The sequence below is a fragment of the Burkholderia sp. AU30198 genome (assembly GCF_020419825.1).
GTDB lineage: Bacteria > Pseudomonadota > Gammaproteobacteria > Burkholderiales > Burkholderiaceae > Burkholderia.
On the sequence record NZ_JAIZSA010000004.1, the window covers coordinates 1 to 112,869 of the forward strand.

The 112,869-nt window shown below is 66.4% G+C and carries 105 protein-coding genes, 1 other RNA gene and 2 pseudogenes (1 of these 108 only partly in view); 74 read left to right on the forward strand and 34 right to left on the reverse strand.

Translation table 11 applies throughout. From position 1 onward, the window contains the following. Positions 1-190 precede the first annotated feature (190 nt). From lysM to gcl, 4 genes are all read right to left on the reverse strand, one after another. Complete coding sequence (lysM, locus tag LGN19_RS10970) at positions 191-661, reverse strand: peptidoglycan-binding protein LysM (RefSeq protein WP_122945600.1); 471 nt, start codon at positions 659-661, stop codon at positions 191-193. A 483-nt stretch (positions 662-1,144) separates the two neighbouring features. Further along, on the reverse strand, positions 1,145-2,035 hold the full coding sequence (locus LGN19_RS10975) for a 2-hydroxy-3-oxopropionate reductase (protein ID WP_174961028.1): 891 nt from the start codon (positions 2,033-2,035) through the stop codon (positions 1,145-1,147). 41 nt (positions 2,036-2,076) lie between these two features. Further along, positions 2,077-2,886, reverse strand: a complete 810-nt coding sequence (gene hyi, locus LGN19_RS10980) for a hydroxypyruvate isomerase (RefSeq protein WP_043188167.1) — start codon at positions 2,884-2,886, stop codon at positions 2,077-2,079. Between the two features lie 47 nt (positions 2,887-2,933). Then, positions 2,934-4,709 (reverse strand): glyoxylate carboligase, encoded by a 1,776-nt coding sequence (gene gcl / locus LGN19_RS10985; RefSeq protein ID WP_122945598.1) that lies wholly within the window; start codon positions 4,707-4,709, stop codon positions 2,934-2,936. Positions 4,710-4,881: 172 nt separating this feature from the next. Here gcl and LGN19_RS10990 point away from each other — a divergent pair, with 172 nt between their 5' ends. The 10 genes from LGN19_RS10990 to LGN19_RS11035 all read left to right on the forward strand — a co-directional run bounded on the left by LGN19_RS10990 (position 4,882) and on the right by LGN19_RS11035 (position 12,662). Then, a complete protein-coding gene (locus tag LGN19_RS10990) occupies positions 4,882-5,793 on the forward strand; it encodes a LysR family transcriptional regulator (protein WP_122945597.1) in 912 nt (303 codons plus the stop codon). A 177-nt stretch (positions 5,794-5,970) separates the two neighbouring features. Continuing rightward, positions 5,971-6,612: an RNA polymerase sigma factor gene (locus tag LGN19_RS10995; RefSeq protein ID WP_226214590.1), complete on the forward strand. Its 642-nt coding sequence runs from the start codon at positions 5,971-5,973 to the stop codon at positions 6,610-6,612. Beyond that, positions 6,602-7,561 carry an anti-sigma factor family protein gene (locus LGN19_RS11000; RefSeq protein WP_226214592.1) on the forward strand — a complete coding sequence of 320 codons (960 nt, stop codon included), beginning with the start codon at positions 6,602-6,604 and terminating at the stop codon, positions 7,559-7,561. Before LGN19_RS10995 ends, LGN19_RS11000 begins: the two co-directional genes overlap by 11 nt. Before the next feature lie 318 nt (positions 7,562-7,879). Further along, positions 7,880-8,254, forward strand: a complete 375-nt coding sequence (gene rpsF / locus LGN19_RS11005; protein WP_174914751.1) for a 30S ribosomal protein S6 — start codon at positions 7,880-7,882, stop codon at positions 8,252-8,254. A 40-nt stretch (positions 8,255-8,294) separates the two neighbouring features. Further along, entirely contained in the window at positions 8,295-8,594 is a 300-nt protein-coding gene (priB, locus tag LGN19_RS11010) for a primosomal replication protein N (RefSeq protein ID WP_011657069.1), read from the forward strand. Positions 8,595-8,598: 4 nt separating this feature from the next. Further along, a complete protein-coding gene (rpsR, locus tag LGN19_RS11015) occupies positions 8,599-8,874 on the forward strand; it encodes a 30S ribosomal protein S18 (protein ID WP_128848718.1) in 276 nt (91 codons plus the stop codon). Positions 8,875-8,901: 27 nt separating this feature from the next. Then, complete coding sequence (rplI, locus tag LGN19_RS11020) at positions 8,902-9,354, forward strand: 50S ribosomal protein L9 (protein WP_226214594.1); 453 nt, start codon at positions 8,902-8,904, stop codon at positions 9,352-9,354. Between the two features lie 139 nt (positions 9,355-9,493). Further along, positions 9,494-10,876 carry a replicative DNA helicase gene (locus LGN19_RS11025; protein WP_048246838.1) on the forward strand — a complete coding sequence of 461 codons (1,383 nt, stop codon included), beginning with the start codon at positions 9,494-9,496 and terminating at the stop codon, positions 10,874-10,876. 138 nt (positions 10,877-11,014) lie between these two features. Continuing rightward, on the forward strand, positions 11,015-11,641 hold the full coding sequence (locus LGN19_RS11030) for a DUF47 domain-containing protein (RefSeq protein ID WP_226214596.1): 627 nt from the start codon (positions 11,015-11,017) through the stop codon (positions 11,639-11,641). Between the two features lie 10 nt (positions 11,642-11,651). Continuing rightward, positions 11,652-12,662, forward strand: a complete 1,011-nt coding sequence (locus tag LGN19_RS11035; RefSeq protein ID WP_174956030.1) for an inorganic phosphate transporter — start codon at positions 11,652-11,654, stop codon at positions 12,660-12,662. 143 nt (positions 12,663-12,805) lie between these two features. On the opposite strand, the gene LGN19_RS11040 is transcribed toward LGN19_RS11035, so the two are convergent. After that, the gene (locus LGN19_RS11040; protein WP_226214598.1) at positions 12,806-13,897 is read right to left on the reverse strand and encodes a C40 family peptidase; all 1,092 of its coding nucleotides are present in this window, start codon (positions 13,895-13,897) and stop codon (positions 12,806-12,808) included. 240 nt (positions 13,898-14,137) lie between these two features. Next, entirely contained in the window at positions 14,138-15,940 is a 1,803-nt protein-coding gene (locus LGN19_RS11045) for a PhoH family protein (RefSeq protein ID WP_226214600.1), read from the reverse strand. Here LGN19_RS11045 and LGN19_RS11050 point away from each other — a divergent pair. After that, positions 15,836-16,080 (forward strand): annotated as a pseudogene (locus tag LGN19_RS11050) (hypothetical protein); the annotation flags it as partial. The gene LGN19_RS11045 and the pseudogene LGN19_RS11050 sit on opposite strands and share 105 nt — an antisense overlap. A 192-nt stretch (positions 16,081-16,272) precedes the next feature. Here LGN19_RS11050 and LGN19_RS11055 read toward each other — a convergent pair. The 9 genes from LGN19_RS11055 to LGN19_RS11095 form a co-directional block, all read right to left on the reverse strand. After that, complete coding sequence (locus LGN19_RS11055) at positions 16,273-16,734, reverse strand: peroxiredoxin (RefSeq protein ID WP_006756046.1); 462 nt, start codon at positions 16,732-16,734, stop codon at positions 16,273-16,275. Between the two features lie 114 nt (positions 16,735-16,848). Then, positions 16,849-17,745 (reverse strand): polysaccharide deacetylase family protein, encoded by an 897-nt coding sequence (locus tag LGN19_RS11060; protein WP_174961019.1) that lies wholly within the window; start codon positions 17,743-17,745, stop codon positions 16,849-16,851. A 13-nt stretch (positions 17,746-17,758) separates the two neighbouring features. Further along, positions 17,759-18,814, reverse strand: coding sequence for a bifunctional UDP-4-keto-pentose/UDP-xylose synthase (locus LGN19_RS11065; RefSeq protein ID WP_122945589.1), 1,056 nt, complete (start codon positions 18,812-18,814; stop codon positions 17,759-17,761). Then, the gene (locus LGN19_RS11070; protein ID WP_226214605.1) at positions 18,811-19,758 is read right to left on the reverse strand and encodes a formyltransferase; all 948 of its coding nucleotides are present in this window, start codon (positions 19,756-19,758) and stop codon (positions 18,811-18,813) included. Before LGN19_RS11070 ends, LGN19_RS11065 begins: the two co-directional genes overlap by 4 nt. Beyond that, entirely contained in the window at positions 19,755-20,777 is a 1,023-nt protein-coding gene (locus tag LGN19_RS11075; RefSeq protein WP_226214607.1) for a glycosyltransferase, read from the reverse strand. Before LGN19_RS11075 ends, LGN19_RS11070 begins: the two co-directional genes overlap by 4 nt. A gap of 6 nt (positions 20,778-20,783) precedes the next feature. Further along, positions 20,784-21,935, reverse strand: a complete 1,152-nt coding sequence (locus LGN19_RS11080) for a DegT/DnrJ/EryC1/StrS family aminotransferase (protein WP_122945586.1) — start codon at positions 21,933-21,935, stop codon at positions 20,784-20,786. A 129-nt stretch (positions 21,936-22,064) separates the two neighbouring features. Beyond that, positions 22,065-22,436: an EamA family transporter gene (locus tag LGN19_RS11085; RefSeq protein ID WP_011352303.1), complete on the reverse strand. Its 372-nt coding sequence runs from the start codon at positions 22,434-22,436 to the stop codon at positions 22,065-22,067. A gap of 13 nt (positions 22,437-22,449) precedes the next feature. Then, a complete protein-coding gene (locus LGN19_RS11090) occupies positions 22,450-24,126 on the reverse strand; it encodes a glycosyltransferase family 39 protein (RefSeq protein ID WP_226214609.1) in 1,677 nt (558 codons plus the stop codon). Positions 24,127-24,250: 124 nt separating this feature from the next. Next, positions 24,251-24,625 (reverse strand): Mth938-like domain-containing protein, encoded by a 375-nt coding sequence (locus tag LGN19_RS11095; RefSeq protein ID WP_226214610.1) that lies wholly within the window; start codon positions 24,623-24,625, stop codon positions 24,251-24,253. Positions 24,626-24,940: 315 nt separating this feature from the next. Between LGN19_RS11095 and LGN19_RS11100 the strand changes: the two genes are divergently transcribed. The 6 genes from LGN19_RS11100 (at position 24,941) to LGN19_RS11125 (ending at position 31,276) form a co-directional block, all read left to right on the forward strand. Beyond that, a complete protein-coding gene (locus LGN19_RS11100; protein ID WP_226214612.1) occupies positions 24,941-26,179 on the forward strand; it encodes a pyridoxal phosphate-dependent aminotransferase in 1,239 nt (412 codons plus the stop codon). 52 nt (positions 26,180-26,231) lie between these two features. Then, positions 26,232-27,560 (forward strand): homoserine dehydrogenase, encoded by a 1,329-nt coding sequence (locus tag LGN19_RS11105; protein ID WP_226214613.1) that lies wholly within the window; start codon positions 26,232-26,234, stop codon positions 27,558-27,560. Between the two features lie 12 nt (positions 27,561-27,572). Next, the gene (gene thrC / locus LGN19_RS11110; protein ID WP_226214615.1) at positions 27,573-29,021 is read left to right on the forward strand and encodes a threonine synthase; all 1,449 of its coding nucleotides are present in this window, start codon (positions 27,573-27,575) and stop codon (positions 29,019-29,021) included. Between the two features lie 243 nt (positions 29,022-29,264). Continuing rightward, on the forward strand, positions 29,265-30,512 hold the full coding sequence (glp, locus tag LGN19_RS11115; RefSeq protein WP_226214617.1) for a gephyrin-like molybdotransferase Glp: 1,248 nt from the start codon (positions 29,265-29,267) through the stop codon (positions 30,510-30,512). Between the two features lie 19 nt (positions 30,513-30,531). Then, on the forward strand, positions 30,532-30,789 hold the full coding sequence (gene moaD / locus LGN19_RS11120) for a molybdopterin converting factor subunit 1 (RefSeq protein ID WP_011352296.1): 258 nt from the start codon (positions 30,532-30,534) through the stop codon (positions 30,787-30,789). 10 nt (positions 30,790-30,799) lie between these two features. Beyond that, complete coding sequence (locus LGN19_RS11125; protein ID WP_226214619.1) at positions 30,800-31,276, forward strand: molybdenum cofactor biosynthesis protein MoaE; 477 nt, start codon at positions 30,800-30,802, stop codon at positions 31,274-31,276. 66 nt (positions 31,277-31,342) lie between these two features. On the opposite strand, the gene LGN19_RS11130 is transcribed toward LGN19_RS11125, so the two are convergent. Continuing rightward, complete coding sequence (locus tag LGN19_RS11130; protein WP_226214621.1) at positions 31,343-31,903, reverse strand: group III truncated hemoglobin; 561 nt, start codon at positions 31,901-31,903, stop codon at positions 31,343-31,345. A gap of 251 nt (positions 31,904-32,154) precedes the next feature. On the opposite strand from LGN19_RS11130, the gene LGN19_RS11135 reads away from it, so the two are divergent. Both LGN19_RS11135 and clpB read left to right on the forward strand, forming a co-directional pair. Next, positions 32,155-32,664 (forward strand): Rrf2 family transcriptional regulator, encoded by a 510-nt coding sequence (locus LGN19_RS11135; protein WP_226214622.1) that lies wholly within the window; start codon positions 32,155-32,157, stop codon positions 32,662-32,664. Positions 32,665-32,821: 157 nt separating this feature from the next. Then, complete coding sequence (clpB, locus tag LGN19_RS11140) at positions 32,822-35,419, forward strand: ATP-dependent chaperone ClpB (protein WP_226214624.1); 2,598 nt, start codon at positions 32,822-32,824, stop codon at positions 35,417-35,419. A gap of 103 nt (positions 35,420-35,522) precedes the next feature. Here the strand turns inward: clpB and LGN19_RS11145 are convergent, their stop codons facing one another. Both LGN19_RS11145 and LGN19_RS11150 read right to left on the reverse strand, forming a co-directional pair. Next, positions 35,523-35,960, reverse strand: a complete 438-nt coding sequence (locus LGN19_RS11145) for a YidB family protein (RefSeq protein WP_043188214.1) — start codon at positions 35,958-35,960, stop codon at positions 35,523-35,525. A gap of 88 nt (positions 35,961-36,048) precedes the next feature. Further along, positions 36,049-36,666: a ComEA family DNA-binding protein gene (locus LGN19_RS11150; protein WP_226214626.1), complete on the reverse strand. Its 618-nt coding sequence runs from the start codon at positions 36,664-36,666 to the stop codon at positions 36,049-36,051. A gap of 286 nt (positions 36,667-36,952) precedes the next feature. Here LGN19_RS11150 and LGN19_RS11155 point away from each other — a divergent pair, with 286 nt between their 5' ends. Both LGN19_RS11155 and LGN19_RS11160 read left to right on the forward strand, forming a co-directional pair. Beyond that, a complete protein-coding gene (locus tag LGN19_RS11155; RefSeq protein ID WP_175221886.1) occupies positions 36,953-37,414 on the forward strand; it encodes a MerR family transcriptional regulator in 462 nt (153 codons plus the stop codon). Continuing rightward, entirely contained in the window at positions 37,398-37,871 is a 474-nt protein-coding gene (locus LGN19_RS11160) for a carboxymuconolactone decarboxylase family protein (RefSeq protein ID WP_226214628.1), read from the forward strand. Before LGN19_RS11155 ends, LGN19_RS11160 begins: the two co-directional genes overlap by 17 nt. 19 nt (positions 37,872-37,890) lie before the next feature. Here LGN19_RS11160 and LGN19_RS11165 read toward each other — a convergent pair whose 3' ends face one another. Continuing rightward, positions 37,891-39,807 carry a sigma-54-dependent Fis family transcriptional regulator gene (locus tag LGN19_RS11165; protein ID WP_122945572.1) on the reverse strand — a complete coding sequence of 639 codons (1,917 nt, stop codon included), beginning with the start codon at positions 39,805-39,807 and terminating at the stop codon, positions 37,891-37,893. A gap of 536 nt (positions 39,808-40,343) precedes the next feature. Here LGN19_RS11165 and LGN19_RS11170 point away from each other — a divergent pair. The 6 genes from LGN19_RS11170 (at position 40,344) to lipA (ending at position 46,446) form a co-directional block, all read left to right on the forward strand. Then, on the forward strand, positions 40,344-41,402 hold the full coding sequence (locus LGN19_RS11170; RefSeq protein WP_226214630.1) for an ATP-NAD kinase family protein: 1,059 nt from the start codon (positions 40,344-40,346) through the stop codon (positions 41,400-41,402). Positions 41,403-41,461: 59 nt separating this feature from the next. Then, a complete protein-coding gene (locus LGN19_RS11175) occupies positions 41,462-42,238 on the forward strand; it encodes an SDR family NAD(P)-dependent oxidoreductase (protein ID WP_122945570.1) in 777 nt (258 codons plus the stop codon). 77 nt (positions 42,239-42,315) lie between these two features. Further along, a complete protein-coding gene (locus tag LGN19_RS11180; protein WP_175221883.1) occupies positions 42,316-43,299 on the forward strand; it encodes a thiamine pyrophosphate-dependent dehydrogenase E1 component subunit alpha in 984 nt (327 codons plus the stop codon). 54 nt (positions 43,300-43,353) lie between these two features. Continuing rightward, positions 43,354-44,358 (forward strand): alpha-ketoacid dehydrogenase subunit beta, encoded by a 1,005-nt coding sequence (locus LGN19_RS11185; protein ID WP_048021073.1) that lies wholly within the window; start codon positions 43,354-43,356, stop codon positions 44,356-44,358. 4 nt (positions 44,359-44,362) lie between these two features. Next, positions 44,363-45,478, forward strand: coding sequence for an acetoin dehydrogenase dihydrolipoyllysine-residue acetyltransferase subunit (locus tag LGN19_RS11190; protein ID WP_226214632.1), 1,116 nt, complete (start codon positions 44,363-44,365; stop codon positions 45,476-45,478). 2 nt (positions 45,479-45,480) lie between these two features. After that, the gene (gene lipA / locus LGN19_RS11195; RefSeq protein WP_226214634.1) at positions 45,481-46,446 is read left to right on the forward strand and encodes a lipoyl synthase; all 966 of its coding nucleotides are present in this window, start codon (positions 45,481-45,483) and stop codon (positions 46,444-46,446) included. An 11-nt stretch (positions 46,447-46,457) separates the two neighbouring features. Here the strand turns inward: lipA and LGN19_RS11200 are convergent, their stop codons facing one another. From LGN19_RS11200 to trxA, 8 genes are all read right to left on the reverse strand, one after another. Beyond that, positions 46,458-47,819: an MATE family efflux transporter gene (locus LGN19_RS11200; protein WP_226214641.1), complete on the reverse strand. Its 1,362-nt coding sequence runs from the start codon at positions 47,817-47,819 to the stop codon at positions 46,458-46,460. A gap of 2 nt (positions 47,820-47,821) precedes the next feature. Then, positions 47,822-49,654: an ArnT family glycosyltransferase gene (locus LGN19_RS11205; RefSeq protein ID WP_122945565.1), complete on the reverse strand. Its 1,833-nt coding sequence runs from the start codon at positions 49,652-49,654 to the stop codon at positions 47,822-47,824. A gap of 144 nt (positions 49,655-49,798) precedes the next feature. Beyond that, entirely contained in the window at positions 49,799-50,059 is a 261-nt protein-coding gene (locus LGN19_RS11210; RefSeq protein WP_006753671.1) for a type B 50S ribosomal protein L31, read from the reverse strand. Positions 50,060-50,216: 157 nt separating this feature from the next. Next, on the reverse strand, positions 50,217-51,050 hold the full coding sequence (locus tag LGN19_RS11215; RefSeq protein ID WP_226214643.1) for a zinc-dependent peptidase: 834 nt from the start codon (positions 51,048-51,050) through the stop codon (positions 50,217-50,219). Positions 51,051-51,088: 38 nt separating this feature from the next. Next, the gene (locus LGN19_RS11220; RefSeq protein WP_226214645.1) at positions 51,089-52,645 is read right to left on the reverse strand and encodes an MFS transporter; all 1,557 of its coding nucleotides are present in this window, start codon (positions 52,643-52,645) and stop codon (positions 51,089-51,091) included. Beyond that, on the reverse strand, positions 52,642-53,142 hold the full coding sequence (locus tag LGN19_RS11225) for a MerR family transcriptional regulator (RefSeq protein WP_174960986.1): 501 nt from the start codon (positions 53,140-53,142) through the stop codon (positions 52,642-52,644). Before LGN19_RS11225 ends, LGN19_RS11220 begins: the two co-directional genes overlap by 4 nt. Before the next feature lie 129 nt (positions 53,143-53,271). After that, on the reverse strand, positions 53,272-54,534 hold the full coding sequence (gene rho, locus LGN19_RS11230) for a transcription termination factor Rho (protein WP_006478662.1): 1,263 nt from the start codon (positions 54,532-54,534) through the stop codon (positions 53,272-53,274). 193 nt (positions 54,535-54,727) lie between these two features. Then, entirely contained in the window at positions 54,728-55,054 is a 327-nt protein-coding gene (gene trxA / locus LGN19_RS11235; protein WP_006402348.1) for a thioredoxin TrxA, read from the reverse strand. Positions 55,055-55,460: 406 nt separating this feature from the next. On the opposite strand from trxA, the gene ffs reads away from it, so the two are divergent. From ffs to LGN19_RS11285, 10 genes are all read left to right on the forward strand, one after another. Then, positions 55,461-55,559, forward strand: an RNA gene (gene ffs / locus LGN19_RS11240) — signal recognition particle sRNA small type. A 127-nt stretch (positions 55,560-55,686) separates the two neighbouring features. Beyond that, positions 55,687-58,047: a DNA polymerase III subunit gamma/tau gene (locus LGN19_RS11245; protein ID WP_226214647.1), complete on the forward strand. Its 2,361-nt coding sequence runs from the start codon at positions 55,687-55,689 to the stop codon at positions 58,045-58,047. 92 nt (positions 58,048-58,139) lie between these two features. Next, positions 58,140-58,466 carry a YbaB/EbfC family nucleoid-associated protein gene (locus LGN19_RS11250; protein WP_043188249.1) on the forward strand — a complete coding sequence of 109 codons (327 nt, stop codon included), beginning with the start codon at positions 58,140-58,142 and terminating at the stop codon, positions 58,464-58,466. Between the two features lie 31 nt (positions 58,467-58,497). Beyond that, positions 58,498-59,094, forward strand: coding sequence for a recombination mediator RecR (gene recR, locus LGN19_RS11255; protein ID WP_006478665.1), 597 nt, complete (start codon positions 58,498-58,500; stop codon positions 59,092-59,094). Between the two features lie 48 nt (positions 59,095-59,142). After that, on the forward strand, positions 59,143-60,348 hold the full coding sequence (locus LGN19_RS11260; RefSeq protein WP_122945560.1) for a CaiB/BaiF CoA transferase family protein: 1,206 nt from the start codon (positions 59,143-59,145) through the stop codon (positions 60,346-60,348). 222 nt (positions 60,349-60,570) lie between these two features. After that, positions 60,571-61,332: a 5'/3'-nucleotidase SurE gene (gene surE / locus LGN19_RS11265; protein ID WP_175221878.1), complete on the forward strand. Its 762-nt coding sequence runs from the start codon at positions 60,571-60,573 to the stop codon at positions 61,330-61,332. After that, positions 61,329-62,261, forward strand: coding sequence for a protein-L-isoaspartate(D-aspartate) O-methyltransferase (locus LGN19_RS11270; RefSeq protein WP_226214649.1), 933 nt, complete (start codon positions 61,329-61,331; stop codon positions 62,259-62,261). The genes surE and LGN19_RS11270 overlap by 4 nt, the downstream gene beginning before the upstream one ends. Positions 62,262-62,266: 5 nt before the next feature. After that, positions 62,267-63,154: a peptidoglycan DD-metalloendopeptidase family protein gene (locus LGN19_RS11275; RefSeq protein ID WP_226214654.1), complete on the forward strand. Its 888-nt coding sequence runs from the start codon at positions 62,267-62,269 to the stop codon at positions 63,152-63,154. 11 nt (positions 63,155-63,165) lie between these two features. Then, positions 63,166-64,254, forward strand: a complete 1,089-nt coding sequence (gene rpoS, locus LGN19_RS11280; RefSeq protein WP_122945557.1) for an RNA polymerase sigma factor RpoS — start codon at positions 63,166-63,168, stop codon at positions 64,252-64,254. Positions 64,255-64,257: 3 nt separating this feature from the next. After that, positions 64,258-65,034 (forward strand): 3'-5' exonuclease, encoded by a 777-nt coding sequence (locus tag LGN19_RS11285; RefSeq protein ID WP_122945556.1) that lies wholly within the window; start codon positions 64,258-64,260, stop codon positions 65,032-65,034. Between the two features lie 35 nt (positions 65,035-65,069). Here the strand turns inward: LGN19_RS11285 and LGN19_RS11290 are convergent, their stop codons facing one another. Then, positions 65,070-65,924: an endonuclease/exonuclease/phosphatase family protein gene (locus LGN19_RS11290; RefSeq protein ID WP_226214661.1), complete on the reverse strand. Its 855-nt coding sequence runs from the start codon at positions 65,922-65,924 to the stop codon at positions 65,070-65,072. Positions 65,925-66,087: 163 nt separating this feature from the next. On the opposite strand from LGN19_RS11290, the gene rlmD reads away from it, so the two are divergent. After that, positions 66,088-67,542 carry a 23S rRNA (uracil(1939)-C(5))-methyltransferase RlmD gene (gene rlmD / locus LGN19_RS11295; RefSeq protein WP_264173011.1) on the forward strand — a complete coding sequence of 485 codons (1,455 nt, stop codon included), beginning with the start codon at positions 66,088-66,090 and terminating at the stop codon, positions 67,540-67,542. Between the two features lie 64 nt (positions 67,543-67,606). Here rlmD and LGN19_RS11300 read toward each other — a convergent pair whose 3' ends face one another. Further along, positions 67,607-68,305, reverse strand: a complete 699-nt coding sequence (locus LGN19_RS11300; protein WP_006761414.1) for a Bax inhibitor-1/YccA family protein — start codon at positions 68,303-68,305, stop codon at positions 67,607-67,609. Positions 68,306-68,554: 249 nt separating this feature from the next. Here LGN19_RS11300 and ndk point away from each other — a divergent pair, with 249 nt between their 5' ends. The 17 genes from ndk (at position 68,555) to LGN19_RS11385 (ending at position 87,283) form a co-directional block, all read left to right on the forward strand. Then, entirely contained in the window at positions 68,555-68,980 is a 426-nt protein-coding gene (ndk, locus tag LGN19_RS11305) for a nucleoside-diphosphate kinase (protein ID WP_122945553.1), read from the forward strand. A 55-nt stretch (positions 68,981-69,035) separates the two neighbouring features. Continuing rightward, positions 69,036-70,175, forward strand: a complete 1,140-nt coding sequence (gene rlmN, locus LGN19_RS11310) for a 23S rRNA (adenine(2503)-C(2))-methyltransferase RlmN (RefSeq protein ID WP_226214665.1) — start codon at positions 69,036-69,038, stop codon at positions 70,173-70,175. Positions 70,176-70,339: 164 nt separating this feature from the next. Beyond that, the gene (locus LGN19_RS11315) at positions 70,340-71,365 is read left to right on the forward strand and encodes a helix-turn-helix domain-containing protein (RefSeq protein ID WP_122945551.1); all 1,026 of its coding nucleotides are present in this window, start codon (positions 70,340-70,342) and stop codon (positions 71,363-71,365) included. Between the two features lie 112 nt (positions 71,366-71,477). Beyond that, on the forward strand, positions 71,478-72,782 hold the full coding sequence (gene ispG, locus LGN19_RS11320; protein ID WP_226214667.1) for a flavodoxin-dependent (E)-4-hydroxy-3-methylbut-2-enyl-diphosphate synthase: 1,305 nt from the start codon (positions 71,478-71,480) through the stop codon (positions 72,780-72,782). Between the two features lie 16 nt (positions 72,783-72,798). Continuing rightward, a complete protein-coding gene (gene hisS / locus LGN19_RS11325; RefSeq protein ID WP_226214669.1) occupies positions 72,799-74,139 on the forward strand; it encodes a histidine--tRNA ligase in 1,341 nt (446 codons plus the stop codon). A 55-nt stretch (positions 74,140-74,194) separates the two neighbouring features. After that, positions 74,195-74,824, forward strand: coding sequence for a tetratricopeptide repeat protein (locus LGN19_RS11330; protein ID WP_043188288.1), 630 nt, complete (start codon positions 74,195-74,197; stop codon positions 74,822-74,824). A gap of 41 nt (positions 74,825-74,865) precedes the next feature. After that, positions 74,866-76,011 carry an outer membrane protein assembly factor BamB gene (bamB, locus tag LGN19_RS11335; RefSeq protein ID WP_226214671.1) on the forward strand — a complete coding sequence of 382 codons (1,146 nt, stop codon included), beginning with the start codon at positions 74,866-74,868 and terminating at the stop codon, positions 76,009-76,011. Between the two features lie 247 nt (positions 76,012-76,258). Next, positions 76,259-77,596, forward strand: coding sequence for a ribosome biogenesis GTPase Der (gene der, locus LGN19_RS11340; protein ID WP_011352258.1), 1,338 nt, complete (start codon positions 76,259-76,261; stop codon positions 77,594-77,596). Between the two features lie 154 nt (positions 77,597-77,750). Further along, positions 77,751-77,990 carry an RNA chaperone Hfq gene (hfq, locus tag LGN19_RS11345; RefSeq protein WP_014896913.1) on the forward strand — a complete coding sequence of 80 codons (240 nt, stop codon included), beginning with the start codon at positions 77,751-77,753 and terminating at the stop codon, positions 77,988-77,990. A 72-nt stretch (positions 77,991-78,062) separates the two neighbouring features. After that, on the forward strand, positions 78,063-79,238 hold the full coding sequence (gene hflX, locus LGN19_RS11350) for a GTPase HflX (RefSeq protein WP_226215070.1): 1,176 nt from the start codon (positions 78,063-78,065) through the stop codon (positions 79,236-79,238). A gap of 47 nt (positions 79,239-79,285) precedes the next feature. Beyond that, the gene (hflK, locus tag LGN19_RS11355) at positions 79,286-80,620 is read left to right on the forward strand and encodes an FtsH protease activity modulator HflK (protein WP_226214673.1); all 1,335 of its coding nucleotides are present in this window, start codon (positions 79,286-79,288) and stop codon (positions 80,618-80,620) included. Between the two features lie 15 nt (positions 80,621-80,635). Further along, positions 80,636-81,535: a protease modulator HflC gene (gene hflC, locus LGN19_RS11360; RefSeq protein ID WP_226214674.1), complete on the forward strand. Its 900-nt coding sequence runs from the start codon at positions 80,636-80,638 to the stop codon at positions 81,533-81,535. A gap of 36 nt (positions 81,536-81,571) precedes the next feature. Further along, positions 81,572-81,763 (forward strand): DUF2065 domain-containing protein, encoded by a 192-nt coding sequence (locus tag LGN19_RS11365; protein ID WP_006478685.1) that lies wholly within the window; start codon positions 81,572-81,574, stop codon positions 81,761-81,763. A 114-nt stretch (positions 81,764-81,877) separates the two neighbouring features. Next, a complete protein-coding gene (locus tag LGN19_RS11370) occupies positions 81,878-83,026 on the forward strand; it encodes an ATP phosphoribosyltransferase regulatory subunit (RefSeq protein WP_122945545.1) in 1,149 nt (382 codons plus the stop codon). 113 nt (positions 83,027-83,139) lie between these two features. Further along, positions 83,140-84,486 (forward strand): adenylosuccinate synthase, encoded by a 1,347-nt coding sequence (locus LGN19_RS11375; protein ID WP_011352252.1) that lies wholly within the window; start codon positions 83,140-83,142, stop codon positions 84,484-84,486. A gap of 7 nt (positions 84,487-84,493) precedes the next feature. Beyond that, complete coding sequence (locus LGN19_RS11380; RefSeq protein WP_011352251.1) at positions 84,494-85,090, forward strand: phosphoribosyltransferase; 597 nt, start codon at positions 84,494-84,496, stop codon at positions 85,088-85,090. 276 nt (positions 85,091-85,366) lie between these two features. Further along, entirely contained in the window at positions 85,367-87,283 is a 1,917-nt protein-coding gene (locus LGN19_RS11385; protein WP_226214675.1) for a potassium transporter Kup, read from the forward strand. 109 nt (positions 87,284-87,392) lie between these two features. Here LGN19_RS11385 and LGN19_RS11390 read toward each other — a convergent pair whose 3' ends face one another. Next, positions 87,393-89,717, reverse strand: coding sequence for a Tex family protein (locus LGN19_RS11390; protein WP_226214677.1), 2,325 nt, complete (start codon positions 89,715-89,717; stop codon positions 87,393-87,395). Between the two features lie 160 nt (positions 89,718-89,877). Between LGN19_RS11390 and LGN19_RS11395 the strand changes: the two genes are divergently transcribed. The 3 genes from LGN19_RS11395 to LGN19_RS11405 all read left to right on the forward strand — a co-directional run bounded on the left by LGN19_RS11395 (position 89,878) and on the right by LGN19_RS11405 (position 93,228). Beyond that, positions 89,878-90,630: a hypothetical protein gene (locus LGN19_RS11395; protein WP_122945542.1), complete on the forward strand. Its 753-nt coding sequence runs from the start codon at positions 89,878-89,880 to the stop codon at positions 90,628-90,630. Positions 90,631-90,707: 77 nt separating this feature from the next. Further along, complete coding sequence (locus tag LGN19_RS11400) at positions 90,708-90,923, forward strand: YdcH family protein (RefSeq protein ID WP_006755091.1); 216 nt, start codon at positions 90,708-90,710, stop codon at positions 90,921-90,923. Between the two features lie 55 nt (positions 90,924-90,978). Continuing rightward, complete coding sequence (locus tag LGN19_RS11405; RefSeq protein ID WP_174959278.1) at positions 90,979-93,228, forward strand: ATP-dependent DNA helicase; 2,250 nt, start codon at positions 90,979-90,981, stop codon at positions 93,226-93,228. A gap of 119 nt (positions 93,229-93,347) precedes the next feature. Here the strand turns inward: LGN19_RS11405 and LGN19_RS11410 are convergent, their stop codons facing one another. Continuing rightward, complete coding sequence (locus LGN19_RS11410; protein ID WP_043188314.1) at positions 93,348-94,172, reverse strand: outer membrane protein assembly factor BamD; 825 nt, start codon at positions 94,170-94,172, stop codon at positions 93,348-93,350. Between the two features lie 41 nt (positions 94,173-94,213). Here LGN19_RS11410 and LGN19_RS11415 point away from each other — a divergent pair, with 41 nt between their 5' ends. The 9 genes from LGN19_RS11415 (at position 94,214) to LGN19_RS11455 (ending at position 104,541) form a co-directional block, all read left to right on the forward strand. Beyond that, entirely contained in the window at positions 94,214-95,422 is a 1,209-nt protein-coding gene (locus LGN19_RS11415; RefSeq protein ID WP_226214679.1) for an RluA family pseudouridine synthase, read from the forward strand. Positions 95,423-95,428: 6 nt separating this feature from the next. After that, entirely contained in the window at positions 95,429-96,268 is an 840-nt protein-coding gene (pgeF, locus tag LGN19_RS11420; protein ID WP_226214681.1) for a peptidoglycan editing factor PgeF, read from the forward strand. 360 nt (positions 96,269-96,628) lie between these two features. After that, positions 96,629-98,494: a PHA/PHB synthase family protein gene (locus LGN19_RS11425; RefSeq protein WP_226214683.1), complete on the forward strand. Its 1,866-nt coding sequence runs from the start codon at positions 96,629-96,631 to the stop codon at positions 98,492-98,494. Positions 98,495-98,593: 99 nt separating this feature from the next. Then, positions 98,594-99,775, forward strand: coding sequence for an acetyl-CoA C-acetyltransferase (locus tag LGN19_RS11430; RefSeq protein ID WP_122945538.1), 1,182 nt, complete (start codon positions 98,594-98,596; stop codon positions 99,773-99,775). A 149-nt stretch (positions 99,776-99,924) separates the two neighbouring features. Then, positions 99,925-100,665 (forward strand): 3-ketoacyl-ACP reductase, encoded by a 741-nt coding sequence (locus LGN19_RS11435; RefSeq protein WP_166964704.1) that lies wholly within the window; start codon positions 99,925-99,927, stop codon positions 100,663-100,665. 119 nt (positions 100,666-100,784) lie between these two features. After that, the gene (gene phaR / locus LGN19_RS11440; RefSeq protein WP_226214685.1) at positions 100,785-101,351 is read left to right on the forward strand and encodes a polyhydroxyalkanoate synthesis repressor PhaR; all 567 of its coding nucleotides are present in this window, start codon (positions 100,785-100,787) and stop codon (positions 101,349-101,351) included. A gap of 473 nt (positions 101,352-101,824) precedes the next feature. After that, entirely contained in the window at positions 101,825-102,610 is a 786-nt protein-coding gene (locus LGN19_RS11445) for a lysozyme inhibitor LprI family protein (RefSeq protein WP_226214687.1), read from the forward strand. 212 nt (positions 102,611-102,822) lie between these two features. After that, positions 102,823-103,863: an NAD(P)/FAD-dependent oxidoreductase gene (locus LGN19_RS11450; protein ID WP_226214689.1), complete on the forward strand. Its 1,041-nt coding sequence runs from the start codon at positions 102,823-102,825 to the stop codon at positions 103,861-103,863. A gap of 144 nt (positions 103,864-104,007) precedes the next feature. Continuing rightward, a complete protein-coding gene (locus tag LGN19_RS11455; RefSeq protein ID WP_174959290.1) occupies positions 104,008-104,541 on the forward strand; it encodes a dihydrofolate reductase family protein in 534 nt (177 codons plus the stop codon). Between the two features lie 88 nt (positions 104,542-104,629). Here LGN19_RS11455 and LGN19_RS11460 read toward each other — a convergent pair whose 3' ends face one another. After that, positions 104,630-104,884: a hypothetical protein gene (locus LGN19_RS11460; protein ID WP_174959292.1), complete on the reverse strand. Its 255-nt coding sequence runs from the start codon at positions 104,882-104,884 to the stop codon at positions 104,630-104,632. A gap of 283 nt (positions 104,885-105,167) precedes the next feature. Here LGN19_RS11460 and rimO point away from each other — a divergent pair, with 283 nt between their 5' ends. From rimO to LGN19_RS11485, 5 genes and pseudogenes are all read left to right on the forward strand, one after another. Beyond that, the gene (gene rimO / locus LGN19_RS11465; RefSeq protein WP_174959294.1) at positions 105,168-106,529 is read left to right on the forward strand and encodes a 30S ribosomal protein S12 methylthiotransferase RimO; all 1,362 of its coding nucleotides are present in this window, start codon (positions 105,168-105,170) and stop codon (positions 106,527-106,529) included. A 3-nt stretch (positions 106,530-106,532) separates the two neighbouring features. Beyond that, on the forward strand, positions 106,533-107,459 hold the full coding sequence (locus tag LGN19_RS11470; protein WP_174959296.1) for a sugar kinase: 927 nt from the start codon (positions 106,533-106,535) through the stop codon (positions 107,457-107,459). 45 nt (positions 107,460-107,504) lie between these two features. Further along, positions 107,505-107,636: pseudogene (locus LGN19_RS11475) on the forward strand (acetyl-CoA C-acyltransferase); the annotation flags it as partial. Positions 107,637-107,654: 18 nt separating this feature from the next. Then, entirely contained in the window at positions 107,655-108,197 is a 543-nt protein-coding gene (locus LGN19_RS11480; RefSeq protein WP_226214691.1) for a hypothetical protein, read from the forward strand. Positions 108,198-108,310: 113 nt separating this feature from the next. Next, positions 108,311-109,492: a cystathionine beta-lyase gene (locus tag LGN19_RS11485; protein WP_226214692.1), complete on the forward strand. Its 1,182-nt coding sequence runs from the start codon at positions 108,311-108,313 to the stop codon at positions 109,490-109,492. Between the two features lie 87 nt (positions 109,493-109,579). Here the strand turns inward: LGN19_RS11485 and serB are convergent, their stop codons facing one another. Next, positions 109,580-110,425 carry a phosphoserine phosphatase SerB gene (gene serB, locus LGN19_RS11490; protein ID WP_226214694.1) on the reverse strand — a complete coding sequence of 282 codons (846 nt, stop codon included), beginning with the start codon at positions 110,423-110,425 and terminating at the stop codon, positions 109,580-109,582. Between the two features lie 205 nt (positions 110,426-110,630). Further along, positions 110,631-111,569, reverse strand: a complete 939-nt coding sequence (locus LGN19_RS11495; RefSeq protein WP_226214696.1) for a LysR family transcriptional regulator — start codon at positions 111,567-111,569, stop codon at positions 110,631-110,633. Between the two features lie 122 nt (positions 111,570-111,691). On the opposite strand from LGN19_RS11495, the gene LGN19_RS11500 reads away from it, so the two are divergent. Both LGN19_RS11500 and LGN19_RS11505 read left to right on the forward strand, forming a co-directional pair. Beyond that, positions 111,692-112,708 carry a zinc-binding alcohol dehydrogenase family protein gene (locus LGN19_RS11500; protein ID WP_226214698.1) on the forward strand — a complete coding sequence of 339 codons (1,017 nt, stop codon included), beginning with the start codon at positions 111,692-111,694 and terminating at the stop codon, positions 112,706-112,708. 159 nt (positions 112,709-112,867) lie between these two features. Further along, on the forward strand, positions 112,868-112,869 hold a 2-nt sliver of the coding sequence (locus LGN19_RS11505; RefSeq protein ID WP_174959306.1) for a DUF6013 family protein. The gene runs 550 nt beyond the window's last position; just 2 of its 552 coding nucleotides fall inside the window; its start codon straddles the right edge of the window (only 2 of its three bases are visible, at positions 112,868-112,869); its stop codon lies off the right edge, out of view.

Sequence of the window (112,869 nt, forward strand, 5' to 3'; positions counted from 1 at the left end):
CGACTTGCACCACCACCGACAGCTTAAAAGCCAGGCTGTAGTCCCGCTGCGTCCGCTTGATCCCTTGCTCCATCTGGCACCTCCTCGCCTCGGCGAAAAAGTGTCAACCTATTTCAGGATGGGTCATCACCATGAAAAAAGGCAGGCCATCGGCCTGCCTTTTTTGCGTCCGTCAGTCCGGCAAGAATGCTCAGGACTGCGGCGGAATCACGAGCTTCTGGCCCGGGTAGATCCGGTCCGGGCTCGACAGCATCGGCTTGTTCGCCTCGAAGATCACCGGGTACTTGTTCGCGTCGCCGTAGACTTCCTTGGCGATCGCCGACAGCGTGTCGCCCGGCTGCACGTCGTGGTACTGCACTTCCGGATCGTCCGGCTGCAGATCGTCGTCGTTGACGCCCGCGACGCCCTGCACGTTGCCGGCCGCGACCTTGACCTTGGCCTTCGTGTCGAGGTCGGCGACGCTGCCCGACAGCGTCACGGTGCGCGATGCGCCGTCGAACGCCACGGTCAGGTTCGACGTATCGAGACCCTGCGTGTTGATGTAGTTCTTGATGGCATCGGCCGCGGTCTGGTTTGCGGCATTCGGATCTTCCGCTGCTTGTGCGTCGGCATGACCCAGCAGTTTTTCACCCGCCTCTTTGATAAACGAAAGAAGACCCATCGTTGCACTCCTTAGGTGGTTGAAAAGAAAACGCGCCGTGAAGTGGCGAAAAAAACACCGCGCTGGGCGCGGTCACCGGAGGTGAACGCAAGCGCGGCGGTTTTCTCGAAAGGCGTGGCGAAAGTGTAGGCGTTCAGCGCGACGATTGCATGAAAAATCGCAAGCTTGAACGTAAAGAAATGTAATACGCGAAATCCGACAGGCGGACACCCGACGACGACGTCTGACCGACCAAGGCTTCCCCGGCGCCGCCGGGTGCCGCTGCGGACCCCACCACGCCGCTCTCAGCCCAGAGCGGCGTTTTTCGCCCCGTCGCGCACGCGATTAGCGATGCGCGGCGGGGCGCCCCACCGTGATGCGCGAGTACGTCGCGCATCGATGTGACCGGCCGTGCCGGTCACGTGTGTCATTCGCGTGTCCGTCATCGCGACGGACAGCGCGTTCCTGCATCGCACGAAGGCGGCCGCGCGAAGCGGCCCGCGTTCAGCCTGCGGTCTTCTCGATCTCGAAGTTCGACATGATCTCGAGCGCACGCACGAGCGCCGAGTGATCCCATGCCTTGCCGCCGTGTGCCGCGCACACGCTGAACAGCTGCTGCGCGCTGGCCGTGTGCGGCAAGGCGAGGCCGAGCTTGCGTGCGCCGTCGAGCGCGAGGTTCAGGTCCTTCTGGTGCAGCTCGATGCGGAAGCCCGGATCGAACGTGCGCTTCGTCATCCGCGCGCCGTGCACTTCGAGGATGCGCGAGGCGGCGAAGCCGCCCATCAGCGCCTGGCGCACGCGCTCCGGATCCGCGCCCGAGCGGGCGGCGAACAGCAGCGCTTCGCCGACGGCTTCGATGTTCAGCGCGACGATGATCTGGTTCGCGACCTTGCAGGTCTGGCCCGCGCCGTTGTCGCCGACGAGCGTGATGTTCTTGCCCATCTTCTCGAACAGCGGCTTCGCGCGCTCGAATGCCGCCTCCGGGCCGCCGACCATGATCGTCAGCGTCGCTTCACGCGCGCCGACTTCGCCGCCGGACACCGGCGCGTCGAGGTAGTCGCAACCGAGCGCGTTGATCTGCTTCGCGAATTCCTGCGTGTCGAGCGGCGAGATCGAGCTCATGTCGATCACGAGCTTGCCGGCCGTCAGGCCCTTCGCGACACCGTCGTCGGCGAACAGCACGTTACGCACGTCAGGCGTATCCGGCACCATCGCGATGATGATGTCCGCGTTCTGCGCAACTTCGGTCGAGTTCGCGACGACCTTCGCGCTCGCGCGCAGGTCGTCCGGGATCGGGAATGCGCCGTTCACGACGAGCTGGTGGTCGCCCTTGAGCAGGTTGCGCGCCATGTGCGCGCCCATGATGCCGAGGCCGATGAAACCGATGGTTGCCATGTGAAAGTCTCCTATAGGGGCGTATGCGGGAAGGGCGGTGCTCAGGCGGCGCGGCGCGCCGAACCGGCTGCGCAGCCGGCGACGCTTTGCAGCCAGCCGAGGCCTTCCGTCGTGGTGGTGCGGGGCTTGTATTCGCAGCCGACGTAGCCGGCATAGCCGAGCCGGTCGAGCAGCGCGAACAGGAACGCGTAGTTGATCTCGCCCGTGCCCGGCTCGTTGCGGCCCGGGTTGTCCGCGAGCTGGACGTGGCCGATCGATGCGAGGTTGCGTTCGATCGTCGCGGCCAGTTCGCCTTCCATGCGCTGCATGTGATAGATGTCGTACTGCAGGAACAGGTTGTCCGAGCCGACCGCGCGGATCACGTCGAGCCCTTCCGACGAGCGGTTCAGTGCGAAGCCCGGGATGTCGAAGCTGTTGCACGGCTCGACGAGCAGGCGGATGCCTTCGCGCTTGAGTGCATCGGCGGCAAAGCGCAGGTTGTCGACGATCGTGACGAACGTCTTGTCGCGCGCGGTGCTCGCCGACGGGATGCCGACGAGGCAGTTCAGCTGCGGCACCTTCAGCGCCTTCGCGTACTCGATCGCACGGCCGACCCCTTCCTGGAATTCGCCGACGCGATCGGGCAGGCACGCGATGCCGCGTTCACCCTGGTCCCAGTTGCCGGCCGGCAGGTTGTGCAGCACGAGGCGCAGGCGATGCGTCTCGAGCCGCTCGGCGAGTTCCTCTTTCGCGTACGGATACGGGAACAGGAACTCGACGGCGTCGAAGCCCGCATCGGCGGCCGCCTTGAAGCGGTCGAGGAACGGCACTTCGTTGAACAGCATGGTCAGGTTTGCAGCAAACTTCGGCATGAGCTAAGCCTCTTCGGTCGGTCAGTCAGTCAAAAATGTCGTGCGGGTCAGTCGAGCATCGAGATCGCGGTCGGTGCGTGCTCGGCCTTTTCGGCGAGATCCTCGAATTCGTTGATCGCGTCGATTTCGGTGCCCATCGAGATGTTCGTCACGCGCTCGAGGATCACTTCGACGACCACCGGCACGCTGAACTCTTCCGCGAGCGTTTGCGCCTGGCGCAGCGCCGGCTCGATCTCTTCCGGCTTGAACACGCGCAGCGCCTTGCAGCCGAGACCTTCCGCGACGGCCACGTGGTCGACGCCATAGCCGTTCAGTTCCGGCGCGTTCACGTTGTCGAACGCGAGCTGCACGCAGTAGTCCATGTCGAATGCACGCTGCGCCTGGCGGATCAGCCCGAGGTACGAGTTGTTCACGACGACGTGCACGTACGGCAGCTTGAATTGCGCGCCGGCCGCCAGTTCCTCGATCATGAACTGGAAGTCGTAGTCGCCGGACAGCGCGACGATCGGGCGGCTCGGATCGGCCGCACGCACGCCGAGCGCGGCGGGGATCGTCCAGCCGAGCGGGCCGGCCTGGCCGCAGTTGATCCAGTTGCGTGCCTTGAACACGTGCAGGAACTGCGCGGCGGCGATCTGCGACAGGCCGATCGTGCTGACGTAGCAGGTATCGCGGCCGAACACCTTGTTCATCTCTTCGTACACGCGCTGCGGCTTGACCGGCACGTTGTCGAAGTGCGTCTTGCGCTGCAGCGTGCGCTTGCGTGCCTGGCAGTCGGCGACCCATGCGCTGCGGTCCTTCAGCTTGCCGGCCGCCTTCCATTCCTGCGCGACGGCGACGAACAGTTCCAATGCTGCCTTCGCGTCGGACACGATGCCGAGATCCGGGCCGAACACGCGGCCGATCTGCGTCGGCTCGATGTCGACGTGCACGAACTTGCGGCCCTTCGTATAGACCTCGACGCTGCCCGTGTGGCGGTTCGCCCAGCGGTTGCCGATGCCGAGCACGAAGTCGGACGCGAGCATCGTGGCGTTGCCGTAGCGGTGCGACGTTTGCAGGCCGACCATGCCGGCCATCAGCGGGTGGTCGTCCGGAATCGCGCCCCACGACATCAGCGTCGGGATCACCGGCACGCCGATCGTTTCGGCGAACTGCACGAGCAGGTCTTCCGCCGCCGCGTTGAGCACGCCGCCGCCCGACACGATCAGCGGCTTGTCCGCGTCGTTGAGCATCGCGAGCGCCTTCTCGATCTGCGCGCGGGTGGCCGCGGGCTTGTAGACCGGCAGCGGTTCGTACGTGTCGATGTCGAATTCGATTTCGGCGAGCTGCACGTCGATCGGCAGGTCGACCAGCACCGGGCCCGGCCGGCCCGAGCGCATCAGGTGGAAGGCCTGCTGGAACACGCGCGGCACGAGCGCCGGCTCGCGCACGGTGACGGCCCACTTCGTGACGGGCTTCGCGATCGATTCGATGTCGACGGCCTGGAAGTCTTCCTTGTACAGGCGGGCACGCGGTGCCTGGCCCGTGATCGCGAGGATCGGAATCGAGTCGGCGGAAGCGGAGTAGAGGCCCGTGATCATGTCGGTGCCGGCGGGGCCCGACGTGCCGATGCACACGCCGATGTTGCCCGGGGCGGCTCGCGTGAAGCCTTCGGCCATGTGCGATGCGCCTTCGACGTGGCGCGCCAGCACGTGGCTGATGCCGCCCGACTTGCGCATCGCGGAGTAGAACGGGTTGATCGCCGCACCCGGCACGCCGAACGCGGTCTGGATGCCTTCCTTCTCGAGCACGAGCACAGCTGCGTCGACGGCTCTCATCTTGGCCATGAATGTCTCCTTGAATGGGGTGGATCTTGCAAATGGGTCTGTTGGGAACACTTTAGGGACGCAGGAAAGGTTTGATAAGATCAGCCGAAGTCGCTTTTTTCGAAACTAAAAGTATGGAATGACGGCCGGGCGGGGCTTTCCGCCGGTGCCGGAACAGAGACGGAGACGGGAGATGGATCGCTTCAAGCAGATCGAGACGTTCGTGCGGGTCGCCGATGCCGGCAGCCTCGCGGCGGCGGCGCTCGAGGAGGGCGTGTCGCCGGTCGTGCTCGGGCGGCGCATCGACGCGCTCGAAAAGCGTCTCGGCGTGAAGCTGATGTACCGCTCGACGCGGCGGCTGGTGGTCAGCGAGGAGGGCGCCGCGTTCCTCGAGCGCTGCCGCGGCCTCCTGTCCGAATGGGATCAGGCCGAGAACGAGCTGGCCGCCGGACGACGCGCGGTCAGCGGGCACCTGATCGTGTCCGCGCCGGCCGCGTTCGGGCGCAAGCACGTCGCGCCACACGCGCCGGGCTTTCTGGTCGACAAGCCCGAGATGCAGCTGTCGTTCAACCTGACCGACCGCGTCGTCGATCTCGTGCGCGAAGGCTATGACCTGTCGATCCGGATCGGTGGCGCCGTCGATCCGAACTTCGTCGCGGTGAAGCTCGCGTCGAACCGGCGCGTCGTGTGCGGCACGCCCGAGTATTTCCGCCGGCACGGCCGGCCGAAGTCGCTCGACGACCTGCTCAAGCACAACTGCCTCGCGTTCAACCTGCAGGGCGGGCAGAACCGCGGCTGGTATTTCCAGCGCCACGGCAAGATCGCGACGATGCGCGTGGCGGGCAATCTCGACTGCAATGACGGCGAACTGCTGCACCGCTGGGTGGCCGAAGGTCTCGGGCTCGGCTGGCGCTCGACGTGGGAAATCGCCGCGCAGCTCGAGACGGGCGAGCTCGAGACCGTGCTCGACGAGTATGCGCTGCCCGACTACGACATCCTCGCGGTCTACCCGCAGCAGCGCTACGTGCCGGCGCGAGTGCGCTACTTCATCGACTACCTGCGTGCCGCTTACGCCCGCCCCGGTTACTGGAGCACCACGCCGTAACCGGCGCGACCGGCCGGCCACTGGATCGCCCGACGATTTTTTTACGCTTCCGGCGCACGGCGCGGGAATAAACTCGACGCAACGGCGGTAAGGTCATCGAGCGCGCACGTTGCCGGTCTGTCCGGGCACCGTGCGCGGAACGGGCGCGGCTTCGGCCGCCGGGACCAGGGAGGCCATGTGGGGCAAGCCGGACAGGCGGTCGATGAGCGGTCGGCGGACGACGCGGTTGCGCGCGGCGAGCGGTTTCGCGCGCTCGTGCTGCCGCATCTCGACGCCGCGTACAACCTCGCGCGCTGGCTGAGCGGCAGCGCCGGCGATGCGGACGACGTCGTCCAGGATGCGTGCATGCGCGCGCTGCGCTTCGTCGATTCGTGCCGCGGCGACAACGCACGGCCGTGGCTGCTGACGATCGTGCGCCACACCTGGTACACCGAATGGCGTCGCCGCACGCATGCGCACGAGGTCGCGCTGCCCGACACGCTCGACGACACCGACGTGCCCGACGACTGGCAACCGGCCACCGACGATCCGCTCGCGCACCTGCTGCGTGGCGAGAACGTGCGGCTCGTGAACGAGGCGCTCGCGAAGCTGGCGCCTGAATACCGCGAGGTGCTCGTGCTGCGCGAGATGGAGGGCTTGAGCTACCGCGAGATTGCGGCGATCGCGGACGTGCCGGTCGGCACGGTGATGTCGCGGCTGGCACGCGGCCGGCGCAAGCTCGCCGCGTTGCTGGGCGGCGCGCCGGCACCGGCGGCCGAAGGCAGGCCGGGCCGTAGGCCGGCGGGCGGAACCGCATCGGAGGCGATCGATGGACTGTAACGAAGCGCGAGCGTTGCTGGACGCGGACGTCGACCGCGAGCTGTCGGCGCCCGATGCGTTGCGGGTCCAGCAGCATGTCGAAGGGTGCGAAGCGTGCCGCCGCGAGCGCGCACGGATCGTCACGCTGGGGCGGGCCGTGCGGCAGGCCGACTACCATCGGGCGCCGGACGAACTGCGGGCGCGCATTCTCGCGAGCCTGCCAGTGGTGGAGGAGACGAGCGTCGGGGTGCTGTCCCGCCCGGAACCGGCACCCCGGCCCGAAGCCCGACCGCAGCCGCAGCCGCAGCCGCAGCCGCAGTCGCAGCCGCAGCCGCAGCCGCAGCCGCAGCCGCAGCCGCAGCCGCGCGGCCCCCGTTGGTTCGCGTGGCCGGGTGGGCGCGGCATGTCGACGCGGCCGGCGCCCGCCGGCCCGGGGCCGCGCGTTGCGGCGCTGCCGGGGCTCGGCTGGGGGGTGGCGCTGATGGTCGCGCTGGCCGCGGCGGCCGGGATGGCGCTCACCGCGCGCCACGCCGAAACCGATCGCACGGTCGACGAACTCGTTGCGAGCCACGTGCGAGCGGGCCTGTCGGCGCGCGACATCGACGTGATCTCGACCGACCGGCACACGGTGAAGCCGTGGTTCAACGGCCGGCTCGACTATGCGCCGCCGGTCGAGGATCTCGCCGCGAGCGGCTTCGCGCTGGTGGGCGGCCGGCTCGATTACGTCGGGCATCGCCGTGTCGCGGTGCTCGTGTACCGCTACCGGCAGCACGTGATCGACGTCTACGTGCGGCCGGCCGGCGCAGGTAACGCGCAGGCGCCGTACGCGACCGTGTCGCAGGGCTACGCGCTCGACCGCTGGGACGCTGCGGGGATGACGTGGTGGGCCGTGACCGACGCCGAAGCGCCGGCACTGGCCGCCTTCAGGACCGCGCTCGACGCGCGGCTCGCGGGGGCGCGCAGCGAATAACGGCAGGGCCGGCGCCTGCGTCGCCGATAGGGGAGAGAGGCGGGCATGGGCGCCCGCATCGGCCCGCCGGAAGGCGGGCAGCCGGCACAGATCGCACCGGCAAACGATCCGACCCCGAACTTGAAACGGCCGCTCGCCGGCCTGTTTCGGCGCCGCATGCCGCCCCACGCCGCTCAAGTCGTTGAAAACACGGCCGAATCTGGCGGGAAATCGTCAATCGACCTTGCACATGCCCCGTATCCGGGTTAGAATCTTCGGCTTCTCACTTGCCACACCGGTTCAGACGCCCGGGTGGCTTCAATCCACAAGGAGTGTGTAATGCGTCATTACGAAATCGTATTCATCGTGCACCCCGATCAAAGCGAGCAAGTGCCCGCGATGATCGAGCGTTACAAGACCACGATCGCGTCGCACGGCGGTCAGATCCACCGCGTCGAAGACTGGGGCCGTCGCCAACTGGCCTACATGATCGAGAAACTCGCGAAGGCTCACTACGTCTGCATGAACATCGAGTGCGACCAGACGACGCTCGACGAACTCGAACACGCGTTCAAGTTCAACGACGCCGTGCTGCGTCACCTCATCGTCAAGATGAAGAAGGCCGAAACCGGCCCGTCGCCGATGATGAAGGAAGTTCAGCGCGAAGAAGCCAAGAAGGCGGCTGCAGCTCAGCCGACCGAAGCGCAGGCTTAAGTTCGTCATTCATTAAGCCATCAAGGAGCGCGTCACTCACGTGAACAGGTTGCAATTGACGGCAAGCGTCGTCGAACGCGCACCGGTGCGATATACGCCGGCAGGTGTTCCGATCGCAAGCGCCACATTGCATCACCGCACGGAAGTCGTCGAAGCAGGCATTCCCCGTCAGGTCGAAATGACGATCGAGGCAGTGGCGGCCGGTGAGGCGAGCGGCAGGCTGGAGAGTCGTGAAATGGGCGTCGAAACGCTGTTCACGGGCTTCCTGGCAAAGAAAAGCCGCAACGCGAGAACCTTGGTGTTTCACATCACAGCATTGCAGGACATTGGAAAGGACTGAAATCATGCCCCGCCCGACTGGTAAGAAATTCGACAAGCGTCGTCAGCAACAAAACCCGCTCTTCAAGCGCAAGAAGTTCTGCCGTTTCACGGCCGCAGGCGTCGACCAGATCGACTACAAGGACACGGATACGCTGAAGGACTTCATCGGCGAAAACGGCAAGATCACGCCGGCTCGTCTGACGGGTACGAAGTCGCACTATCAGCGTCAGCTGGACACGGCAATCAAGCGTGCGCGTTTCCTCGCGCTGCTGCCGTACACCGATCAGCACAAGGCGTAATCAGGCGACGCAATAAGGAGAATTCGAATGCAAATCATTCTGTTGGAAAAAGTCGCCAATCTGGGCAACCTCGGCGATATCGTCAAGGTCAAGGACGGTTACGCTCGCAACTTCCTGATCCCGAACCGCAAGGCTCGCCGTGCAACGAAGGAAGCGATCGCCGAATTCGAAGTTCGCCGCGCTGAACTCGAAAAGATCGCCGCTGAAAAGCTGGCAGCATCGCAGGCAGTCGGCGAGAAGCTGAACGGCCAGTCGTTCGAAATCACGCAGAAGTCGGGCGTTGACGGCCGTCTGTTCGGCTCGGTCACGAACGGCGACGTCGCGGAACTGCTGAAGAAGGCAGGTTTCGAAGTCGAGAAGCTGCAAGTTCGCATGCCGGAAGGCCCGCTGAAGATGATCGGCGAGCACGGCGTCCAGGTTGCACTGCACACCGACGTCATCGTCGACATCACGGTCAACGTGATCGGCGACCACGCGTAAGCGTATGCAAGCTTTCCGGGCGGCTTCCGCCGTCCGGACAAGGGCAGGCGCCCGGGCAACCGGGGCCTGCCTTTTTTATTGCCGCATCACTGGTGGCCGGTATGGCGCCGTCCTGTGTAATTCGCGATAATCCCAACCCATGAACGCGCCGCAAGATCCCCAAATCGAATCGCTGAAAGTCCCGCCGCATTCGGTCGAAGCCGAGCAGTCGGTACTCGGCGGCCTGTTGCTCGACAACGCGGCATGGGACCGGATTGCCGACTTCCTGTCGCAGGGTGATTTCTACCGCTATGACCACCGGATCATCTACGAGCACATCGGCCGCCTGATCGCGTCGACGCGCCCGGCCGACGTCGTGACCGTGTATGAAGCGATGGTCACGTCCGGCAAGGCCGACGACGTCGGCGGGCTCGCGTACCTGAACGCACTTGCTCAGAACACGCCGAGCGCGGCGAACATCCGCCGCTATGCGGAAATCGTACGCGACCGTGCGGTGCTGCGCCGGCTCGTGTCGGTCGCCGACGAAATCTCGGCCGACGCGTTCAATCCGCAGGGCAAGGAAGTCCGCCAACTGCTCGACGAAGCCGAGTCGAAGGTGTTCTCGATCGCCGAAGAGGGCGCGCGCGGCAACCAGGGCTTCCTCGAGGTCGGCCCGCTGCTCACGCAGGTCGTCGAGCGCATCGACACGCTGTACCACACCGCGAACCCGAGCGACGTCACGGGCACGCCGACGGGCTTCGTCGATCTCGACCGGATGACCTCCGGGATGCACGGCGGCGAGTTGATCATCGTCGCGGGGCGTCCGTCGATGGGCAAGACCGCGCTCTCGATGAACATCGGCGAATACGTCGCGGTCGAGTACGGGCTGCCGGTCGCGGTGTTCTCGATGGAAATGCCGGGCACCCAGCTTGTGATGCGGATGCTCGGCTCGATCGGCCGGCTCGACCAACACCGGATGCGGACGGGCCGCCTGACGGACGAAGATTGGCCGAAGCTGACCCACGCGGTGCAGAAGATGAGCGAGGCGCAGCTCTTCATCGACGAGACGGGCGGCTTGAACCCGATGGAATTGCGCTCGCGCGCGCGGCGTCTTGCACGGCAATGCGGCAAGCTCGGCCTGATCATCGTCGACTACCTGCAGCTGATGTCGGGTTCGTCGCAGGGCGAGAACCGCGCGACCGAAATCTCGGAAATCTCGCGATCGCTGAAGAGCCTCGCGAAGGAACTCGATGTACCGGTGATCGCGCTGTCGCAGCTGAACCGTGGCCTCGAACAGCGCCCGAACAAGCGGCCGGTGATGTCGGATTTGCGTGAATCTGGCGCAATCGAACAGGATGCGGACGTGATCCTGTTCATTTACCGCGACGAAGTCTACAACCCGGACAGCCCCGACAAGGGCACGGCCGAAATCATCATCGGCAAGCAGCGTAACGGTCCGATCGGCCCCGTTCGGCTCACGTTCCTGGGTCAATACACGAAATTCGATAATTTCGCCGGGGCGCAGAACTTCCACGGCGAGTAGCGCCGGAAGTAAACCCTTATTTCGCCAAGCGTTGTATTCAATCCCGGCGCGCGTATATGCGCGCGCCGTGTCGCGACCGGAAACGGTACAATGTCGCCCGTTTTCGTGACAGTAGTTTGACAATCTCTCAGGAATCCCATGTTCGGTCGATTCATGCCCACCGAGGGCAAGTTCTTTGAACTTTTCAATGCGCACGCGAAGTACATCGTTGCCGGTGGCCGCGAGCTCGAACTGCTGATCGACAATCTCGCCGATGCCGAGATTCACAAGCAAAACGTGCAGACGGCCGAGAAGGCCGCAGACAAGCTGACGCACGAAACGATCGATCTGCTGCACAAGACTTTCATCACGCCGCTCGATCGCGACGAGATCCACAAGCTGATCACGACGATGGACGACATCCTCGACCTGATGGAAGACGTCGCAACGGCTGTGTCGTTGTACGACGTACGTTCCGTCACGTCCGAGGCGAGCCAGCTCGCGCACATCGTCACGCAGTCGGCACAGCACGTGCAGCAGGCGGTCGGGTTGCTGTCCGACATGAAGCAGTCGGCGCAGATCCTCAAGCAGTGCGAGGAGATCGACCGCTGGGAGTCGGAGGCTGATCGTGTGCTGCGCGCGGCCATGTCGAAGCTGTTCCGCGAGGAAGACGACGTGAAGACGCTCATCAAGCTGAAGGCGATCTACGAGTTGCTCGAAGAGATCACCGACAAGTGCGAAGACGTCGCGAACATCATCGAAGGCATCGTGCTGGAAAACGCCTGAGCGGACCACGATGCATTCGATACAACTCGCCCTATGGATGGTCGCGACGCTGGTGCTCGTCGCGCTCGTATTCGACTTCATGAACGGCTTTCACGACGCGGCGAACTCGATCGCCACCGTCGTGTCCACCGGGGTGCTGAAGCCCCAGCAGGCCGTCGTGTTCGCGGCGGCGTTCAACGTCATCGCGTATTTCATCTTCCACCTGAAAGTCGCGCAGACCGTCGGTAAAGGCACGATCGATCCCGAGATCGTCGACCACTACGTCGTATTCGGCGCACTGGTCGGCGCGATCGGCTGGAACGTGATCACCTGGTACTACGGGATTCCGTCGAGCTCGTCGCACGCGCTGATCGGCGGCCTCGTCGGCGCGGCGCTCGCGAAGTCCGGCTGGGGTTCGCTGAACATCGACGGGCTGCTGAAGACCATCGCGTTCATCTTCATTTCGCCGCTGCTCGGCTTCATCCTGGGCTCGCTGTTCATGCTCGGCGTGTCGTGGCTGTATTTCCGCACCGCGCCCAGCAAGGTCGACCGGCGCTTCCGCCGGCTGCAACTGCTGTCGGCCGGGCTGTACAGCCTCGGCCACGGCGGCAACGACGCGCAGAAGACCATCGGCATCATCTGGATGCTGCTGATCGCGTCGGGCTATGCATCGGCGACCGCCGATGCGCCGCCTGCGTGGGTGATCGGCGCGTGCTACCTGTCGATGGGCCTCGGCACGCTGTTCGGCGGCTGGCGCATCGTGCGCACGATGGGCCAGAAGATCACGAAGCTCAAGCCGGTCGGCGGTTTCTGTGCGGAAACCGGCGGTGCGATGACGCTGTTCCTCGCGTCGTTCCTCGGCATTCCGGTGTCGACCACGCACACGATCACCGGCGCGATCGTCGGCGTCGGCGCGACGCAAAAGCTGTCGGCCGTGCGCTGGGGCGTGGCCGGCAATATCGTGTGGGCATGGGTGCTGACGCTGCCTGCGTCCGCGCTGTTCGCGGCCGGCGGATGGTGGCTCGGCCACCGGATCTTCTGATCACCGACCGACACTGACGGATCGACATGAAATGCGCCGCAAGCCGAAAGGCTGCGGCGCATTTTCATTTGGGGTTGGGCGTTCGTGACGGACGGTGAGCAACGGATGCGGGCCGAGGTGGCCGGCGTGGCGGGCGAAGCGGGTCAGTAGCTTCCGTTCGCGAACCGTGCAATCGGATCGTCTGCGGTAGCGGTGCGCGGGCTGACGGGGGCGGATTGCGTCGACGCGCGCAATACCTGGACGGGGGCGGGCTCGGCGCTGCGCGGTGACGTTGCCGCGACGGCGGGCGGCGGCTCCGCATCGAATGCGGCAGCCTGGGCAGCCGTCAGGGCCGTCGTCGGAATCCGTGTGCCGACCTCGGCCGGGTCGGCCGGCGCGGTATTCGCCGTCATGGCGGCGGTGCCCGAGCCATCAGTCGTGGATGTTGCCTGCTGCTGAGCGGCCTGCATGCGCGGCGGCGGTTCATACGGGTCGGCCGACGCGGCTGCGGGGGCAACCGCTGCGGTCGATGCGACCTGCGTGGCCGGCATGACTGGTGCGGGTGCCTGGCTCGCGGCAGGTTGAGGCGGTGCATAGGCTGGCTGTCGCGGCGCGGCGGCAGTCATGACCACCGGGGCGGGCGCAACGATCGGCGCGCTGCGCGGCTCGTCACGCTTCGCCTCGTAGGTCGGCGCATCGAACGGCGTAGGCGCCCCGCGCGGCGGCGCGACGCGGCGAATGCCGTCGAAACGCTTGGCCCAGTACGGGTTCGTCAGGTAGTCGAGCCGCACGGTGCCGCCCGTCGACGGCGCGTTGACGAAGCGCAGCTTGCCGACATAGATGCCGACGTGCGAATGCGGCCGTCCGGTCGTATTGAAGAAGATCAGGTCGCCCGGCGCGATCTGGTCGGGGTCGATCGACACGCCGCGGCCGCTCATGTCGGCGGTCGTGCGCGGCAGGTTCACGTCGGCCGCACGGCCGATCACGTAGCGCACGAGCCCGCTGCAGTCGAAGCCGCTCGTCGGCGTGTTGCCGCCCCAGCGATACGGGACGCCGACGAGGCTCATCGCCTGGATCGAAATTTCTTCCTGGCCGACGCTGTGATCGACGAACTTCGGGAAATTGGCGGGGGCGGGGAACGCGCGCGGCGTCGTGATCCTCATGCCCGAATCGGGGCGCGATGCCGACTGCGGCGGCACGCTGGAGCAGGCCGCAAGCAGTGAAACGACAGCAACGGGAACCGAGATTCGAAGCATGGCAAGGCGGGCGAGCGCGGCACGCTCGCGAATCGTATGACAACAGACAGACCCGATGGTAGACGCTCCGGCGGGGCTTAAGCAACCATTCTTGAGAATTTACTTGAAGTTTCGCGCGTAAACCGGGGTGTTGCGTGACGATGTGTTACTTGTGATTTCGACCCCAAATAAAAACGGCGCTCCGGAAACGGAGCGCCGCGAGGCGTCGGGTGCCGGCCGACGGGCCGGCACAACGCGTGATTACAGGATGTCGGACGCGTAGTCGGCGAGCCGCGAGCGTTCGCCGCGCGCGAGCGTCACGTGGCCGCTGTGGCCCCAGCCCTTGAAGCGGTCGACGACATAGGTCAGGCCCGAGCTGCCTTCGGTCAGGTAAGGCGTGTCGATCTGCGCGATGTTGCCGAGGCACACGATCTTCGTGCCGGGGCCCGCGCGCGTGACGAGCGTCTTCATCTGCTTCGGCGTCAGGTTCTGCGCTTCGTCGATGATCAGGTACTTGTCGACGAACGTGCGGCCGCGCATGAAGTTCATGCTCTTGACCTTCAGGCGCGAACGGATCAGTTCCTGCGTCGCGGCACGCCCCCATTCGCCGGCAGCGTCGTCGGTCTTCTGCAGCACTTCGAGGTTGTCGTCGAATGCGCCCATCCACGGCTGCATCTTCTCTTCCTCGGTACCGGGCAGGAAACCGATGTCCTCGCCGACGGGCACGGTCGCGCGCGTCACGATGATCTCGTTGTAGCGCTTGTCGTCGAGCACCTGCGCGAGGCCGGCCGCGAGCGCGACGAGCGTCTTGCCGGTGCCGGCCTGGCCGAGCAGCGTGACGAAGTCGATCTCCGGGTTCATCAGCAGGTTCAGCGCGAAGTTCTGCTCGCGGTTGCGCGCGGTGATGCCCCACACGTTGTTCTTGTGGTGGCTGTAGTCGCGCAGCGTCTGCAGCAGTGCCGTCTTGCCGTTCAGTTCGCGGACGATCGCATGGAACGTCGGCTCGCCGTTCTGCGGCTCGAGATAGACGAACTCGTTGACGAGCATCGACGCGACGAGCGGGCCCGTCACGCGGTAGTACGTGGTACCCGTCTTCGTGTCCTGCCAGCTCTCCATGCCCTTCGCATGCTTGGTCCAGAAGTCCTGCGGCAGTTCGCGCACGCCGTTGTACAGGAGATCCGAATCCTCGAGCACCTGGTCGTTGAAGTAGTCTTCCGCGGGCAGGCCGAGCGCATGCGCCTTGATTCGCATGTTGATGTCTTTCGACACCAGCACGACCTGGCGGTCGGGCCGGTCGCGCTGCAGCGCGCGCACGACACCGAGGATCTGGTTGTCGGCCTTGCCTTCGGGCAAGCCTTCGACGGGCGGAATGTTGGCGAGCTTCGTCTGGAAGTACAGGCGGCCGAGCGCCTCGCGGCTGCCGAGGCGCGACAGCGCAATGCCGGCCGTGATCGCGCCGGCATCGGCGACGAGCGCGTCGAGCGTGCGGCTGACCTGGCGTGCGTTGCGCGCGACTTCGGACATCCCCTTCTTGTGGTTGTCGAGTTCCTCGAGCGTCATCATCGGCAGATAGACGTCGTGTTCCTCGAAGCGGAAGAGGCTGCTCGGGTCGTGCATCAGCACGTTGGTGTCGAGCACGAACAGCTTCTGCAGTTCGGCTTCGGCGGGCTTGCGGCTGCGCGACTTCGTCGCGGCGCCGGTATCGCGCGCGGGGGCGGCGGCCGGTTTGTCGGCAGCCGGTTTGTCGTTGCGTGCGACGACCGGTGCCGCGGGTTCGGCGGTGGCCGGCATCGGCTGCAGCAGGGCAGCCGTCTGCTTGGTCTTGCGACCGCGTGCGGGTGCGCTTGCGGTGTCTTGCGCCGAAGATGCGACGGCGCGCAGCGGCGCGGCCGTGTTCGCGGCTTCGGTCATCGGTTGGGCCACGCTAGCCGGACCAAAGTCACCGGCTGTGGATGCGTCCCCTTCGGCGGATTTCTTCGCGGCTTTCGCGGGCCGCGCTTTCGCCTTGTATTCGTCGGGCGGCAGCAGGCTGCCGAGCTTGCTGGGGGGGGTAGGCAAAGGCATGGTGTCCCTCGGGAGGAATCGTGTCGCATGGCGTGCGCCGCTGATCGCATCCTGCGTGACGTAGACGCATGCAGTTTGCGCGCGGTGGCGCACAGGAAGTTCGTCTAGCCGGTTCGCCTAGGTGTCGGTCAGCTCCTTGACGCGGTGAGGGCCGGACCGAGGGCCGGCGCGCAATCCATAAAAAAAGCCGCTGCCTCGACGAAAGAGGCATGCGGCTCGGCTGATACCGTCGTAATGCGCGTCAGGTGCCGGCAAGCATCGCAACGAGCACCGGCGCAGCTACGAGAAATATGGGGCGAACTGGCATTCATTGCGGCCCAATATAACGCGCCTCAAAGCGCTTGTACAGCACTTAGCACGTCGTCCACATGACCCGGTACCTTGATGCCGCGCCATGCCTGGCGAAGCACGCCGTCGGCGTCGATCAGGAACGTCGAGCGCTCGATTCCACGCACTTCCTTGCCATACATTTTCTTCATCTTGATGACATCGAACAGCGCGCACAGCGCTTCGTCGGCATCGGAAATCAGCGGGAACGGCAGTTCGAGCTTTGCCTTGAAATTGTCATGCGAGCGCAGGCTGTCGCGCGACACGCCGATGACTTCCGCACCGGCTTTCTTGAACTTCGGATAGAGATCGCGGAACTGCAGCCCTTCGGTCGTGCAGCCCGGCGTGTTGTCCTTCGGATAGAAGTACAGCACGAGTTTCTTGCCTTTCAGGTCGGACAGCGAAATGTCGCCGCCCGTGGCCGGTGCGGTGAAATCGGGAACTTGACGGTCAACTTCGACGGACACGTGTTTCTCCTGTTGTTATGGAAGCGCACAGCGGCCGCGATGCGCGCGGGTGGCGCGCGGCGGCAACTGTGCTGGAAGGTCTGGAGAGCGGCGCCGGCGTGCGCCTGGGCGAACTCAGTCGGGCTGGACGATCAGTTCGCCGGAGCGGCCGGGGATTTCGCCCCACGTGACAGGGTACGATGGCAGCGAGTCGCGGTCCAGCGTCGCGTGATAGTCGCCCATCGTCGCAAACGTGTGGCCTTGCGCACGCCAGCCGGCGAGCAGTTGCTCGAACACGGGCGCGAGCTTCTGGCCTTCCAGTTCCGCATGCAGCGTGAACACCTGGTCGTGCGGATTGGTTTCGGTGAACTTGAGGATGTGCGCAGCGACGTTGTGCGTGTCGACGCCGTCGATGCCGAGCACTTCGTCGAGCGTCGGCAGCGTGGTAGGCATCTGCACGTGCGACAGCGTGCGGCCATCGACGACCGGCAGGTACGGCGAGTGGCCGCGACCATCGGACGCATAGCGCATGCCCCACGCGTCGATCTGCTCGAACGCGGAATCATTCATCTGCCAGCCCGCTGCGCCGTGCGTGACGGGCGGCGCGCCGAAGATTTCGATGAAGCGCGCGTGACTCTTCTGCATTTCACGCGCGGTCCAGTCGCGGTCGCGCACGCGGACGTTGTCCTGCCAGTACACGTGATCCCACGTGTGGATCCCGCATTCGAAGCCGGCCTCGTGAATCGCGCGCATGTCGGCGATCGCGCGGCGGCCGATGTCGGGGCCCGGCAGCAGCACGCCGTACATCAGCTGCTTCACGCCGTAGTGCTCGACCACCGACGTGCGCGACACTTTCTTCAGGAAGCCGGGGCGGAACACGCGCCGCAGCGCCCAGCCCGTGTGATCCGGGCCGAGACTGAAGAGGAAGGTCGCGCGCGCACTGAAGCGGTCGAAGATGCGCGCGAGGTTCGGCACGCCTTCGCGCGTGCCGCGCAGCGTGTCGACGTCGATCTTGAGGACGATGCGAGCCAAGCGAACGTCCCGATCAGCCTTGCTGTTCGACGAGCGCGCGCGCGTCGGCGACGTGGCCGCGATACGCTTCGAAGATGTTGCGCAGCGCGTCGTCGAACGTCGCTTGCGGCGCCCAGCCGAGTTCCTGCATCGTGTTGTCGATCTTCGGCACGCGGTTCTGCACGTCCTGGTAGCCGTTGCCGTAGTAGGCGCCGGACGTCGTCTCGACGAGCTTCACCTGCTTGGCCAAATCGGCGTACTCGGGGAATTCCGCCGCCAGTTCGAGCATCTTGTGCGCGAGCTCGCGAACCGAGAAGTTATTCTTCGGATTCCCGATGTTGTAGATCTTGCCCGACGCGACGCCGTCCTTGTTCTCGATGATCTTCATCAGCGCGCTGATGCCGTCGCCGATGTCGGTGAACGCGCGCTTCTGCGAGCCGCCGTCGACGAGGCTGATGTTCTCGCCGCGCACGATGTGGCCGAGGAACTGCGTGACGACGCGCGAGCTGCCTTCCTTCGGCGTGTAGATCGAGTCGAGGCCCGGGCCGATCCAGTTGAACGGACGGAACAGCGTGAAGTTCAGGCCTTCCATCCCGTAGCCCCAGATCACGCGATCCATCAACTGCTTCGAGCACGCGTAGATCCAGCGCGGCTTGTTGATCGGGCCGTAGGTGAGGGCCGACGCATCCGGGTCGAACTGTTCGTCCGAGCACATGCCGTAGACCTCGGAGGTCGACGGGAACACGAGGTGCTTGCCGTACTTGACGGCCGAGCGCACGATCGGCAGGTTCGCCTCGAAGTCGAGTTCGAACACGCGCAGCGGCTGCTGGACGTAGGTGGCGGGCGTCGCGATCGCGACGAGCGGCAGGATCACGTCGCACTTCTTCACGTGATACTCGACCCACTCCTTGTTGATCGTGATGTCGCCTTCGAAGAAATGCATCCGCTCGTGGTTGACGAGGTCGCCCAGTCGATCGGTCTGCATGTCCATGCCGAACACTTCCCAATCGGTGGTTTCAAGAATGCGCTTGGACAGGTGATGGCCGATGAAGCCGTTCACACCCAGGATCAGGACTTTTTTTGCTTTCATGAATGACGGGAAGAATGAATGAACTGCGCGAATTCCGCGGGCGTCACGACGGTTTCGCTGCCGTCGCGCTGCTGCCACAGCTCGAGAATGGATAGGGCGCGGCTGTCGCCGCAGACGCCGAATAGCGCATTATCGCTTACGTGCAGGCCGGGCGGCAAATCCGCCGCGGCCGCCGCCGCCGCGCTGCCGGGTGCCGCGAGGCGCGCGCGCGCGATCACGAAACGCGTGCCGTCGACGTCCGTGAACGCGCCCGGATACGGGGGCGCGACCGCGCGCACCAGGTTGTAGACCTGCGCGGCCGGCTTCGACCAGTCGACGCGGCCATCCTCGGGCTTGCGCCCGCCGTAGTAGCTGCCGGTGGCGAGATCGTTCGGCAGGTGCGGCGCCTCGCCCGCGAGCAGTGCGGGCAGCACGCGCCAGAGCGTCTGCTCGGCGGCTACCGTGACCTTGTCGAACACCTGCGTGGCCGTGTCGTCCGGCAGGATCGGCACCGCGGTCTGTCCGATGATTGCACCCGCGTCGGGCTTGGCGGCCATCTCGTGCAGCGTCGCGCCGGTTTCGGTTTCGCCGTTCAGCACCGCCCAGTTGGTCGGTACCCGACCCCGGTATTTCGGCAGCAGCGAACCGTGCATGTTGTACGCGCCGCGCGGTGCGATCGCGAGCAGGTCCACCGGCAGCATGTGCCGGTAGTAGAACGAGAAGATGAAGTCGGGCTGCGCGTCGGATACCGCGTGGCGCAGCGCCGGATCGGCGGGATCGGCCGGCGTGATGACCGGAATCCCGTGCTCGGCCGCGACGGACGCGACACTGCCGAACCAGATGTTCTCGTTCGGGTTGTCCTCGTGCGTGACGACGAGTGCGACGTCGACACCGCGTGCGAGCAGCACCTGCAGGCACCGCACGCCGACGTTGTGATAGGCGAAGACGACTGCGCGTGGCTTCATTGCGTGGCCCCCGAGCGGTTTGCGCCGGCCGGCACCGCCGGCACGCCGTCGTGCTGTTCGAGCACGGCCTGGATCAGGTAGCGCGGCCGTGCGCGCACCTGCTGGTAGATGCGGCCGACGTATTCGCCGAGCAGGCCGAGCGCGAAGATGATCACGCCGAGCAGGAAGAACGTGATGGCGAACAGCGTGAACACGCCTTGCACTTCCGCGCCGACGATGAAGCGGCGCACGAGCAGCAGCACGAACAGCGCGGCGGAGCCGATCGACAGGATCACGCCGATGAACGACAGCCACTGCAGCGGCACGACCGAGAAGCCCGTCACGAGGTCGAAGTTCAGCCGGATCAGGCTGTACAGCGAGTACTTCGACTCGCCGGCGAAGCGCTCCTCGTGCGCGACCTCGATCTCGGTCGGATTCTGCGCGAACGTATACGCGAGTGCGGGGATGAACGTGTTGACTTCGCCGCACACGTTGATCGTGTCGATGATGCGGCGGCTGTACGCGCGCAGCATGCAGCCCTGGTCGGTCATCTTGATGCGCGTGATGCGCTCGCGCAGGCGGTTCATCATCTGCGACGCCTTGCGCCGCCACAGGCTGTCCTGGCGCTGCTTGCGGATCGAGCCGACGTAGTCGTAGCCCTCGCGCATCTTCGTGATCAGCTTGCCGATTTCCTCGGGCGGGTTCTGCAGGTCGGCATCGAGCGTGATGACGATCTCGCCGCGCGATTGCGCGAAGCCGGCGAGGATCGCCATGTGCTGGCCGTAGTTGCCGTTGAGCAGCACGATGCGCGTCGTGTCGGGACGTACGTGGAACTGATCGGCGAGCATCGCGGCCGAGCGGTCGCGGCTGCCGTCGTTGATCAGGATCACTTCGTATGACGTGTCGAGTGCGTCGAGCGCCGGATACAGCCGCGCGAACAGCGCGGCGAGGCCGTCTTCCTCGTTGTACACGGGGATGATGATCGATACTTCCGGCTGCCCGGCGACCGGATGCCCGGCGCGTGCTTCAAGGTGACTCATGTACGCTTATTTTCCGTATTGTTCGCAAATCTGGTTGATGGCGTCGACCACGCGACGCACGTCGCCTTCCGTCATCTGCGTGAAGAGCGGCAGCGTGACGGTCGACGCGCCGTACCGTTCGGCGTGGGGGAACATGCCCTCCTTGAAGCCGCGCGCACGGTACAGCGTGAAAAGATGGATCGCCGGGTAGTGGATGCCGGTGCCGATGCCGCGTTCCTTCAGCTGCGCCATGAATTCGGCGCGCGTGATCGTCAGCCGCTCGAGCGGCAGCGTGATCAGGAACATGTGCCAGTTGCCGTTCTCGAATTCGGCGATCGGCAGGCCGACGCCGAGCTTCACGGCTGCACTGCCGTCGAACGCGGCGAAATACGCGCGCGCGAGTGCACGGCGCTGCGCGGTGAAGCGCTCGAGGTGCGGCAGCTGGCCGAGGCCGACGCGCGCGGCGACGTCGGTCAGGTTGTACTTGCCGCCGAGCACGTCGCAGTCCATCCCGTCGAAGCCGGTGCGCGTGATGCCCTGCAGCCGGTACTTCTGCGCGAGCGTCGCTTCTTCCTCGTTGTTCAGCACGAGTGCGCCGCCTTCGATCGTCGTCAGGTTCTTGTTCGCGTGGAAGCTGAACGACACGATGTCGCCGATCGCGCCGATGCGCTTGCCGTTCCACGTCGAGCCGAACGCCTGCGCGGCGTCTTCGATCACGCGCAGCTTGTGTGCGCGCGCGATCGCGTACAGGCGGTCCATGTCGACCGGCAGGCCGGACAGGAACACGGGGATGATCGCCTTCGTGCGCGGCGTGATCGCCTGCTCGAGCTTGTCGAGGTCGATGTTGCGCGTGACGGGATCGATGTCGGCGAACACGGGCGTCGCGCCCGTTTCGATGATCACGTTGCTGGTCGAGACCCACGACGCCGGCGTCGTGATCACCTCGTCGCCGGCACCGACGCCGGCGATGCGCAGGCCGATCTCGAGCGTGCAGGTGCCCGAGTTGAACGCGCGGACCGGACGGCCGCCGCAGTACTCGGACAGCGCCGCTTCGAATTTCTGGCTCTGCGGGCCGGTCGTGATCCAGCCCGAGCGCAGCACTTCGACGACGCCCTGGATGGTTTCCTCATCGATCTCGGGGCGGGTGAACGGCAGAAACGGAGCGGTAGTCTGGCTCATGTACGCTTTGGCCTGTAATGGCGTGTAATAAAAGGGCCGGGCGATCCCGACCGAAACCGGCATTAAACACCGGTTGGCGGAATCACACCGTGATTTTTTGTAGGCGGATGCTTAACGCGGCGGGCCTGCTCAGCTTCGCGCGAGCACCAGCACGCCGATCAGGATGATGCCGATGCCGACGAGCCGCTGCACCGACAGCACTTCGCCGAACAGGTACCAGGCCGCGAACGCGTTGACGACGTAGCCGAGCGACAGCATCGGGTACGCGATCGATACGTCGACCCGCGACAGCCCGACGATCCAGACCACGACGCTCAGCACGTAGCAGCCGAGGCCGCCGATGATCGGTAATTGGGTCGCGATCTTCAGGCCGACCGGGATGATGTTCGCACGGCTGAATTCGAAGTGTCCAACGGCGTTGACGCCGGCTTTCAGCAGAAGTTGCGCACAGGCGTTGAGCATCACGCCGGTGATGATGCAGACGAACGAAACGGGATTCATGCGGCAGGCGTCCTTACGATTGCGGTTTCTCGACGATCACGCGGCGGTTGTCGCGCGCAATCACGCGCATCGGCACGCCTTGCTTGACCAGGGTGTCGTACTGGCCGGGCGGCATGATCGCGAGCGCATGGGTTTCCTGTTTCCAGCGCGTGATCCACTCGTCGACGGTCGGAACCCATTTGTTCGGCTCCATCGAGATCCCGAACGCGAGCTCGTCCTGGCGCTGGACCATGATCGTCGTGTGGCCCATATAGAACGGGAACGTGTGATCGAGCATCTCGACCGAGTAGAACGGCGTGTCGGCCGGCAGCTTCGCGAGTTCGGCGCGTACCGCGGGCGCGAGCAGCGCGCCCGAGCTGTAGCGGCCGAACTCGTCGTGGCCGGTTCCGCCGATCGTGCCGAACGCGAGCCAGGCGGCGCCGAACGCGGCGAGCGCGGCGGCCACGCTCGCACGGCGGTTCAGCCACGCGGCCGCGAGCGTCAGTGCGGCCGCGATCGCGAGGCCCGCGTACAGCCACACCTGGAACGCGCGGTACAGCGCGTTCGGTGTGCGGGCATCGCCCTGGTACGCGAGGGCGATGATTCCGAGCGCCGCGACGACGAAGAACACGAGATAGCCGAGCAGGTGGCGGCGGAACCGGTCGGCGCTCATCAGCGGCAGGTACGCGCCGATGATCAGCGCGAGCGCCGGCGCGACCGGCAGCACGTACGAGAGCAGCTTCGAATGCGACGCGCTGAAGAACAGGAAGATGAATGCGCTCCAGATCAGCATCACGAGCATCGGCGAGAAGCCGTTCGGCTGGCGCGGCATCCGCAGCGCATGGCGGATGCTCTGCCACGCGACCGACAGCCACGGCAGGAAGCCGACCAGCAGCACGGGCACGAAGTAATAGAGCGGGCCCGGGCGGTTCTGTTCCGGGGTCAGGTACCGGCGGAACTGCTGGACGATGAAGAAGAAGTTGAAGAACTCGGGGTTGCGCTGCTGGACGAGCACGAACCACGGCGTGACGATCGCGAAGAAGATCACGAGGCCGCTCACCAGGTACAGGCGCTTCCACAGCGCCCAGTCGCGCGCGATCAGCGTATAGAGCACCAGCACGGCGCCGGGCAGGATCAGGCCGACGAGGCCCTTCGACAGCACCGCGAACGCCATCGCGGCCCAGCATGCCCACATCCAGCCACGTGCAGCGGCCGGGCGCAGCCCGGGCCGCTGCGCGAGTAGCAGCGAGCACAGCGACAGCGACATCCAGAACGCGAGCCCCATGTCGAGCGCGTTGAAGTGGCCCATCAGGTTCCAGTACGGCGACGACGCGAGCACGACGGCGGCGAGGAAGCCCGACAGCGGGTTGAACAGGCGCGCGCCGGTGAAGCCGACCAGCAGGATGCCGGCGAAGCTCGCGACGGCCGTGTAGAGGCGCGCCTGCCATTCGCCAATGCCGAACCACGCGAACGTGAGCGCATTCAGCCAGGTTTGCAGCGGCGGCTTCTCGAAATACTTGTAGCCGTTGTAGCGCGGCGTGATCCAGTCGCCGGTGACGAACATCTCGCGCGCCATTTCCGCGTAGCGGCCTTCGTCGCTCGGGATCAGGTGGCGCAGCCCGAGCGGCGCGAACCAGACGATCGCGAGCGCGATGACGAGGAGGACGAGCGTGATGCGATTGAGCGGTAGCCTCGACGGCGTATCGTTCATGGATTTTCAGCCTGTTGGTTGTTGTGACGGGCCGCCGGCGGGTTGCGCCGGGGGCGGGCGGCCTGGCCGGGCCGATCCGGGGGATCGACCCGCTGCGCCGGCCCGAGTTTTACCGCATCGGGGATTAACGTTCAATTAAGAGCGCGGCGGCGACTTTGCGGCCCTCGGCCATCAGGATGTTGTAGGTGCGGCAGGCGGCCTGGAAATCCATCGTCTCGACGCCGATCCGCTTCGCGGTGAGCGCCGCGACGAGCCGCGGGTGCGGGAAGCGCAGCCGCGCGCCGCTGCCGAAGATCACGAGTTCGGGCGTCGGGTCGAGCAGCATCGCGAAATGCTCGGGCGCGAGCGCCTCGAACGACGACACGGGCCATACCTGGACCGGCGCGCCGGGCAGTACGATGACGCTCGTTTCATGGCGTTCGAGATTGACGTCGACATAATCGGGGCCGTAGCCGGTGACGGTGTTGAGCGCGCCGCTCGCGTCCTGGTGCAGTTTCAAATCGGTATTCCGCAGTTCCGTAGGGGAATGTGTCGCAGGGCCACTCGGGCCCGGATGGCCGGTTTCGCTTGCCTGAGCACGCGGGACGCCTGACTGCGCGGGCCCGGCGCGGCTATGGTGCATTGCGAAAGTCGGTCAAAATCCGCTAAATTATAACTTTTTGGTCGCCCCCGGGCGCCACTTGCGTCGCGCGTCGCCACAAGCCGCGCCCGACCGCCCGCTTTTTCCCAGTCTAGACAGCGCGCACAGACCGGCCGCTTTCCAGTTTTGATCCCGTCCCCCCGGCCGCAAGGCCAACCCAGGAACCGTGTCGTCGTGAAACCGATTCAGAAGTCGAACAAGCTGCTCAACGTCTGCTACGACATCCGTGGCCCGGTGCTCGAGCACGCGAAGCGCCTCGAGGAAGAAGGCCACCGCATCATCAAGCTGAACATCGGCAACCTCGCCCCGTTCGGTTTCGACGCGCCGGACGAGATCATCCAGGACATGATCCGCAATTTGCCGACGTCGTCCGGCTATTCGGATTCGAAGGGCGTGTTCTCGGCGCGCAAGGCCGTGATGCACTACACGCAGGAAAAGGGCGTCGTGGGCGTCGGCCTCGACGACATCTACATCGGCAACGGCGCGTCCGAGCTGATCGTGATGGCGACCCAGGCGCTCCTGAACGACGGCGACGAAGTGCTGCTGCCCGCGCCCGACTACCCGCTGTGGACGGCGGCGGTCAGCCTGTCGGGCGGCACGCCGGTGCATTACATCTGCGACGAGCAGAACGCGTGGATGCCCGATCTCGACGACATCCGCCGCAAGATCACGCCGAACACGAAGGCGATCGTCGTGATCAACCCGAACAACCCGACGGGCGCGCTTTATTCAGACGAATTGCTGCTCGAACTGCTCGCGATCGCGCGCGAGTACGGGCTGATCGTGTTCGCCGACGAGGTGTACGACAAGATCGTCTACGACGGCCTCGAGCACACGGCGCTGGGTTCGCTGTCGGAGGACGTGATCACCGTCACGTTCAACAGCCTGTCGAAGAGCTATCGCTCGTGCGGCTACCGCGCGGGCTGGATGGCCGTGTCGGGCCTCGGCGGCGACAACCGCCGGCGCGCGAAGGATTACCTCGAGGGGCTCGGCATCCTGTCGTCGATGCGCCTGTGCGCGAACGTGCCCGGGCAGTTCGCGATCCAGACGGCGCTCGGCGGCTACCAGAGCATCAACGAGCTGATCGTGCCGAGCGGGCGCCTGTACAAGCAGCGCGAGCTCGCGTACGACATGCTCACGTCGATCCCGGGCGTGACCTGCGTGAAGCCGCAGGCCGCGCTGTACATGTTCCCGCGCCTCGACCCGAAGCTTTATCCGATCCAGAACGACCAGCAGTTCATTCTCGACCTGCTGCTCGAGGAGCGCGTCTTGCTCGTACAGGGCACGGGCTTCAACTGGACGACGCCGGACCACTTCCGCGTGGTCTTCCTGCCGAACCTCGACGACCTGACCGATTCGATCAACCGGATCGCACGCTTCCTCGACGGCTACCGCAAGCGCCATTCGGCCTGAGCGGCACGGCCACACGGACTCACTACTTCTTACTCATTCGATCACACGCAGCATGGAACCGATCAAAGTTGGCCTGTTGGGCTTCGGCACGGTGGGCAGCGGCACCTTCACGGTGCTGGGCCGCAACCAGGAAGAAATCAAGCGACGCGCGGGGCGCGGCATCGAGGTGACGCGCATTGCGGTGCGCAACCCGGCCAAGGCGCTGGCTGCGCTCGGCGGCGACGCCGGCGCCGCGCAGATCACCGACGATTTCAACGCAGTCGTCGATGATCCGTCGATCTCGATCATCGCCGAGATGATCGGCGGCACGGGTGTCGCGCGCGAGCTCGTGCTGCGCGCGATCGCGAACGGCAAGCACGTCGTGACCGCCAACAAGGCGCTGCTCGCGGTGCACGGCACCGAGATCTTCGAGGCCGCGCGCGCGAAGGGCGTGATGGTCGCGTTCGAGGCGGCCGTCGCCGGCGGCATCCCGATCATCAAGGCGCTGCGCGAAGGCCTGACCGCGAACCGCATCCAGTACATCGCGGGCATCATCAACGGCACGACCAACTACATCCTGTCGGAAATGCGCGATCGCGGGCTCGACTTCGCGACCGCGCTGAAGGCCGCGCAGGAGCTCGGCTACGCGGAAGCCGATCCGACCTTCGACATCGAAGGCGTCGACGCCGCGCACAAGGCGACGATCATGAGCGCGATCGCATTCGGCGTACCGGTGCAGTTCGACCGTGCGTACGTCGAGGGCATCAGCAAGCTCGACGCGACCGACATCCGCTATGCGGAAGAGCTCGGCTACCGGATCAAGCTGCTCGGCATCACGCGCCGCGCCGAACACGGCATCGAGCTGCGCGTGCACCCGACGCTGATCCCGGAGAAGCGCCTGCTCGCGAACGTCGAAGGCGCAATGAACGCGGTCGTCGTGCACGGCGACGCGGTCGGCACGACGCTGTACTACGGCAAGGGCGCGGGCGCGGAGCCCACCGCATCGGCCGTGGTCGCGGATCTCGTCGACGTCACGCGCCTGCATACGGCAGACCCCGAGCATCGCGTGCCGCATCTCGCGTTCCAGCCCGACAGCCTGTCGAACACGCCGATCCTGCCGATCGAGGAAGTGACGAGCGGCTACTACCTGCGCCTGCGCGTTGCCGATCAAACCGGCGTGCTGGCCGACATCACGCGCATCCTCGCCGCATCGGGCATCTCGATCGACGCGCTGCTGCAGAAGGAATCGGAGCAGGTCGACGACGCGAACGGCGAAACCGACATCATCCTGATCACGCACGTCACGGTCGAGAAGAACGTGAATGCGGCCATCGCGCAGATCGAGAGCCTCGCGACGGTGGTATCGAAGGTGACGAAGCTGCGCATGGAAGCGCTGAACTGAGCTGAGGACGACATGAACTACATCTCCACGCGCGGCGCCGGCATCGGCGAGCGCCACACGTTCTCCGACATCCTGCTCGGCGGTCTCGCGAAGGACGGCGGGCTCTACCTGCCGACCGAGTATCCGCAGGTGTCCGACGAGCTCGCACGCTGGCGCACGCTGTCGTACGCGGATCTCGCGTTCGAGATCCTGTCGAAGTTCTGCGACGACGTGCCGGCCGACGACCTGCGCGCGATCACGCGCCGCACGTACACGGCCGACGTGTACAGCAACACGCGCCATGGCGAGAATGCAGCCGACATCACGCCGCTGAAGACGCTCGGCACCGAGAACGGCGCGCCGATCTCGCTGCTCGAACTGTCGAACGGCCCGACGCTCGCGTTCAAGGACATGGCGATGCAGCTGCTCGGCAACCTGTTCGAGTACACGCTCGCGAAGCACGGGCAGACGCTGAACATTCTCGGCGCGACGTCCGGCGACACCGGCAGCGCGGCCGAATACGCGATGCGCGGCAAGGCCGGCGTGCGCGTGTTCATGCTGTCGCCGCACAAGAAGATGAGCGCGTTCCAGACGGCCCAGATGTTCAGCCTGCAGGATCCGAACATCTTCAACCTCGCGGTCGAAGGCGTGTTCGACGATTGCCAGGACATCGTGAAGGCGGTCTCGAACGATCACGCGTTCAAGGCGCAGCAGAAGATCGGCACGGTCAACTCGATCAACTGGGCGCGCGTCGTCGCGCAGGTCGTGTACTACTTCAAGGGGTATTTCGCGGCCACCCGATCCAACGACGAGCGCGTGTCGTTCACGGTGCCGTCGGGCAACTTCGGCAACGTCTGCGCAGGCCACATCGCGCGGATGATGGGGCTGCCGATCGCGAAGCTGGTGGTCGCGACCAACGAGAACGACGTGCTCGACGAGTTCTTCCGCACCGGCGCATACCGCGTGCGCAGCGCCGAGAACACCTATCACACGAGCAGCCCGAGCATGGACATCTCGAAGGCATCGAACTTCGAGCGCTTCGTGTTCGACCTGCTTGGCCGCGATCCGGCACGCGTGATGCAGCTGTTCCGCGACGTCGAGGAGAAGGGCGGCTTCGATCTTGCGGCGAGCGGCGATTTCGCGCGCGTCGCCGAGTTCGGCTTCGTGTCGGGTCGCAGCAGCCACATCGACCGCATCGCGACGATCCGCGACGTGTTCTCGCGCTACGACACGATGATCGATACGCACACGGCCGACGGCGTGAAGGTCGCGCGCGAGCATCTCGACGCAGGCGTGCCGATGGTCGTGCTCGAGACGGCGCAGCCGATCAAGTTCGGCGAGACGATTCGCGAAGCACTCGATCGCGAAGCCGAGCGTCCGGCCGCATTCGACGGGCTCGAGGCGCTGCCGCAGCGCTTCGAGGTCGTGAACGCCGATGCACAGCAGGTGAAGGACTTCATCGCGGCCCATACGGGCGCATGACGCACGGCCGGGCCGCGGGCCCGGCTGCGCAGGACGGCCGGAATGCCGATTCGTCGAACGGATCGGGGTTCCGGCCGTTTCGTTTGGTCACTGCCGCGCGGTTGTCGTCGTACCGCGCGCGAAACAAGTGCCAGACCCGCGCGTTTGCGCGAATCACAGTTTCCGCATGTCCGCCATATCGCGCGCCTGCGCGATGGCGTCGCTACAATGACGTATTGCATCCCACGATCCCCGATTCCATCGATGTCGAACCCGAATCCCGCGGCGCCGCGCGCGCCGATGCTGTCGACCGCCGAGGCACTCGCCGCGCTGCTCGAGGCCGCGAAGCCGTTGCCCGGCACCGAAACCGTCGCCACGCTCGACGCGCTCGGCCGCGTGCTGGCGGTCGATGTGAGCTCGCCGCTCGACGTGCCGCCGATGCATACGAGTGCGATGGACGGCTATGCGGTGCGCGTCGCCGACCTGCTGCATGGCGAGCGGCGTTTGCCGGTGTCGCAGCGTATTCCGGCCGGCCATCCTGCCGCGCCGCTCGCAGCGGGCACGGCCGCACGGATCTTCACCGGCGCGACGGTGCCGCCCGGCGCCGACGCCGTCGTGATGCAGGAGCAGGCGTCGGCCGACGGCGACGCGGTCGAGATCCTGCACACGCCGAAGGCCGGGGAATGGATCACCGCGCAGGGCGCGGATATCCGGCAGGGCTCGACGATCCTGCCGGCCGGCACGCGGCTTACGCCACAGGCGCTCGGCCTGGCCGCGTCGGTCGGCTGTGCGCAATTGCCGGTCGCGCGGCGGATTCGCGTCGCGGTGTTCTTCACCGGCGACGAGCTGACGATGCCCGGCGAGCCGCTGAAGCCCGGCGCGATCTACAACTCGAACCGCTTCACGCTGCGCGGGCTGCTGGAGCGGCTCGGCTGCCACGTGACCGACTACGGGATCGTGCCCGATTCGCTCGCCGCGACGCGCGATACGCTGCGCGAGGCGGCCCGCGATCACGACGTGATCCTGACGAGCGGCGGCGTGTCGGTCGGCGACGAGGATCACGTGAAGCCGGCCGTCGAGGCCGAAGGGCGGCTCGCGCTGTGGCAGATCGCGATGAAGCCCGGCAAGCCGCTTGCGTACGGCGCGGTACGCCGCGGCGACGAACGCCCCGATGCGCACTTCATCGGGCTGCCCGGCAACCCGGTGTCGAGCTTCGTCACGTTCCTGCTGTTCGTGCGGCCGTTCCTGCTGCGCCTGTCCGGCGTGCGCGACGTTACGCCGCGCGCGCTGTCGCTGCGTGCCGACTTTTCGCAAAACAAGGGCGACCGGCGCAACGAATTCCTGCGTGCACGCGTGAACGCGGCGGGCGGCCTCGACCTGTTCCCGAACCAGAGCTCGGCGGTGCTGACGTCGACGGTGTGGGGCGACGGCCTGATCGACAATCCGCCGCAGCACGCGATCAGCGCCGGCGAGACCGTGCGTTTCATTCCGTTTTCCGAACTGCTGTCGTAACCCGGCGGCTTCCCGAACCATGAAGATTCAACTGAAATTTTTTGCAAGCGTGCGCGAGGCACTGGGCGTTGCCGACGAACAGGCCGACGTGCCGGACAGCGTCACGACCGTCGGCGACGTGCGTGCGTGGCTGCGCGTGCGTGGCGGGGCGTGGGCGGAGACGCTCGCGGAAGGGCGCGCACTGCGCATGGCGTGCAATCACGAGATGACCGATCCCGACACGCGGCTGACCGAAGGCTGCGAAGTCGCGTTCTTTCCGCCGGTCACGGGCGGTTGAGGCACCGGCGATGGCAACGGTACGAATCCAGACCGACGACTTCGATTTGAACGCCGAGGTCGCGGCATTACGTGCGCGCAACCCGAAGATCGGCGCGGTCGCGTGCTTCGTCGGCACGGTGCGCGACCTGAGCGAAGGCGATTCGGTGGCCGCGATGGAGCTCGAGCACTATCCGGGAATGACCGAAAAGGCGCTCGAGAAGATCGCCGCCGAGGCCGGCCGGCGCTGGCCGGGCATCGACGTCGCGATCGTGCATCGTGTCGGCAGGCTGTTGCCGCTCGACCAGATCGTGATGGTCGCAACGGTTGCGTCGCACCGCGGCGATGCGTTCGCGTCGTGCGAGTTCGTGATGGACTACCTGAAGACCGAAGCGCCGTTCTGGAAAAAGGAAACGACGCCGGATGGCGAGCGCTGGGTCGACGCGCGCAGCACCGACGATGCCGCGCTCGCGCGCTGGGGCATCGAATCGGGCAACACGCGGCGCTGAGCGGGGCGCCTGCGTGGTGCGGCAAGATGCCGCATACGCGCAAGCGTCGCGCGAGGCGGCGACCCGTTACGCGTCCGGATCGGTGCTGCGCCCGATGATCTTCGTCGGAAACGGCTCGCCGCGGGCACGCGACGGCAACGCGTGCGGATCGTCGCCCGCGTCGCGACGGCGCGGCGAGATCGCGTCGAGCAGCGCCTGCTGTTCGGGCGGAATCTGATAATCCCAGCCGAACCGGCTCAACTGCAGGCTCTGCGCGATCCGCAGCGCAGGCTCCATGAAGCGGATCGCCGCAGGCGGCGCGTAGCGCGTCTCGACGGTCTTCAGGAACAGCGACAGCCAGCGGCTGAAATGGGCCGGCTCGATCCCGTCGAGCGGCTGGTGCGCCTGCTGCACGTTGCCCCGATAGCCCTTGGTGCCGAGCACGAGGCTCGACCAGAACGTGACCATCTTCGGCAGGTGGTCGTCCCAGCGGCCGGCCAGCTTCGCGTCGAACACGGGCCCGAGTAGCGGATCGGCGCGTACGCGGTCGTAGAACGCGTAGACGAGATCGCGGATGTTCTGTTCGGTCGGCTCGGTGTCGCGAGGGCGGGCCGGTGCGGTATCGGGCGAGGCGGGCAGGACGGTCATGGCAAAAGGGCCGGGAGAGAGGGGCAACGACGGGGTGGCGGCGCGGGCATCGTGGAGGACGCCGGCCGGATTTTGACGCAAAATAGCGTCCAACACCCCCTGAAAAACGTGTAGATGTCATGAATCTTATTGCGCGCGCGTCATCCCGGCAACCCGGGGCCGCGGAACGGGGCCACCAATCGACCCCGTGCGCATCCCGATCGGCCCGGCTCACGTAATCGGGGCACGATCGATCTTTTCCGTATTCGCCCATGAGACTCACCGACTACACCGACTATTCGCTGCGCGTGATGCTGTACCTTGCCGTGCGCGGCGACGGACTCGCGACGATCCAGGAGATCTCGGATGCCTACGGCATCTCCAAGAACCATCTGATGAAAGTCGTGCAGCAGCTCGGCGAGCAGGGATGGGTCGACACCGTTCGCGGCCGCAATGGCGGGCTGCGGCTGTTCCCGGAATCGCTGCAACTGACCGTCGGTCAGGTCGTGCGCGCGACCGAGAGCGATTTCGCGCTGGTCGGCTGCTTCGCGGCCGAGGGCGAGTCGCGCGGCTGCGTGATCGAGCCGCAGTGCCGCCTGAAGGGTGTGCTGGCGGCCGCGCGCGATGCGTTCTTCGCCGAACTCGACAGTCACACCCTCGGCGAGCTGGTCGAACCCGCTGCACCGCTCGTGGCATTGCTCGGCATCCGTCCGGCCGTGCGCGTGCGTGCCGTGCCGGCAGAAGCGGCTGAACCCGTCGAGCCGCCGTCGACGGCGGGCTGACTCGCGCTCGCCGCTCGCCGCGATCCGGCGGCGGCCCGTCCCAGGGCCGCTTCAGGGATATCCATCGATTTTTGCGCTGAATCAACCCGAATTTCGCTTGAAAGCCGCATAACCATCCTTATCTTGGTGTTAATCGAAAATTGGAGGTCTCGACCAAATGAGAATCGACAAGCTCACCACCAAGTTCCAGGAAGCACTCGCGGACGCGCAAAGCCTCGCGGCAGGCCGCGACAATCAATACATCGAACCCGTTCACGTTCTCGCGGCGCTGGTCGCGCAGCAGGACGGTTCCGCCCGCTCGCTGATGTCGCGCGCGGGTGTTCACATTCAGGCGCTGCAAGGCGCGCTGAACGAGGCCATTTCGCGCCTGCCGCAAGTGACGGGCACGGGCGGCGACATCCAGATCGGCCGTGAACTGGCCGGGCTGCTGAACCAGGCCGACAAGGAAGCGCAGAAGCTCAACGACACGTTCATCGCGAGCGAGATGTTCCTGCTCGCCGTGTCCGACGACAAGGGCGACGCCGGCAAGCTCGCGCGCCAGCACGGCCTGACGCGCAAGGCGCTGGAAGCCGCGATCGCCGCGGTGCGCGGCGGCTCGCAGGTGCACAGCCAGGACGCGGAAAGCCAGCGCGAGGCGCTGAAGAAATACACGGTCGACCTGACCGAGCGCGCCCGTGCCGGCAAGCTCGATCCGGTGATCGGCCGCGACGACGAAATCCGCCGTTCGATCCAGATCCTGCAGCGCCGCACCAAGAACAACCCGGTGCTGATCGGCGAGCCGGGCGTCGGCAAGACGGCGATCGTCGAAGGGCTCGCGCAGCGGATCGTCAACGGCGAAGTGCCCGAGACGCTGAAGGGCAAGCGCGTGCTGTCGCTCGACATGGCCGCGCTGCTCGCAGGCGCGAAGTATCGCGGTGAATTCGAGGAGCGCCTGAAGGCGGTGCTCAACGACATCGCGAAGGACGAAGGCCAGACGATCGTCTTCATCGACGAAATCCACACGATGGTCGGCGCGGGCAAGGCCGAGGGAGCGATGGATGCGGGCAACATGCTGAAGCCGGCGCTGTCGCGCGGCGAGCTGCACTGCATCGGCGCGACCACGCTCGACGAATACCGCAAGTACATCGAGAAGGACGCCGCGCTCGAACGCCGCTTCCAGAAGGTGCTCGTCGACGAGCCGAGCGTCGAGGCGACGATCGCGATCCTGCGCGGGCTGCAGGAGAAGTACGAACTGCACCACGGCGTCGACATCACCGACCCGGCGATCGTCGCCGCGGCCGAGCTGTCGCACCGCTACATCACGGATCGCTTCCTGCCCGACAAGGCCATCGACCTGATCGACGAAGCTGCTTCGAAGATCAAGATGGAAATCGATTCGAAGCCCGAAGAGATGGACAAGCTTGACCGTCGTCTGATCCAGCTGAAGATCGAGCGCGAAGCCGTGAAGAAGGAGCAGGACGAAGCGTCGCAGAAGCGCCTGCAGCTGATCGAGGAAGAGATCGACCGCCTCGGCCGCGAATATGCGGACCTCGAGGAGATCTGGATCGCCGAGAAGGCCGCGGTGCAGGGCAGCGCGCAGCTGAAGGAAGAGATCGAGAAGGTGCGTGCGGACATCGCGCGGCTGCAGCGTGACGGCAAGCTGGAGAAAGTTGCCGAACTGCAGTACGGCAAGCTGCCGCAGCTCGAGGCGCAACTGAAGCAGGTCACGCAGGCCGAAGAGCAGGAGCAGCACAATCCGACGCGTCCGCGCCTGCTGCGCACGCAGGTCGGCGCCGAGGAAATCGCGGAAGTCGTGTCGCGTTCGACCGGGATTCCGGTGTCGCGAATGATGCAGGGCGAGCGCGAGAAACTGCTGCACATCGAGGAAAAGCTGCATGAGCGTGTGGTCGGCCAGCACGAGGCGATTGGCGCGGTGGCCGACGCGATCCGTCGTTCGCGCGCGGGTCTCGCCGATCCGAACCGTCCGTACGGCTCGTTCCTGTTCCTCGGCCCGACGGGTGTCGGCAAGACCGAGCTGTGCAAGGCGCTGGCGTCGTTCCTGTTCGATTCGGAAGAGCACCTGATCCGCATCGACATGAGCGAGTTCATGGAGAAGCACAGCGTCGCGCGGCTGATCGGCGCGCCGCCGGGCTATGTCGGCTACGAGGAAGGCGGCTACCTGACGGAAGCCGTGCGCCGCAAGCCGTACAGCGTGATCCTGCTCGACGAGATCGAGAAGGCGCATCCGGACGTGTTCAACGTGCTGCTGCAGGTGCTCGACGATGGCCGCATGACGGACGGGCAGGGGCGCACGGTCGACTTCAAGAACACGGTGATCGTGATGACGTCGAACCTCGGTTCGCAGGTGATCCAGGCGATGACGGGTGCACCGCAGGAAGAGATCAAGGACGCGGTGTGGCTCGAGGTGAAGCAGCATTTCCGCCCCGAGTTCCTGAACCGGATCGATGACGTCGTCGTGTTCCATGCGCTCGACCGCAGCAACATCGAGTCGATCGCGAAGATCCAGCTCGCACGCCTGCACGACCGGCTCGCGAAGCTCGACATGGCGCTCGACGTGTCGGAAGCGGCGCTCGAACAGATCGGCAAGGTCGGCTACGATCCGCTGTTCGGTGCACGGCCGCTGAAGCGCGCGATCCAGCAGGAGATCGAGAACCCGGTCGCGAAGCTCATCCTCGCGGGCCGCTTCGGTCCGAAGGACGTGATTCCGGTCGATATCCACGACGGCAAGTTCGTGTTCGACCGCGTCGTGCACTGATCGCCTGCCATCGGCTGCCGCCCGGTTCGCGCCGGGCGCGCAAAAACAAACACCCCGCCTCGGCGGGGTGTTTGCTTATGGCGCGTCGTAACGACGCAGCGCGTCAGCCCTGCTTGTTGCCGCCGAACATGCCGGCGATCTGCGACAGCGAGCCGAGCACGTTCGACGGGTCGACCTGCGCCTGGCCGTCGGCCGGCACCGCGCCGTCCGGCGTCGCGTGGTTGACGACGTGCGGCAGCACCTGCGCGAGCACGGTCGAGGCCATCGACGGATCGACGCCGAACTTGCTCGCGAGCGCACCGATCGCGTCCGAGCCGAGCACGTTCTGCAGCGCGTCCGGCGAGATCGGCTGGTTCTGGCCGTTGCCGACCCACGAGCCGATGATGTCGCCGGCGCCGCCGGCCTTGAATTTCTCGATCAGGCCGTTCAGGCCGCCCGGCTGGTTGTTGATGAATTCGAGCGCGGTCGTGATCAGTGCGCTTTGCGAGTTGCCGCCGGCCTGGCCGCCGATCAGACCGCCAACGATGTCGAGGAGACCCATGGTTCTTCACCTTTACCGATAAGGGCGCCACGAAGTGGGCGCCCGTTGAACGAATGCCGCGCGCACGCCGTCGCGCGCGCGGCGCACATCAGGCGCCCGACGCCGCGGCGGCGGAGGCTGCCTTGTCCTTCTTGCTTTTCTTCTTGGAACCCTTCGTCGCTTTCGTCGACGATGCTGCGGCCGGTGCGCTTGCACCCGCATCGGCGGATGCCGCCGCGGCTGCGGCCGCTTTTTCCTTCTTCGTCATGCGCTTGGCCTTGGCCGGCTTCGCCGCCGCATCCGGCGTGCTTGCCGCCGGTGCCGGTGCGGTGGCCGTCGTGCCGGCCGTCGCGGTCGCGGTCGTGGACGTCGACGCCGTGCCTGCCGACGTCGTGGCCGACGGGGTAGCCGAGGTCGTCGCGGCCGGCTTCGACAGCTTCACGCCCTTCGGCGGCGTCGACGAGCCGCCGACCGTCAGGCCGTTTTCTTCGAGATGCCCGACCGACTTCGTGCCGAGGCCCTTGACGCGGTTCGCGAGATCATCCGCGTCCTTGAACGGGCCGTTCTTGGTGCGTTCGTCGATGATTGCCTTCGACTTCACGGGCCCGAGACCCTTCACGGATTCGAGCGTCGCCTGGTCAGCCGTGTTGACTTCGACGGCCGCGGCGAGGCCTGCGGCGAGCGACAGCGATAGCGCGACGAACAGCATCAGCAGCTTCTTCAGCATGGCAAAGGCTCCCTGGTTCTGACGGATGAATGGCTGTTGCAACGGACGGCCGGGCGAGGCCTGGCCGGGCATCGCCGTTAAGCATAGGACAAATGCGTGCCCTTTTTAAGACAGGCTGACCGAATCTTGCTGAAGGCTTGCGACGCTGTAAAGACCGAAACCCGTGCCGCGCGGCGATTTTGACCATTCTTTACGGTGTCGCCGCGGTGCCGGCGATGATCGTCGTGCTGGCTGTTCGACAGGGCTTGACTTAGAGTGAACTCTAACTCCTAACCTTGTTCCTGCCATGTCGAAAACCGTATCCCAACCGTCCTCCGCCGGCCCGCTGACGATCGGCCAGGTCGCCGAAATGACCGGCTTGTCGACGCATACGCTGCGGTACTACGAGCAGGCCGGCCTGCTGCGCGCGATTTCGCGCACGGCGGCCGGGCACCGGCTCTATGCACCGGCCGACCTTGACTGGCTGGCCTTCGTGATGCGCCTGAAGGCGACCGGCATGCCGATCGCGCAGATGCAGGCATTCGCGGCGCTGCGCGCGCAAGGCGAGCCGACCTTCGGGGCGCGGCGCAGCCTGCTGGTCGAGCATCGCGACGCGGTGCGTGCGCATATCGCGGAGCTGCAGGCGAGCCTCGACGTGATCAGCGACAAGATCGCGTACTACGAGGCACAGGAACGGGATGCGGCGCGACGGGCGAAACCTTCTCACTCTCCCTCGGAACAGGACGGACACCATGGAACGACTCGTTGACGACCGCTACACGCGCGGCTGGAACAAACTGAAGGAAATCGACGGCGAAGTGGGCGAGCGCGTGATCGCGGCCCTCGCGCCGATCGCGCCGGACTTCGGGCGGCTCCTGGTCGAATTCGGTTTCGGCGACATCTACAGCCGGCCGCAGCTCGATCTGAAAGCGCGCGAGATCGCGACGATCGCGGCGCTGGCCGCGCTCGGCAACGCTCAGCCGCAACTCAAGGTGCATATCGAGGCCGCGCTGAACGTCGGCTGCACGCGCGACGAGATCGTCGAGGTGTTCATGCAGATGGCCGTCTACGCGGGGTTCCCGGCCGCGCTCAACGCGCTGTTCGCCGCGCACGAGGTGTTCGAGCGGCGCGACGAAGCGGCCGGCAAGGCCGTTGAGGCGGGCGGCAAGGCCGTTGAGGCGGGCGGCACCGCGAACGCGCGCGAAGCGGCAGTGCAGGACGCATGAGGGTCGACGCGCCGGCGCGTCACGCGCGGTGCGGCGCGACGATCCGGTGCTTTGCGATGCGCCGGTATAGCGTCGCGCGCGAGATGCCGAGTGCCTGCGCGGCCGCGTCGGGCCGCCAGCGGTGCGCGGTGAGCGCCGCGACGATGCGGCCGCGTTCGTCGTCGGGCAGCGTGCCGGGCGCCACGCCGCCGAGCTGCGCGGCGATATCGGCCGGCAGGTCATGCCGCGTCACGCGCGCGGCGTCGCATACCGCGCACGCATAGCGCAGCACGTTGCGCAACTGCCGCACGTTGCCGGGCCACGGGTACGCGGCGAGCTGTTCGGCGAGCGTCGCATCGAGCGTCAGCACGTGGCCGGTTGCCTGCGCTTCCTCGGCGAACACGGCGGCAATCACGTCGCGCACATCGGCGCGCTCGCGCAGCGGCGGCAGTTCGAACGTCGCGCCGCTCAGCCGGTAATACAGATCCTCGCGGAACGTGCCGTCGGCCACCATTCGCGCGAGATCGCGGTGCGTCGCGCAGATCACGTCGAGATCGACGCGTACGGGCGTATCGCTGCCGAGCGGCACGACTTCGCCATCGGCAAGTACGCGCAACAGGCGCGTCTGTAGCGCGAGCGGCATGTCGCCGATTTCGTCGAGGAACAGCGTGCCGCCGTCGGCGAGCGCGATCTTGCCGCGCGCGCCATGCTTGCGTGCGCCGGTGAACGCGCCGGCCGCATAGCCGAACAATTCGCTCTCGATCAGCGCTTCCGGTAGCGCTCCGCAGTTGACGGCGACGAACGGCCGCGCGCGCCGCGCACCGGCGTCGTGGATCGCGCGCGCGAACACTTCCTTCCCCGCACCGGTTTCGCCGAGCACGAGAATCGGCAGCCGCTTGCTCGCGACACGCAGCGCGAGTTCGGCCTGCTGCGCGATATGCGCGTCGCTGCTGTTCAGGAACGGCGTCAGCGCGCCGACATGGCGTTGCGCGGTGCCCGGGCGGCGCGAGGCCGTGCCGGGCTCGCGGCCGGCGCGCCGTAGCGGCGCGCGCAGCCGCGCATAGAGCGGCGCGCCGGTCGCGCGCAGCCGCAGCGCGACGATCGTATCGAGCCGCGCGGCATCGCGCAGCGGCATCTCGGTCGCATCGAAGATCTCGTCGATATGGCGCGGTTCGCACAGTGCCGGCAGCGCGTCGCGCGCCTGCCGGTTCGCGGCGACGATATTGCCGCATTCGTCGAACGCGATCAGCCACTCGGGTTGCGCTTCGACGTAGTGACGGTTCGGATGCCCGAACAGGATCCAGTGCTGCGCGGTGCTGTGCACGAAGTAGCCGTCCTCGATCAGCGCCGCGCTCTGTCGCACGAGCTGATAGACGAGACGCTGGCTGTCGCGGCCGTCGGGCGAATGCACGGCGGACGCGTCGAGCACGCCGATCAGTTCTCCGCACGGCGAGAAGATCGGCGCCGCGCTGCAGGTGAGCGTCGTGAACGCCGCGCGAAAGTGATCGGTCTTGTGCACGGTGATCGGCGCGAGATCGGTCAGCACGTTCGCGACACCACAGGTGCCTTCCTCGCTTTCCGACCAGCACGAGCCGATGTGCAGCCCCGCATGGCGGAAGTCGTTGCGGCGCTCACGGTCGATCCGGTAGTCGATCGTCACGCCGTGCGCGTCGGTCAGCATCACGCAGTAGTCGGCGACGCGAATCATGTCGTGCAGCCGTGTCAGGCACTGGCCCGACGCGCGCAGGAAGGCTTCCTCCTTGTCGCGCACTTCGCGCAGCTCGGCCGCGGTCAGCACGCGCGGGCCGATCGACGAAGCGGGGTCGAGACGGTAGCGCTCCAGCGACCGTTGCCACGACGACACGAGGCGCGTGGAATCGGCCGGCGCGGGCAGGCGTCCGGCGAGCGCGCCGAGCACACGGTCGGCGTGCTGGGCCTGGGGGACGGCGTAGGGCATGGTCGGCTCCGGTTCCGTACGGCGGGGAATGCGATGTTCTTGTAGCACATCCCGCTCGGCGGATCACATTGCATCGCAGCACGCGGCGGGCGTGAGACGTTCGTCTCACCGGTATCGCGGGCTGTCTCGTGTCGTTGAGACGCGTTCATCGGCGACCGGCGGCGATCGTCCGGCATGACGCGGCCTGCGCGGCGCCGCGATACCGCGGGGTTTGCGGGGGGAGCGGCACGCTTGCACCGGCGTCGCGATGGCCGTTTCGTCGCATCGACGAGGTGAGACGAACGGGCTGCATGGCCGCGCTCTCCGCGGTTCCGGCCGCGAATCGGGGGCATCGGCAGATCCGCCGCGTCAGCGTTCACAAGGGTTTCACGGTCATCGCACGCAAGATGGCACGCCGCTTGCAGATATCCCGGGCAAGTCGGCGCGGTCGCGTCGACGACGACGATCCGCCGCCCGGCGATGGCAGCGGACGAGACAGGCAGGGTCTTGGCGCAAGTCAATGTGCCGGGGCCGGCCAACTGGATGGAGACGAACCCGTGACGATGCCCGTTACCGTCGGCGTGATCGCGAACCCCGCATCGGGGCGCGACATCCGCCGCCTCACGACGCATGCCTCCGTGTTTCCCACGGCGGAGAAGGCGAACATGATCGTGCGCCTGCTGGCCGGCCTCGGCGCGATGGGCGTCGAGCGCGTGCTGACGCTGCGCGACCGCACGGGCATCGCGACGCTGCTGCTGCGCGCGATCGACACGCATCGTGCGGTCGCACCGCACGAGCGCTGGCCCGAGGTCGAATTCGTCGACCTGCCGATCACCGATTCCGTCGCCGATACGCAGGCCGGTGCCGCATACCTGCACCGGATGAAAGTCGCACTGATCGTCGTGCTCGGCGGCGACGGCACCCACCGCGCGGTTGCCGCGCACTGCGGCGCGACGCCGCTCGTCGCGCTGTCCACCGGCACCAACAACGCATTTCCCGAGCATCGCGAAGCCACCGTCGCCGGCGTGGCGGCAGGGCTCGCCGCGACCGGCGCCGTACCGGCCGAAGTCGCGTTCACGCGCAACAAGCGGCTCGTCGTGCGCTGCGTGGCGGGCGCGCAGCCGGGGCGCGAGGAGATTGCGCTCGTCGACGTGTGCGCCGCGCGACAGCGCTTCATCGGTGCCCGCGCGATCTCGGGGTCCGACGACATCGATTCGCTCTACCTGACGTTTGCGGAACCGGACGGAATCGGCCTGTCCGCGCTCGGCGGCGCGTGGGCGCCGCTCGAACGCAGCGCGCCGCACGGGCTCGCGATGCGCTTCGCGGCCGAAGGCAAGACGGCCGGCACGCCGCTCGTCGCATCGATTGCGCCGGGTCGCGTCGATCGCGTCGTGATGCGCAGTTGCGAGCGTCTCGAGCCGGGCGCGTGGCAGACGATCCCGTTCGAGCACGGCACGCTCGCGTTCGACGGCGAGCGCGAGATCGAGGTCGCGCGTGGCGATCGCTACGAGATCGCGCTCGACTGGCGCGGGCCGCTGACGGTCGACGTCGGGCGCACGCTGCGCTACGCGTCGTCACGCCAACTGCTGCGCGATGCCGGCGAGTGGCGCTATTGAGACGCCGTTCCACCCGGTGACATTTCGATATCCATAACGATCATCAAGGAGACATCGCCATGACAGCTTCACTCGAAGGACAGGTCGCCATCGTCACGGGCGGCGCGCGCGGCATCGGACGCGGCATTGCGCTGACGCTCGCCGGCGCGGGCGCCGACATCTTGCTCGCCGACCTGCTCGACGACGCACTCGACGCCACCGCGCGCGAGATACGCGCGCTCGGCCGCCGGGCGGCGGTTGCGAAGGTTGACGTCACGCAGGCCGCGCAGGTTGACGCGATGGTCGCGCAGGCGCTTGCCGAGCTCGGCCGGCTCGACATCCTCGTGAACTGCGCGGGCGTGATCAGCATTCATCCGGTCGGCGAACTGACCGAGCGCGACTGGGATTTCGTGATGGACGTGAACGCGAAGGGCACGTTCCTCGGTTGTCGCGCGGCGCTCGCGCCGCTGAAGGCGCAGGGCCGCGGCCGGATCATCAACGTCGCGTCGATCGCCGGCAAGGAAGGCTTTCCGAATCTCGCGCATTACAGCGCATCGAAATTCGCGGTCGTCGGCTTCACGAACGCGCTCGCGAAGGAGCTCGCGCGCGACGGCGTGACCGTCAACGCGATCTGCCCCGGCATCGTGCGTACCTACATGTGGGACCGGCTGTCCGACGAATGGAAGACCGACGGCGAATCGGTCGAGGAGTCGTGGCAGCGGCACCAGTTGACACTGATCCCGCAGGGCCGCGCGCAGACGCCGGAAGACATGGGCCGGCTCGCGTTGTTCTTCGCGACGATGGACAACGTAACCGGCCAGGCCGTGAACGTCGACGGCGGCTTCACGTTCCACTGACGGCCACAGGCCGAGCAATCCGTCGCCGCGGCCCGGCCGAGGCGGCATTCGCAGTCAGACCTACCCAGGAGACACACATGACAGCTTCGACACAGCTCAGCAGGGACAAGCTGCTGGACGCCTACCGGCTGATGCGCACGATCCGCGAATTCGAGGAACGCCTGCACGTCGAATTCGCGACCGGCGAGATCCCCGGTTTCGTTCACCTGTACGCGGGCGAGGAGGCGTCCGCGGTCGGCACGATGCTGCACCTCGGCCTCGCCGATTACGTCGCGACCACGCACCGCGGCCACGGCCATTGCATCGCGAAGGGCGTCGACGTGCACGGGATGATGGCCGAAATCTACGGCAAGAAGACGGGCGTCTGCCATGGCAAGGGCGGCTCGATGCACATCGCCGATCTGGCGATGGGGATGCTCGGCGCCAACGGGATCGTCGGCGCGGGCGGTCCGCTCGTCTGCGGCGCGGCGCTCGCGGCCAAGCACAGGAAGACGGGCGGCGTCGGCGTGTGCTTCTTCGGCGACGGCGCGTCGAACCAGGGCGTGATCTTCGAATCGATGAACCTTGCGTCGGTGTGGCGGCTGCCCGCGATCTTCGTCGCCGAAAACAACGGCTACGCGGAAGCGACGTCGTCGAGCTGGTCGGTCGCGACCGACAACATCGCCGATCGCGCGAACGGGTTCGGGATGCCGGGTGTGATCGTCGACGGCTTCGACTTCTTCGCGGTGCACGAAGCGCTCGGCGAGGCCGTCGAGCGCGCGCGCAACGGCGGCGGCCCGACGCTCGTCGAGGTGAAGTTCACGCGCTATTTCGGCCACTTCGAGGGCGATGCGCAAACCTATCGCGCACCCGGCGAGGTACAGAAGCTGCGCGACGAGAAGGACTGCCTGAAGCATTTCGAAACGCGCGTCGTGCGTGCCGAAGCGCTGACGACCGCCGACCTGCGCGCGGTCGATGCACAGGTGAAGGCACTGATCGACGACGCGGTCGCGCAGGCCAAGGCGGCGCCGGTACCCGACGCAGCCGACCTGCTGACCGACGTCTACGTGTCGTACCCGTGAGCGCGGCCTGACACTGAGGCCGGCACGGCGAACCGAACATTCCAGGAGACAGACATGGCAAGGAAGATCACTTATTCGCAGGCGATCAACGAGGCGCTCGCGCAGGAAATGGCGCGCGACGACAGCGTGATCGTGATGGGCGAAGACAATGCAGGCGGCGCGGGCGCGCCGGGTGAGGACGACGCGTGGGGCGGCGTGCTCGGCGTGACGAAGGGGTTGTTCCACAAATTTCCGGGCCGCGTGCTCGATACGCCGCTGTCCGAAGGCGGCTACATCGGCGCGGCGGTCGGCGCTGCCGCGTGCGGGATGCGGCCCGTCGCGGAGCTGATGTTCATCGATTTCATGGGCGTGTGCTTCGACCAGATCTTCAACCAGGCCGCCAAGTTCCGCTACATGTTCGGCGGCAAGGCCGTGACGCCGGTCGTGATCCGCGCGATGTACGGCGCCGGCTTGCGCGCGGCCGCGCAGCATTCGCAGATGCTCACGTCGCTGTTCACGCACATTCCGGGGCTGAAGGTCGTGTGCCCGTCGACGCCGTACGACGCGAAGGGGCTGCTGATCCAGGCGATCCGCGACAACGATCCGGTGATCTTCCTCGAACACAAGCTGCTCTATACCCGCGAAGGCGATGTGCCGGAGGAGTCCTATGCGATTCCGTTCGGTGAAGCGAACGTGATGCGCGACGGCGACGACGCGACGATCGTCACGTATGGCCGGATGGTGCACCTTGCGATGGACGCGGCCGCGAAGCTCGCGAAGGACGGCATCCAGGTCGACGTGATCGACCTGCGCACGACGTCGCCGCTCGACGAGGAAACGATCCTCGAAAGCGCGGAGCGCACCGGGCGCGTGGTGGTCGTCGACGAAGCGAACCCGCGCTGCTCGATCGCGACCGACATCGCCGCGCTCGTCGCGCAGCGCGCGTTCCATGCGCTGAAGGCGCCGATCGAGCTCGTGACCGCACCGCATACGCCCGCGCCGTTCGCGAGCGTGCTGGAAGACCTGTATATCCCGTCCGCCGATGCGATTGCGCAGGCGGTCCTGAAGACGAGGAGCTGACACGATGTCGATTCACATGATCACGATGCCCAAGTGGGGGCTGTCGATGGAGCAGGGGCAGGTCAACGGCTGGCTGAAGGCGATTGGCGAGCGCGTGACGAAGGGCGACGAAGTGCTCGACGTCGAGACCGACAAGATCTCGTCGGGCGTCGAATGCGCGTTCGACGGGACCCTGCGCCGGCAGGTCGCGCAGGAAGGCGAGACGCTGCCGGTCGGCGCGCTGCTCGGCGTCGTCGCGGCCGCCGAGGCGAGCGATGCGGATATCGATGCGGCAATCGCGGATTTCCAGCGCGATTTCGTGCCGAGCGCGGCCGCCGACGAAGCGGCGGGCCCGCAGACCGAAAAGGCGCAGATCGGCGGCCGGACGGTGCGCTTCCTGAAGCTCGGCGAAGGCAGCGGCACGCCCGCCGTGCTGATCCACGGCTTCGGCGGCGACCTGAACAACTGGCTGTTCAATCACGCGGATCTCGCCGCGCACCGGCCGGTGTGGGCGCTCGACCTGCCCGGTCACGGCGAATCGGGCAAGGCGGTCGAGACGGGCAGCCTCGATGAACTGGCCGACGCGGTGCTCGCGCTGCTCGATGCGAAGGGCATCGACCAAGCCCACCTGATCGGCCATTCGATGGGCGGCGCGGTCGCGATGGCGGTGGCCGAGCGCGCACCGCAACGTGTCGCGTCGTTGACGCTGATCGCGAGCGCGGGGCTCGGCACCGACATCAACCGTGCTTACATCGACGGCTTCGTCGCCGGCAACAGCCGCAACACGCTGAAGCCGCACCTCGGCGCGCTGTTCGCGGACAACGCGCTGGTCACGCGGCAACTCGTCGAGGATCTGGTCAAGTACAAGCGGCTCGAGGGCGTGCAGGCCGCGCTCGAAAAGATCGCGCATGCCGCGTTCGACGGCGCCGCCCAGCGGCGCGTGTTCCGCGACCGGCTCGCGACGCTTGCACCGCGCACGCTCGTGATCTGGGGCGAGCGCGACCAGGTGATCCCTGCGCAGCACGCGCAGGGCCTGCCGGACGGCGTGCGTGCCGAGGTGATCGCAGGCAGCGGGCACATGGTGCAGATGGAGGCGGCCGCTGACGTGAACCGCCTGATCGTTGCGTTTCTCGGAGACTGACGATGGCCGCCGCGCTCGAACGACCCAGCCTCACGGCGCTCGGCCAGCCGGGCTCGCGAAGCCGCGACAAGCTCGCGCGCATTCCGGTGCGCGTCGAGCCCGCGGCCGGCGCGGCGTTGCCGAAGCCGCCGTGGCTGCGCGCGCGGCCGATGATGAGCGCGGCGGTCGCCGACATGGCGGCCGTGCTGCGCGACCATCGGCTGCATTCCGTCTGCGAGGAGGCGATGTGCCCGAACATTGGCGAATGCTTCGCGCAGCGCACGGCGACCTTCATGATCATGGGCGGGTTGTGCACGCGGCGCTGCCCGTTCTGCGACGTCGCGCACGGCCGTCCCGAGCCGCTCGATCCCGACGAGCCGGCGCGGCTGGCCGATGCGGCCGCGGCACTCGGGCTGCGCTACGTCGTGATCACGTCGGTCGACCGCGACGACCTGCGCGACGGCGGCGCCGCGCATTTCGCCGCGTGTATCGCGGCGGTGCGCGCGAGCGTGCCGGGCATCGGCGTCGAAGTGCTGACGCCGGACTTTCGCGGCCGCGTCTCCCGCGCGCTGGAGGCGCTATCGACGGCGTGGCCCGACGTGTTCAACCACAACATCGAGACGGTGCCATCGCTGTATCGTGCGGCGCGGCCGGGCGCCGACTATCGTGGTTCGCTCGAACTGCTCGCGCAGGCGAAGCGGGCGCGGCCCGGGCTGGTGACGAAATCGGGGTTGATGCTCGGGCTGGGCGAGTGCGACGACGAAGTGCGCGACACGCTGCGCGACCTGCGGGCGCATGACGTCGACGTGCTGACGCTCGGCCAGTACCTCGCGCCGTCCGCGCACCATTTGCCGGTGCGACGCTACGTGAGCCCGGACGCATTCGCCGCATGGCGTGACGAGGCGCTATTGCTCGGTTTCAGGGAAGTCGTCGCCGGCCCGCTCGTGCGGTCGTCGTATCACGCGGCGGACGTGCTGGAGGAGACGTAACGGGCGGCGTGTCAGGCGGACGTGGACGCGGCAGCATGCGCGCGACTGACGTGGCGCAGATACAGCACGAGCCCGGCGCCCGCGAGCGCCAGGCTGATCGTGTTCGCAAACCAGAAGCCGCGCGCGCCGGTCAGCCATGCGGGTGCGATGCCGCCCACGTCGAAGCCGAGCACGTAGCCGCCGCTGAGCCCGACGCCCCACAGCGCGACCGCATAGATCACGGTCGGCACGACCGCGACCTTGTAGGCGCGCAGCACGAACGCCGACGTGACCTGCACCGCGTCGAAGACGTGGTAGCACGCGACGATCGCGACGAGGGGCATCGCGGCCGCGGCGACGGCCGGGTTCGGCGTATAGCCGCCGATGATCAGCGGGCGCAGCACGAACACGAGCAGGCCGTAGGTCGCGGCAATGCCGCACGCGAAGATCACGCTGTGCCGGCCGAGCAGCCGGGCTTCCTCGGGCCGTCCGGCGCCGAGCGCGCGCGCGACCAGCGTCGACGCCGCTACGCCGATCGACAGCGGCGTCATGTACAGCACGGCGCCGATGTTGCCGGCGATCTGATGGCCGGCGAGCGTCGTCGTGCCGAACTGCGCGATGAACAGCGCCATGCACGTGTACGACGTGACCTCGATCAGGTACGACAGGCCCATCGGCACACCGAGTTTCAGGATTGCCTTCTGGCGTTCCCAGACCGGCCAGCAGAAGCGCGAGAAGATCGCGAGCGGCGCGAACACGTCGAGCTTCGCGAGCAGCGTGTAGCCGATCAGCGCGAGCGCCCAGTTGATCAGCGTGCTCGCGAGCCCGCACCCCGGGCCGCCGAGGGCCGGCACGCCGAACCCGCCGAAGATGAACCACACGTTGAGCGGAAACTTGAGCAGCAGCGCGCCGATCTGCAGGATCATCGCGAGGCGCGGCTTGCCGGCCGCGTTGGTCAGCGCGTTGTAGATGCGGAACACGAGGCTGGCGGGCAGCCCGTACGACAGGATGCGCAGGTAGTCGACGGTGCGGTCGTGCAACGCGGCGGGCGTGTGCGCGACGCGCAGCAGCGGTTCGGGAAAATGCAGCAGGAGGAAGCCAGGCACCGCGAGCAGCAGCGCGAGCCATAGCGCCTGGCGCACTTCCTCGCCGATCTCGGCATAGCGCCGCGCGCCGTACAGTTGCCCGGTGATCGGCTGCAGCGCGGACAGGATGCCCGTCAGGCCGATATAGATCGATATGTAGATCGACGAGCCGAGCCCGAGTGCGGCCAGGTCGACGGCCGAGTAGCGCCCGACCATCGCGGTGTCGATCACGCCGAACGCGATGATCGCGAGCTGGCCGACGAGCACCGGCCACGCGAGACCGACGATCCGGCGGATATCGCCGAACATCGTCAGTCGGCCGGCTGGCGGCGCGGCGGACGTCGCTTGACGGGGGGCTTCGGCCGTTCGATGCGCTCGTACAGGCGGAAGCGCTCGTCGCGGTCGGCGACGCGGCGGCCTTCCCACACGAGGCGCCACACATATTGCGACATCGAGCTCGGCTCGCCGAAGTCCGCATGGTCCTGGCGCAGGATCACGTCGCAGTCGCCGGAGAAATCGAAGCGCATGTTGCCGAAATACGCGAAGGTCGCGATCTGCGCGTCACCGAGCCGCACGGGCGAGATGCACTCGTAGTCGGACGGCAGGTGCACGGCGATCTGCTGGGCGACATCGCGATAGGTCCGGCCGTAGTTGACGATCGGCAGCCACAGCGTCATCAACAGCACCCACATCAGCGTGGTGCCGGCACCCGACAGCACGACGCTGCGCCACAGTACCTTCGGCTGCCGCGAGATGCGCCAGCGCACCAGGAAGCACCAGCACACCGTGGCGATCACCGCGCAGACGAACGACAGGATCTTGAAGTGCGGTTCGTAGCCGGGCACGAGGCGGGCGAGGTTGCGCGCGAGCGGATGCGGGAAGCCCGTCAGCGACGCGAGCCACACGAGCCATACGAAGGTGCCGAGGATCGTGAAGCTCAGCACCGCGAACCAGTCGATCGCGTTGATCGCGCCACGCTTGAGGGTCGGCAGCGCGAACGTCGCGAGTACCGCGAGCGGCGGCAGCAGCAGCATGTACATGCGGTTCGACTGCTGGCTCTGCAGGATCACGAGTGCGACGAGCGGCACCGCGACCGACAGCGGAATCGCGATGTGCGCCCGGCGGCGCATGCCGGCCCAGCTCCACCACGCCCAGATCGCGAGCGGCCAGGCAGGCCACGTGAACAGCGGCAGGTTCTTCGCCGCGTAGCCGAGCACCGCGGTCGGCGGGCCCGAAAAGCGCATCAGGCTGCCGTGGATCCACTGGTTGAAGAACCATGCGGCGTCGTCGGGCGCCGCGACGAACGCGGCCAGCGGCCACAGCGCGAAGATCGCGGCCGCGAGCGGCACGCCAACCAGCGGCAGGCACAGGTTGCGCATCTCGGGCGTGACGAGCCACAGCACGGCCGTACCGGCGAGCAGGGCGACGACCAGCACCGGGTTGCCGGACAGCGCGACGAGGCCGATCGAGAGGCCCCACCACAGCGCGCCTTGCATCGGCTTGTCGATGCCGCGCACGATTCCGTAGACGAGCATCGCGATCCAGGCGAACTGTGCGAGCTGCGGCGTCGTTTCGTGCCCGCGCTCCGCGAGGCCGAAGCAGGCGACGAGCACCAGCAGCGCGCCGTCGGCGAGCGTGCGGCCGTAGTCGCGCGGCTCGGGTTCGCCGCCGAATGCGTATTTGAACGGCTGGACCTCGGCACGCCGGCCGAGCAGGTAGGCCGCGTACCAGACGAATGCGCACGCGACGCAGAACAGCACACCGGTATCGACACGCGACGCGTTGCTCGCGTCGACCCACGGGCCGAGGCCGCGGATCGACAGCGCACCGAGCCAGTAGCTGAGCGGCCCGTCGGTCGTGATGAACTTGCCGACCAGGTTCGGCAGCAGCCAGTCGTGCCAGCCGCCCTTGGCCATCGTCCACATCACGCCAAAGCCTGCCGCGTCCTCGTTCTTCCACGGGTCGCGGCCGAACAGGCCGAACGCTGCGTAGACGAAGCAGAGCGTGAGCAGCAGCCAGCGCGGTAGCGCGCGCGTGGCGGAGGCGGTGAGACGGACGACAGGCTTCATGCAGATGAGCGATTTGTTATGGGCGGGCGGCCGGCGCGGATGCGCGCGGTCGAGCCGGTTTCGAGCATCCGGCATTGTAGACGCGCCCGCTGTTACGCGTCAGGTCGTTGCCCGGGCGCCGGCCGGCGCCTTCCGGGCGAGCAGAGACAAAAAAGGGCAGCCTGGGCTGCCCTTTTGTGCGACACCGGTGCAATGCAGCCACCGGATGCAATGCGAAGCTTACTTCGCCTTGCCGCTGGCGCGAACGCCGAACTTGTTCTTGAACTTCTCGACACGGCCTGCCGTGTCCATGATCTTTTGCTGACCCGTGTAGAACGAGTGCGATTCCGACGACACTTCGATCTTGGCGAGCGGGTAGGTCTTGCCGTCGAGTTCGATGTTTTCGCGCGTCTGGATCGTCGAGCGCGTGATGAACTTGAAGCCGTTCGACATGTCTTGGAAGACGACTTCGCGGTAATTCGGGTGGATGCCTTCTTTCATGGTCTTTCCTTGGTGAGAGCGGTAGCCAACCCGCCGCTTGCCGTGCCGGAGCGCGCACATTGCGCAAACCAGACGACGCCAAGCCCGGCGCGAGCCACTTGCCTAAGGTCGAAAAGCGGCGATTATGCCAGAAAATCAGATGGTTGACGAATAATTTTCATGGTGCGTCGAGTGCGCCAATGCCGGCCGGATCCTGACGGTAGTAGCGCGCGAGCAGCCGGTACAACTCAGGAAATTCGGACTCGAACGCTTTCGGCCGCACGAACAGCGCTTCGCTGCACACCGCGAAGAATTCCGACGGGTGGTCGGCCGCATACGGGTCGATCAGCGAGTCCCGCTCGAAGCGCGCCCACGCGCGGTCCGGCACCGCGTCGACGCGCGCGCAGAACTGGTCGTACGCGTGCTCGAACACGTCGGCCCAGGCCTGCGCATCGAGGTGCGGCGCGTGCCAGCGGCGAAACAGGGGCGGATAGCCGTCGGCCGCGCCGTTGAGCATGTCGATCTTGTGCGCGAACTCGTGGATCACGACGTTGTACGCGTCGCGGCCGTCCGTCATCTGCGCGTCTTCCCACGACAGGATCACGGGGCCGCCTTCCCAGGCCTCGCCGCTCGCATCCTGCTCGACTTCGTGGACGACGCCGTCCTCGTCCTGCACCGTCTTGCGGATCAAGAATTCGCCCGGATACACGACGACGCCGACCCAGCCGTCGTACAGCGACAGGTCGAGATTCAGCACCGGCAGGCAGGCTTGCGCGGCGATCGCGACGATCATCGCGTCGGTCAGCTCGAGCCCGTGCGCGGTCGAGAACGATTTCTTCGCGATGAACAGGCTCGTCAGCTCGCGCAGCCGGCCGAGCGCGTCGGGCGACAGCGCCGCGAGGAACGGCAGGCGCTCGACGGTGTCCTGCCACAGCGCGTCGGGGATCGGGTGGCTGCGCAGCGCGCGGTCGCGGCGGCGGTCGTCGAACCAGCGGGTCAGTTTCGAGAGCATGAAGGCGGCTCGCGGAAATCCAAAGCCTGTCTTTTAACTCAATCGATCTCTTTTTGCCATGCCGCAAAGAGGCCGCCGACGAGCGCCACGCCCGCCAGGAAGTAAAAGCCGTCGAGCGACGCGAGGAACGACGCCTGCTGCGCGACCATCCGCGCGATCGACGCGATCGCGAGCGCGTGCGCTTCGTTCAGCGCGTGACCGGCGGCCGCGTAGCTGCGCGCGAGCGTGTCGACGGTCTGCTGGAACAGCGGATCGAACACGTTCACGCGCTCGACGAGCCGCGTCTGGTGCACGGCGAGCCGGTGCTGCTCGACGATGATCACCGACGACGTCGCGAACGAGATCGTCAGTTGCCGCACGATGTTCTTCAGCCGGTAGCCGTGCGTATATTCGTCGATCGCGAAGATCCGGAACGTCAGGTTGGCCACCGGCAGCACGATGAAGAGCAGCAGCAGCCCGCGCAGCAGCAGCGGGACGATCAGCGCGGCTTCGCCGACCTGCGGCGTCATCCGCGTCATCCACAGCGCGGCCGTGACGGCGATCGCGAACCCCGGCACGACGAACCATTTCTTGTGCGTGACGAACTTCGCGTAACGCAGGTACGCGAACAGCGCGGTGGCCGAGATCAGCGACATCGTACCCACCAGCCGCCCGGCGTTCTCGACCGGGTAGCCGAGCCCGCCTTCGAGAAACCGCGACGTCAGGTAGCTGAAGCCTGTCGACTCGTAGTAATAGAACATGTAGAGCAGCAGCCCGACCTGGAACGTCCGCTCGCGAAACGCGTGCAGCCGCACGAGCGGCGTCGGATGGTTCCACTGGTGATACGCGAACCACGCAAGCGCGCCGATCCCCGCGATCGTCAGCAGGATCAGCATCGGCGAGCCGCTGTAGAGCTGGTAATGCACCTGCTGCAGCACGATCTGCAGCGCGCCTTGCGCGAGTGCGAACACGACATATGGCCAGAAGTGTCCGGAGCCGCGTTCGTCGTCGGGTGTCCGGCCCGAATCGGGCAGCGTGAGCAGCGCGAGGATCGCGAACGCGATGCCGGCGGGCGCCGAGCACGCGAACAGCGCGCGCCACGTCGAATGCGCGACGAGCAGGCCGCCCGCAATCGGCGCGAGCGCGCTGCCGAGCAGGATCATGATCAGGAACGCGCGCGTCGCGGGCGGCCGTTCCTGCGGCTTGAAACTGATCTGGATCAGGATCCGGCACGCGCCCATCATCGGGCCGATGAAATACCCCTGGAAGCCGCGCGCGAACGCGAGTTCGAGCGACGTGTCGGCGAGCGCGGCCGCGATCGCGCCGAGCGAGAACATCAGCATGCAGCCGGCGACGTAGCGGCGATGGCCGAGGCGGTCGACCCACCATTGCTGTTGCAGGATGCCGAGCACGGCCGTGACCGCGTAGGCGCTCGACGACCACACGAGTTCGTCGGGCGATGCGTTGATGCCACCCGCGATGTAGCTCGCGAAGAACGAGAAGATCGCGTTGTCGAAGTAGTCGATGCCGGTGACGAGCGCGAGCGCCCACGGGAACAGGTCCGCGCGCAGGTTCGCGCGGCTCCATAGCGGCGGGCGACCGGGCATCGCGTTCATTCGCGATCCTTGCGCACGCGCCGCGTGCCGGCTTCGGCCTGCCGCTGCGCGATCAACGCATCGGGGTTTTCGCCGGCAAGACGCCGCTCGACGTAGTCGATGTCGTGCTGCAGTTCCTTGCGCAGCGCGACGGCTTCCTTCAGTTCGCGCTGGACGGCCGCGATCCGCCGGTCGAGCGTGTCGACCTGCTCGGCAAGGCTGGTACGGATGTCGCGCAGCGACGCGTCCGAATAGCGGCGCCGGCCGTCGCCCGTTTCTTCCAGCGGGCGCTTCAGCATCTCGGTGATGCCGTGCAGCGAGAAGCCGAGCGCGCGCAGCCGCAGGATGCGCGCGAAGCGCTCGAGGTCGGCTTCGTCGTAGAGGCGGTAGCGGCCTTCGCTGCGCGTCGGCGTGACGAGCCCGCGCTCTTCGTAATACTTCAGCGTGCGCGGCGTGACGCCGAGCCGCGATGCGGCATCGCTCACGGTCAGCGGCGAGGTGGGGGCGTCGTTCGGCATCGGGAGGCGCGGGGTGGGGCGATGACGCGATTATAGATCAACCTGTACGTTCACGTTCAGGTTGATGCCAAAAAACGGCCGCCGGGCAGAATGCGCGGGCGGCCGTTTTGGGGTGCGGGGCGGGGGTGATCAGCCGCCGCGGCGCATCAGGTCGAAGAACTCGGAGTTGCTCTTCGTCTGGCGGATCTTGTCGAGCAGGAATTCCATCGCCTCGACTTCGTCCATGTCGTGGATGAACTTGCGCAGCACCCAGATCTTCTGAAGGATCTCGGGCTTGATCAGCATTTCTTCGCGACGCGTGCCCGACTTGTTCAGGTTGATCGACGGATACACGCGCTTTTCCGCGAGACGGCGCTCGAGGTGCACTTCCATGTTGCCGGTGCCCTTGAACTCTTCGTAGATCACGTCGTCCATGCGGCTGCCGGTTTCGATCAGCGCGGTGCCGATGATCGTCAGCGAGCCGCCTTCCTCGATGTTGCGCGCCGCGCCGAAGAAGCGCTTCGGACGTTGCAGCGCGTTCGCGTCGACACCACCCGTCAGCACCTTGCCCGATGCCGGGATCACGGTGTTGTACGCGCGGGCGAGACGCGTGATCGAGTCGAGCAGAATCACGACGTCGTGCTTCATTTCGACGAGGCGCTTGGCCTTCTCGATCACCATTTCGGCGACCTGGACGTGGCGCGTGGCCGGTTCGTCGAACGTCGATGCGATCACTTCGCCGGCGACCGAGCGCTGCATTTCGGTCACTTCTTCAGGGCGCTCGTCGATCAGCAGCACGAACAGGATCACGTCCGGGTGGTTCTGCTTGATCGCGTGTGCGATGTGCTGGAGCATCACGGTCTTGCCGGACTTCGGCGACGCGACGAGCAGGCCGCGCTGGCCCTTGCCGATCGGCGCGATCATGTCGATGATGCGGCCCGTGACGTTTTCCTCGCCGCGCATTTCGCGTTCGAGCGACAGCGGCTTGTTCGGGTGCAGCGGCGTGAGGTTCTCGAACATGATCTTGTGTTTCGAGGCCTCGGGCGGCTGCCCGTTGACTTTGTCGACCTTCACCAGCGCGAAGTAGCGCTCGCCGTCCTTCGGCGTGCGGACTTCACCTTCGATGGTGTCGCCGGTATGCAGGTTGAAGCGGCGGATCTGCGACGGGCTGATGTAGATGTCGTCGGTGCTCGCGAGGTACGACATTTCCGGCGAGCGCAGGAAGCCGAAGCCGTCCGGCAGCACTTCGAGCGTACCGTCGCCGAAGATCGTCTCTCCCGTCTTGGCGCGCTTTTTGAGAATGGCGAACATCAGTTCCTGCTTGCGCAGGCGGTTCGCGTTTTCGATCTCAAGGCCATTAGCCATTTCGATCAGTTCGGAGACGTGCAGAGACTTGAGCTCGGATAAATGCATACGGAGAACCCGCCAGGGAGGAGACGACGAAAGAAATAAAGGGAGGAGGGCGAGCGGAAGCGCTCAGAGACTTAAATGCGTCTTGTAGACGTTTTTTAATTCTAGCATAGGCCGATTCGCGCTTGAGCGAGCGATCGGCGGCTTGATGCCGGACGTGTTGCCGGTTGACAACACGTCCGTGGAACGGCCGGTATTACAGGTGGCTGTCCAGGAATGCGGTGAGCTGCGACTTCGACAGCGCGCCGACCTTCTGCGCGGCGGCCGCGCCGTTCTTGAACAGGATCAGCGTCGGGATGCCGCGCACGCCGAACTTCGCGGGCGTTGCCTGGTTGTCGTCGACGTTGATCTTCGCGATCTGCAGCTTGTCGCCGTAGTCCTTCGCGACTTCGTCGAGGATCGGGGCGATCATCTTGCACGGGCCGCACCATTCGGCCCAGAAATCGACGAGCACGGGCTTGTCGGATTTGACGACGTCCTGTTCGAACGATGCGTCGCTGATGTGTTTGATCTGTTCGCTCATTGGGTCAATACCTCTTACGGTTCGGGGACTGCCTGCTTGCGCGTTGCGGCGCGCCGGCCGCCGTTGGCTGCCGGCCGCTGCGGCAGGTCACTCCGCTCTCCGGAAAGGAGGGGTGTAAGCGCTGCATGCCGCGGCTCGCGGGTCGTTCGGGCGTCATATTAGCCTAAATTGCTATCTGCTGCGGGCGGCGATAGTAGCCGCTACGCGAGTAGGGGTACGACGCGACGTTCGACCGTTGTGTCCAGCAGGTGGAGGCTGGCGCGCAAATTACAAGGGGTGGGTGCGCATGCATTTCGATTCGGGGGGTACTGCGTGCCGTGCGATGCGCGCCGGTTTGTCTGGTCATATTCGCATTGATGCGAACAAACGGTCGCATTCGTTCGGAAGCGGTGATAGAATATGCCGTGACGGGCCTCCTCGCATGGTGGGGCGGTGAACCTGGTCAGGTCGGGAACGAAGCAGCCACAATCGTTTTCCGCCAGTGCCGAGGGTTGGGCTCGTCACCTTCCTTCTCGCCCCATTCGCCGGGCGTTTTTTATTTCTGCATCACACTCCGTTTTACCTGCGCATTGCCTGTCCTCCGCACCGTTTCGCGTGTCGGCGCGACGCAGCGTTACTGATACAATTTCCCGATGACCTATCAAGTTCTCGCACGCAAGTGGCGTCCGAAGGATTTCGCTTCGCTCGTCGGCCAGGAGCACGTCGTCAGGGCGCTTACGCACGCGCTCGACGGCGGGCGTCTCCATCACGCCTATCTGTTTACCGGAACCCGCGGTGTCGGCAAGACGACGCTGTCGCGGATCTTCGCCAAGGCACTCAACTGTGAAACCGGCGTCACGTCGCAGCCGTGCGGCGTGTGCCGTGCCTGTCGCGAGATCGACGAAGGGCGTTTCGTCGATTACGTCGAGATGGACGCCGCAAGCAACCGCGGCGTCGACGAAATGGCGGCGCTGCTCGAGCGCGCGGTGTACGCGCCTGTCGATGCGCGCTTCAAGGTCTACATGATCGACGAAGTGCACATGCTGACGAATCACGCGTTCAACGCGATGCTGAAGACGCTCGAAGAGCCGCCGCCGCACGTCAAGTTCATCCTCGCGACGACCGATCCGCAGAAAATTCCCGTCACCGTGCTGTCGCGCTGCCTGCAGTTCAACCTGAAGCAGATGCCGGCCGGGCACATCGTGTCGCATCTCGAACGGATCCTCGGCGAAGAGCAGATCACGTTCGAGTCGCAGGCGCTGCGCCTGCTCGCGCGTGCCGCGCAGGGCAGCATGCGCGACGCGCTGTCGCTTACCGACCAGGCGATCGCCTATTCGGCGAACGAGGTGACCGAGTCGGCCGTGTCGGGCATGCTCGGCGCGCTCGACCAGACTTACATGGTGCGTTTGCTCGACGCGCTTGCAGCGGCCAGCGGCCCGGAAATCCTCGCGATTGCCGACGAGATGTCGCTGCGCAGCCTGTCGTTCTCGACCGCGCTTCAGGATCTCGCGAGCCTGTTGCACCGGATCGCGTGGGCACAGTTCGCGCCGGGTTCGGTGCTCGACGAATGGCCCGAAGCGAGCGACCTGCGCCGCTTCGCCGACACGCTGAGCCCCGAGCAGGTCCAGCTGTTCTATCAGATCGCGACGGTCGGTCGCGCCGAGCTCGGCCTGGCGCCGGACGAGTACGCCGGGTTCACGATGACGCTGCTGCGGATGCTCGCGTTCGAGCCGGCGGTTGCCGCCGGCAGTGCGCCGGGTGGCCAGCCGTCCGTGCCGCGTGCAGTGCCGGGTCCGCGCGTGGCGGCGGTATCGGCCGCTGTGGCGAAGCCGGTCTCGGCCGCACCTGCCGAAGCAGCGCGGCCGCAGTCTGCCGCACCGGTTGCGCCCGCGGCACCGGTATTGCGTGCCGCACCGGTGCAGTCTGGCGACGAAGCAGACAAGCCGCCCGTGAAGCCGGCTGCCGTTCAGGCATCCGCGCCGGCCCCGGTTGACGCGCCAGTCATCGAGACGCCGCAGCCGCAGACGGCCGCAGCACCGCAAGCAGAGCCGGCCGGCGAAACGCCGGCACCCGTCCGCAAGGAACCCGAGCCGCCGGCTGCCGTTGCGCAGCGAAGCGACGAGCCGGCTGCGCCGGCCGAACCGGTGGCGCGCGCTGCGCCGCCCGAGCCCGCTGCGCGTCCGTCAGCGCGTTCCGGCGGTGCCGCCGCCGCGCTCGACGTGCTGCGCAATGCGGGGATGCGCGTGTCGTCCGATCGCGGGCGCGCAGGCGCCGCCGCGAAACCGGCAGCCCAGCCGGCTGCCGAGAAGCCGGCCGCGCCGCGCCCCGCCGCCGTGCAGGTGCCGACGCCGCGCGCGGCGGCCCGTGCGCCGCAGGCGGCCGATTCGCGCCAGGCCTCGCCGCCGTGGGAGGACATTCCGCCGGACGACTACGTGCCGCTCAGTGCCGACGAGATGTTCGGCGGTCCGCCCGACGATGGCTTCGTGCCGGTGTTCGACAGCGGCCCCGACGATGTGCGCGTGATGCCGCAGCCGGCGGACACCCGTCAGTCCGCACCGGTCGATACGCGTCCGTTGCCGCCCGCGATCACACTCGATCCGGTTGGCTTCGACGGCGAATGGCCGGCGCTGGCCACACGGCTGCCGCTCAAGGGCGTGGCGTACCAGCTCGCATTCAACAGCGAACTGACGGCCGTCGATGCGACGACGTTGAAACTTTCCGTGCCGGTGCCGCAATATGCGGACGCCGCGCAGGTGGCGAAGCTGAAGGCCGCGCTGGCCGATGCGCTCGGCAAGGCGGTCGAGGTGGCCGTCGAAGTCGGGCCCGCACGGCGTACGGCGGCGGCACTCGATGCGGCCGCGCGCGCGGCGCGCCAGCGCGAAGCCGAGCAGGAGATTCACGGCGATCCATTCGTCCAGCAACTCGTGCGCGACTTCGGTGCGCGTATCGTCGAGGGTTCGGTGCGCCCGCTCGCCGACGCGGCGCCGGACGGCCCGCCGCCGACGCTGCATTGAACTGACCGCCCCGCGACAGGCACAATCACGCCCACACATTGGCCGGCACGCGCCGCGTGCCGGTTTTCACACGATCAAGAAGGAGTATTCCCATGTTGAAAGGCAACCTCGCCGGACTGATGAAGCAAGCGCAGCAAATGCAGGAAAACATGAAGAAGATGCAGGAGCAGCTTGCGCTGATCGAAGTCGAAGGGCAGTCGGGCGCCGGCCTCGTCAAGGTGACGATGACGTGCCGCAACGAAGTGCGTCGCGTGTCGATCGACCCGAGCCTGCTCGCGGACGACAAGGACATGCTCGAGGATCTCGTCGCGGCTGCGGTCAACGACGCCGTGCGCAAGGCCGAAGCGACGTCGCAGGAAAAGATGAGCGGCATGACGTCGGGCCTGCCGCTGCCCCCGGGCTTCAAGCTGCCGTTCTGAGCGCAGCGTCCGTGCCACTTTTTGCTGCCGTATGAAACAGCCGTCCGCCCTGTCCGCTCTCGTCGAAGCGTTGCGCGTGCTGCCCGGCGTCGGGCCGAAATCCGCCCAGCGCATGGCGGTCCACCTGATGCAGCACGATCGGGAGGGCGCGGAGCGGCTCGGCCGGTCGCTGCTGTTCGCGACCGAGCACCTGCAGCACTGCGAGAAGTGCAACACGTTCACCGAAGCGCAGATCTGCGAGGTCTGTAGCGACGAGGAGCGTGATCCGACGCTGCTGTGCGTCGTCGAGACGCCTGCCGACCAGATCATGCTCGAGCAGACGATGACTTACCGCGGGCTGTATTTCGTGCTGATGGGCCGGCTGAGCCCGCTCGACGGAATCGGTCCGAAGGAAATCCATTTCGACCGCCTCGTGCGGCGCGCGTCCGACGGCGTCGTCAAGGAAGTCGTGCTTGCGACCAACTTCACGAACGAGGGCGAAGCCACCGCGCACTACCTCGGCCAGACGCTGAAGGCGCGTGGCCTCGCGGTCACGCGCCTCGCGCGCGGCGTGCCGGTGGGCGGTGAGCTCGAATATGTCGACGCGGGCACCATCGCCCGCGCGATGCTCGACCGTCGCACGATGTAAGCCGGGCGCCGCCGGCCGGCGGCGCCGTTCCTCATGCCAGGGAGACACATGAGCACCAGCCAGGGCCCGCTCGCGGGCGTCAAAGTGCTCGAATTCGGCACGCTGATCGCGGGACCGTTCGCGTCGCGGCTGTTTGCCGAATTCGGCGCGGAAGTGATCAAGATCGAGGATCCGAACGGCGGCGACCCGCTGCGCAAGTGGCGCAAGCTCCATCCGGAGCAGGGCGGCACGTCGCTGTGGTGGTCCGTCCAGGCGCGCAACAAGAAATCGGTCACGCTCAACCTGAAGGCCGATGCCGGCAAGGCGATCGCGCGGCAGCTCGCGCGCGAGGCCGATATCGTGATCGAGAACTTCCGCCCGGGCCTGCTCGAAAAGCTCGGGCTCGGCTACGACGTGCTGTCGGCCGACAACCCGGGCCTCGTGATGGTGCGCCTGTCCGGCTACGGGCAGACGGGCCCGTACCGCGACCGGCCCGGCTTCGGCGCGATCGCCGAATCGATGGGCGGGCTGCGTCACATCACCGGCTATCCCGAGCTGCCGCCGCCGCGCATCGGCATTTCGATCGGCGATTCGATCGCCGCGCTGCACGGCGTGATCGGCGCGCTGATGGCATTGCATCACCGCAAGGTCAACGGCGGTGCGGGGCAGGTGGTCGACGTTGCACTGTATGAAGCCGTCTTCAACATGATGGAAAGCGTGGTGCCCGAATACGGCGTGTACGGGATGGTGCGCGAGCGCACCGGTGCGTCGCTGCCGGGCATCGTGCCGTCGAATACGTATGCGTGCCGCGACGGCAGCATCGTGATCGGCGGCAACAGCGATCCGATCTTCAAGCGGCTGATGAAGGCGATCGAGCGCGACGACCTCGCCGACGATCCCGCGCTCGCGCAAAACGACGGGCGCGTGCCGCGCACGCAGGAGATCGACGACGCGATTGCCGCGTGGCTCGCGCCGCGCACGATCGATGAAGCGCTCGTCGTGCTCAACGCGGCCGATGTGCCGGCCGGGCGCATCTACAGCGCCGCCGACATGTTCACCGATCCGCAGTTCGTCGCGCGGCAGATGATCCAGCGCTTCAAGCTGGCCGACGGCACCGACATTCCGCTGCCGAACATCACGCCGAAGCTGTCCGACACGCCGGGCGAAACACGCTGGCTCGGGCCGGAGCTCGGCGAGCATACGGACGAGGTGCTGCGGGGCCTCGGCTACGACGCGCAGGCGATTGCCGCACTGCGCGACGCGGGCGCAATTTGAGCGTCCTCGGGCCTGCCGCTTCACGCCAGGCTCCCCGAAGGGGGCATTCCCCAAGGGGGCTCCGTTGGCGGCGGAAAACCCGCGGCGGCTCGACGTTTTCCTGAGCGCGCGGAACGCCGCCGCGCAACGCGGCGGCACAGTGTGCGCGGGCGCCCGCAGTGGTCCGTCCGCCGCCGCCGGACTGTCGCTCTCGCGCCATCTTTCCTCGGTTACAATCGCCGGATGCGAATCCTACTCAGCAACGACGACGGCTATCTCGCCCCCGGTCTCGCGGCGCTCAGCGACGCGCTGAAGCCGCTGGCCGAACTCACGGTGATCGCGCCCGAGCAGAACTGCAGCGGCGCGTCGAATTCCCTCACGCTGTCGCGGCCGCTGTCGGTGCAGCGCGCGGCGAGTACGGGTTTCTTCTACGTGAACGGCACGCCGACCGATTCGGTGCACGTCGCGTTGACAGGGATGGCCGACGCCAGGCCGGATCTCGTCGTTTCCGGAATCAACAACGGCCAGAACATGGGCGAAGACACGCTCTATTCGGGGACAGTTGCGGCCGCCACCGAAGGCATCATGTTCGGCGTACCGGCCATTGCGTTCTCGCTGGCCGACAAGGGCTGGGCCCATCTGGCGGACGCCGCGCGCGTCGCCGCGGAAATCGTCGAGCACTACCTTGCGCATCCGCTGCCGGGCCAGCCGCTGCTGAACGTGAACATTCCGAACCTGCCTTACGACGAACTGAAAGGCTGGAAGGTCACGCGCCTCGGCAAGCGTCATCCGTCGCAGCCGGTGATTCGCCAGACCGACCCGCGCGGCGAACCGATCTACTGGATCGGCGCGGCGGGCGAAGCGATGGATGCCAGCGATGGCACCGATTTCCACGCGGTGGCAAACGGTTTCGTGTCGATCACGCCGCTGCAGCTGGACCTCACACATACGCAGATGCTTCCCGCGACGCGCGAATGGGCGCGCGCCGGAGGGCGGGCTTCATGAGCGGCGAGCGCGCGAAGCGGTTCCCGCTCGCGCTCGAAGATCTCAAGCGAGCGCCACGCAAGTCGGAAGGTCGGGCCGGCGAACGCCATGCGGCGGTCGCGGTATCGAAGGCCGCCGACAAGCCCGCCGCCGCGCTGAAACCGGTTGCGGTGAAGCCCGCTGCGGCGCGCACGGCGTTGCCCGGCTCCGCGGCCGCGAAGCCCGCGACCGCGCCGAAGCCGACCGCGCTGAAGCCTGCGATGCCGAAGCCGGCCGCGCCGAGCGTCGCGCCGGTCGGCGCGTTCGCGCTCACGTCGGAACGTGTGCGCGAACGGATGGTCGAACGGTTGCGCGCGAACGGCGTGACCGACGCGCGCGTGCTGGAAGCGATGGCGGCCGTGCCGCGTCACCTGTTCGTGGATCCCGGGCTTGCGACGCAGGCCTACGAGGATTCGGCGTTGCCGATCGGCCACCAGCAGACCATTTCAAAGCCGTCGGTTGTCGCGCGCATGATCGAGCTCGCGATGGCCGGCCGCACGCTCGAGCGCGTCCTCGAGATCGGCACGGGGTGCGGCTATCAGGCCGCCGTGCTGAGCCACGTGGCACGCGACGTGTATTCGATTGAACGCATCAAGCCGCTCTACGAGCGCGCGAAGCTGAACCTGCGGCCACTGCGCGTGCCGAACATCCGTCTGCACTACGGCGACGGGCGTGTCGGCCTGCCGTCCGCGGCCCCGTTCGACGCGATCGTGATCGCGGCGGCGGGGCTCGACGTGCCGCAGGCGCTGCTCGAGCAGCTCGCGATCGGCGGACGGCTCGTCGCGCCGGTCGGCGCTCAGAGCGGGCAGCACCAGGTGCTCACGCTCGTCGAGCGCGTCGCGCACGCGCAATGGAGAGAGTCACGGCTTGATCGCGTTTTCTTTGTCCCTTTAAAATCCGGAGTAATTTGAAACCGATGAGTATGTTGCGCGCGATGCAAAACAACCGTTCCAGGGAACCGCTCACGCTCGCCCAGCGCGCGATCTGCGTAGCTGCGTTCTCCACGCTACTGGCCGCCTGTGCGACGCGGCTCGACAACGCGCCCGTCGTCGATCGCTCCGGTTCACTCGGCACGACCGGCACCGCGCAGCCCGCGGCGCCGCTCCCGCCGGCACCGCCGGGTTACTACCGGGTGAAGCCGGGCGACACGCTGTACCGGATCGCACTCGAAAACGGGCAGAACTATCGCGACATCGCCGCGTGGAACAACCTGGCGAACCCGAATCAGATTGAAGTCGACCAGCTGCTGCGCGTTTCGCCGCAGGCCGGTGCCGCTGTTGCGGGCACGCAGGTCGCCGCGCCGATCGCGGGCGCCGCCGTTGCGACCGCGCCGCTCAGCAGCGGCCCGGCAACGCCGGCCGCCGGCACGTCGTCCTCGGTTGCGCCGTCGCCTGCCGCGGCCGCCGCATCGAGCGATACGGCCGCCGCGCCGAGTGGCCCCGTGACGTTCGCGTGGCCCGCGCGCGGTCCGGTGCTGAACGGTTTCGACGACGCGAAGAACAAGGGCGTCAATATCGGCGGGTCGGCCGGCGAGACCGTGAAGGCGGCGGCCGACGGCCGCGTCGTCTACTCCGGCAATGGCCTGCGCGGCTACGGCAACCTCATTATCATCAAGCACGATGCAACTTACCTCACGGCGTATGCACACAATCGCGCTTTGATGGTAAAAGAGGGGGACGCGGTAACGAAGGGGCAGAAGATCGCCGAGATGGGGAACAGCGATTCCGACCGCGTGATGCTGCATTTCGAGGTTCGCCGGCAGGGTAAACCTGTCGATCCGCTGAAGTATTTGCCGCCTCAATAACCGAGACGACCATGCCGAAATCGAAGCGCCACGAGCCGCAAGCCGAGTCTGAGAAGATCAGTCGTGCCACGCAAGCGTCGGTGGGGCGAGCTGGTGCTTCGACGGACGACGAAGACGACGTTGCGGACAACGAGCGTGACCTCGAGGCACGCGACGCCGACGCGGAGGGTGGCGACGACGAGCGCGAAGGCCGCTCGGAGGCGGCGCCCGACGTCGACGATTTCCGCACGATGCTGCAGGCCGAGCTCACGGCCGACACGATCCAGCATTACCTGAACCGCATCAGCGTGAAGCCGCTGCTCACCGTCGAGGAAGAGCAGCGCTATTCGCGTCTGGCCAAGGCCGGCGAATTCGAGGCGCGGCAGGTGATGATCGAGCGCAACCTGCGCCTCGTCGTCAGCATCGCGAAGGGGTATCTGAACCGTGGCGTGCCGCTGCTCGACCTGATCGAGGAAGGCAACCTCGGCCTGATGCACGCGATCGAAAAATTCGACCCGACGCGCGGCTTTCGTTTTTCGACCTATGCGACGTGGTGGATCCGGCAAAGCATCGAGCGCGCGATCATGAACCAGGCCCGCACGGTGCGCCTGCCCGTGCATGTGATCCGCGAGCTGAACCAGGTGTTGCGCGCGAAGCGCCACCTCGAAAAGAATTCGATGTCGACGGGCGAAGCGGCCGAGCGCCGTGAAGCCAGCATCGACGACATCGCCTATCTCACCGGCAAGACCGCCGAGGAAGTCACCGATATCCTCGCGCTCAACGAGCACACGGCGTCGCTCGACGCGCCGCTCGACCTCGACCCTGCGAGCAGCCTGCTCGACCTGCTGCCCGACGACCAGAGCCAGTCGCCCGACGCCGAGGTGCAGCACCGCGAGCTCGAGACGCTGACGCGCGCGTGGCTGTCGCGGCTGTCCGACAAGCATCGGCATGTGATCGAGCGCCGCTTCGGCCTGAACCACATCGAACCGGCGACGCTCGAGGAGCTGGCCGACGAGATGGGGCTCACGCGCGAGCGCGTGCGCCAGATCCAGCAGGAAGCGCTGGTGCGCCTCAAGCGGTTTTTTGCCTCCAACGGCGTGCGCAAGGACGCCGTTCTGTAACTGATGACTCCGATTCTTGTTTTTGACATCGAGACGATTCCCGATGTCGACGGCATTCGCCGTCTGGAAGACCTGCCCGCGACGCTCGACGATGCCGCGGTGGCCGAACATGCGTTCGCCGCCCGTCGCGAGAAGACCGGTAGCGATTTCCTGCCGCACCACCTGCAGCGCATCGCGGCGATCTCGTGCGTGTTCCGCGACAACAACGGTTTTCGCGTTCGTTCGCTCGGCACGCTGCAGGACAACGAGGCGGCACTGATCCAGTCGTTCTACCGCGTGATCGAGAAATACACGCCGCAGCTCGTGTCGTGGAACGGCGGCGGCTTCGATCTGCCGGTTCTCCATTACCGCGCGCTCGTGCACGGCATCCCCGCGACCCGCTACTGGGATCTCGGCGAGGACGACCGCGAATTCAAGTGGAACAACTACATCTCGCGTTACCACTCGCGGCATACCGACCTGATGGATGTGCTCGCGATGTATCAGGCACGCGCAAACGCGCCGCTCGACGCGCTCGCGAAGATGTGCGGCTTTCCGGGCAAGCTCGGGATGGACGGCAGCCAGGTGTGGCCGGCGTTCCAGAACGGGCAGATCGAGGCAATCCGCAACTATTGCGAAACCGACGTCGTCAATACCTACCTGCTGTATTGCCGGTTCCAGTTGATGCGCGGCGGCCTCACGCCGAGCGAATACGCGGACGAAATCCTGCTCGTGAAGAACTCGCTTGCGCAGGAGCCGGCGTCGCACTGGGCCGAATACCTGGCCGGCTTCGACGCGTAGCGCGGGTGACGTGTGCCCCGCGGCCGGCGTCGCGATCAATCGAGTTCGAGCAGCACCGGCTGGTGATCCGACGCGCGCACGTCGCCGTCGATCTCGCAGTGCGTGACGCGTGGCAGTAGCGTATCGGTCACGAACACGAAGTCGCACGCGAGCGGCCCCTCCGACCATTGCACCGTATCGTAGACGCCCGCCGTCGGCGGTGGCGTGCGGCCGGGGTGCCGAGCGACCCACGCGTCGACGAAACGCGGTGCGTCTGCGATCGGCTCGAGGAATCGGCGATAGGCATCGCTGCCGAACGCGCTGTTGAAATCGCCGCAGACGATCGCATCGCATGGCTGGCCGGTCGCGCTGAACGGCCCCTCGGCGGTTTCGGCAGGCGCCGGTCGTGCCGCGTGCGCGCAGGCCTCACGATGCCGGTCACGCAGTGCATCGACCTGCGCGATCCGCTGGCGCGCCGAATAATATTCCAGATGCGTGGTGACCACCCGCAGCGGCCCGAAGGGCGCCTGCAACTCGACGTCGAGCGCGATGCGCGGCATCGACGGCGCGCCGGCGTCGGCCGGCCACGGCAGCAACTGGCGGAGCACGCGCCCGACCGGCAGCCGGGTCGCGATCGCGTTGCCGAACTGACGGCGCGGTGCACCGGCTTCGATGGGCGGCAGGTCGGCGCCGATCGCTTCGATGATCGTATGGCCGGGCAGCAGCGCCGCGAGTTCGGCGAACTGGTCGTTGCCGGGCCGGCCGGGCAGTGCGCTGAAGCCGCGCGTGACTTCCTGCAGGCATAGCACGTCGAAGTCGCCGAGCCCGCGGATTGCCGCGACGGTGCACGAAAGATCGACGACGCCATCCGCGTCCCGACCCCATTGGATGTTCCAGTCGATCAGTCGCATGGTCGAATCTCCTGTCGGGCGAATTTCGGGCCGAGGGCGGATTCCGATCGGCTCCGCGGCCGCCTCGGCCGCGGGTGCTCCCGGGCGGCCCGCGTGGCCGCTCCGGCGCAATGCCGGGGCGTCTATGCTTAAGTATCGACGCTTGCCTCATGCAAAGCGGGCGATGCGGGCCTTCGTCGTCTACAATCTCGCCTTCTTCAACGTTTGTCAGGAAAAGCTGGTGTCCGAAGCCGTCCCCACTTCTGCGCGCAAATCTAGAAATGCGCCCGTCGCGCCCGGGCCCGCCCCGGTTCTCGAGATCGAATCGCTCGACATGGAAGCGCGCGGTGTCGGCCGCACGATCACCGAGGACGGCGAGCCGGGCAAGGTCATCTTCGTCGAGGGGGCGCTGCCGGGCGAGCGCGTGACCTATTCGAGCTTCCGCCGCAAGCCGAGCTACGAGCAGGCGACGGTTGTCGACATTCTGCGCCCGAGCGTGATGCGCACGCAGCCGAAGTGCACGTTCTTCGGCACCTGCGGCGGCTGTTCGATGCAGCATCTCGACATGCGCGCGCAGGTGGCGGTCAAGCAGCGCGTGCTCGAGGACAATCTGTGGCACCTGGCAAAGCTGCGCGCGGAAACGATGTTCGCGCCGATCCATGGCCCGTCGTGGGGCTATCGCTACCGTGCACGCCTGACCGTGCGCAACGTCGCGAAGAAGGGCGGCGTGCTGGTCGGGTTCCACGAGAAGAAGAGCAGCTATGTTGCCGACATGACGAGCTGCGAAGTGCTGCCGCCGCACGTGTCGGCGATGCTCGTGCCGCTGCGCCGGCTCGTCGAAGGGCTGTCGATCCGCGATCGGATGCCGCAGATCGAGCTCGCGGTCGGCTCGGAAGTCACGGCACTCGTGCTGCGTGTGCTGGAGCCGATCAACGCGGACGACGAGGCGTTGCTGCGCGCGTTCGCGGACGAGCACAAGGTGCAGTTCTGGCTGCAGCCGAAGGGCCCCGATACGGTGACGCCGTTCTATCCGCTCGACGTGTCGCTCGACTACACGCTGCCGGAATTCGGTATCCGCATGCCGTTCAAGCCGACCGACTTCACGCAGGTCAACCATCAGATCAACCGCGTGCTGGTGGGCCGTGCGCTGCGCCTGCTCGCGCCGTCGCGCGACGACCGCGTGCTCGACCTGTTCTGCGGGATCGGCAACTTCACGCTGCCGCTCGCGCGGCTGTCGCGCGAAGTGATGGGCATCGAGGGCAGCGACACGCTGACGACGCGCGCGCTGGCGAATGCGCGCGAGAACGGTGTCGACGGCCACACGACGTTCGCGTGCCGGAACCTGTTCGAAGTGACGGGCGACGACATGCGTGCGCTCGGCGCGTTCGACAAGTTCCTGATCGACCCGCCGCGCGAAGGCGCGCTCGCGGTGTCGAAGGCGCTGGCCGAGATCGCGCAGAGCGGTGAAGGCCCGCTGCCGAAGCGGATCGTCTACGTGTCGTGCAACCCGTCGACGCTGGCACGCGACGCGGGCCTGCTCGTGCACGAGGCCGGCTACCGCCTGAAGGGCGCCGGCGTCGTGAACATGTTCCCGAATACGTCGCACGTCGAATCGATCGCGCTGTTCGAGCGCGACTGAACCCGCGCGGCGGACGAAAAAAAACCGGCCCGCGGGCCGGTTTTTTCATGTTGCGTGGCGAACGTCAGTTGCGGTTGCCGCCGAAGATGCCAAGCAGCGCGAGCAGGTTCGTGAACACGTTGTACAGGTCGAGGTAGATCGCGAGCGTGGCCGAGATGTAGTTCGTCTCGCCGCCGTTCACGACGCGCTGGACGTCGAACAGCATGTAGGCGGAGAAGATCGCGATCGCGAGTACCGACACGGTGAGCATCAGCGCCGGGAGTTGCAGGAAGATGTTCGCGACCGATGCGAGCAGGATCACGATCACGCCCATGAACAGCCACTTGCCGAGCCCCGAGAAATCGCGCTTGCTGACGGTGGCGATCGTCGCCATCGCGGCGAAGATGATGCCGGTGCCGCCGAACGCGAGCATGATCAGCGACGGGCCGTTCGAGAAGCCGAGGATGAAGCTCAGCAGCCGCGACAGCATCAGGCCCATGAAGAACGTGAAGCCGAGCAGCACGAACACGCCGGCCGCGCTGTTTTTCGTCCGCTCGATCGCGAACATGAAGCCGAACGCGATCGCGAAGAACGCGAGCAGGCTCATCATCGGGCTCGTGGCCGCGAACAGCGAGAAGCCCGTCGCGACGCCGACCCAGGCGCCCAGCACGGTCGGCACCATCGACAGCGCGAGCAGCCAGTACGTGTTCCGCAGCACGCGGTTGCGAACCTCGGCGGTGCTGACGGAACCGCCGCGGCCGAAATTGTACGGATAGTCGTTCATGGTTTCTCCTAACATTGAACGCATGGGCGTCCGGGGCCGGTTCGGCGCGCGCGGTGTGCGGCGCAGCAAACCGGAGCAGCTATGGCTAAGATACGTTCCGTGCCGGGAGGTTTCAATGGCCGGGCGGCACAAAACATATGGATTCTGAACCTTTCATGCGTGTAAGGGTTCAATCGCAATGATACACGGGATCGTGCTACAATAGCGGATTCATTTGAACCTGTAACTTCTTAATTTTTTGGAGTTTTTATGGCAATCGAGCGCACCCTGTCGATCATCAAGCCGGATGCGGTGGCAAAGAACGTGATCGGCCAGATCTACAGCCGTTTCGAAGGCGCCGGCCTGAAGATCGTCGCATCGCGCATGGCACACCTGTCGCGTGCAGACGCAGAGAAGTTCTACGCGGTTCACGCAGCGCGTCCGTTCTTCAAGGACCTCGTCGATTTCATGATCTCGGGCCCGGTGATGATCCAGGTTCTGGAAGGTGAAGGCGCGATCCTGAAGAACCGCGACCTGATGGGCGCGACGGATCCGAAGAAGGCAGAAGCGGGCACGATCCGCGCCGACTTCGCCGACAGCATCGACGCGAACGCCGTTCACGGCTCGGACGCTGCAGAAACGGCAGCGGTCGAAGTCGCGTTCTTCTTCCCGGAAATGAACGTTTACTCGCGCTAAGCCCTGGCTGGCAGCAAGTAGGCAGGATTCAGCGCACGCGGCAAGGCAGCACATCATGACGAGCGAAACTTCCGTCAATCTTCTCGACTTCGATGCCGAGGGTCTTGTCGCGTACTGCGGCAGCCTCGGCGAGAAGCCGTTCCGCGCCAAGCAGTTGCAGCGCTGGATCCATCAGTACAACGCTGGCGATTTCGACGGCATGACCGATCTCGCGAAGTCCTTGAGAGAAAAACTCAAGGGCCGCGCGTCGATCGGCATGCCCGAGATCGCCAGCGATCACGTTTCCGCCGACGGCACGCGCAAGTGGCTGATCGACGTCGGAAACGGCAATGCGGTCGAAACCGTGTTCATCCCGGAAGAGACGCGCGGCACGCTGTGCGTGTCGTCGCAGGCCGGGTGTGCGGTCAACTGCCGCTTCTGTTCGACGGGCAAGCAGGGCTTTTCCCGCAACCTGTCGACAGCTGAAATCATCGGCCAGCTCCGGATGGCCGAATTTGCATTGCGAGCGTCCCTGGGCCGTGCGCCCGGCCCGAACGGCAAGGCCGAGCGGGTCGTCACCAACGTGGTGATGATGGGCATGGGCGAGCCGCTGCTGAATTACAGCGCGGTCGTGCCGGCAATGCGGCTGATGCTCGACGACAACGCGTACGGCCTGTCGCGCCGCCGCGTTACGCTGTCGACGTCCGGCGTGGTGCCGATGATGGATCGCCTCGGCGCCGAACTGCCGGTCGCGCTGGCCGTTTCGCTGCACGCGCCGAACGATGCGCTGCGCGACGAGCTGGTGCCGCTCAACAAGAAGTATCCGCTGCGCGAGCTCATGGCGGCTTGTCAGCGTTATCTGAAAGTCGCGCCGCGCGACTTCATTACTTTCGAATACTGCATGCTCGACGGCGTCAACGACACCGAAGCGCATGCGCGCGAACTGCTGGCCGTCACGCGCGACGTGCCGTGCAAGTTCAATCTGATCCCGTTCAATCCGTTTCCGGAATCGGGCCTCATCCGCTCGAAACCGGAGCAGATCAAGCGCTTTGCACAGGTTCTCCTCGACGCGGGTGTCGTCACGACCGTGCGCAAGACGCGCGGCGACGACATCGATGCCGCGTGCGGCCAGCTGGCCGGCGCAGTGAAGGATCGCACGCGCCTCGCGGAACGAACGGGCACAGCAGGGAAAATCATCGAAGTTCGGTCGGTTTGACATGGACACCTGGCCGGGGATGCCAGGACCTTTTGGCGGTACAACACGCGAATAGCGATCGGTCGCGGCGCCTCGGCGTCGCGCATGGTATGGACAGTTGCGGGTGCCGGCCGGCGGGAACCGGTGGCGGCCGCCAGTGAAGAAGAATCGACGCGAGGACAAGGATGAGTGAGCCGCAGCCGTCTAACGGCGCAGAGACGAATGGCGCGAAGCCGGCACCGGCAGGGTTGGAATCGCTTGCGGCGGTCGGCAGCCGGCTGGCGCAGCTTCGGGAGGCGAGGGGTTGGACGGTCGACGACGTGTCGGCGCGACTCAAGGTCGCACCGCCGAAGCTTCGGGCGCTCGAGGCCGGCGACATCAGCCATTTGCCCGGCGTGACGTTTGCGCTCGGCGTCGTGCGCAGCTACGCGAAGATGCTCGGCGTCGATCCGGAACCGTTCGCGCAGGCGTTGCGCCGTGAGCGCGGGGTGCCGGAAGTCGACCTGTCGATGCCCGCATCGTCGGGGACGGATCTGCCGCGCGGCCGCGTGTCGATTCCGCTGGGCGGATCGTCGCGGCATCACCCGTGGCTGTGGGGCACGGCGATCGTCGTCGTCGCGGTGGTTGCCGTACTGATGTGGCACACTGGCGGCGATTCGGCGAGCCTGCTCGCGCGCTTCAAGAGCGGCGACGCGGAGCACGCGTCGGCGGCGAGCGTGCCGGCGGCATCGTCGTCGTCCGTCGAAGAGGCGGCGTCGAGCGGCGCGTCTGCCGTGGTCGCGAATGAGGTTCCGGCCCCGGCTGCTGCGTCGGCAGCCCCGGCGCCGGTCGTTGCGTCGGCTGCTCCGGCGCCTGCGCCCGTGGCGCCGGTCGTGACGGCGGCTGCATCGCAGCCCGTCGTGGCAGCGACGGCGGCCAGCGCCGCCGCGCCGGCCCAGCCGGCGAGTGTCGTGGTTGCGGCCGGCCAGTCGATGATCGAGCTGAAGGTCAAGCAGGACAGCTGGTTCAGCGTGCGCGACAAGAGCGGCAAGGAACTGTTCTCTGGGCTGGTGCACAGCGGCGAGGCGAAGCAGGTCGCTGGCGACGGGCCGTTCAAGGTCACGATCGGCAACAAGGCCGGCCTCGATACGGTTGCGTTCGACGGAAAACCTGTCGATCCGGCAAAATATTCGGCAGCGCGGGGTAATGTGGCGCGGTTCACGTTGCCCTGACGTCAAGCGCCGTGACGAAGGCCTGTCGTCGATATCGGCAGGCCGTGCGGGCACGGCGCTTTTTCAATTCATGCGCCGCGCCGCGGCGCATTCCGCGTAAATGGATCTATCGATGCAATCCGAAGCTCAATCCCCACGCAGCAGTCAGATTTGTTCAACCGAGCCGGTGTTCGGCGGGCATCAGCCGCGCCGTGTATCGCATGCGGTGGATGTCCGTTGGGGCGGGCAGCTCGTGACGATCGGCGGCGACGCGCCGGTGCGCGTGCAGTCGATGACGAATACCGACACGGCCGACGCGATCGGCACGGCAATCCAGATCAAGGAACTCGCGAATGCGGGCTCCGAACTGGTGCGCATCACGGTCAACACGCCCGAGGCAGCGGCCGCCGTGCCGGCGGTCCGCGAGCAACTCGACCGCATGGGCGTGACCGTGCCGCTCGTCGGCGATTTCCACTACAACGGCCACCTGCTGCTGCGTGACTACCCGGGTTGCGCGGAGTCGCTGTCGAAGTACCGGATCAACCCGGGCAACGTCGGCCAGGGCGCGAAGCGCGATACGCAGTTCGCGCAGATGATCGAGGCCGCGGCCAAGTACGACAAGCCGGTACGGATCGGCGTGAACTGGGGCAGTCTCGACCAGGACCTGCTCGCGCGCATGATGGACGAGAACGGTGCGCGTTCGCAGCCGTGGGATGCGCAGAGCGTGATGTACGAGGCGCTGATCCAGTCGGCGATCGGCTCGGCCGAACGTGCGGTCGAACTGGGCCTCGGCCGCGACCGCATCATTCTGTCGTGCAAGGTCAGCGGCGTGCAGGACCTGATCGCCGTGTACCGCGAACTCGCCCGCCGCTGCGGCTTCGCGCTGCACCTCGGGTTGACCGAGGCCGGCATGGGATCGAAGGGCATCGTCGCGTCGACGGCTGCACTCGCCGTGCTGCTGCAGGAAGGGATCGGCGACACGATCCGCATCTCGCTGACGCCGGAACCGGGCGCGTCGCGCACGGGCGAGGTAATCGTCGGCCAGGAAATCCTCCAGACGATGGGCCTGCGCTCGTTCGCGCCGATGGTGATCGCGTGCCCGGGCTGCGGCCGTACGACGAGCACGCTGTTCCAGGAACTCGCGATGCAGATCCAGACCTACCTGCGCGAACAGATGCCGGTCTGGCGCAAGGAATATCCGGGCGTCGAGAAGATGAACGTCGCGGTGATGGGCTGCATCGTCAACGGCCCGGGCGAATCGAAGCACGCGAACATCGGCATCAGCCTGCCGGGTTCGGGCGAAAACCCGGCCGCGCCCGTCTTCATCGACGGCGAGAAGGTCAAGACGCTGCGCGGTGAGCGGATCGCCGAGGAATTCCAGCAGATCGTCAGCGACTACGTCGCACGCAATTACGGCCGCGCTGAGGCCACGAACTAATTCGTCCACACACACGATGACTGAACAAAAACGCAAGATCGAGAAGCTCACCGGCGTCAAGGGCATGAACGACATCCTCCCGCAGGATGCCGGCCTTTGGGAGTTCTTCGAAGCTACGGTGAAATCGCTGCTGCGCGCATACGGTTACCAGAACATCCGCACGCCGATCGTCGAGCACACGCAGCTCTTCACGCGCGGCATCGGTGAGGTTACCGACATCGTCGAGAAGGAGATGTACAGCTTCACCGACGCGCTGAACGGCGAGAACCTGACGATGCGCCCGGAAAACACCGCGGCCGTCGTGCGTGCGTCGATCGAGCACAACATGCTGTACGACGGCCCGAAGCGCCTGTGGTACATCGGCCCGATGTTCCGTCACGAGCGTCCGCAGCGCGGCCGCTACCGCCAGTTCCACCAGGTCGGCGTCGAGGCGCTCGGCTTCGCGGGTCCTGATGCGGATGCCGAGATCATCATGATGTGCCAGCGCCTGTGGGACGACCTCGGCCTGACCGGCATCAAGCTCGAGATCAACTCGCTAGGCGTCGCCGAAGAGCGTGCGGCGCATCGCGTCGAACTGATCAAGTACCTCGAGCAGTTCGCTGACGTGCTCGACGAGGATGCGAAGCGTCGCCTGTATACGAACCCGCTGCGCGTGCTCGATACGAAGAATCCCGCGCTGCAGGAAATCGCGCAGAACGCGCCGAAGCTGATCGACTTCCTCGGCGACGAATCGCGCGCGCACTTCGAAGGGCTGCAGCGCCTGCTGCTCGCGAACAACATCCCGTTCAAGATCAACCCGCGTCTCGTGCGCGGCCTCGACTACTACAACCTGACCGTGTTCGAGTGGGTGACCGACAAGCTCGGCGCGCAGGGCACGGTCGCGGCCGGTGGCCGCTACGATCCGCTGATCGAGCAGCTTGGCGGCAAGCCGACCGCCGCGTGCGGCTGGGCGATGGGTATCGAGCGGATCCTCGAACTGCTGAAGGAAGAGGATCTCGCTCCCGAGCAGGAAGGTGTCGACGTGTACGTCGTGCACCAGGGCGAGACCGCACGCGAACAGGCATTCATCGCGGCGGAGCGCCTGCGCGATACGGGCCTCGACGTGATTTTCCACTGCAGCGCCGACGGCGCGCCGGCCAGCTTCAAGTCGCAAATGAAACGGGCTGACGCAAGCGGCGCCGCGTTCGCGGTGATCTTCGGCGAAGAAGAGGTGGCGAACGGCACGGTGGGCGTGAAAGCGCTGCGCGGGGCGGGCGGAGACGGGGAAAAGAACGTTCAGCAGACCGTACCGGTCGAAGGCTTGACCGAATTCCTAATCAATGCGATGGTTGCATCCGCCGAAGACGGCGACGACTGATCGCGCTGGTATCCGCTCGACAAGAAAGGCCTGAACAGGAAGGAATCGCTCGCCGATGAGTTATCACGACGAACAAGAATCGATTGAAAGTCTCAAGGCGTGGTGGGCCCGCTGGGGTAACCTCACCACGTGGATCGTGCTCGCGGCGCTCGTCGTCGCGGCCGGTTTCAACGGCTGGAACTACTGGCAGCGCCGTCAGGCTGCCGAGGCGTCCGGGCTGTACGAGCAGGTCCAGAAGGCCGCCGCCGCGAACGACAAGGCGACGATGGCCCGCGCGGCCGCCGACATGGAAGACAAGTTCGGCAGCACGCCGTATGCGCAGATGACGGCGCTCTCCGCTGCGAAGACGCTGTACGCGGCCGGCGACGCGGCAGGTGCGAAGGCGCAGTTGCAATGGGCTGTCGATCACGCCAAGGATGACGAGTACAAGCAGATCGCGAAGCTGCGTCTCGCGGCGCTGCTGCTCGACGAGAAGGCGTACGACGCGGGCCTCGCGCTGCTGTCGGGTACGCCGGTCGATGCATTCAAGGGCCTCGTGGCCGATCGCCGTGGCGATCTGCTTGCCGCGCAAGGCAAGACCGACGATGCGCGCGCGGCTTACAAGCTTGCGCTCGACGGCCTGTCGAAGGATGACCAGTCTGCGCGCCAGCTCGTTCAGTTCAAGCTGGACGCGCTCGGCGGCTGAACCCTGGTCCCCTCAACCTCTTAACTCTGCTTCGCTAACCGATGAATTTGCTGAAACGTTACGCTGTGCCCGTTGCCTGCGCGGCGGCTGTCCTCGCATTGGCGGCCTGCTCGTCGACGAAGGATGCGCGACGCGTGCCGACGCCGCTCACCGAGTTCAAGCCCGTGATGGACGTGCAACAGGTCTGGAAGGCGAGCGTCGGCAAGGGCGGGCGCTACCTGTTCTCGCCGGTGGCCGTGGGTGACGCCGTCTATGCGTCGGGCGAAAACGGTTCGGTCGAGAAGATCGACGCGAAGACGGGCCAGACGATCTGGCGCGCGAAGGTCGGCTCCGACCTGTCGGCCGGTGTCGGCAGCGACGGCAACCTGACCGCGGTCGGCGCGCTGAAGGGTGGCGTGTTCGTGCTGGGCCCGGACGGCAAGCAACTGTGGAAGACCAGCGTGCAGGGCGAGATCTTCTCGCCGCCGCTCGTCGGCAACGGTCTCGTGGTCGTCCGCACGATCGACGGCCAGGTGATCGCGTTCAACGCGCAGACGGGCGAGCAGAAGTGGAACTACCGCAACCGCGCGGTGCCGCTGAACCTGCGCGTGTCGGCCGGCATGACGTTCGCGGGTGACGCGGCGGTGCTGGCGGGCTTCCCCGGCGGCGGGCTGGTCGCGATCAACCTGCAGACGGGCGAGCCGTTCTGGCAGACCCCGGTGTCGTTCCCGAAGGGCGTGACCGAAGTCGAGCGCATCAACGACGTCAGCGGCCCGCCGACGCTCGTGGGCGCGGAAGCCTGCGCGGTGACGTTCCAGGGTCAGCTCGGCTGCTTCGACGCGAACTCGGGCCGCCCGCTGTGGGAAAAGGCGTTCTCGAGCCGTAGCGGCCTCGCGCAGGACGATTCGGTGGTCGCCGGCGGCGACGACTGGTCGGTCGTGACGGCGTACGACGCCGCCTCGGGCAACGAGTTGTGGCGCAACGACAAGCTGAAGAGCCGTGACGTCAGCGTGCCGTATCTGCTCGGGCACGCAGTCGTGATGGGCGATTACAAGGGCTTCGTGCACTTCCTGTCGCGCGAAGACGGCAGCTTCATTGCACGGATGAAGACCGACGGCAGCGCGATTACGGCGGCGCCGGTCCTCGCGGGCAATACGCTCGTCGTGCAGACGAAGGACGGCGGCCTGTACGGATTCCGTCCGCGCTGACGCGCAGGAAACACGCGCGGCCGCGGTGCGACGGGCTTGTCCCGTGCACCGCGGCCGCGCGGCTTGAAGGCGGCCGGTGCTCCCGGCCGCTCGGTATTTGAAAGGCAGTTCGAGACGAAAGACGACGGCGCGCAACGCGCGCCAGGCGCGCGCATCCGGCGCGGCGCGAATTCGTGATATTTTCATTCAGCGCAGCCGCCCGCAGCAGCGGGCCTCCCGCTGCTGCGCTTCACCGTAGAAAACACAGATGAAACCGGTCATTGCCCTTGTTGGGCGCCCCAATGTGGGGAAATCCACGCTGTTCAACCGGCTCACGCGCTCGCGTGATGCGCTGGTCGCCGACTTGCCGGGCCTGACGCGCGATCGCCATTACGGCGAAGGGCGCGTCGGCGAGCGGCCGTACCTGGTCGTCGATACGGGCGGCTTCGAGCCCGTCGCGAAGGACGGCATCCTGCACGAGATGGCGCGCCAGACGCGGCAGGCCGTCGAGGAAGCCGACGTCGTCGTGTTCATCGTCGACGGCCGTAACGGCCTTGCGCCGCAGGACAAGTCGATCGCCGACTACCTGCGCAAGACCGGCCGGCCGATCTTCCTGGTCGTCAACAAGGCCGAGGGGATGAAGTACACGGCGGTCGCGACGGACTTCTACGAGCTCGGGCTCGGCGACCCGCGTGCGATCTCGGCCGCGCACGGCGACGGCGTGACCGACATGATCAACGAGGCGCTGGAAGTCGCGTACGCGGGTCAGCCGGAGGAAGCGGACGAGGACGACCCGTCGCGCGGCATCAAGATCGCGATCGTCGGCCGTCCGAACGTCGGCAAGTCGACGCTCGTGAACGCGCTGATCGGCGAAGATCGCGTGATCGCGTTCGACATGCCGGGTACGACGCGCGATTCGATCTACGTCGACTTCGAGCGTAACGGCAAGAAATACACGTTGATCGACACGGCCGGCCTGCGCCGCCGCGGCAAGGTGTTCGAGGCGATCGAGAAGTTCTCGGTCGTGAAGACGCTGCAGTCGATCTCCGACGCGAACGTCGTCATTCTTCTGCTGGATGCGCAGCAGGACATTTCCGACCAGGACGCACACATCGCCGGCTTCGTCGTCGAGCAGGGCCGCGCGCTCGTGATCGGCGTCAACAAGTGGGACGGCCTCGACGAGCATGCGCGCGATCGCGCGAAAGCGGATTTGACCCGCAAGCTCAAATTCCTCGACTTCGCGAAATCGCATTACATTTCGGCCGCGAAGAAGACCGGCATCGGCGCGCTGATGCGCTCGGTCGACGACGCGTACGCGGCGGCAATGGCGAAGCTGCCGACGCCGAAGCTCACGCGCGCGCTGATCGAGGCGGTCGAGTTCCAGCAGCCGCGTCGTCGCGGCCCGGTGCGTCCGAAGCTGCGCTACGCGCACCAGGGCGGCCAGAATCCGCCGCTCATCGTCATCCACGGTAACGCGCTCGACGCAGTGACGGAAACGTACAAGCGCTACCTGGAAAACCGCTTCCGCGAAACTTTCTCACTGACTGGGACTCCATTGCGAATAGAGTTCCGTTCGTCGAACAATCCGTACGCGGACAAGAGCTGAAGACGTCTGTTACACGCGTCACGCAAGGGGTTGGCCGCAAGGCCTATGCCCCGGGCGGGCCAGGCAAAATCGGCTATAGTGTAGCGATTGGCGCCGGATCTCTTTTTCTTCGCCGCCAATCCAGATCAACCTGCAAAAAAAGATGGAGTACGCCATGAGCAACAAAGGGCAATTGTTACAAGACCCGTTTTTGAACGCACTGCGCAAAGAGCACGTTCCCGTTTCGATCTACCTCGTCAATGGCATCAAGCTTCAAGGGAACATTGAATCGTTCGACCAGTACGTCGTGTTGCTCCGTAATACGGTGACCCAGATGGTGTACAAGCACGCCATCTCGACGGTCGTGCCGGCGCGCCCGGTGAATTTCCACCCGGACGCGGAAGTCTCGTCCTAACCTATCGCAGCGGCCGGCATCCGGTCGCCGCGAGCGACCGATGCCAGCCGCCTTATCTTGACACCCGATAATTTGATCAACGCAGCGCTCGTCGGCATCGATTTCGGCAAGACCGATTTCGAAGCCAGTCTCGAAGAACTCAGTCTTCTCGCCTCCAGCGCGGGGGCCCGTCCCGCAGTCACCCTCACGGGTCGTCGCTCCAGTCCCGATGCCAAGATGTTTATCGGCAGCGGCAAAGCCGAAGAACTCCGGCTTGCGTGCGACGCGCACAACGTCGAAATCGTCATCTTCAACCACGCATTGGCGCCCGCCCAGCAACGTAATCTGGAGCAGGCACTTAACAGGCGCGTGGTCGATCGCACCAGCCTCATCCTCGACATCTTTGCGCAGCGTGCCCGCAGCCACGAAGGCAAGCTGCAGGTCGAACTCGCGCAGCTTCAGTACCTGTCGACGCGGCTCATTCGCGCGTGGACCCACCTTGAACGGCAGAAGGGTGGTATCGGCCTGCGCGGCCCTGGCGAAACCCAGCTCGAAACCGACCGCCGGCTGATCGGCGAACGCATCAAGATGCTGAAGTCGCGGCTCGACCGGCTGCGCCGGCAACACAGTACGCAACGCCGGCAGCGCGCGCGCAGCGGCACGATGTCGGTGTCGCTCGTCGGCTATACGAACGCGGGCAAGTCGACGCTGTTCAATGCGCTGACGAAAGCACAGGCCTACGCGGCCGACCAGTTGTTCGCCACGCTCGACACGACGTCGCGGCGCGTGTACCTCGGCGACGAGGTCGGTCAGATCGTCGTGTCGGATACGGTCGGGTTCATCCGCGAGTTGCCTCACCAGCTGGTCGCTGCATTCCGCGCGACCCTCGAGGAAACGATCCACGCGGATCTGCTGCTGCATGTGGTCGATGCGTCGAGCGCGGTCAGGCTTGAACAGATCGAGCAGGTCAATGGTGTGCTGCACGAGATCGGCGCGGACACGATCCGCCAGGTGCTGGTGTTCAACAAGATCGACGCCGTGCCTGAGCTGGCGGCCCGCGGCGACGCGGTCGAGCGGGACGAGTATGGTAATATTTCGCGCGTCTTTTTGAGCGCGCGCACCGGTCAGGGTCTTGACGCGTTGCGTGCCGCCATCGCCGAAATCGCCTCCGCGGAACACCTTTCCAGCGCGACGTTACCCAACGGCGCGCTCGACGGCACCCCCGCTGAACCACACGAAGACCACACGATTTCCGAACACGGGCGCTAACCGGTCCCGGCCGGTTCGTCGGCGTCTAATCTGGTGAACAAACTCTGGTGAACGAATACAACGAGCGGAGTACCTGGCGGCGGATGCGCGCCTTGCTGTCGATCAACGATCCCCGCTGGGGACGCGGCGAAGGCAATGGCAAGGATGGATCCCGTCCCCGAGCGAATGAATCGAAGCGGCCGCAAGGCGGCGACGGCGATGGTCCGCCCGATCTCGACGAGATGTGGCGCAACTTCAACCGGCGCCTGAACGGCCTTTTGGGCGGCAAGGGCGGCAACGGCTTCCGTCCTGACAACGGGCGGGCCGCGCGAGTCGGCGTCGGCATCGTGATCGGCGTGCTGGTCGCGGTCTACGCGGGCAGCGGGCTGTTCGTCGTGCAGGACGGTCAGACGGGCGTCGTGCTGCAACTCGGCAAGCTGTCGGGCACGGTCGGTCAGGGCGTGCACTGGCGCGCGCCGTATCCGTTCGCGTCGCATGAGATCGTCGATACGTCGCAGGTCCGCTCGATCGAGATCGGCCGCAACAACGTCGTGCGTCTCGCGAACGTGAAGGAAGCGGCGATGCTGACGCGCGATGCCGATATCGTCGACGTGCGTTTCATCGTCCAGTACCGGATCCGTTCCGCGACCGATTACCTGTTCCGCAGTGTCGATCCCGAGCGCAGCGTCTCGCAGGCCGCCCAGGCCGCGGTACGTGTGATCGTCGGCACGCGCAGCGCAGCCGACGTGCTGAACCAGGATCGCGACGCGCTGCGCGAGCAGCTCTCCACCGCGATCCAGCGCGATCTCGACCGCTACCAGTCGGGGCTCGAGGTGACGGCCGTCACGATGCAGAGCGTTGCGGCGCCCGAGCAGACGCAGGCCGCGTACGGCGAGGTCGCGAAGGCTCGAGACGAGCGCGAGGCCGCGAAGCGCGCCGCGCAGGCGTATGCAAGCGACCTGCTGCCGAAGGCGCAGGGCGATGCCGCGAAGCTCGTCGACGAAGCGAAGGCGTATGCCGATCGCGTGGTCACGGAAGCCGAAGGCGATGCCGACCGCTTCAAGCAGGTCTATGCGCAGTACTCGAAGGCGCCCGCGGTGATCCGCGAGCGGATGTATCTCGAGACGATGCAGGAAATCTATTCGAACTCGACGAAGGTGTTCGTCGGCAACAAGGGCGGCAACAGCGTCGTGTATCTGCCGCTCGACAAGCTCGTCGAGCAGGGGCGACAAAACGCCGCGGCGTCCACTGGTGCCTCCGCGCCCGATGCGACGTCGGCACCGGCGGCTGTCGCGCCGGCTGCAGCGGCACCCGCGAGTGCGGCGTCGGCGGCGTCCGGCAACGACGTGCTGCGATCGCGCGAAGGGTTTCGCAGCCGGTCGCGCGAAGACGATCTGAAGTAACGGGGAGCGCAGAACATGAACCGAATCATTGCGCTCGTCGTCGCAATCGTGATCGTTGCCTTCGCGGCATCGTCGACCGTCCTGACCGTCGATCCGCGCCACACGGCCGTGCTGTCGGGACGCGATGGCGCGCAGCCCGAGCTGGCGGGCCCGGGCATCCATTTCAAATTGCCGCCGCCGCTGCAGACGGCCACGCTGATCGACACGCGCCTGCAATCGGTCGAGTCGTCGGATCCGCTGCAGCTGGCAACGGAAGACAAGCACGACCTGCTCGTCGCCTACGCGGTGAAGTATCGGATCAGCGATCCGATGAAGTATTTCGCGACGACGGGTGGCGACCCGTCGGCAGCCGGCGACCGTCTGGCCGGCGCGCTGAAGAGCGCACTCGGCGACGCGTTCGGCAAGCGCTCGCTCGACGACGCGCTCGGCGGCCAGCGTGCGATCGCCGATGCGGCGCGCGACGAAGTGAAGGCGAAGGCGTCCGGGTTCGGCGTCGACGTGGTCGACGTCCAGCTGACGCGCGTCGACTTGCCGGCCGCTCAGACCGATGCGGTCTATCAGCGGATGATCGGCGCGCTGCGCGATCAGGCGGCGCAGGTGCGTGCGCAAGGCGCGGCCGACGTCGAGCAGATCAAGGCGGACGCTGAACGCGAACAGCAGGCCGTGCTCGCGAACGCGTACAAGTCCGCGCAGACGATCAAGGGCGAGGGCGATGCGAAGGCTGCGACGATTGCCGCCGACGCGTTCGGCCGCGATCCGCAGTTCTATCAGTTCTACGCGAGCCTGCAGGCTTACCGGAAAACGTTCAAGCGCAACGACATCATCGTCGTCGACCCCGACAGCGAGTTCTTCCGCTTCATGCGCAGCCCGACGGGCGGTGCCGCACCGGCGGCGCCTGCTCCCCGCAAACACTGACCTTGGGGCGCCGCGTCGAGCGGCGCCGTCGCTCGCATGGACCTGGCTGGCTCGTTGTTGCTCGCAGTAGCGCTGATGCTGATCATCGAGGGGGCGTTCCCCTTCGTGTTTCCCGTCGCCTGGCGCGACACGTTTCGTAGAATAGCTGAGCGGCCGCCGCATCATATCCGGATCGGCGGGCTGATCGTGATGGTGCTCGGGCTCGTACTGCTGCTGCTCGCGACCTGACCGGACACCTGATCCAGACGGCGCATCCGCCGTTCGTCCCGCCCGAATTCAGAATTTCCGATTCACATCGCGGCGCGCGTGTCGCGCGCTGTTTCCCGTCGTAGGACCGTACCGATGTCGACCTGGTTACTTCCCGAGAATATCGCCGACGTACTGCCGTCGGAAGCGCGCAAGATCGAGGAGCTGCGCCGCAGGCTGCTCGACCGCTTCCGTTCGTATGGCTACGAAATGGTGATGCCGCCGCTGCTCGAGTATCTCGAGTCGCTGCTGACGAGCGGCGGCGCCGACCTGCGCCTGCGCACCTTCAAGCTGGTCGACCAGATGTCGGGCCGCACGCTCGGCCTGCGCGCCGACATCACGCCGCAGGTCGCGCGGATCGACGCGCACCTGTTGAATCGCCAGGGCGTGACGCGCCTCTGCTATGCGGGCCACGTGATGCATACGCGTCCGCGCGGCCTGCACGCGACGCGCGAGCAGATCCAGATCGGCGCCGAAATCTACGGGCATGGCGGGCTGGAAGCCGATCTCGAGATCCAGCAACTGATGCTCGATGCGTTGCATCTCGCGGGCCTGTCGCGCATCCGTCTCGACCTCGGTCACGCGGGCGTGCTCGCGGCGCTGCTGGCGCGCGACGCGCAGGCTGCCGAGCGCGGCGAGTCGCTGTACGACGCGTTGTCGGGCAAGGACGTGCCGCTGCTGAACGAGCTTACCGACGATCTCGGTGCCGATACGCGCGCCGCGCTGCGTGCGCTGCCGCACCTCTATGGCGATGCGAGCGTGCTCGCCGAGGCGCGCGCGCGGTTGCCGGTGCTACCCGAAATCACGCGGGCGCTCGACGATCTGGCGCAACTCGCGGCGCAGGCGAAGGGTGTCGAAGTGGCGATCGATCTTGGCGACCTGCGCGGCTACGCGTACCACAGCGGCGCGATGTTCAGCGCCTACATCGACGGCGTGCCGAACGCGATCGCGCGCGGCGGCCGCTACGACCACGTCGGTCAGGCGTATGGTCGTGCCCGTCCGGCCACGGGCTTCTCGCTCGACCTGCGCGAACTCGCGCGGATCTCGCCGGTCGAGGCGCGCGGCACCGCGATTCTCGCGCCGTGGGCGCAGGACGACGCGCTGAGCGCGGCCGTTGCGGCGCTGCGCGATGCGGGTGAAGTCGTGATCCAGGCGCTGCCGGGTCACGATCATGTACTCGACGAGTTCGCTTGCGACCGTTCGCTCGTCGAGCGCAACGGCGCATGGGTGGTCGAACCCCGATAAACAGGCGTTCGCGGGACGTGCTTCGGCGTGCATATCGTTGAAGCGAAACGGAAAAATTCGGAATCGCCCGCGAACATAGGTAGAATACGTTTTTAACCAGCTAACGAATCAACATGTCTGCCAGCGCAGTGAACGTGACTCCCGGGCGCAATGTCGTCGTCGTGGGAACGCAATGGGGTGATGAAGGCAAGGGCAAGATCGTCGACTGGCTGACGGACCACGCTCAGGGCGTCGTGCGTTTCCAGGGCGGTCACAACGCCGGCCACACCCTCATCATCGGCGGCAAGAAAACGATCTTGCGCCTCATTCCGTCGGGCATCATGCGTGAAGGCGTCGCCTGCTACATCGGCAACGGCGTCGTCCTGTCCCCCGAAGCACTGTTCAAGGAAATCGGCGAGCTGGAAGAGGCCGGCGTGAACGTGCGCGACCGCCTGTTCATTTCCGAAGCCACGACGCTGATCCTGCCGTATCACATCGCGATCGACCAGGCGCGCGAAGCGCGCAAGGGCGCGGGCAAGATCGGCACGACGGGCCGCGGCATCGGCCCCGCGTACGAAGACAAGGTTGGCCGCCGCGCGCTGCGCGTGCAGGACCTGTTCGACGCGAAGACCTTCGCCGACCGCCTGCGCGAAAACCTCGATTTCCACAACTTCGTGCTGACCCAGTACCTGGGTGGCGCGGCCGTCGATTTCCAGGCCACGCTCGACACGATGCTTGGTTATGCCGATCGCCTGAAGCCGATGGTGGCCGACGTGTCGCGCCGCCTGTACGACGCGAACAATGCGGGCCAGAACCTGCTGTTCGAAGGCGCGCAAGGCACGCTGCTCGATATCGATCACGGCACCTATCCGTTCGTCACGTCGAGCAACTGCGTCGCAGGTGCGGCGTCGGCTGGCGCGGGCGTCGGTCCGCAGAAGCTCAACTACATCCTCGGCATCACGAAGGCGTATTGCACGCGCGTCGGCTCGGGCCCGTTCCCGAGCGAACTGTACGATGCGGACAATCCGCAGCGTCAGGACCAGGTCGGCGTCACGCTCGCGAACGTCGGCAAGGAATTCGGTTCGGTCACCGGCCGTCCGCGCCGCACGGGCTGGCTCGACGCGGCCGCGCTGCGCCGCTCGATCCAGATCAACGGCGTGTCGGGCCTGTGCATGACGAAGCTCGACGTGCTCGACGGCCTCGACGAAGTCAAGCTGTGTGTCGGCTACAAGATCGACGGCAAGGATGCGGACATCCTGCCGCGCGGTGCCGCCGACGTGGCCCGTTGCGAGCCCGTGTACGAAACGTTTGCAGGCTGGAAGGAAAGCACGGTCGGCATCAAGACGTGGGAAGCACTGCCGGCGAACGCACAGGCTTACCTGACCCGCGTCCAGGAAGTGGCTGGCGTGCCGGTCGACATGGTGTCGACGGGCCCGGACCGTGACGAAACGATTCTGCTCCGCCATCCGTTCAAGGTGTAATGTCCAGATGACGCAGCAAATCACGATGACGGCGGCAGACTTGATGACTGATCCGCGCAACGACGACAAGAACCTGTGGGTAGGTTGGGACGAGTATCACCGTCTCATCGAGTTGCTCGCGCTCCAGGTGCATGCATCGGGCTGGAAGTTCGACCAGATCCTGTGCCTCGCGCGCGGTGGCCTGCGCGTCGGCGATCAACTGTCGCGCATCTACGACGTGCCGCTCGCGATTCTCGCGACGAGTTCGTACCGGGAAGCGGCCGGCACCGAGCAGGGCGATCTCGACATCGCGCAGTACATCACGATGACGCGCGGCAACCTGGCGGGCAACGTGCTGCTGGTCGACGATCTCGTCGATTCCGGCGTCACGCTTGCGCGCGTGCAGGAGCACCTGAAGGAGCGCTATCCGTCGGTGACGGCCGTGCGCTCGGCCGTGCTCTGGTACAAGGGTTGCTCGAAGGTCAAGCCTGACTATCACACGCAGTTCCTGCCGACGAATCCGTGGATTCATCAGCCGTTCGAGGAGTGGGACACGGTTCGCCCGCACAACCTCGAGGCGTGGATCAAGCGCGGTCGCGCACAGCGCGACGGTTCGGGCGCGTAAGCGGCCGGCAGATCGAAGGAAAGCCTTGTACGGCGCCGCTTGCGGCGCCGTTTTTCATTGGGGCGCCATGCGTGACGGCGCCGCGCGTACCGTGGATCCGGTAGGCAGACGGCGTTGCCGCGGCTATGATTGGCAGCCCTGCCACAGCTCGCGCCGGATTGCATGCGCGGCGTGGATCACGTGGTGACAAGGCAACAGAGCAGGGCGGCGTTTCACGGGGGCGCGAGTAGAATAGCGCTCGTTTTGTCCGACCCGGACCCGATTATTACGCTTCATATGAACGACACGATCCAAGCGACCGACGCAGCACACGCGCCGCATTCGACGCAACAACACTCGATGCGGGCGCTAGCGATAGCAGCCATCGGCGTCGTGTTCGGCGACATCGGCACCAGCCCGCTGTATTCGCTCAAGGAGGCGTTCAGCCCCGCACACGGCATTCCGCTCACCGAAGGATCGATCCTCGGCGTGATTTCGCTGTTGTTCTGGGCAATCATCCTGGTGGTCGGCATCAAGTACCTGCTGTTCGTGATGCGGGCAGACAACAACGGCGAAGGCGGCGTGCTTGCGCTGATGGCGCTGTCGCTGCGGCCGCTCAACTCGAAATCCCGTGTGACGGGTGCACTGATGGCGCTCGGCATCTTCGGCGCCTGCATGTTCTACGGCGACGCGGTGATCACGCCGGCGATCTCCGTGATGTCGGCGGTCGAGGGTCTCGAAATCGCGACGCCGCACCTGTCCCACCTCGTACTGCCGATCACGATCGTGATCCTGATCGCGCTGTTCTGGATCCAGCGTCACGGCACCGCACTGGTCGGCAAGCTGTTCGGCCCGATCATGGTGGTGTGGTTCGTCGTGATCGCGGCACTCGGTGTGTACCACATCGCGCGCGTGCCGGGCATCATGGCGGCCATCAACCCGTATTACGCGGCGTCGTTCATGGCCGATCACCTGCTGCAGGCGTACGTCGTGCTTGGCTCGGTCGTGCTGGTGCTGACCGGCGCGGAAGCGCTCTACGCGGACATGGGCCACTTCGGTGCGAAGCCGATCCGCATCGCCGCCTACGGGCTCGTGATGCCGTCGCTCGTGCTGAACTACTTCGGCCAGGGTGCGCTGCTGATCCAGAACCCGAAGGCGATCGAGAACCCGTTCTTCCTGCTGGCACCCGATTGGGGGCTGCTGCCGCTCGTCGTGCTGTCGACGGTCGCGACCGTGATCGCGTCGCAGGCGGTGATCTCGGGCGCGTATTCGCTGACGTCGCAGGCCATCCAGCTCGGTTACGTGCCGCGCATGAAGGTGCTGCATACGTCGGAACTCGCGATCGGCCAGATCTACGTGCCGGTCGTGAACTGGCTGCTGCTGTTCGTGATCCTCTGCATCGTCATCGGCTTCAAGAGCTCCGACAACCTCGCGGCCGCGTACGGCATCGCGGTGACGGCGACGATGGTGATCACGACCGTGCTCGCCGCGGTCGTGATGGTGAAGGTGTGGAACTGGAACCGGCTGCTGGTCGGCGCGATCATCGCGGTGTTCCTCGCGGTCGACCTCGGCTTCTTCGGCGCGAACCTGCTGAAGGTCGCGCAGGGCGGCTGGCTGCCGCTCGGCATCGGCGCGCTGCTGTTCTTCCTGCTGATGACCTGGTACAAGGGGCGTCACATCGTCAAGGAGCGCACGGCGGCCGACGGTATCCCGCTCGAGCCGTTCCTGCAGGGACTGCTCGCGCATCCGCCGCACCGCGTGTCGGGCACCGCGATCTACCTGACCGGCAACGACAAGCTCGTGCCCGTCAGCCTGCTGCACAACCTGAAGCACAACAAGGTGCTGCACGAGCGAACCATTTTCCTCACGTTCGTCACGCGCGACATTCCTTACGTGCGCGATGACAAGCGCCAGACCTCGCGCGATGCGGGCGGCGGGCTGTACATCGTCAGGGCCGAGTACGGTTTCAACGAGACGCCGGACGTGAAGGCGGTGCTCGAGGAATTCGGCCGCACGCACGACATGACGTTCGAGCTGATGGATACGTCGTTCTTCCTCGCGCGCGAAACGGTCGTGCCGACGCATCTGCCCGGGATGTCGATCTGGCGCGAGCGCGTGTTCGCGTGGATGCACCAGAATGCCGCGAAGCCGACCGACTTCTTCTCGATCCCGGCGAACCGCGTGGTCGAGCTCGGGACGAAAATCGAGATCTGACGCGCGGAGTGGTGCGCGGGCCGTCCGTCCGCGTGCTGCGTTCGCCGCAGCCATAAAAAAGCCCGCCTTTCGGCGGGCTTTTTTGTACGTCGCGAAAGCTTGCGCGTGCTCAGCGCTTCAGCTTCGCGAACGCCGCGGCCATCGCGCCGGCCGGCTCCGGCTCGCGCGAACGCTGCGGGCGGGCGGCGCCGCGCCCCGCGTTGCCGCGATCCTGGCCGCCGCGCGACGACATGCCGGGCGCTGCCGCGTCGTCGTCGAGGCGCATCGTCAGCGCAATGCGCTGGCGCTTCACGTCGACGTCGATCACCTTCACCTTGACGACCTGGCCGGCCTTCACGACTTCGTGTGGATCCTTGATGAACTTCGTCGACATCGCGGACACGTGGACGAGGCCGTCCTGGTGGACGCCGATGTCCACGAACGCGCCGAACGCGGCGACGTTCGTCACGACGCCTTCGAGCGTCATGCCTGGCACGAGATCCGACACCTTCTCGACGCCTTCGCGGAACGTCGCGGTCTTGAATTCGGGGCGCGGATCGCGGCCCGGCTTCTCCAGTTCGGACAGGATGTCGCGCACCGTCGGCAGACCGAAACGTTCGTCAACAAATTCCGTCGGGGACAGGCCCGACAGCGCTTCGCGGTTGCCGAGCACGTCGTCGATGCGCTTGCTGATCTTCGCGAGCATCCGTTCGACGACCGGATACGCTTCCGGGTGCACCGACGAGCGGTCGAGCGGATTCTCGCCGCCGTTGATGCGCAGGAAGCCGGCGGCCTGTTCGAAGGTCTTGTCGCCGAGGCGCGGCACCTTGCGCAGGTGCTCGCGCGACGGGAACGGGCCGTTCGCATCGCGGTAGTCGACGATGTTGCGCGCGAGCGTCGCGTTCAGGCCCGACACGCGGGCGAGCAGCGGGGCCGACGCCGTGTTCGCGTCGACGCCGACCGCGTTCACGCAATCCTCGACGACCGCGTCGAGCGAGCGGGCGAGTTCGCGCTGGTTCACGTCGTGCTGGTACTGGCCGACGCCGATCGCCTTCGGCTCGATTTTTACGAGTTCGGCGAGCGGGTCTTGCAGGCGGCGCGCGATCGACACGGCGCCACGGAGCGACACGTCCATCTCCGGGAATTCCTTCGCGGCAAGCTCGGACGCCGAGTAGACCGATGCGCCGGCTTCCGACACGACGATCTTCTGCAGGCGCAGCTCCGGGTGTTTCGCGATCAGTTCGCTTGCGAGCTTGTCGGTTTCGCGCGATGCGGTACCGTTGCCGATACTGATCAGCTCGGCTTGCGTCTGCGCGGCGATGCGGGCGAGTTTCGCGATCGAGCCGTCCCAGTCGCGGCGCGGCTCGTGCGGGTAGATCGTGTCGGTCGCGAGCACCTTGCCGGTGCGGTCGACGACCGCGACCTTCACGCCCGTTCGCAGGCCGGGGTCGAGACCGATCACGGCCTTCGGGCCGGCCGGCGCGGCCAGCAGCAGGTCGTTCAGGTTGCGCGCGAACACGCGGATCGCTTCCGTTTCGGCCGTTTCGCGCAGCTGCGTGAGCAGTTCGTTCTCGATGTGCGGTTGCACCTTCACGCGCCAGCACCAGCGGCATACGTCGGACAGCCATTTGTCGGCCGGGCGGTTCTGGTTCGCGATGCCGACATGGCGCGCGATCATCGCCTCGCCGGGATGCGGCACCTGCGCGTCGAGCTCTTCGCCGAGGCCGAGCTTGACGGTCAGCACGCCGGCGTTGCGGCCGCGGAACAACGCGAGGGCGCGGTGCGATGGCACGGTCTTGATCGTTTCCGCGTAGTCGTAATAGTCGCGGAATTTCTCGCCTTCCTCGTTTTCCTTGCCCTCGACGACGGCCGACGACACGACACCCTGGTTGTGCAGGTAGTCGCGCAGCTTGCCGAGCAGCTCGGCCGTCTCGCCGAACTGTTCGGACAGGATGTCGCGGGCGCCGTCGAGCGCGGCCTTCACGTCGGCGACGCCTTTCTCGGCGTCGACGTACGCGGCTGCCTCGGCCTGCGGGTCGAGCAGCGGATTCGCGAGGAGCGCCTGGGCGAGCGGCTCGAGGCCAGCCTCGCGGGCGATCTGCGCACGCGTGCGGCGCTTCGGCTTGTACGGCAGATAAAGGTCTTCGAGCACCTGCTTGCTGTCGGCCGCGTCGATCGCGGCGCGCAGTTCGTCGGTCAGCTTGCCCTGTTCGTCGATGCTCGACAGGATCGTCGCGCGGCGATCCTCGAGTTCGCGCAGATACAGGAGGCGCTCCTCGAGCTGGCGCAACTGCGTGTCGTCCAGGTTGCCGGTCACTTCCTTGCGGTACCGGGCAATGAACGGAACGGTCGAGCCTTCGTCGAGGAGTTGCACTGCCGCCGCGACCTGGCGCGGCTGGACGGACAGTTCGGTGGCGATGCGCTGTACGATCTTGAGTGCTACGGTTTCCGTCATGTCGTGGATGATCTGCCTGCTGAAATCGCGGCGCGGGCCAGCAGGCCCGAAGCGGCGGGCTGCGTGGCGGGCCCGACGGGCCAGATGCCGCGGGTGAGTGAAGCGGGGCATTTTGCCATAAATGGCGGAGCGCCCAGCCGGGGGTGATAGAATTTGACACATGTCCCGCAGCTTTCCTACGACGTTGCCAACTTCCCGAATTTCTCTCGTCGCGCTCGGCGCAGCGCTCGCCGCGGCTTTGTCTGTGGGGCCTTCCGGCGCGTTCGCGCAGGCTTCGGGCGCCACCGCGCCGGCCGCCGCCGCGGCTGCGCCCGTGACGGCCACCACCGCACCGGATTTCGACGCCCGTCAAAAAGTGCTCAATCAACGCACCGCGGAAAACGATTATCGTTATGCGGTGGCCGAGCACGATTGCTACAGCAAGTTCTTCGTCAATCACTGTCTGGGCAAGGCGCGTGAGCAGATGCGCGACGAGCGGGCGAGCATCCGCCAGGAGCAGCTCGCGCTCAACGACGAGCAGCGGGCGGTGCGCGCGCAGCAGCGCGACCAGCAGCAGGCGCTGAAGGCGGCGCAGAACGCGGCGGAAGCGCCGCAGCGCGCGGCGAACGACGCGGCAAACGCGGCTGCGTTCCGCGACAAGCAGGAGCAGAATGCGCTGAAGCAGGCGCAACGCGGCGCGGAAGCGCCGCAGCGCGCGGCGAGCAAGCAGGCATACGACCAGAAGCAGGGCGACTTCCAGCGCAAGCTCGACCAGGCGCACCAGCAGGCCGCGCAGAAGGCGCAGGAGCGGGCGGACAACGCCGCGCGCTACGAGCAGAAGCAGAAGGAAGCCGTGCAGCACAAGGCCGATGTCGAGCAGCGTCAGAAGGAAGCGGCCGAGAAGGCGCAGCAGAAGCAACAGCAGGGGCAGTAACGTGTTGGATTGATCCGGAATCAGTCTCGTGCGCGCTGGCACGCCAGCCGGCGCGCTGCTTCGATGAGGAGGCAAGTATGCAAAACCGTCCCACGGAACAGCAGCAGGAATTGCACAACCGTTTGGCTGCATTGCAGGAGCAGCACCAGCAGCTCGCTCGGGAGATCGAGCTGAAGGAAGGACACTCCGACATCGACGACATCACGCTGCACCGCCTGAAGAAGGAAAAGCTGGCGGCCAAGGACAAAATCATTTTGCTGCAATCGCAGCTGGAACCGGATAAGCGCGCCTGAGCGCGGCCTGGCAAGCGCCGGCGCCGCCCGGGCGCTGGACACAGGAACGCTTGCCTTGAATTCACCGCTTGAAGCCACCCCCGATGCTCGGCGCGACGTGTCGTCCGCCGGGCGCGCTCGTGCGCCCGAAGGCACCTTTGAGCTGAGCCGCAAGCGTGTCGACGAACTCGACACGATCTTCGGTGAAGGCGGGTTGCTGGCGCGTGCGCTCGACGGCTATCGGCCGCGTACGTCGCAGATCGAGATGGCGCGTGCCGTCGCGTCCGCGATGGAAGCGTCCGCGCGCCGGATGCCCGAGCCCGAGATCTTCGAAACCCGCAAGCGGCCGGCGCGTCGCCTCGGCGACGGCGACAAAACGGCCGAACCGGGCGCAGACGCCGCAGCAGCAGCCGAGCCCGACAGCGACGCCGGCGACAACACGCTGATCGTCGAGGCCGGCACGGGTACCGGCAAGACCTATGCGTACCTCGTGCCCGCGATGCTGTGGGGCGGCAAGGTGATCGTGTCGACCGGCACGAAGCACCTGCAGGACCAGTTGTTCGCGCGCGACATCCCGACCGTGCGCAACGCGCTCGCGGTGCCGGTGTCGGTCGCGATGCTGAAGGGCCGTGCAAACTACCTGTGCCACTACTACCTGCAACGCACGGCCGACAACGGCCGGTTGCCGTCGCGGCAGGATACGGCCTATCTGCAGGAAATCGTCCGTTTCGCGAAGATCACGAAGAGCGGCGACAAGGCCGAGCTCGCGAGCGTGCCGGAAACGGCACCCGTGTGGTCGATGGTCACGTCGACGCGCGACAACTGCCTCGGCCAGGAATGCCCGCATTACAAGGACTGCTTCGTGATGCAGGCGCGGCGCGAGGCGCAGCAGGCCGACGTCGTCGTCGTCAACCATCACCTGTTCTTCGCGGACATCATGCTGCGCGATACGGGAATGGCCGAACTGCTGCCGAACGCGAACACGGTCATCTTCGACGAAGCGCACCAGTTGCCGGAAACCGCGACGCTGTTCTTCGGCGAGACGCTGTCGACGACGCAGATTCTCGAGCTCGCACGCGACACGGTGGCGGAAGGGTTGAGCCATGCGCGCGACGCGGTCGAGTGGGTGAAGCTCGGCGGCGATCTCGAGCGCGCGGCGCGCGACTTGCGTCTTGCGTTCGCGAACGACCAGATCGTCCGCATGTCGCTCGCCCAGCTCGGTGACGATCACCCGATGTTCGGCGCGCTCGACGCGCTCGAGGCGGCGCTCGACGCTCTGGCGTCGGCGCTTGCCAGCCAGGCCGAACGGGCGGAATCGCTCGGCGCGTGCCTGCGGCGCGCGCGCGAACTGCAGGATCTGCTGGCCGGCTGGGTCGCGCCCGGAGCGACCGAGGCGGCCGCGAAGGCCGACGCGGCGGCGGCTGGCGACAAGGCGGCATCCGACGGCGATCCGAACGAGAAGGTGCGCTGGGTCGAAGTGTTCGCGCACACCGTCCAGCTGCACGAAACGCCGCTGTCGGTCGCGCCGATCTTTGCCAAGCAGCGCGCGGGCGTGCCGCGTGCGTGGGTGTTCACGTCGGCCACGCTGTCGGTGCGCGGCGATTTCACGCACTACGCGGCGCAGATGGGCCTCAGCTCGCGTCGCTCGATGACGCTCGCAAGCCCGTTCGACTACCAGTCGCAAGGGCTGTTGTACGTGCCGCGCAACCTGCCGCAACCGTCTTCGCCGGCGTTTACCGATGCCGTCTTCGACGCCGCGCTGCCGGCGATCGAGGCGTCCGGTGGCGGCGTGTTCATGCTGTGCACGACGCTGCGCGCGGTCGACCGGATCGCGTCGAAGCTGCGCGACGTGATCGAATCGCGCGGCTGGAACACGCCGCTGCTCGTGCAGGGCGATGCGAGCCGTACCGAACTGCTCGACCGTTTTCGTGCGTACGGCAACGCGATCCTGGTCGGTAGCCAGAGTTTCTGGGAAGGCGTCGACGTGCGCGGCGATGCGCTGTCACTCGTCGTGATCGACAAGCTGCCGTTCGCACCGCCGGACGATCCGGTGCTGGCCGCGCGGCTGGACGCACTGACGAAGAAAGGGCTGAGCCCGTTCGCCGTGCACCAGTTGCCGCAGGCCGTGATCACGCTGAAGCAGGGTGCGGGCCGGTTGATTCGCGCGGAGACGGATCGCGGCGTGCTGATGATCTGCGACACGCGGCTCGTCGACAAGCCCTACGGGCGCCGGATCTGGCAGAGCCTGCCGCCGTTCAAGCGGACCCGCGAGATCGCGGTCGTCCAGGACTTCTTCGACGAGCACCGTTCGGCAAAGCGCACGTGACGGCCGCGCGGCGATCGTCGCGCCATCGCACCGGCGCCGCCTGAATGCGGCGCCTATAAAAAACCCGGCTCGATGGCCGGGTTTTTCGTTCGTGCAGCGGATGCTGCACGGTGCGTTCGTCAGAACTGCCACCACGACTTCTTCGTGCCGGGGCGCGAGTGGCCCGTGACGTACGGGCTGTCGGGGAACGTGCCTGCGAGCACGCGCTTCGTGTCCTCGGCGAGTTGCGGCTGGTTCAGCTTGCCGTACGACAGGATCATGATGTGCAGCGCGTCCTCGATCGCCGGAGCGCCCTTGTAGTCCTTGATCGCGAGCTGCGCACGGTTGATGGCCGCGACGTAGGCGCCGCGCCGGTAGTAGTAGTCGGCTGCGTGCACTTCGTGCGACGCGAGCGCGTTGACGATGTAGCGCATCCGTGCGGCGGCGTCGGGTGCGTACTTGCTCTTCGGGAAACGGTCGACGACGACCTTGAACGCATCGTACGATTCGCGCAGTGCCTGCGGATCGCGCTCGCTCATGTCCTGGCCGGAGAAGCGGCCGAACAGGCCGAGATCGTCGTTGAAGTGGATCATCCCCTTCAGGTAGTACGCGTAAGGGATATCCGGATGATCGGGGTGGAGCTGGATGAAGCGATCGACGGCCTGGTCGGCGGCGGCCGCTTCGTTATCCTTCCAGTTGCAGTATGCAACGTTGATCTGCGCCTGTTGCGCGAAATGGCCGAACGGATCGCGGCCTTGCAGCGATTCGAAATATTTCGCGCACTTGCCCCAGTCGCCGCCGGACAGCGCGTCCTGGGCCTCTGAGTATAATTTGTTGTTCGACCAGGTAGCCGTCTCGTCCTGCTTCTGCGGCAAGCCGTGGCAGCCGGCGATGAGGGCCGCGGCCGCAACCGCCGCAGCCCGGGCGGCGACGGTGATGGCCGTGCGTTTGGTCGAATTCATCATGCTCGCATGTCCTAGCTTCAAGTCTCGGTGACCCAGTCTAAATGACCCGTTCAAGTTCGCAGAATGCCCAGCCGGGCACACCAAATCGCGAAGATTATAGCCCAAGCGATCGGCCCGCCGACGCTGCGTCGGGGGATTCCCTCGATGACGATCTGACCGGCGACGCAATGCAGCCGCCCGTCGTGCCGTCCGCGGCGGTCGATGAGGCGCCGCGCGTCGTCGAAGTGCCGCTGTCGCTCGCGGGCGAACGCCTCGACAAGGCGCTCGCCCAACTGTTCCCCGAATTCTCGCGCAGCCGCCTGCAGAGCTGGATCGAGGCGCAGCGCGTGCTCGTCGACGGCGCGCCGGCCAAGATCCGCCAGCCGGTGCCGCTCGGCGCGAAGATCGAACTCGTGCCCGACCTGCTCCCCGAGCAGCTCGCCTTTACGCCGGAGCCGGTGCCGCTCGACGTGATCTACGAGGACGACGCGCTTGTCGTCATCAACAAGCCGGCCGGCCTCGTCGTGCATCCGGCCGCCGGCAACTGGAGCGGCACGATCCTCAACGGGCTGCTGCATCGCTATGGTGGCGCGGCGGCCGGCCTGCCGCGTGCGGGGATCGTCCACCGGCTCGACAAGGAAACGTCCGGCCTGATGGTGGTGGCGCGCACGCTGGCCGCACAGACGGATCTCGTGCGCCAGCTGCAGGCCCGCACGGTGAAGCGCCGCTATTTCGCGCTCGTGTGGGGCACGATGCCCGAGGAAGGCACGATCGACGCGCCGATCGGCCGCGATCCGCGCGAACGCACGCGCATGGCCGTCGTCACGGGCGCGTCGGGCAAGCCCGCGCGTACGCATTTCCGCACGGTTGACACATGCCTGTGGCAACGTCAGCCGGTTTCGGCGATCCAGTGCGATCTCGAGACCGGTCGCACGCACCAGATCCGCGTGCACTGCGCGCACGCCGGGCACCCGCTGCTCGGCGATCCCGTGTACGGCCGCGCGCGTGGCAAGCGCTCGGTCACGCCGCTGCCGGACGGGTTCGCGCGACAGGCGCTGCATGCGTGGCGGCTCGGTCTCGTGCATCCGGTCACGGGCAAGGCGATGCAATGGCGCTGCCCGCTGCCGGACGACATGAACGCACTCGTCGCCGCGCTCGGCTTCGGGCAGGGCGACGAGGAATTCGACGACGATGACGGTGTCTACGACGATGACGATTTTGGCGGCGAGTATCAGGATGACGAGTCGTACCTGGACGATGAGGAGGAGTGAGTGCCGATGACGAACCTGGCGCCGCTGACGTGGCAGGACTGCGTACAGCCCGACTGGCAAGTGTCGCCGCGCGTGCGCGCGCTGATCACGACGCGTGACGGTGGGGTGAGCGAAGGCCCGTACGGGCGCTGGCAGGGCGGAGACGCGCTGCCGGGCGGGATGAATCTCGGCCTGCATACCGGTGACGACCCGGCCCATGTCGCCGGGAATCGCGCGCGCCTGCTCGCGCTGGCAGGCCAGTCGAGCGCTGCCTGGCTCGAGCAGGTTCACGGCGCGCAGATCGTGCGCGCGGACGAGGTGATCGCGGCGGCGCCCGCGGCTGCGGCGCCGGTGCAGGCCGACGCGAGTGTCACCGACCGGGCGGGCGCCGTCTGCGTCGTGATGGTCGCGGATTGCCTGCCCGTGCTGCTGTGCGACGCGCAGGGCCGCGCGGTCGGCGCCGCGCATGCGGGCTGGCGCGGGCTGGCGGCCGGCATCGTCGAGCAGACCGCGGCGCGTGTCGCGGCACTCGCGGGCGGTGCGACGGACGCGCTTCATGCGTACCTCGGGCCGGCGATCGGGCCGCAGGCGTTCGAGGTCGGCGCCGACGTGCGTGACGCGTTTCTCGACACGGCCCCGCAGTCGGAGCATGATGAAACCCGGCTTGCGTTCGTCGCGATCGATGGCACGCCCGGCAAGTTTCTGGCCGATCTCTATGCGCTTGCGCGCCTGCGTCTCGCGCGTGCGGGCGTGGCGCACGTGAGCGGCGGGACGGCCTGCACAGTTACCGAACAGGCGCGCTTCTATTCGTACCGGCGCGACCGCGTGACGGGTCGCATGGCGGCGGCGGTCTGGCTGGCCGATTGACGGGATGCGCATGCGCGTGTGGTTTGTTGCGCCGCAAAATCGGGTTATCTCGACATTTAGGCGGTCATGCCGCGCGGCATGCGCGATTGAATGAAAAATCGCAAAGTCAAGTCGGCCAAAATGTTTTATGTTTCGCCGGAACCCTTGTCCCGTCTGTTGCGCGAGGATTATCTCCGTGCGGAAATGGTCAGTGGTTTGACATGGCGCTTCACATGGGGAAAACGATAATGATAAAAATACCGCACTGCGGCAGAATCTGGAGACGCCTCTCCAGAGCATGACGGCCCGGCTCGCCGCCGGCATGCCGCGCGCGAGCAGGATTTCACGATAGACGCTCACGAATCACCGGTAAGGCAGGTAATGACAGCATCGAAAAAATCGTCGACGTCCGCTCAGGCGGGCACTTCCACGGGCAGCATTGGTTTCGATCCGGCCGCCCAGCCGATGCAGCAGATGTTCGAGTCGTGGTTGAACGCGTGGCGCGGTTTTGCAGATCCGGCACGCGCCGCGACTGCGTCGGCCACCGTAAATCCGTTCGCAACATTCCAGTTTCCGACATCGTTTCCGTTCCAGGTGCCGTCGATGCCCGATCTCGGCGCGATGGCATCGCCGTTCGCCGGGCTCAAGCTGCCGGCCGCCGCGATTCCGCCCGAGCGGCTGCAGGCGCTGCAGGCCGACTACGCGCGCGATTGCATGGCGCTGATGCAGCAGGCGGCCGCCGCGAAGCTCGAGTCGCCCGAGCTGAAGGACCGCCGTTTCAGCGGCGATGCGTGGAAGGCGTCGCCGGCGCATGCGTTCGCGGCTGCCTGGTATCTGCTCAACGCGCGCTACCTGCAGGAACTGGCCGACGCGCTTCAGGCCGATCCGAAGACGCGCGAGCGCATTCGTTTCACGGTCCAGCAATGGACGGCCGCGGCCGCGCCGAGCAACTTCCTCGCACTCAATCCCGACGCGCAGAAATCGATCCTCGACACGCAGGGCGAAAGCCTGCGGCAGGGGATGATGAACCTGCTCGGCGACATGCAGCGCGGCAAGATTTCGCAGACCGACGAATCGCAGTTCGTGGTCGGCAAGAACCTCGGGTGTACTGAAGGTGCGGTCGTCTACGAGAACGACCTGATCCAGCTGATCCAGTACACGCCGAAGACTGGCGAGGTGTTCGAGCGGCCGCTGCTGATCGTGCCGCCCTGCATCAACAAGTTTTACATCCTTGACCTGCAGCCCGAGAATTCGCTCGTCGCACACGCGCTGTCGAACGGTCATCAGGTGTTCCTCGTGTCGTGGCGCAATGCGGACGCATCGGTCGCGCACAAGACGTGGGACGACTACATGAACGAAGGGCTGCTCGCCGCGATCGACGCCGTGCAGCAGGTCAGCGGCCGTGAGCAGATCAACACGCTCGGCTTCTGCGTCGGCGGCACGATGCTCGCGACCGCGCTCGCGGTGCTCGCCGCGCGCGGCGAACATCCGGCTGCGTCGATGACGCTGCTCACCGCGATGCTCGATTTCACCGACACCGGCATTCTCGACGTATTCGTCGACGAGGCGCACGTGCAGATGCGCGAGCAGACCATCGGCGGCAAGAACGGCACGCAGCCGGGGCTGATGCGCGGCGTCGAGTTCGCGAACACGTTCTCGTTCCTGCGGCCGAACGACCTCGTGTGGAACTACGTCGTCGACAACTACCTGAAGGGCCGCACGCCGGCGCCGTTCGACCTGCTGTACTGGAACAGCGATTCGACGAGCCTGCCGGGCCCGATGTACGCGTGGTACCTGCGCAATACCTATCTCGAGAACAAGCTGCGCGAACCGGGTGCGTTGACCGTATGCGGCGAATCGGTCGACCTGACGCTGATCGACGTGCCGACCTTCATCTACGGCTCGCGCGAGGATCACATCGTGCCGTGGCAGACGGCCTATGCGTCGACGTCGATCCTGTCGGGCCCGCTGAAGTTCGTGCTCGGCGCATCGGGGCACATCGCGGGCGTGATCAATCCGCCGGCAAAGAAAAAGCGCAGCTACTGGGTCAACGACAGCGACCTGCCCGAGTCGGCGGACGCGTGGTTTGCCGGTGCGGCCGAGCAGCCGGGCAGCTGGTGGACGACCTGGGTCGAATGGCTCGACCAGTACGGCGGCCGCAAGGTGGAGCCGCCCGCCCAGCCCGGTACCGCGCAGTTCCCGGTGATCGAGTCGGCGCCGGGCCGTTACGTGTTGCAGCGCGATTGACGAAAACCGGACAGCGGCGCAGGCTGTCCGGTGCACCGCAGTTTTTTTAACAGGGCCGGTAGCGATGCGCCGTGTCGTGCGGGCCTGGAGGAAAGGGAAATGACGGACGTAGTGATCGTATCGGCCGCGCGGACCGCGGTCGGCAAATTCGGCGGTTCGCTTGCGAAGATTGCGGCGCCGGAGCTGGGCGCGACGGTGATCCGCGCGGTGCTGGAGCGTGCGGGCGTGAAGCCTGATCAGGTCAGCGAAGTGATTATGGGCCAGGTGCTGACGGCCGGTTCCGGGCAGAACCCGGCGCGGCAGTCGCTGATCAAGGCCGGCCTGCCGAGCGCAGTGCCGGGGATGACGATCAACAAGGTGTGCGGCTCGGGCCTGAAGGCCGTGATGCTGGCGGCGAACGCGATCGTCGCGGGCGACGCGGAGATCGTGATCGCGGGCGGCCAGGAGAACATGAGCGCATCGCCGCACGTGCTGCCGGGCTCGCGCGACGGGTTCCGGATGGGCGACGCGAAGCTGGTCGACACGATGATCGTCGACGGCCTGTGGGACGTGTACAACCAGTACCACATGGGCATCACGGCGGAGAACGTCGCGAAGGAATACGGGATCACGCGCGAGGAGCAGGACGCGTTCGCGGCGCTGTCGCAGAACAAGGCGGAAGCCGCGCAGAAGGCCGGCCGCTTCAACGATGAAATCGTGCCGGTGGCGATTCCGCAACGCAAGGGCGAGCCGCTGCAGTTCGCCACCGACGAATTCGTGCGTCACGGCGTGACGGCGGAATCGCTGGCCGGGCTGAAGCCGGCGTTCTCGAAGGACGGCTCGGTGACGGCGGCGAACGCGTCGGGGCTGAACGACGGCGCGGCGGCGGTGCTGGTGATGTCGGCGCAGAAGGCGGCGGCACTTGGCCTGACGCCGCTGGCGCGGATCAAGGCGTACGCGAACGCGGGCGTGGATCCGAGCGTGATGGGCATGGGCCCGGTGCCGGCATCGCGCCGGTGCCTGGAGCGCGCGGGCTGGACGCCGGGCGACCTGGACCTGATGGAGATCAACGAGGCATTTGCAGCGCAGGCGCTGGCAGTGCACAAGCAGATGGGCTGGGACACGTCGAAGGTGAACGTGAACGGCGGGGCGATCGCGATCGGCCACCCGATCGGTGCGTCGGGCTGCCGGATCCTGGTGACGCTGCTGCACGAGATGGCCAAGCGCGATGCGAAGCGCGGGCTGGCGTCGCTGTGCATCGGCGGCGGGATGGGCGTCGCGCTCGCGGTCGAGCGTCCGTAACCGGCCGTCCGTAACCGGCCGTCCATAAGCGGCCATTCGCGACCAGCGAACCGAATCCGTGTGCCGGCCGATTGCGGTTTCGGCCGGCGCCACGTGAAGTCAGAGGGGCCTCCGGCAGCTCTCGAAACCAAGAAAATGGAGTGAGATTCATGTCTCAGCGAATTGCGTATGTAACGGGCGGGATGGGCGGCATTGGCACCAGCATCTGCCAGCGCCTGTTGAAAGACGGTTTCAAGGTGGTCGCGGGTTGCGGCCCGAACTCGCCGCGCCGCGTGAAATGGATCGAGGACCAGAAGGCACTCGGGTACGATTTCATCGCGTCGGAAGGCAACGTCGGCGACTGGGACTCGACCAAGGAAGCATTCGACAAGGTCAAGGCTGAAGTCGGCGAGATCGACGTGCTGGTCAACAATGCGGGCATCACGCGCGACGTCGTGTTCCGCAAGATGACGCACGAAGACTGGACGGCCGTGATCGACACCAACCTGACGAGCCTGTTCAACGTGACGAAGCAGGTGATCGACGGGATGGTCGAACGCGGCTGGGGCCGGATCATCAACATTTCGTCGGTGAACGGCCAGAAGGGGCAGTTCGGCCAGACCAACTACTCGACCGCGAAGGCCGGCATCCACGGCTTCACGATGTCGCTCGCACAGGAAGTCGCGACGAAGGGTGTGACGGTCAACACCGTGTCGCCGGGCTACATCGGCACCGACATGGTGAAGGCGATTCGCCCGGACGTGCTCGAGAAGATCGTCGCGACGATCCCGGTGCGGCGTCTCGGCGGGCCGGAGGAAATCGGTTCGATCGTCGCGTGGCTCGCGTCGAACGATTCCGGTTTCGCGACGGGCGCCGACTTCTCGCTGAACGGCGGCCTGCACATGGGCTGAGCGTCCGCGCTGCGCGGGCCGGGTGGCCGCGCAGCCGGGCGTTTTCCGAAGGCCCCCGCCTCCCGGATTCGGGCGGCGGGGATTCGTCACTTCCGCTACGCTGCACTCAAAGGCGTTACATGACTACTACAAAGAAGACGGCCGAACGGCTCATCAAGAAGTACCCGAACCGTCGGCTCTACGATACCGAGACAAGCACGTACATTACGCTGACCGACGTGAAGCAGCTCGTGCTGGAGCAGGAGGACTTCAAGGTCGTCGATGCGAAATCCAACGAAGACCTGACGCGCAGCATCCTCCTGCAGATCATCCTCGAAGAGGAAAGCGGCGGCGTGCCGATGTTCTCGTCGTCGATGCTGTCGCAGATCATCCGTTTCTACGGGCATGCGATGCAGGGCATGATGGGCACGTACCTGGAAAAGAACATCCAGGCGTTCATCGACATCCAGAACAAGCTCTCGGATCAGTCGAAGAACCTGTACGAAGGCAATGCGATGAATCCGGAAGTCTGGTCGCAGTTCATGAACATGCAGGCGCCGATGATGCAAGGGATGATGACCAGCTACATCGAGCAGTCGAAGAACATGTTCGTGCAGATGCAGGAGCAGATGCAGAACCAGGCGAAGTCGATGTTCAGCACGTTCCCGTTCAAGCAACCGGGCGCATCGGAGCCGGAAAAGAAGTAATGGTTTCGCGGCAGGCCGACCGCGGCGGGCAACCCGTCGGGCGTCGGTGCCGCGAAGCTACGCGGTGCGGGTCGGCCGATCGCGCATTCGGGCGCGACGAGGTGCGGCCGGCGCTTGCCGAACCCTCTCGCCGACGGTCGTTCATGGCCGTCGGTACCGAATGCGCGCGCCGGGTCGGGCGTGCATGACCGTTGTCCGGTCGATCGAGATCCAGTCACCTGCGCAGGAAACCCGGAGCGTGCCCCGCCGGATGGTGTGCGTTCCTGCCGGTACGCGTACCATGAGCGGCGCTGCACGGCGAAGCATGGCAACTGCCTGCGGCGAAATGCGTATCGGCGACCGGGCACGACAGGCCGTGACGGGCGATGCGGCATCGATGCAGTGCGACCAAGAAAAACGAATTGAGAGAGAGCATGCGAGGGATTCGAATGGCATGGGCCCGCAGGCTGGCCGGTCTTGCTTCGATATTCACGATGGGCGTTGGCGTGGCGGTACCGGCCTTTGCGATGGACTGCGCGAAAGCCGTGCAACCGATCGAGAAGCGCATTTGCGCGAGCGCCGTGCTGCGCGCGGCCGACGCGCGCATGAATGCGGCCTATGCGGGTGCGTTGAAGGCCGCGCCGGATACCGCTATCCGCGACATGCTGATGCGTAGCCAGCGCCGCTGGATCGATGCGCGCAACAACCGTCTCGACGCCGATTACGAAGGCCACCCGCTGGCCGTCGACGAGGTGCGCAAGACCATCGATCGGCGCACCGCCGTGCTGGCCGATCAGTCGAACAAAGGGTTGATCGCGCGTGCGCAGGCCGAGCGCCAGTGGCTCGCGAAATACACGGGCGGCCCGCTCACCGGTTTCGATGCAAACTGCGATTTCCTTCCCGACGATGCGAGTGGTGCGCACGTTTCCTATGCGTGCTTCGGCGCGGTCCATGTGCAGCATCGTGCGCGGGTCTGCAGCCAGAGCGAGGACTGGGCGACCGGTGCGGTCTATCAGTACCGGTCGGTGAGCGCGACTGACGGCGGGAAGGTGCGACCCGTGGCGTTCTGCGAAGCGCCGGCGCATGGGAGTGCGTGCGACGACGGTGGCGCCCATTCGGCGTGGATGCGGGCGGGGACGTCCGGTGGCGATAATCACGCGTCGGTGCCCGTCGCCGGGTTGCCGCAACTCGATGCGGAAATGTGGCCGATCGGCGACGGAGACGACGCGGTGTGGTTCGAGCGGTGCCTGAAGGCGTCGGTGTTTCCGGACATGCGGTGACGTGCCGAATCGCGTGTTTGAGCAAGGCCCGCCTCGGCGGGCTTTTTTGTTGCGTCAGTCCGCCCCAGGCGCAGTGGATGTCGATTGATCGCTTTGACGCCGGGCCGAGCGAGCGGGCGAGACGATTCGCAATGCCGGGCAGCAGGCAGCCGCACAGCGGCGAAGAGGGGCGGACGGTATAGTCGAAATCCCGCAACGTCTGAATGTCACTCATGGGAAACAACACGCTACGCGTCGTCGTGGTCGGCGGCGGCATCGTCGGTGCATCCACCGCATGGCATCTTGCGCGATCGGGCGCGCAGGTCACGCTGCTGGAAAAGCAGGCTACGGCCGCAGCTGGCGCGACTCACTGGTCGTTCGGCTGGGTGGGTACCGGCAGCGCGTTTCCTTCTGAAAGCCCGTCCAGCTTCTCCCGTACGTTCGCAGCGCTCCCGGAGTTCGCCCGGCTGGCGCGCGAGCTGGGCCCGTTGCCGGTGACGACGCGCGGGGCACTCGTCTCGCTGGACACGGATGCGCAGACCGCTGCCTTGATCGACGAGCAGCGCGCGGCGGGCGTGCGCATGGAAGCGTTGGGTCGTCGAGAGGTGGCCCGGATGGAGCCGCGTCTTGCGCGGCTTCCCGAGTTGATTGCATGGGCGCCGGACGATTTCGTGGTCGAGCCGATCGACTTGGCGTATCAGTTGCTGGCCGGTGCGCAGGCCGCTGGCGCGCAGATCCGGTGCGGTTGCGCAGTCGAAGCGGTCGAAACGCACAATGGGCGCGCTGTCGGCGTGCATACCGCGCATGGGCATGTGCCGGCGGATGTCGTCGTCCTGGCGAACGCTGCTTCCGCGGTTGCCATCGCCGCGGGCCTGGGCGTGTCCCTGCCTGTTCGCGAGGAGCCGGCCGTGTTGATGCGTTTCGCTGCCGAGCCGGGTCTCATCAGCCACCTGCTCTACGGGCAGGATCTTGAAGTGCGTGTCGGCCCGTCGGGCAGCCTGCTGTCGGCCGCGGATCCTCCGGAAGAGGGCGACAGTGGACTTGCCGCGCTCGCTGCCCGTACCGCCTCGGAAATTTCGGCGTTGTTTGCCGATCCGCCGACCCTCACGCCGCTCTCTGCGAAATCGGCGCTTCGGCCGATGACGAACGACGGAGCGCCGATCAACGGATTTTTGCCGGGTGTTGCAGGGGTTTATGCCGTCGTCGCGCATCCTGGCGTGATCCTGGCACCCCAGCTTGGGCGATTGGCCGCGAGCGCGATGATGGGCGCGTAATTCGACGAGGGAGAGCGCGGGCGATCGAACGGACGACGGGCGCCGCCGCCACACCCGAAAACGGGGGCGTCCTGTCAGCGCAGCGGCAGCGCACGGCGATCGTGGCTATACTCGGCATCCTTACATTCATGAAAGGATGCCTGTATGCGCCCACGAGTCAGCGTATTTCTCGCCCTCAGTCTCGACGGATTCATCGCCGGCGAAAACGGCGATCTGTCATGGCTGGAGGCGTTTTCGTCGGACTCGCCGGATGAAACCGGCTATACGTCGTTGATGAACGACATCGACGTGATCGTGATGGGGCGCAACACCTACGACACGGTGATTGCGTTTGACCCGTGGCCCTATGCCGGCAAGCGGATGGTGGTCATGACCCGTCGGGAGCTGGCTTCGCGCCACGGCGAAGAGCCGTTCGACGGGGCGCTCACGACACTGCTCGGCCAGTTGGCAGCGCAAGGCCATCGTCATGTCTATCTGGACGGCGGTACGACGGCGCGGGAAGGCATCGCGGCCGGCGTCGTCGACAGCATCACGCTCAGCTGGGTGCCGATCGTGCTCGGGAAGGGGATTCCGCTGTTCGGCAACGACCTGCCGCAGACACGGCTGCAGCTCGACGATACGAAGCGGTTGCCGAGCGGGTTGATGCAGGCCCGGTATGTGCCTGCCAGGCAGGATTGACGCGGGTGTGGCGATGAACGCAGCGCCTCGTGCAGGCAGGCGCTGCATGGTCATCGGGTCAGGCCGTCGTAACGCGTCTCGTCGTGCGTCAGTGCACCGGATCGAAATCCTGCTCGCCGCCCGACGGAGGCAGGTCGAGCACGAGCTTGACGGCGCTGTAGTTGGCCTTGAGCGAAAACACGCGGCCGATCACGAAAAACGTCTGGCGCGAATTCTCGAGTTCGACGAAGTCGCCCGGTTGCGGCACATGCGCGCCCTGGTCATACGAAAAGCTGGTGCTGGTCTGCTCGCCGATGGCTTCCGCTGCGTGCTCGGTGAATTCGATCGTGATGTGGGTGGTCATGCGTGCCCCGTTGGGTCGATTGAAATGGATGGACGCCCGGATTTTCTCATAGCGGGCAGCGGCGCCGGGGCGATTCTTGCCGGCTGACGGGCGTCGGGGACAGCGCCGCAACGCGGCTTCCCCGGAAATGAAGGGGCATATCAGGTCCGGCTCGGCAGCCGGCCCGGAACGGGCCGGGCATTCGAGCGGGAGACGCGCATCGTCGTCAACCGCTCGTTTTTGGATCGCCGGACACTAAATCGCTGTAAACTCACGCTTTTGCTGCCACGCCCCCACATTCCAGATGTCCCAATCCCCCAAAGTAGGGTTCGTATCCCTCGGGTGCCCCAAGGCGCTCGTCGACTCCGAACAGATCATCACGCAACTGCGCGCCGAAGGTTATGAGATCTCCGGCACCTACGACGGTGCCGACCTCGTCGTCGTGAACACCTGCGGCTTCATCGACGAAGCCGTGCAGGAAAGCCTCGACGCGATCGGCGAAGCGCTGACCGAGAACGGCAAGGTGATCGTCACCGGCTGTCTCGGCGCGAAGTCGAGCGCCAGCGGCTCGAACCTGATCGAGGAAGTCCACCCGAAGGTGCTCGCCGTCACCGGCCCGCACGCGGTGGGCGAAGTGATGCAGGCCGTGCATTCGCACCTGCCGAAGCCGCACGACCCGTTCACCGATCTCGTGCCCGCGGCCGGCATCAAGCTCACGCCGCGTCACTACGCATACCTGAAGATTTCGGAAGGCTGCAACCACCGCTGCACGTTCTGCATCATCCCGTCGATGCGCGGCGACCTCGTGTCGCGCCCGGTCGCCGAAGTGATGCTCGAAGCGGAGAACCTGTTCAAGTCGGGCGTGAAGGAACTGCTCGTGATCTCGCAGGACACGAGCGCGTACGGCGTCGACGTGAAGTACCGCACGGGCTTCTGGAACGGCAAGCCGATCAAGACGCGCATGACCGACCTGGTCGCCGCGCTTGGCGAACTCGCCGCGCAGTACGGCGCATGGGTGCGCCTGCACTACGTGTATCCGTATCCGAGCGTCGACGAAGTGATTCCGCTGATGGCCGAAGGTCCGTTCAAGGGCCACGTGCTGCCGTACCTCGACGTGCCGTTCCAGCACGCGCACCCGGAAGTGCTGAAGCGCATGAAGCGTCCGGCGAACGCCGAGAAGGTGCTCGAGCGCGTGCAGAAGTGGCGCGAGATCTGTCCCGACCTGACAATCCGCAGCACATTCATCGCGGGCTTCCCCGGCGAGACGGAAGAGCAGTTCGAAACGCTGCTCGACTTCATCCGCGAGGCGGAACTCGATCGCGTCGGTTGCTTCGCGTATTCGCCGGTCGAAGGCGCGACTGCAAACGAACTCGACGGTGCGCTGCCGGATGAGGTTCGCGAGGAACGCCGCGCGCGCTTCATGGAAGTCGCCGAGGAAGTGTCGGCGAACCGCATCCAGCGCAAGGTCGGCAAGACCCTCAAGGTGCTGATCGACGAAGTCAGCGCGGAAGGCGGGATCGGCCGCACGGCGGCCGATGCGCCGGAGATCGACGGTGTTGTCTATGTCGAGCCGGCGGCGAAGGCATCGAAGCGCTACAAGGTCGGCGATTTCGTGTCCGTGAAGATCACGGGCGCCGACGGCCACGATCTGTGGGGCGAGGTGTAAGCGATGACCGCCGCATTTCCGGAGATCCTCGCGCTCGGCGAGGCGATGATCGAATTCAACCAGTCGCAGCCGGGCCGGCCTGAATTCCTGCAGGGCTTCGGCGGCGACACGTCGAACTTCTGCATCGCCGCGGCGCGCCAGGGCGCGTCGACGGGCTTCGTGTCGGCGATCGGCGACGATCCGTTCGGCCGCCTGCTGGCCGACATGTGGCACGCGGAACGCGTCGATACCACGTACGTGCGGATCGACCGCGCGGCGCCGACCGGCGTGTATTTCGTCACGCACGGCGCCGACGGCCACCAGTTCGACTACCTGCGCGCAGGCTCGGCGGCGAGCCGCTATGCAACGGGCGACCTGCCGCTCGACGCGCTGGCCGCCGCGAAGGCCGTGCACCTGTCGGGCATCAGCCTGGCGATCAGCACGGCCGCGTGCGATGCTGCATTCGCGGCGGTCGACCACGCGCGCCGCCACGGCGCGAAGGTCAGCTTCGACACGAACCTGCGCCTGAAGCTGTGGCCGCTGCCGCGCGCTCGTGCGGTGATGCGCGAGGCGCTGCGCCAGACGGACATCTGCCTGCCGAGCTGGGACGACGTGACGGCGCTCACGGGCGCGAACGATCGCGACGCGATCGTCGATGCGATGCTCGAACACGGGCCGCAGGTCGTCGCGCTGAAGCTCGGCAAGGACGGCGCGTACGTGGCGACGCCGAACGAGCGGCGCGTCGTGCCGGGTTTCACGGTCGAAGCCGTCGACGCGACGGGCGCGGGCGACTGCTTCGGCGGTGCCTTCGTCGCGCGGATCGTCGCGGGCGACGATCCGTTCGCGGCGGCGCGTTATGCGAACGCAGCGGCGGCGTTGTCGACGACGGGCTACGGCGCGGTCGCGCCGATTCCGCACCGCGATGCGGTGGAGCGCCTGCTGCAAGGCTGATGCGGCATGCAACGTGAAGCGGTGGTGAGCCGCGCGCGTACCGCGATCGGCGCGACGGGCGCGCTGATCACCGTCAAGGCGCTGTCCGAGTCGCCGCGCATCGGCGGCCGATATGCGCTCGTGACGATGTGCATCGGCGGCGGGCAGGGCATCGCCGCGATTTTCGAGCGAATCTGAAGCAAGGAGCAACACACGGTGGGTCGATATTCGCAATGGCAACGGGCGCTCGTCGTCGCGGGCGCGCTGGCCGCGGGCATGGCGATGCCGGGCGTGGTCGCGGCGCAGGCCGTCGCGCCGGGCGTGCAGCAGGATGAACCGGCACTGGCGCGGCCGCTGAAGCCGAATCCCGAGTTCGCCCGCCTGCCGCGCTACGAAGGCACGCTCGGCGACCGGCCGATCGTCGTGCATCTCGGCCCGAAGACGGACGAGGAAGGCGTGCACGGCGAATACCAGTTCGCCGATACCGGCGAGGTCGTGCTGCTCGCGGGCGATCGCGACGGCGACACGCTCGAAATCGAGGAATCGAACGACGGCACGAACATCACGGGCGTGTGGATCGGCCGCTTCGACGCGACGGGCGCCCTGAAGGCCGACCGGATGAATTCGGACGAGTCGGACCCGCAACCCGTCGTGCTGCGTCTCGCGCCGGGCAAGCGCACGGCGCTGCAGGTGCGTGACGGCCGCGTGCAGGAAATCGAGACGGTTGGCGGCGTCGTCAACCTGCGCACCGACGACTGAACCCGCGCTGGCTCGGTGCATGCGGCGCGCATTGTACCGGGCCAATTGCGCCGATTTTGGCTAATCTAGCGACATATTCCGCAACCGAACGGCCTCGTGCCCGGCTTCCTGTCATGACTGCATCCACTCCCAAGCGCGCACTGCAAACCCGCATCGTTCAACCCGACGACGTGATCCCGGAAGGCTTCCGTTCGTTCGTGCCGCCGGTTGCGCGCGCATCGACGGTCGTATTCCCCGATCTCGCGACGATGCGTGCGCTCGTCTGGCACAACGACAACCAGTGGCGCTACGGGCTGCATGCGACGCCGACGTCGCTCGCGCTCGCGCAGCGGCTCGCCGAGATCGAGGGCGGCACGCATGCGCTGCTGCAGCCGTCGGGCCTCGCGGCCATCATGAACGTCTACTTCGGGATCGTGAAAGCCGGCGACGACGTGCTGATTCCGCACAACGTGTATGGGCCGAACGCCGATTTCGGCAACTGGCTCGCGAAGGATTTCGGTATCACCGCGCGCTTCTACGATCCGCTGATCGGTGCCGGCATCGCCGAGCTGATCCAGCCGAATACGCGGTTGATCTGGATCGAGGCACCTGGCTCGGTGACGATGGAAGTGCCCGACGTGCAGGCGATCGCGGCGGCCGCGAAGGCACGCGGCGTCGTCACCGCGATCGACAACACGTTCTCGGCCGGGCTCGCGTTCAAGCCGTTCGAACACGGTGTCGACATCTCGGTGCAGGCGCTGACCAAGTACCAGTCGGGCGGCAGCGACGTGCTGATGGGCGCGACGATCACCGCGAACGCGGAACTGCACGCGAAGCTGAAGCTCGCGCGGATGCGCTGCGGGGTCGGCGTGTCGGTCGACGATTGCTCGCTCGTGCTGCGCAGCCTGCCGAGCATGCAGGTGCGTTTCGACGCGCACAGCAAGAGCGCGCTCGCGCTTGCGCAATGGTTGAAGGCGCGGCCGGAGATCGCGGCGGTATTGCACCCGCAGATCGCCGATTGCCCGGGGCACGCGTCGTTCGTGCGCGATTTCACCGGTGCGGGCGGGCTGTTCTCGGTGGTGTTCGACGAACGCTACAGCCCGGAGCAGATCGACCGCTTCGTCGAGTCGCTCGAACTGTTCGCGATCGGCTGGAGCTGGGGCGGCGCGTGCAGCCTCGCGATGCCTTACGACGTTGCGTCGATGCGTCCGGACTGGCCGCATCGCGGCACGCTAGTGCGTTTCTATGTCGGCCTGGAAGACGAAGCCGACCTGCGTGCGGATATCGAGCGCGCGATGCAGGCTGCACTGGGCTGATCGTCAGCCGATCACGTTCAGCAGAAAAACAAAACGCCGGTGCGATGCCATATCGCGCCGGCGTTTTTCATTCGACGTGCGGCAGGATCAGAACAGCCGCAGCAGCCCGTCGAGGCCGACGTGATCGAACGCGACCGTTGCCGCGTCGCGCACGACGGGCTTCGCGTGGAACGCGACCGACAGCCCGGCTTCGGCCATCATCTTCAGGTCGTTCGACCCGTCGCCCATCGCGATCGCACGGCTCGGCTCGAGGCCGAGCGACGCGCACGTCTCGCGCAGCAGGCGGGCCTTCACGTCGGCGTTGACGATCTCGCCGAGCACCTTGCCGGTCAGCTTGCCGTCGACGATCTCGAGCGTGTTCGCATGCGCGTAGTCGAGGCCGAGGCGCGCCTTCAGCCGTTCGGTGAAGAACGTGAAGCCGCCCGACACGAGCAGCGTCTTCATCCCCGCCGCCTTCACGCCGGCGAGCATCGTCTCTGCGCCCGGCGACAGTTGCAGCCGTTCCTCGTACACGCGTTCGAGCGCGTGCGCATCGAGCCCGGCCAGCAGCGCGACACGGCGCGTGAGGCTTTCGTTGAAGTCGCGGATCTCGCCGCGCATCGACGCTTCGGTGATCTCGGCGACCTGCGTTTTCAGTCCGCAAAAATCGGCGATTTCGTCAATGCACTCGATCGTGATCAGCGTCGAATCCATGTCCATCACGGCGAGCCCGAAATCGCCGAGCGTGCGGCCGGCCTCGACGAACGCGAAGTCGAGCGCATGCGTGCCGCAGTACGCATCGATGTCGAGGCGCTGCGCCGGGCTCGCGTCGTCGATCCGCAGCGCGTGATCGTCGATCCGCACGATGCGGGTGCCGCGCGACAGCGCGAGCAGCGGTTTGTGATGGGCGTCCGACAGCGGCGCAAGACTCTGGATGACGAGGTTGTGGGTCATGACGGGATGGTTGGGAAGCGAATGAAAAGCGTGCGCGGCCAATGGGCGGCCGTCTGCGAGCGCGGCCCCTCGGCAGCGGGCCATGGCGTCGCGAACGCGTCATTGTAGCCGGTTGGTATCGGATAGCTATCGGATAGCCGCCAGATCCCGCACGGGTAGCCGCCAGGGCAGTGCGTACGGCGGATCGCCGGACGTATGCCGGTGTTCACCCGTCCGCGCGATCCCAGTATGGTGGATCGCCGAAATGCTCGGCCAGGAACGCGATGAACGCGAGCGTCTTCAGCGGGACGTGCGCGCGACTCGGGTAGACGGCCCAGATCGCGATGTCTTCCGCGAACGGATAGTCGTCGAGCACCGTGACGAGCGCGCCGCTCGCGAGCAGCGGGCCGACGTCCCAGGTCGACTTGATCGCGATCCCGAAGCCGTCGACGAGCGCTTCGCGGATCGCCTCGCCGTTGCTCGCGACGAGCCGGCCGCCGACCCGCACGGTGAGCGGGCCTTGCGGCGTGGCGAACGACCAGTCGCGCTGGTCGCCGAGGATCACGCACTCGTGGTGAGCAAGGTCGGCCGGATGGCGCGGCGTGCCGTGCGCGGCGAGGTACGCGGGCGAGCAGCACAGCACGCGGCGGTTCGCGGCCAGCTTGCGCGCGACGAGCGTCGAATCCTTCAGCGTGCCGAGGCGGATCGCGACGTCGTAACCATCATCGACGAGGTCGACGATCTCGTCCGACAGCCGCAGGTCGAGCGACACGGACGGATAGCGGCGCAGGAACGCGGGAATCACCGGCGCGACATGCTGGCGGCCGAACGACGACGACATCGACACCTTCAGCCGCCCGTACGGCTCGGTGCGGCCGTGGCCGACCGACGCGCGCGCGGCGTCGGCGGCCGACAGCAGCGTGTCGGCGTGCGTCATGAAGACTTCGCCGTCCTGCGTGAGGCTGATGCGGCGCGTGGTGCGGTGCAGCAGCCGCGCACCGAGCTGGCGCTCGAGCTGCGCGATGCGCGCGCTCGCGACCGCGGCCGACACGCCGAACTCGCGCCCGGCCGCGGTGACGTTCGCGAGCAGCGCCGCGCGCACGAACAGCGCGACGTCGAGCAGGTCGAGCGGCTTGTCGGGGGCCGGAATCGGATCGGAGGCCATTATTCTGAAAATCCTGAAAATGTTTCAGGAAATATAGCGGTTTTCACGAATGATCGGGTTGCCTACGATGACGTTCATGGGGCTGCGCCGTGGCCCAGAGGATTTCCTGAAGGAGTTTCGTGATGAAAGCCGTTGGACTGACCCGTTATCTGCCGATCGACGACCCGCAGGCCTTGCTCGACGTGGAGTTGCCGCAGCCCGTGCCGGGCCCGCGTGACCTGCTCGTGAAGGTCGAGGCGATTTCCGTGAATCCGGTGGACTTCAAGGTGCGCGCGCCGAAGCCGCAGGTCGAGGACACGCCGCGCGTGCTCGGCTGGGATGCGGCCGGCACGGTGGTCGCGGTGGGTGCCGACGTCACGCTGTTCCGACCCGGTGACGAAGTGTTCTACGCGGGCAGCATCACGCGGCCGGGCGCGAACAGCGAATTCCATGCGGTCGACGAACGGATCGCCGCGCTGAAGCCGCGCACGCTCGATTTCTCCGCATCCGCCGCGCTGCCGCTCACCGCGCTGACCGCTTGGGAAGCGCTGTTCGACCGGCTGCATATATCGCCGCAGGGCGCGGACGCCGGCAAGTCGGTGCTGATCATCGGCGGCGCGGGTGGCGTGGGCTCGATCGCGATCCAGCTCGCGAAGGCGCTCGGCAAGCTGCACGTGATCGCGACCGCGTCGCGGCCGGCCTCGGCCGACTGGGTGCGCGCGCTGGGCGCGGATACGGTGGTCGACCATTTCGGCGACTTGCCCGCACAGTTGCGCGAGGCCGGGCATCCGAACGTCGACTACGTGCTGATTTTCAACGACACGGATCGTCATTTTCCTGCCGCTGCGGAAGTCATCCGGCCGCAGGGCGGCATTTGCACGATCGTCGAGAACGACAAGCCGGTGCCGGTCGAACTGCTGAAGGCGAAGAGTGCCGCGTTTCATTGGGAATTCATGTTTACGCGTGCAATGTTCGAGACGCCGGACATGATCGAGCAGCACCGGATCCTCGGCGAAGTCGCGCGGCTCGTCGACGGTGGCACGCTGCGCACGACGCTCGGCGAGCAGCTCGGCACGATCAATGCCGCGAACGTGCGGCGCGCGCATCAGTTGCTCGAGGCCGGGCGCGCGATCGGCAAGCTCGTGCTGAGCGGCTTCTGAGCCGGTATTGCACGTAAGGTTGCCGCGCCGCGAACGCAAGCGGGGTAACACCCGATGCGTTTGCGGCGCATTGCCCGCCGCTTGGCGGTAGACTGGCAGCGCATCATGCATCGAAAACCGCGCGGCACGCGCGTGCCGCCGCATACCAAGGAGGTCAGCAT

Excerpts from the sequence above, each read along its gene's own strand:
- lysM (WP_122945600.1), bottom strand. The coding sequence starts at position 661 with ATGGGTCTTCTTTCGTTTATCAAAGAGGCGGGTGAAAAACTGCTGGGT.
- LGN19_RS10975 (WP_174961028.1), bottom strand. The coding sequence starts at position 2,035 with ATGGCAACCATCGGTTTCATCGGCCTCGGCATCATGGGCGCGCACATG.
- hyi (WP_043188167.1), bottom strand. The coding sequence starts at position 2,886 with ATGCCGAAGTTTGCTGCAAACCTGACCATGCTGTTCAACGAAGTGCCG.
- gcl (WP_122945598.1), bottom strand. The coding sequence starts at position 4,709 with ATGGCCAAGATGAGAGCCGTCGACGCAGCTGTGCTCGTGCTCGAGAAG.
- LGN19_RS10990 (WP_122945597.1), top strand. The coding sequence starts at position 4,882 with ATGGATCGCTTCAAGCAGATCGAGACGTTCGTGCGGGTCGCCGATGCC.
- LGN19_RS11000 (WP_226214592.1), top strand. The coding sequence starts at position 6,602 with ATGGACTGTAACGAAGCGCGAGCGTTGCTGGACGCGGACGTCGACCGC.
- rpsF (WP_174914751.1), top strand. The coding sequence starts at position 7,880 with ATGCGTCATTACGAAATCGTATTCATCGTGCACCCCGATCAAAGCGAG.
- rpsR (WP_128848718.1), top strand. The coding sequence starts at position 8,599 with ATGCCCCGCCCGACTGGTAAGAAATTCGACAAGCGTCGTCAGCAACAA.
- rplI (WP_226214594.1), top strand. The coding sequence starts at position 8,902 with ATGCAAATCATTCTGTTGGAAAAAGTCGCCAATCTGGGCAACCTCGGC.
- LGN19_RS11025 (WP_048246838.1), top strand. The coding sequence starts at position 9,494 with ATGAACGCGCCGCAAGATCCCCAAATCGAATCGCTGAAAGTCCCGCCG.
- LGN19_RS11030 (WP_226214596.1), top strand. The coding sequence starts at position 11,015 with ATGTTCGGTCGATTCATGCCCACCGAGGGCAAGTTCTTTGAACTTTTC.
- LGN19_RS11035 (WP_174956030.1), top strand. The coding sequence starts at position 11,652 with ATGCATTCGATACAACTCGCCCTATGGATGGTCGCGACGCTGGTGCTC.
- LGN19_RS11040 (WP_226214598.1), bottom strand. The coding sequence starts at position 13,897 with ATGCTTCGAATCTCGGTTCCCGTTGCTGTCGTTTCACTGCTTGCGGCC.
- LGN19_RS11045 (WP_226214600.1), bottom strand. The coding sequence starts at position 15,940 with ATGCCTTTGCCTACCCCCCCCAGCAAGCTCGGCAGCCTGCTGCCGCCC.
- LGN19_RS11065 (WP_122945589.1), bottom strand. The coding sequence starts at position 18,814 with ATGAAAGCAAAAAAAGTCCTGATCCTGGGTGTGAACGGCTTCATCGGC.
- LGN19_RS11070 (WP_226214605.1), bottom strand. The coding sequence starts at position 19,758 with ATGAAGCCACGCGCAGTCGTCTTCGCCTATCACAACGTCGGCGTGCGG.
- LGN19_RS11075 (WP_226214607.1), bottom strand. The coding sequence starts at position 20,777 with ATGAGTCACCTTGAAGCACGCGCCGGGCATCCGGTCGCCGGGCAGCCG.
- LGN19_RS11080 (WP_122945586.1), bottom strand. The coding sequence starts at position 21,935 with ATGAGCCAGACTACCGCTCCGTTTCTGCCGTTCACCCGCCCCGAGATC.
- LGN19_RS11085 (WP_011352303.1), bottom strand. The coding sequence starts at position 22,436 with ATGAATCCCGTTTCGTTCGTCTGCATCATCACCGGCGTGATGCTCAAC.
- LGN19_RS11090 (WP_226214609.1), bottom strand. The coding sequence starts at position 24,126 with ATGAACGATACGCCGTCGAGGCTACCGCTCAATCGCATCACGCTCGTC.
- LGN19_RS11105 (WP_226214613.1), top strand. The coding sequence starts at position 26,232 with ATGGAACCGATCAAAGTTGGCCTGTTGGGCTTCGGCACGGTGGGCAGC.
- thrC (WP_226214615.1), top strand. The coding sequence starts at position 27,573 with ATGAACTACATCTCCACGCGCGGCGCCGGCATCGGCGAGCGCCACACG.
- glp (WP_226214617.1), top strand. The coding sequence starts at position 29,265 with ATGTCGAACCCGAATCCCGCGGCGCCGCGCGCGCCGATGCTGTCGACC.
- moaD (WP_011352296.1), top strand. The coding sequence starts at position 30,532 with ATGAAGATTCAACTGAAATTTTTTGCAAGCGTGCGCGAGGCACTGGGC.
- LGN19_RS11125 (WP_226214619.1), top strand. The coding sequence starts at position 30,800 with ATGGCAACGGTACGAATCCAGACCGACGACTTCGATTTGAACGCCGAG.
- LGN19_RS11130 (WP_226214621.1), bottom strand. The coding sequence starts at position 31,903 with ATGACCGTCCTGCCCGCCTCGCCCGATACCGCACCGGCCCGCCCTCGC.
- LGN19_RS11135 (WP_226214622.1), top strand. The coding sequence starts at position 32,155 with ATGAGACTCACCGACTACACCGACTATTCGCTGCGCGTGATGCTGTAC.
- clpB (WP_226214624.1), top strand. The coding sequence starts at position 32,822 with ATGAGAATCGACAAGCTCACCACCAAGTTCCAGGAAGCACTCGCGGAC.
- LGN19_RS11145 (WP_043188214.1), bottom strand. The coding sequence starts at position 35,960 with ATGGGTCTCCTCGACATCGTTGGCGGTCTGATCGGCGGCCAGGCCGGC.
- LGN19_RS11150 (WP_226214626.1), bottom strand. The coding sequence starts at position 36,666 with ATGCTGAAGAAGCTGCTGATGCTGTTCGTCGCGCTATCGCTGTCGCTC.
- LGN19_RS11155 (WP_175221886.1), top strand. The coding sequence starts at position 36,953 with ATGTCGAAAACCGTATCCCAACCGTCCTCCGCCGGCCCGCTGACGATC.
- LGN19_RS11160 (WP_226214628.1), top strand. The coding sequence starts at position 37,398 with ATGGAACGACTCGTTGACGACCGCTACACGCGCGGCTGGAACAAACTG.
- LGN19_RS11165 (WP_122945572.1), bottom strand. The coding sequence starts at position 39,807 with ATGCCCTACGCCGTCCCCCAGGCCCAGCACGCCGACCGTGTGCTCGGC.
- LGN19_RS11175 (WP_122945570.1), top strand. The coding sequence starts at position 41,462 with ATGACAGCTTCACTCGAAGGACAGGTCGCCATCGTCACGGGCGGCGCG.
- LGN19_RS11180 (WP_175221883.1), top strand. The coding sequence starts at position 42,316 with ATGACAGCTTCGACACAGCTCAGCAGGGACAAGCTGCTGGACGCCTAC.
- LGN19_RS11185 (WP_048021073.1), top strand. The coding sequence starts at position 43,354 with ATGGCAAGGAAGATCACTTATTCGCAGGCGATCAACGAGGCGCTCGCG.
- LGN19_RS11190 (WP_226214632.1), top strand. The coding sequence starts at position 44,363 with ATGTCGATTCACATGATCACGATGCCCAAGTGGGGGCTGTCGATGGAG.
- lipA (WP_226214634.1), top strand. The coding sequence starts at position 45,481 with ATGGCCGCCGCGCTCGAACGACCCAGCCTCACGGCGCTCGGCCAGCCG.
- LGN19_RS11200 (WP_226214641.1), bottom strand. The coding sequence starts at position 47,819 with ATGTTCGGCGATATCCGCCGGATCGTCGGTCTCGCGTGGCCGGTGCTC.
- LGN19_RS11205 (WP_122945565.1), bottom strand. The coding sequence starts at position 49,654 with ATGCCGGATGCTCGAAACCGGCTCGACCGCGCGCATCCGCGCCGGCCG.
- LGN19_RS11210 (WP_006753671.1), bottom strand. The coding sequence starts at position 50,059 with ATGAAAGAAGGCATCCACCCGAATTACCGCGAAGTCGTCTTCCAAGAC.
- LGN19_RS11215 (WP_226214643.1), bottom strand. The coding sequence starts at position 51,050 with ATGCTCTCGAAACTGACCCGCTGGTTCGACGACCGCCGCCGCGACCGC.
- LGN19_RS11220 (WP_226214645.1), bottom strand. The coding sequence starts at position 52,645 with ATGAACGCGATGCCCGGTCGCCCGCCGCTATGGAGCCGCGCGAACCTG.
- LGN19_RS11225 (WP_174960986.1), bottom strand. The coding sequence starts at position 53,142 with ATGCCGAACGACGCCCCCACCTCGCCGCTGACCGTGAGCGATGCCGCA.
- rho (WP_006478662.1), bottom strand. The coding sequence starts at position 54,534 with ATGCATTTATCCGAGCTCAAGTCTCTGCACGTCTCCGAACTGATCGAA.
- trxA (WP_006402348.1), bottom strand. The coding sequence starts at position 55,054 with ATGAGCGAACAGATCAAACACATCAGCGACGCATCGTTCGAACAGGAC.
- LGN19_RS11245 (WP_226214647.1), top strand. The coding sequence starts at position 55,687 with ATGACCTATCAAGTTCTCGCACGCAAGTGGCGTCCGAAGGATTTCGCT.
- LGN19_RS11250 (WP_043188249.1), top strand. The coding sequence starts at position 58,140 with ATGTTGAAAGGCAACCTCGCCGGACTGATGAAGCAAGCGCAGCAAATG.
- recR (WP_006478665.1), top strand. The coding sequence starts at position 58,498 with ATGAAACAGCCGTCCGCCCTGTCCGCTCTCGTCGAAGCGTTGCGCGTG.
- LGN19_RS11260 (WP_122945560.1), top strand. The coding sequence starts at position 59,143 with ATGAGCACCAGCCAGGGCCCGCTCGCGGGCGTCAAAGTGCTCGAATTC.
- surE (WP_175221878.1), top strand. The coding sequence starts at position 60,571 with ATGCGAATCCTACTCAGCAACGACGACGGCTATCTCGCCCCCGGTCTC.
- LGN19_RS11270 (WP_226214649.1), top strand. The coding sequence starts at position 61,329 with ATGAGCGGCGAGCGCGCGAAGCGGTTCCCGCTCGCGCTCGAAGATCTC.
- LGN19_RS11275 (WP_226214654.1), top strand. The coding sequence starts at position 62,267 with ATGAGTATGTTGCGCGCGATGCAAAACAACCGTTCCAGGGAACCGCTC.
- rpoS (WP_122945557.1), top strand. The coding sequence starts at position 63,166 with ATGCCGAAATCGAAGCGCCACGAGCCGCAAGCCGAGTCTGAGAAGATC.
- LGN19_RS11285 (WP_122945556.1), top strand. The coding sequence starts at position 64,258 with ATGACTCCGATTCTTGTTTTTGACATCGAGACGATTCCCGATGTCGAC.
- LGN19_RS11290 (WP_226214661.1), bottom strand. The coding sequence starts at position 65,924 with ATGCGACTGATCGACTGGAACATCCAATGGGGTCGGGACGCGGATGGC.
- rlmD (WP_264173011.1), top strand. The coding sequence starts at position 66,088 with ATGCGGGCCTTCGTCGTCTACAATCTCGCCTTCTTCAACGTTTGTCAG.
- LGN19_RS11300 (WP_006761414.1), bottom strand. The coding sequence starts at position 68,305 with ATGAACGACTATCCGTACAATTTCGGCCGCGGCGGTTCCGTCAGCACC.
- ndk (WP_122945553.1), top strand. The coding sequence starts at position 68,555 with ATGGCAATCGAGCGCACCCTGTCGATCATCAAGCCGGATGCGGTGGCA.
- rlmN (WP_226214665.1), top strand. The coding sequence starts at position 69,036 with ATGACGAGCGAAACTTCCGTCAATCTTCTCGACTTCGATGCCGAGGGT.
- LGN19_RS11315 (WP_122945551.1), top strand. The coding sequence starts at position 70,340 with ATGAGTGAGCCGCAGCCGTCTAACGGCGCAGAGACGAATGGCGCGAAG.
- ispG (WP_226214667.1), top strand. The coding sequence starts at position 71,478 with ATGCAATCCGAAGCTCAATCCCCACGCAGCAGTCAGATTTGTTCAACC.
- hisS (WP_226214669.1), top strand. The coding sequence starts at position 72,799 with ATGACTGAACAAAAACGCAAGATCGAGAAGCTCACCGGCGTCAAGGGC.
- LGN19_RS11330 (WP_043188288.1), top strand. The coding sequence starts at position 74,195 with ATGAGTTATCACGACGAACAAGAATCGATTGAAAGTCTCAAGGCGTGG.
- bamB (WP_226214671.1), top strand. The coding sequence starts at position 74,866 with ATGAATTTGCTGAAACGTTACGCTGTGCCCGTTGCCTGCGCGGCGGCT.
- der (WP_011352258.1), top strand. The coding sequence starts at position 76,259 with ATGAAACCGGTCATTGCCCTTGTTGGGCGCCCCAATGTGGGGAAATCC.
- hfq (WP_014896913.1), top strand. The coding sequence starts at position 77,751 with ATGAGCAACAAAGGGCAATTGTTACAAGACCCGTTTTTGAACGCACTG.
- hflC (WP_226214674.1), top strand. The coding sequence starts at position 80,636 with ATGAACCGAATCATTGCGCTCGTCGTCGCAATCGTGATCGTTGCCTTC.
- LGN19_RS11365 (WP_006478685.1), top strand. The coding sequence starts at position 81,572 with ATGGACCTGGCTGGCTCGTTGTTGCTCGCAGTAGCGCTGATGCTGATC.
- LGN19_RS11370 (WP_122945545.1), top strand. The coding sequence starts at position 81,878 with ATGTCGACCTGGTTACTTCCCGAGAATATCGCCGACGTACTGCCGTCG.
- LGN19_RS11375 (WP_011352252.1), top strand. The coding sequence starts at position 83,140 with ATGTCTGCCAGCGCAGTGAACGTGACTCCCGGGCGCAATGTCGTCGTC.
- LGN19_RS11380 (WP_011352251.1), top strand. The coding sequence starts at position 84,494 with ATGACGCAGCAAATCACGATGACGGCGGCAGACTTGATGACTGATCCG.
- LGN19_RS11385 (WP_226214675.1), top strand. The coding sequence starts at position 85,367 with ATGAACGACACGATCCAAGCGACCGACGCAGCACACGCGCCGCATTCG.
- LGN19_RS11390 (WP_226214677.1), bottom strand. The coding sequence starts at position 89,717 with ATGACGGAAACCGTAGCACTCAAGATCGTACAGCGCATCGCCACCGAA.
- LGN19_RS11395 (WP_122945542.1), top strand. The coding sequence starts at position 89,878 with ATGTCCCGCAGCTTTCCTACGACGTTGCCAACTTCCCGAATTTCTCTC.
- LGN19_RS11400 (WP_006755091.1), top strand. The coding sequence starts at position 90,708 with ATGCAAAACCGTCCCACGGAACAGCAGCAGGAATTGCACAACCGTTTG.
- LGN19_RS11410 (WP_043188314.1), bottom strand. The coding sequence starts at position 94,172 with ATGATGAATTCGACCAAACGCACGGCCATCACCGTCGCCGCCCGGGCT.
- LGN19_RS11415 (WP_226214679.1), top strand. The coding sequence starts at position 94,214 with ATGACCCGTTCAAGTTCGCAGAATGCCCAGCCGGGCACACCAAATCGC.
- pgeF (WP_226214681.1), top strand. The coding sequence starts at position 95,429 with ATGACGAACCTGGCGCCGCTGACGTGGCAGGACTGCGTACAGCCCGAC.
- LGN19_RS11425 (WP_226214683.1), top strand. The coding sequence starts at position 96,629 with ATGACAGCATCGAAAAAATCGTCGACGTCCGCTCAGGCGGGCACTTCC.
- LGN19_RS11430 (WP_122945538.1), top strand. The coding sequence starts at position 98,594 with ATGACGGACGTAGTGATCGTATCGGCCGCGCGGACCGCGGTCGGCAAA.
- LGN19_RS11435 (WP_166964704.1), top strand. The coding sequence starts at position 99,925 with ATGTCTCAGCGAATTGCGTATGTAACGGGCGGGATGGGCGGCATTGGC.
- phaR (WP_226214685.1), top strand. The coding sequence starts at position 100,785 with ATGACTACTACAAAGAAGACGGCCGAACGGCTCATCAAGAAGTACCCG.
- LGN19_RS11445 (WP_226214687.1), top strand. The coding sequence starts at position 101,825 with ATGGGCGTTGGCGTGGCGGTACCGGCCTTTGCGATGGACTGCGCGAAA.
- LGN19_RS11450 (WP_226214689.1), top strand. The coding sequence starts at position 102,823 with ATGGGAAACAACACGCTACGCGTCGTCGTGGTCGGCGGCGGCATCGTC.
- LGN19_RS11455 (WP_174959290.1), top strand. The coding sequence starts at position 104,008 with ATGCGCCCACGAGTCAGCGTATTTCTCGCCCTCAGTCTCGACGGATTC.
- LGN19_RS11460 (WP_174959292.1), bottom strand. The coding sequence starts at position 104,884 with ATGACCACCCACATCACGATCGAATTCACCGAGCACGCAGCGGAAGCC.
- rimO (WP_174959294.1), top strand. The coding sequence starts at position 105,168 with ATGTCCCAATCCCCCAAAGTAGGGTTCGTATCCCTCGGGTGCCCCAAG.
- LGN19_RS11470 (WP_174959296.1), top strand. The coding sequence starts at position 106,533 with ATGACCGCCGCATTTCCGGAGATCCTCGCGCTCGGCGAGGCGATGATC.
- LGN19_RS11485 (WP_226214692.1), top strand. The coding sequence starts at position 108,311 with ATGACTGCATCCACTCCCAAGCGCGCACTGCAAACCCGCATCGTTCAA.
- serB (WP_226214694.1), bottom strand. The coding sequence starts at position 110,425 with ATGACCCACAACCTCGTCATCCAGAGTCTTGCGCCGCTGTCGGACGCC.
- LGN19_RS11495 (WP_226214696.1), bottom strand. The coding sequence starts at position 111,569 with ATGGCCTCCGATCCGATTCCGGCCCCCGACAAGCCGCTCGACCTGCTC.
- LGN19_RS11500 (WP_226214698.1), top strand. The coding sequence starts at position 111,692 with ATGAAAGCCGTTGGACTGACCCGTTATCTGCCGATCGACGACCCGCAG.